This window comes from Shewanella sp. 492, assembly GCF_059338445.1.
Genome location: NZ_CM181702.1, coordinates 3056591 through 3171933, shown reverse-complemented (window position 1 = coordinate 3171933; position 115343 = coordinate 3056591). Strand labels below are relative to the sequence as shown.

General features: G+C 47.6%; 97 protein-coding genes, 1 other RNA gene and 3 pseudogenes (1 of these 101 cut by a window edge). 50 read left to right on the top strand and 51 right to left on the bottom strand.

Annotated features, from left to right (window positions below; all coding sequences use genetic code 11):
- Positions 1 to 268 carry the 3' portion of a winged helix-turn-helix domain-containing protein gene (locus AC5YBX_RS13990; protein WP_494521004.1) on the top strand. 176 nt of this gene lie to the left of the window's left edge, so 268 of the gene's 444 nt are visible here — the last part of the coding sequence; its start codon lies off the left edge, out of view; its stop codon occupies positions 266 to 268.
- A 342-nt stretch (positions 269 to 610) separates the two neighbouring features.
- Here the strand turns inward: AC5YBX_RS13990 and AC5YBX_RS13985 are convergent, their stop codons facing one another.
- Together AC5YBX_RS13985 and AC5YBX_RS13980 are read right to left on the bottom strand one after the other, a co-directional pair.
- The gene (locus tag AC5YBX_RS13985; protein WP_494523871.1) at positions 611 to 1141 is read right to left on the bottom strand and encodes a hypothetical protein; all 531 of its coding nucleotides are present in this window, start codon (positions 1139 to 1141) and stop codon (positions 611 to 613) included.
- Positions 1142 to 1152: 11 nt separating this feature from the next.
- Entirely contained in the window at positions 1153 to 1974 is an 822-nt protein-coding gene (locus AC5YBX_RS13980) for a cytochrome c3 family protein (protein ID WP_494521006.1), read from the bottom strand.
- Between the two features lie 669 nt (positions 1975 to 2643).
- Here AC5YBX_RS13980 and AC5YBX_RS13975 point away from each other — a divergent pair.
- From AC5YBX_RS13975 to AC5YBX_RS13965, 3 genes are all read left to right on the top strand, one after another.
- Complete coding sequence (locus tag AC5YBX_RS13975; RefSeq protein ID WP_494521007.1) at positions 2644 to 3441, top strand: winged helix-turn-helix domain-containing protein; 798 nt, start codon at positions 2644 to 2646, stop codon at positions 3439 to 3441.
- Positions 3434 to 3952: a hypothetical protein gene (locus tag AC5YBX_RS13970; protein ID WP_494521008.1), complete on the top strand. Its 519-nt coding sequence runs from the start codon at positions 3434 to 3436 to the stop codon at positions 3950 to 3952. The genes AC5YBX_RS13975 and AC5YBX_RS13970 overlap by 8 nt, the downstream gene beginning before the upstream one ends.
- Positions 3953 to 4018: 66 nt before the next feature.
- Positions 4019 to 5425 (top strand): hypothetical protein, encoded by a 1407-nt coding sequence (locus AC5YBX_RS13965; RefSeq protein ID WP_494521009.1) that lies wholly within the window; start codon positions 4019 to 4021, stop codon positions 5423 to 5425.
- Positions 5426 to 6635: 1210 nt separating this feature from the next.
- On the opposite strand, the gene AC5YBX_RS13960 is transcribed toward AC5YBX_RS13965, so the two are convergent.
- On the bottom strand, positions 6636 to 8813 hold the full coding sequence (locus tag AC5YBX_RS13960; RefSeq protein WP_494523870.1) for an OmcA/MtrC family decaheme c-type cytochrome: 2178 nt from the start codon (positions 8811 to 8813) through the stop codon (positions 6636 to 6638).
- Between the two features lie 489 nt (positions 8814 to 9302).
- On the opposite strand from AC5YBX_RS13960, the gene AC5YBX_RS13955 reads away from it, so the two are divergent.
- Both AC5YBX_RS13955 and AC5YBX_RS13950 read left to right on the top strand, forming a co-directional pair.
- On the top strand, positions 9303 to 10280 hold the full coding sequence (locus AC5YBX_RS13955; protein WP_494523869.1) for a LysR family transcriptional regulator: 978 nt from the start codon (positions 9303 to 9305) through the stop codon (positions 10278 to 10280).
- Positions 10267 to 11220 carry a LysR family transcriptional regulator gene (locus AC5YBX_RS13950; RefSeq protein ID WP_494523868.1) on the top strand — a complete coding sequence of 318 codons (954 nt, stop codon included), beginning with the start codon at positions 10267 to 10269 and terminating at the stop codon, positions 11218 to 11220. Before AC5YBX_RS13955 ends, AC5YBX_RS13950 begins: the two co-directional genes overlap by 14 nt.
- A gap of 12 nt (positions 11221 to 11232) precedes the next feature.
- Here the strand turns inward: AC5YBX_RS13950 and AC5YBX_RS13945 are convergent, their stop codons facing one another.
- The 6 genes from AC5YBX_RS13945 to AC5YBX_RS13920 form a co-directional block, all read right to left on the bottom strand.
- Positions 11233 to 13464: a PAS domain-containing protein gene (locus AC5YBX_RS13945; RefSeq protein WP_494523867.1), complete on the bottom strand. Its 2232-nt coding sequence runs from the start codon at positions 13462 to 13464 to the stop codon at positions 11233 to 11235.
- Positions 13465 to 13640: 176 nt separating this feature from the next.
- Positions 13641 to 14243: a TatD family nuclease-associated radical SAM protein gene (locus AC5YBX_RS13940; RefSeq protein WP_494521014.1), complete on the bottom strand. Its 603-nt coding sequence runs from the start codon at positions 14241 to 14243 to the stop codon at positions 13641 to 13643.
- A gap of 115 nt (positions 14244 to 14358) precedes the next feature.
- A complete protein-coding gene (locus tag AC5YBX_RS13935) occupies positions 14359 to 17496 on the bottom strand; it encodes an efflux RND transporter permease subunit (protein WP_494521015.1) in 3138 nt (1045 codons plus the stop codon).
- Positions 17496 to 18710, bottom strand: coding sequence for an efflux RND transporter periplasmic adaptor subunit (locus AC5YBX_RS13930; RefSeq protein ID WP_494521016.1), 1215 nt, complete (start codon positions 18708 to 18710; stop codon positions 17496 to 17498). Before AC5YBX_RS13930 ends, AC5YBX_RS13935 begins: the two co-directional genes overlap by 1 nt.
- 213 nt (positions 18711 to 18923) lie before the next feature.
- A complete protein-coding gene (gene srmB / locus AC5YBX_RS13925; protein ID WP_494521017.1) occupies positions 18924 to 20153 on the bottom strand; it encodes an ATP-dependent RNA helicase SrmB in 1230 nt (409 codons plus the stop codon).
- A 149-nt stretch (positions 20154 to 20302) separates the two neighbouring features.
- Positions 20303 to 21031: a tRNA1(Val) (adenine(37)-N6)-methyltransferase gene (locus tag AC5YBX_RS13920; protein ID WP_494521585.1), complete on the bottom strand. Its 729-nt coding sequence runs from the start codon at positions 21029 to 21031 to the stop codon at positions 20303 to 20305.
- A gap of 464 nt (positions 21032 to 21495) precedes the next feature.
- Between AC5YBX_RS13920 and brnQ the strand changes: the two genes are divergently transcribed.
- The 8 genes and pseudogenes from brnQ to AC5YBX_RS13880 form a co-directional block, all read left to right on the top strand.
- On the top strand, positions 21496 to 22812 hold the full coding sequence (gene brnQ, locus AC5YBX_RS13915) for a branched-chain amino acid transport system II carrier protein (protein WP_494524828.1): 1317 nt from the start codon (positions 21496 to 21498) through the stop codon (positions 22810 to 22812).
- 229 nt (positions 22813 to 23041) lie between these two features.
- Positions 23042 to 23926 (top strand): site-specific tyrosine recombinase XerD, encoded by an 885-nt coding sequence (xerD, locus tag AC5YBX_RS13910; RefSeq protein WP_494521587.1) that lies wholly within the window; start codon positions 23042 to 23044, stop codon positions 23924 to 23926.
- Between the two features lie 207 nt (positions 23927 to 24133).
- Complete coding sequence (gene dsbC, locus AC5YBX_RS13905; RefSeq protein ID WP_494521018.1) at positions 24134 to 24862, top strand: bifunctional protein-disulfide isomerase/oxidoreductase DsbC; 729 nt, start codon at positions 24134 to 24136, stop codon at positions 24860 to 24862.
- 211 nt (positions 24863 to 25073) lie between these two features.
- Positions 25074 to 26798 (top strand): single-stranded-DNA-specific exonuclease RecJ, encoded by a 1725-nt coding sequence (gene recJ, locus AC5YBX_RS13900; RefSeq protein ID WP_494521019.1) that lies wholly within the window; start codon positions 25074 to 25076, stop codon positions 26796 to 26798.
- Positions 26799 to 27437: 639 nt separating this feature from the next.
- Positions 27438 to 27668: pseudogene (locus tag AC5YBX_RS13895) on the top strand (transposase); the annotation flags it as partial.
- 394 nt (positions 27669 to 28062) lie between these two features.
- Positions 28063 to 28269 carry a hypothetical protein gene (locus AC5YBX_RS13890; protein ID WP_456041046.1) on the top strand — a complete coding sequence of 69 codons (207 nt, stop codon included), beginning with the start codon at positions 28063 to 28065 and terminating at the stop codon, positions 28267 to 28269.
- Between the two features lie 129 nt (positions 28270 to 28398).
- A complete protein-coding gene (locus AC5YBX_RS13885) occupies positions 28399 to 29085 on the top strand; it encodes a hypothetical protein (RefSeq protein WP_494521020.1) in 687 nt (228 codons plus the stop codon).
- 70 nt (positions 29086 to 29155) lie between these two features.
- Positions 29156 to 29791, top strand: a pseudogene (locus AC5YBX_RS13880) (transposase); the annotation flags it as partial.
- Positions 29792 to 30073: 282 nt separating this feature from the next.
- Here the strand turns inward: AC5YBX_RS13880 and AC5YBX_RS13875 are convergent.
- Positions 30074 to 31231 carry a membrane dipeptidase gene (locus AC5YBX_RS13875; RefSeq protein ID WP_494523866.1) on the bottom strand — a complete coding sequence of 386 codons (1158 nt, stop codon included), beginning with the start codon at positions 31229 to 31231 and terminating at the stop codon, positions 30074 to 30076.
- Positions 31232 to 31487: 256 nt separating this feature from the next.
- Entirely contained in the window at positions 31488 to 32159 is a 672-nt protein-coding gene (locus AC5YBX_RS13870; protein WP_494523865.1) for a type 1 glutamine amidotransferase domain-containing protein, read from the bottom strand.
- Between the two features lie 123 nt (positions 32160 to 32282).
- Here AC5YBX_RS13870 and AC5YBX_RS13865 point away from each other — a divergent pair, with 123 nt between their 5' ends.
- Complete coding sequence (locus AC5YBX_RS13865) at positions 32283 to 33170, top strand: LysR family transcriptional regulator (RefSeq protein ID WP_494523864.1); 888 nt, start codon at positions 32283 to 32285, stop codon at positions 33168 to 33170.
- A gap of 7 nt (positions 33171 to 33177) precedes the next feature.
- On the opposite strand, the gene AC5YBX_RS13860 is transcribed toward AC5YBX_RS13865, so the two are convergent.
- Together AC5YBX_RS13860 and AC5YBX_RS13855 are read right to left on the bottom strand one after the other, a co-directional pair.
- Positions 33178 to 33759 (bottom strand): TetR/AcrR family transcriptional regulator, encoded by a 582-nt coding sequence (locus tag AC5YBX_RS13860; RefSeq protein ID WP_494523863.1) that lies wholly within the window; start codon positions 33757 to 33759, stop codon positions 33178 to 33180.
- Between the two features lie 96 nt (positions 33760 to 33855).
- Complete coding sequence (locus tag AC5YBX_RS13855; protein WP_494523862.1) at positions 33856 to 35280, bottom strand: coniferyl aldehyde dehydrogenase; 1425 nt, start codon at positions 35278 to 35280, stop codon at positions 33856 to 33858.
- Positions 35281 to 35537: 257 nt separating this feature from the next.
- Here AC5YBX_RS13855 and AC5YBX_RS13850 point away from each other — a divergent pair, with 257 nt between their 5' ends.
- The 3 genes from AC5YBX_RS13850 (at position 35538) to AC5YBX_RS13840 (ending at position 37076) form a co-directional block, all read left to right on the top strand.
- Positions 35538 to 35915: a SpoIIAA family protein gene (locus AC5YBX_RS13850; protein WP_475514729.1), complete on the top strand. Its 378-nt coding sequence runs from the start codon at positions 35538 to 35540 to the stop codon at positions 35913 to 35915.
- Between the two features lie 225 nt (positions 35916 to 36140).
- Complete coding sequence (locus tag AC5YBX_RS13845) at positions 36141 to 36572, top strand: universal stress protein (RefSeq protein ID WP_475517038.1); 432 nt, start codon at positions 36141 to 36143, stop codon at positions 36570 to 36572.
- 60 nt (positions 36573 to 36632) lie between these two features.
- Positions 36633 to 37076: a universal stress protein gene (locus tag AC5YBX_RS13840; protein WP_475514728.1), complete on the top strand. Its 444-nt coding sequence runs from the start codon at positions 36633 to 36635 to the stop codon at positions 37074 to 37076.
- A 66-nt stretch (positions 37077 to 37142) separates the two neighbouring features.
- Here AC5YBX_RS13840 and AC5YBX_RS13835 read toward each other — a convergent pair whose 3' ends face one another.
- Positions 37143 to 37730 (bottom strand): TetR/AcrR family transcriptional regulator, encoded by a 588-nt coding sequence (locus AC5YBX_RS13835; protein ID WP_494521024.1) that lies wholly within the window; start codon positions 37728 to 37730, stop codon positions 37143 to 37145.
- Between the two features lie 140 nt (positions 37731 to 37870).
- Between AC5YBX_RS13835 and AC5YBX_RS13830 the strand changes: the two genes are divergently transcribed.
- Entirely contained in the window at positions 37871 to 38911 is a 1041-nt protein-coding gene (locus AC5YBX_RS13830) for an alkene reductase (protein ID WP_494521025.1), read from the top strand.
- A gap of 244 nt (positions 38912 to 39155) precedes the next feature.
- Here AC5YBX_RS13830 and AC5YBX_RS13825 read toward each other — a convergent pair whose 3' ends face one another.
- The 6 genes from AC5YBX_RS13825 to AC5YBX_RS13800 form a co-directional block, all read right to left on the bottom strand.
- The gene (locus AC5YBX_RS13825; protein ID WP_494523861.1) at positions 39156 to 40265 is read right to left on the bottom strand and encodes a PepSY-associated TM helix domain-containing protein; all 1110 of its coding nucleotides are present in this window, start codon (positions 40263 to 40265) and stop codon (positions 39156 to 39158) included.
- Positions 40266 to 40350: 85 nt separating this feature from the next.
- Positions 40351 to 42522: a TonB-dependent siderophore receptor gene (locus AC5YBX_RS13820; RefSeq protein ID WP_494523860.1), complete on the bottom strand. Its 2172-nt coding sequence runs from the start codon at positions 42520 to 42522 to the stop codon at positions 40351 to 40353.
- A gap of 546 nt (positions 42523 to 43068) precedes the next feature.
- Complete coding sequence (locus AC5YBX_RS13815; protein WP_494521026.1) at positions 43069 to 43830, bottom strand: sulfite exporter TauE/SafE family protein; 762 nt, start codon at positions 43828 to 43830, stop codon at positions 43069 to 43071.
- 41 nt (positions 43831 to 43871) lie between these two features.
- Positions 43872 to 44426, bottom strand: a complete 555-nt coding sequence (locus AC5YBX_RS13810) for a DUF924 family protein (protein ID WP_494521589.1) — start codon at positions 44424 to 44426, stop codon at positions 43872 to 43874.
- A 22-nt stretch (positions 44427 to 44448) separates the two neighbouring features.
- Entirely contained in the window at positions 44449 to 45966 is a 1518-nt protein-coding gene (locus AC5YBX_RS13805) for a PH domain-containing protein (protein ID WP_494521027.1), read from the bottom strand.
- Positions 45959 to 46639 carry a PH domain-containing protein gene (locus AC5YBX_RS13800; RefSeq protein ID WP_494523859.1) on the bottom strand — a complete coding sequence of 227 codons (681 nt, stop codon included), beginning with the start codon at positions 46637 to 46639 and terminating at the stop codon, positions 45959 to 45961. Before AC5YBX_RS13800 ends, AC5YBX_RS13805 begins: the two co-directional genes overlap by 8 nt.
- Positions 46640 to 46789: 150 nt before the next feature.
- On the opposite strand from AC5YBX_RS13800, the gene AC5YBX_RS13795 reads away from it, so the two are divergent.
- A complete protein-coding gene (locus AC5YBX_RS13795; protein ID WP_475514720.1) occupies positions 46790 to 47092 on the top strand; it encodes a winged helix-turn-helix domain-containing protein in 303 nt (100 codons plus the stop codon).
- The gene (locus AC5YBX_RS13790; RefSeq protein ID WP_475514719.1) at positions 47092 to 48498 is read left to right on the top strand and encodes an NAD(P)/FAD-dependent oxidoreductase; all 1407 of its coding nucleotides are present in this window, start codon (positions 47092 to 47094) and stop codon (positions 48496 to 48498) included. The genes AC5YBX_RS13795 and AC5YBX_RS13790 overlap by 1 nt, the downstream gene beginning before the upstream one ends.
- Positions 48499 to 48570: 72 nt before the next feature.
- Here the strand turns inward: AC5YBX_RS13790 and AC5YBX_RS13785 are convergent, their stop codons facing one another.
- A complete protein-coding gene (locus AC5YBX_RS13785; RefSeq protein WP_494521029.1) occupies positions 48571 to 48894 on the bottom strand; it encodes a DUF2956 domain-containing protein in 324 nt (107 codons plus the stop codon).
- Positions 48895 to 49055: 161 nt separating this feature from the next.
- Between AC5YBX_RS13785 and AC5YBX_RS13780 the strand changes: the two genes are divergently transcribed.
- Entirely contained in the window at positions 49056 to 50921 is a 1866-nt protein-coding gene (locus AC5YBX_RS13780; RefSeq protein WP_494523858.1) for an ABC transporter transmembrane domain-containing protein, read from the top strand.
- Positions 50922 to 50971: 50 nt separating this feature from the next.
- On the opposite strand, the gene AC5YBX_RS13775 is transcribed toward AC5YBX_RS13780, so the two are convergent.
- Positions 50972 to 51943, bottom strand: a complete 972-nt coding sequence (locus AC5YBX_RS13775; protein WP_494521031.1) for a DUF4382 domain-containing protein — start codon at positions 51941 to 51943, stop codon at positions 50972 to 50974.
- Positions 51944 to 52212: 269 nt separating this feature from the next.
- Here AC5YBX_RS13775 and AC5YBX_RS13770 point away from each other — a divergent pair, with 269 nt between their 5' ends.
- On the top strand, positions 52213 to 52722 hold the full coding sequence (locus AC5YBX_RS13770; RefSeq protein WP_494521032.1) for a lipocalin family protein: 510 nt from the start codon (positions 52213 to 52215) through the stop codon (positions 52720 to 52722).
- Positions 52723 to 52938: 216 nt separating this feature from the next.
- Here AC5YBX_RS13770 and AC5YBX_RS13765 read toward each other — a convergent pair whose 3' ends face one another.
- The 4 genes from AC5YBX_RS13765 to AC5YBX_RS13750 all read right to left on the bottom strand — a co-directional run bounded on the left by AC5YBX_RS13765 (position 52939) and on the right by AC5YBX_RS13750 (position 58521).
- A complete protein-coding gene (locus AC5YBX_RS13765; protein WP_494521033.1) occupies positions 52939 to 54537 on the bottom strand; it encodes an AMP-binding protein in 1599 nt (532 codons plus the stop codon).
- A gap of 220 nt (positions 54538 to 54757) precedes the next feature.
- Positions 54758 to 56233 carry a cytochrome c oxidase accessory protein CcoG gene (gene ccoG / locus AC5YBX_RS13760; protein ID WP_494521034.1) on the bottom strand — a complete coding sequence of 492 codons (1476 nt, stop codon included), beginning with the start codon at positions 56231 to 56233 and terminating at the stop codon, positions 54758 to 54760.
- Positions 56234 to 56410: 177 nt separating this feature from the next.
- A complete protein-coding gene (locus AC5YBX_RS13755; protein ID WP_494521035.1) occupies positions 56411 to 57862 on the bottom strand; it encodes a sigma-54 interaction domain-containing protein in 1452 nt (483 codons plus the stop codon).
- Positions 57863 to 57984: 122 nt separating this feature from the next.
- Positions 57985 to 58521: a thioredoxin family protein gene (locus AC5YBX_RS13750; RefSeq protein WP_494521036.1), complete on the bottom strand. Its 537-nt coding sequence runs from the start codon at positions 58519 to 58521 to the stop codon at positions 57985 to 57987.
- 216 nt (positions 58522 to 58737) lie between these two features.
- On the opposite strand from AC5YBX_RS13750, the gene AC5YBX_RS13745 reads away from it, so the two are divergent.
- Positions 58738 to 59352, top strand: a complete 615-nt coding sequence (locus AC5YBX_RS13745) for a LysE family translocator (protein WP_494521037.1) — start codon at positions 58738 to 58740, stop codon at positions 59350 to 59352.
- 162 nt (positions 59353 to 59514) lie between these two features.
- On the opposite strand, the gene AC5YBX_RS13740 is transcribed toward AC5YBX_RS13745, so the two are convergent.
- Complete coding sequence (locus AC5YBX_RS13740; protein WP_494521038.1) at positions 59515 to 59832, bottom strand: DUF3144 domain-containing protein; 318 nt, start codon at positions 59830 to 59832, stop codon at positions 59515 to 59517.
- Between the two features lie 157 nt (positions 59833 to 59989).
- Positions 59990 to 60529: a type II secretion system protein gene (locus tag AC5YBX_RS13735; protein ID WP_494521039.1), complete on the bottom strand. Its 540-nt coding sequence runs from the start codon at positions 60527 to 60529 to the stop codon at positions 59990 to 59992.
- Positions 60530 to 60668: 139 nt separating this feature from the next.
- Here AC5YBX_RS13735 and ung point away from each other — a divergent pair, with 139 nt between their 5' ends.
- Both ung and AC5YBX_RS13725 read left to right on the top strand, forming a co-directional pair.
- Entirely contained in the window at positions 60669 to 61337 is a 669-nt protein-coding gene (gene ung / locus AC5YBX_RS13730; protein WP_494521040.1) for a uracil-DNA glycosylase, read from the top strand.
- Positions 61338 to 61476: 139 nt separating this feature from the next.
- The gene (locus AC5YBX_RS13725; protein ID WP_494521041.1) at positions 61477 to 62052 is read left to right on the top strand and encodes a hypothetical protein; all 576 of its coding nucleotides are present in this window, start codon (positions 61477 to 61479) and stop codon (positions 62050 to 62052) included.
- Positions 62053 to 62082: 30 nt separating this feature from the next.
- Here the strand turns inward: AC5YBX_RS13725 and AC5YBX_RS13720 are convergent, their stop codons facing one another.
- The 4 genes from AC5YBX_RS13720 to AC5YBX_RS13705 form a co-directional block, all read right to left on the bottom strand.
- Positions 62083 to 62547, bottom strand: coding sequence for a copper resistance protein NlpE (locus AC5YBX_RS13720; RefSeq protein ID WP_494523857.1), 465 nt, complete (start codon positions 62545 to 62547; stop codon positions 62083 to 62085).
- 92 nt (positions 62548 to 62639) lie between these two features.
- Entirely contained in the window at positions 62640 to 63260 is a 621-nt protein-coding gene (locus AC5YBX_RS13715; RefSeq protein ID WP_494521043.1) for a 5-formyltetrahydrofolate cyclo-ligase, read from the bottom strand.
- 579 nt (positions 63261 to 63839) lie between these two features.
- Positions 63840 to 64020: non-coding RNA, 6S RNA (gene ssrS / locus AC5YBX_RS13710), on the bottom strand.
- Between the two features lie 53 nt (positions 64021 to 64073).
- Positions 64074 to 64382, bottom strand: coding sequence for a cell division protein ZapA (locus AC5YBX_RS13705; RefSeq protein WP_475514703.1), 309 nt, complete (start codon positions 64380 to 64382; stop codon positions 64074 to 64076).
- A 332-nt stretch (positions 64383 to 64714) separates the two neighbouring features.
- On the opposite strand from AC5YBX_RS13705, the gene AC5YBX_RS13700 reads away from it, so the two are divergent.
- The 10 genes and pseudogenes from AC5YBX_RS13700 to AC5YBX_RS13655 all read left to right on the top strand — a co-directional run bounded on the left by AC5YBX_RS13700 (position 64715) and on the right by AC5YBX_RS13655 (position 79242).
- Entirely contained in the window at positions 64715 to 65287 is a 573-nt protein-coding gene (locus tag AC5YBX_RS13700) for a UPF0149 family protein (RefSeq protein ID WP_475514702.1), read from the top strand.
- Positions 65288 to 65349: 62 nt separating this feature from the next.
- Positions 65350 to 66585, top strand: coding sequence for a 2-octaprenyl-6-methoxyphenyl hydroxylase (gene ubiH, locus AC5YBX_RS13695; protein WP_494523856.1), 1236 nt, complete (start codon positions 65350 to 65352; stop codon positions 66583 to 66585).
- A gap of 17 nt (positions 66586 to 66602) precedes the next feature.
- On the top strand, positions 66603 to 67811 hold the full coding sequence (locus AC5YBX_RS13690; RefSeq protein WP_494523855.1) for an FAD-dependent monooxygenase: 1209 nt from the start codon (positions 66603 to 66605) through the stop codon (positions 67809 to 67811).
- 466 nt (positions 67812 to 68277) lie between these two features.
- Positions 68278 to 69372, top strand: coding sequence for a glycine cleavage system aminomethyltransferase GcvT (gene gcvT, locus AC5YBX_RS13685; RefSeq protein ID WP_494523854.1), 1095 nt, complete (start codon positions 68278 to 68280; stop codon positions 69370 to 69372).
- A gap of 69 nt (positions 69373 to 69441) precedes the next feature.
- The gene (gene gcvH / locus AC5YBX_RS13680) at positions 69442 to 69831 is read left to right on the top strand and encodes a glycine cleavage system protein GcvH (RefSeq protein WP_110457408.1); all 390 of its coding nucleotides are present in this window, start codon (positions 69442 to 69444) and stop codon (positions 69829 to 69831) included.
- Between the two features lie 131 nt (positions 69832 to 69962).
- Positions 69963 to 72851, top strand: a complete 2889-nt coding sequence (gene gcvP / locus AC5YBX_RS13675; RefSeq protein WP_494523853.1) for an aminomethyl-transferring glycine dehydrogenase — start codon at positions 69963 to 69965, stop codon at positions 72849 to 72851.
- Between the two features lie 225 nt (positions 72852 to 73076).
- Positions 73077 to 73778: pseudogene (locus AC5YBX_RS13670) on the top strand (helix-turn-helix domain-containing protein); the annotation flags it as partial.
- 425 nt (positions 73779 to 74203) lie between these two features.
- Positions 74204 to 76063 (top strand): hypothetical protein, encoded by a 1860-nt coding sequence (locus tag AC5YBX_RS13665; protein WP_494523852.1) that lies wholly within the window; start codon positions 74204 to 74206, stop codon positions 76061 to 76063.
- A 28-nt stretch (positions 76064 to 76091) separates the two neighbouring features.
- Complete coding sequence (locus tag AC5YBX_RS13660; protein WP_494523851.1) at positions 76092 to 78392, top strand: WD40 repeat domain-containing protein; 2301 nt, start codon at positions 76092 to 76094, stop codon at positions 78390 to 78392.
- Positions 78373 to 79242 (top strand): toll/interleukin-1 receptor domain-containing protein, encoded by an 870-nt coding sequence (locus AC5YBX_RS13655; protein WP_494523850.1) that lies wholly within the window; start codon positions 78373 to 78375, stop codon positions 79240 to 79242. The genes AC5YBX_RS13660 and AC5YBX_RS13655 overlap by 20 nt, the downstream gene beginning before the upstream one ends.
- A 130-nt stretch (positions 79243 to 79372) precedes the next feature.
- Here AC5YBX_RS13655 and AC5YBX_RS13650 read toward each other — a convergent pair whose 3' ends face one another.
- Both AC5YBX_RS13650 and AC5YBX_RS13645 read right to left on the bottom strand, forming a co-directional pair.
- Entirely contained in the window at positions 79373 to 80194 is an 822-nt protein-coding gene (locus tag AC5YBX_RS13650; protein WP_494524827.1) for a DODA-type extradiol aromatic ring-opening family dioxygenase, read from the bottom strand.
- 165 nt (positions 80195 to 80359) lie between these two features.
- Entirely contained in the window at positions 80360 to 80812 is a 453-nt protein-coding gene (locus AC5YBX_RS13645) for a DoxX family protein (protein WP_494521053.1), read from the bottom strand.
- 147 nt (positions 80813 to 80959) lie between these two features.
- On the opposite strand from AC5YBX_RS13645, the gene AC5YBX_RS13640 reads away from it, so the two are divergent.
- The 3 genes from AC5YBX_RS13640 (at position 80960) to AC5YBX_RS13630 (ending at position 83383) form a co-directional block, all read left to right on the top strand.
- On the top strand, positions 80960 to 81892 hold the full coding sequence (locus AC5YBX_RS13640) for a LysR family transcriptional regulator (RefSeq protein WP_494521054.1): 933 nt from the start codon (positions 80960 to 80962) through the stop codon (positions 81890 to 81892).
- A 190-nt stretch (positions 81893 to 82082) separates the two neighbouring features.
- The gene (locus AC5YBX_RS13635) at positions 82083 to 82568 is read left to right on the top strand and encodes a VOC family protein (RefSeq protein WP_494523849.1); all 486 of its coding nucleotides are present in this window, start codon (positions 82083 to 82085) and stop codon (positions 82566 to 82568) included.
- A gap of 365 nt (positions 82569 to 82933) precedes the next feature.
- On the top strand, positions 82934 to 83383 hold the full coding sequence (locus tag AC5YBX_RS13630) for a hypothetical protein (RefSeq protein ID WP_494523848.1): 450 nt from the start codon (positions 82934 to 82936) through the stop codon (positions 83381 to 83383).
- Positions 83384 to 83731: 348 nt separating this feature from the next.
- Here the strand turns inward: AC5YBX_RS13630 and AC5YBX_RS13625 are convergent, their stop codons facing one another.
- Entirely contained in the window at positions 83732 to 84187 is a 456-nt protein-coding gene (locus AC5YBX_RS13625) for a dCMP deaminase family protein (RefSeq protein WP_475514686.1), read from the bottom strand.
- Between the two features lie 299 nt (positions 84188 to 84486).
- On the opposite strand from AC5YBX_RS13625, the gene AC5YBX_RS13620 reads away from it, so the two are divergent.
- Positions 84487 to 84858 carry a TM2 domain-containing protein gene (locus AC5YBX_RS13620; RefSeq protein ID WP_494521057.1) on the top strand — a complete coding sequence of 124 codons (372 nt, stop codon included), beginning with the start codon at positions 84487 to 84489 and terminating at the stop codon, positions 84856 to 84858.
- Here AC5YBX_RS13620 and AC5YBX_RS13615 read toward each other — a convergent pair.
- From AC5YBX_RS13615 to AC5YBX_RS13605, 3 genes are all read right to left on the bottom strand, one after another.
- On the bottom strand, positions 84855 to 85880 hold the full coding sequence (locus tag AC5YBX_RS13615; protein WP_494521058.1) for a substrate-binding domain-containing protein: 1026 nt from the start codon (positions 85878 to 85880) through the stop codon (positions 84855 to 84857). The genes AC5YBX_RS13620 and AC5YBX_RS13615 overlap by 4 nt on opposite strands.
- Positions 85881 to 86250: 370 nt before the next feature.
- Positions 86251 to 86505, bottom strand: a complete 255-nt coding sequence (locus AC5YBX_RS13610) for a DUF3297 family protein (RefSeq protein ID WP_494521059.1) — start codon at positions 86503 to 86505, stop codon at positions 86251 to 86253.
- 151 nt (positions 86506 to 86656) lie between these two features.
- Positions 86657 to 87319: a glutathione S-transferase gene (locus AC5YBX_RS13605; RefSeq protein WP_494521060.1), complete on the bottom strand. Its 663-nt coding sequence runs from the start codon at positions 87317 to 87319 to the stop codon at positions 86657 to 86659.
- A 127-nt stretch (positions 87320 to 87446) separates the two neighbouring features.
- On the opposite strand from AC5YBX_RS13605, the gene AC5YBX_RS13600 reads away from it, so the two are divergent.
- The 3 genes from AC5YBX_RS13600 to AC5YBX_RS13590 all read left to right on the top strand — a co-directional run bounded on the left by AC5YBX_RS13600 (position 87447) and on the right by AC5YBX_RS13590 (position 91839).
- Positions 87447 to 89741 (top strand): peptidase U32 family protein, encoded by a 2295-nt coding sequence (locus AC5YBX_RS13600; RefSeq protein WP_494523847.1) that lies wholly within the window; start codon positions 87447 to 87449, stop codon positions 89739 to 89741.
- An 80-nt stretch (positions 89742 to 89821) separates the two neighbouring features.
- Positions 89822 to 90211 (top strand): ribosome recycling factor family protein, encoded by a 390-nt coding sequence (locus AC5YBX_RS13595; RefSeq protein WP_494521062.1) that lies wholly within the window; start codon positions 89822 to 89824, stop codon positions 90209 to 90211.
- A gap of 200 nt (positions 90212 to 90411) precedes the next feature.
- Positions 90412 to 91839, top strand: a complete 1428-nt coding sequence (locus AC5YBX_RS13590) for an amidohydrolase family protein (protein ID WP_494521063.1) — start codon at positions 90412 to 90414, stop codon at positions 91837 to 91839.
- Between the two features lie 242 nt (positions 91840 to 92081).
- Here the strand turns inward: AC5YBX_RS13590 and AC5YBX_RS13585 are convergent, their stop codons facing one another.
- A complete protein-coding gene (locus AC5YBX_RS13585) occupies positions 92082 to 93710 on the bottom strand; it encodes a methyl-accepting chemotaxis protein (protein WP_494523846.1) in 1629 nt (542 codons plus the stop codon).
- A 391-nt stretch (positions 93711 to 94101) separates the two neighbouring features.
- On the opposite strand from AC5YBX_RS13585, the gene gloA reads away from it, so the two are divergent.
- From gloA to AC5YBX_RS13560, 5 genes are all read left to right on the top strand, one after another.
- Positions 94102 to 94482: a lactoylglutathione lyase gene (gloA, locus tag AC5YBX_RS13580; protein ID WP_494521065.1), complete on the top strand. Its 381-nt coding sequence runs from the start codon at positions 94102 to 94104 to the stop codon at positions 94480 to 94482.
- Between the two features lie 132 nt (positions 94483 to 94614).
- Positions 94615 to 95712, top strand: a complete 1098-nt coding sequence (locus tag AC5YBX_RS13575) for an alkene reductase (RefSeq protein ID WP_494521066.1) — start codon at positions 94615 to 94617, stop codon at positions 95710 to 95712.
- Between the two features lie 214 nt (positions 95713 to 95926).
- Complete coding sequence (locus tag AC5YBX_RS13570) at positions 95927 to 96799, top strand: DMT family transporter (protein ID WP_494521067.1); 873 nt, start codon at positions 95927 to 95929, stop codon at positions 96797 to 96799.
- A gap of 65 nt (positions 96800 to 96864) precedes the next feature.
- Positions 96865 to 97095: a hypothetical protein gene (locus tag AC5YBX_RS13565; protein ID WP_494521068.1), complete on the top strand. Its 231-nt coding sequence runs from the start codon at positions 96865 to 96867 to the stop codon at positions 97093 to 97095.
- A 151-nt stretch (positions 97096 to 97246) separates the two neighbouring features.
- Entirely contained in the window at positions 97247 to 99433 is a 2187-nt protein-coding gene (locus AC5YBX_RS13560; RefSeq protein ID WP_494523845.1) for an OsmC domain/YcaO domain-containing protein, read from the top strand.
- Between the two features lie 160 nt (positions 99434 to 99593).
- Here AC5YBX_RS13560 and yghU read toward each other — a convergent pair whose 3' ends face one another.
- Positions 99594 to 100451 (bottom strand): glutathione-dependent disulfide-bond oxidoreductase, encoded by an 858-nt coding sequence (yghU, locus tag AC5YBX_RS13555; protein ID WP_494523844.1) that lies wholly within the window; start codon positions 100449 to 100451, stop codon positions 99594 to 99596.
- A gap of 309 nt (positions 100452 to 100760) precedes the next feature.
- On the opposite strand from yghU, the gene AC5YBX_RS13550 reads away from it, so the two are divergent.
- A complete protein-coding gene (locus tag AC5YBX_RS13550) occupies positions 100761 to 101009 on the top strand; it encodes a hypothetical protein (RefSeq protein WP_475514669.1) in 249 nt (82 codons plus the stop codon).
- 47 nt (positions 101010 to 101056) lie between these two features.
- On the opposite strand, the gene AC5YBX_RS13545 is transcribed toward AC5YBX_RS13550, so the two are convergent.
- The 4 genes from AC5YBX_RS13545 to AC5YBX_RS13530 are packed head-to-tail and all read right to left on the bottom strand — an operon-like array spanning position 101057 to position 103837.
- Positions 101057 to 102151: a 5-(carboxyamino)imidazole ribonucleotide synthase gene (locus AC5YBX_RS13545; protein ID WP_494523843.1), complete on the bottom strand. Its 1095-nt coding sequence runs from the start codon at positions 102149 to 102151 to the stop codon at positions 101057 to 101059.
- On the bottom strand, positions 102151 to 102633 hold the full coding sequence (gene purE / locus AC5YBX_RS13540; RefSeq protein WP_494521072.1) for a 5-(carboxyamino)imidazole ribonucleotide mutase: 483 nt from the start codon (positions 102631 to 102633) through the stop codon (positions 102151 to 102153). Before purE ends, AC5YBX_RS13545 begins: the two co-directional genes overlap by 1 nt.
- Positions 102634 to 102642: 9 nt before the next feature.
- Complete coding sequence (locus tag AC5YBX_RS13535; protein ID WP_494521073.1) at positions 102643 to 103575, bottom strand: sodium-dependent bicarbonate transport family permease; 933 nt, start codon at positions 103573 to 103575, stop codon at positions 102643 to 102645.
- Between the two features lies 1 nt (position 103576).
- Positions 103577 to 103837: a hypothetical protein gene (locus AC5YBX_RS13530; RefSeq protein WP_494523842.1), complete on the bottom strand. Its 261-nt coding sequence runs from the start codon at positions 103835 to 103837 to the stop codon at positions 103577 to 103579.
- Positions 103838 to 103971: 134 nt separating this feature from the next.
- Between AC5YBX_RS13530 and AC5YBX_RS13525 the strand changes: the two genes are divergently transcribed.
- On the top strand, positions 103972 to 104916 hold the full coding sequence (locus AC5YBX_RS13525; RefSeq protein ID WP_494521075.1) for a LysR family transcriptional regulator: 945 nt from the start codon (positions 103972 to 103974) through the stop codon (positions 104914 to 104916).
- 4 nt (positions 104917 to 104920) lie between these two features.
- On the opposite strand, the gene AC5YBX_RS13520 is transcribed toward AC5YBX_RS13525, so the two are convergent.
- The 7 genes from AC5YBX_RS13520 to AC5YBX_RS13490 form a co-directional block, all read right to left on the bottom strand.
- A complete protein-coding gene (locus AC5YBX_RS13520) occupies positions 104921 to 105241 on the bottom strand; it encodes a DUF1840 domain-containing protein (RefSeq protein WP_494523841.1) in 321 nt (106 codons plus the stop codon).
- Positions 105242 to 105430: 189 nt separating this feature from the next.
- Positions 105431 to 107377 carry a TRAP transporter permease gene (locus AC5YBX_RS13515; RefSeq protein ID WP_494523840.1) on the bottom strand — a complete coding sequence of 649 codons (1947 nt, stop codon included), beginning with the start codon at positions 107375 to 107377 and terminating at the stop codon, positions 105431 to 105433.
- Between the two features lie 188 nt (positions 107378 to 107565).
- Positions 107566 to 108507, bottom strand: coding sequence for a TAXI family TRAP transporter solute-binding subunit (locus AC5YBX_RS13510; protein ID WP_494521078.1), 942 nt, complete (start codon positions 108505 to 108507; stop codon positions 107566 to 107568).
- Positions 108508 to 108995: 488 nt separating this feature from the next.
- On the bottom strand, positions 108996 to 111065 hold the full coding sequence (locus AC5YBX_RS13505; RefSeq protein ID WP_494523839.1) for a M13 family metallopeptidase: 2070 nt from the start codon (positions 111063 to 111065) through the stop codon (positions 108996 to 108998).
- A 434-nt stretch (positions 111066 to 111499) separates the two neighbouring features.
- A complete protein-coding gene (locus tag AC5YBX_RS13500) occupies positions 111500 to 112567 on the bottom strand; it encodes a PepSY-associated TM helix domain-containing protein (protein ID WP_494523838.1) in 1068 nt (355 codons plus the stop codon).
- Between the two features lie 342 nt (positions 112568 to 112909).
- Positions 112910 to 113359, bottom strand: coding sequence for a hypothetical protein (locus AC5YBX_RS13495; RefSeq protein WP_494521081.1), 450 nt, complete (start codon positions 113357 to 113359; stop codon positions 112910 to 112912).
- An 812-nt stretch (positions 113360 to 114171) separates the two neighbouring features.
- Positions 114172 to 114576, bottom strand: coding sequence for a GreA/GreB family elongation factor (locus AC5YBX_RS13490; RefSeq protein ID WP_494523837.1), 405 nt, complete (start codon positions 114574 to 114576; stop codon positions 114172 to 114174).
- Positions 114577 to 115343: the final 767 nt, after the last annotated feature.

The window sequence follows — 115343 nt, the reverse complement described above, 5'->3', positions numbered from 1 at the left end:
CTCGCTCGCCAGCCTTGAGGCGGCAATTAAACGTGTGCGCTTCTTTTTAGGTAAGTCGGCGCTGTTTATTGAAGCCGTTGATGGGCAAGGGTATATTCTGCACAGCAAATCGACGCGTGCGGCGCGTTTTTGGGCCTTGCGTCCGGGTAAGAGTATGTCGCTGAAACAGTATTCGATTTTGATCGCCCAGATTGTGTTGTTGCTATTACTGATTTACTCATTATTTGAGCCCGCTTCGAGTGTGTTTCCCCCCTGGCCGACCCGATGATTGTCTAGATGAGTGTCTAGGTGAGTGTCTAAGTGAAAAATGGCCCGCTGCGGCTCGGTTCGCTTAATGATGTTCGCTCTTTTAGTCGTGATGCTACGCCACTATAGCCGTCTCACTTTATCGCTGCTAAACCATCAACGCCTTGTTAAGGCGAACTATCCCTAAGAATCGATAGCCCATGTTAGCGCCGCCATACCCTGCTGAGCGTGTCGCACAAAATTTAACTTAACGCTTAGATTTTAGTATTAGCATAAAGTCGCTGATGTATGGGGAGGGGATGCTGACCAATATGGCAGATAAACGGGCATAGTCCGTGTGGTCTATGCCCGTAAGGTGAAGATATTATGAGGCGGGTATGGCTGAGTGTAAGATTAGCTCGTTACTGGCAAGCGCGCCGTTAATTTCAATGGCTACTTGATAGCGTTGTACCGCACCGGGTGCACTATTTTCATCCCAATTGAGCCCGATGGCTTCGAAGCTGTACTGGCCCTTGTCTGACTCGACTAATACACCATCACATTGCGCCGCAGCACTATTACAGGCAAAGGCTTGGGTGACATGCCAGCGTTTCCATGCTTTAGCGTTACGTGACGGTGTTTCATCGTCAGGAAAGCCAAAATAGGTAATGCGATAGTCTTTGACGTTGGTGATCGCTTGCTCGCCATCATCTGCCAAGGTGAAGCTTAATGCCCCGCTAACGCCATCGAACTGCGCCAATGTGAGGTTAATCGCTGCGGCTTCATTTATATCGATACCGTCCGCTACTGGAGGCAGCACCTCAACTGGTGGCTCGATGGTATCAGCATTATCACTGCCGCAACCGCCGCACAGTAACAGTGTCGCCAGTAGGCCAGTTACTAATTTATCATTCATATCAGCCTCCCTTAATTAAAGTGACCGGTATGGCAAGTGGTGCACTCCATATCGGTTTTAACACTGGCAGCACTGCCCATAGTGTCGGTTACGCCATGACAGCTTTGACAGGCTTGAGCCTCGCTCGATGGCTTAGACTCTGGCAGTGCAGACAAGTCTTCTCCCGCATAAGCGCGGTTGAGTAGCTCAACTAAGTGATAAGCGACAGAGGCAGATAGGCGCTTGCAACGCTCGCTTTTTTGGCTAAAGGTAAAGCCAGAAGCTTTAGACCAGTTACTGATAGAAGAGTGACACAGAATACTGTTGGCTATTGATGATTTACCTACTAGCGCGGTTTTTTCTGCTGTTGAGCCGATACCTGCAACGAACTCATCGCTAGAATATGGAAGCTCTTGGGTTTCATAGTAGCGAAAAGAGGCGCCGATCACTGCGGAATTTTGGCCGTTAATATCATCAAGGATGTTAACTAGCATCCCCGTAGCATTGTTGTTACCACAGACTGTGCCTTGACCGCTTATCCCCGCTCCGCCATAGGCCGCTAATGCTGTTGGGATAGTGGCAAATTTGGCCGCATCAGCACTAGATGATTGCGCGAGCATAGCTACCATGGCGTGGAACACCTGATGCATACAGCCACCGGGAGTTTCATAAGCAAGCTTAGCGGTTGCCATAGCATCGAGTGGCACATACTTGAGTTTATCCCCTAAGGCTAAATGAAAATTACCTTGGTCATCTGTAGCGGCAAAAGCGGAAGTGCCCATTAGGGTCGCTCCGGCTGCGGCGGTGCTAATACCAATAATTTTGGTCAGTGCTTGGCGTCTATTAATGGTCATAAAAATATCCTCATTGAGATAGCATTCGTTCGTTATTAATAAAATAGTGGGTTGTTACTGCAATGATTGTTGAGGGGAAGTGTTATCTATCCCGCCGAACTTGAAGCCAGTTTGGCGCGAGAATCTTGTAAATAGTGTGACGGCTGATGGATGAAGATAGCTGCGGCAAAAAGACAGGCCTACTAGGCCGCAATGTGACATTGGGTGGGCAGTCTTAATCGGTTTTATTCTTAATGGATGTCTGGATCGATTAGGGGTAAAGATTAAGATGTGAGCTGTAACGTCTTATTTGTTGTATTCATGTTAATTTGTGCTGATTGAAGCTAGCGGGGGGCTCGGTATTTATGGGCTGAATAGTGTGACAGGCTTCGCGTAACAACAAGTGAACCTCTCGATTTGGCGATGACTTCCATATAGATTGCAACGAGATAATGGCGATCACAGAAATAATGAATCGCATTGCTTATGCTATAGGCCTATTAACTTATTACGCTTTGTTGGCTTATCGCCTGTATTAACATTTGCTCAGCATCAATGATGAGCACGGATAGGTGGTGCAGACCAATGACCCAGTCAATTAAGTGCGCAACGAGTGCATGGCTGCGTTATCGATACTCTTTTTCTATATACAAAGTGTGAGGTAAGGCAAAGTGAAGGATAAAGTGATTAATGCAACTAGGTGACTGCCTGTTTGATGCTCAAAAAGGGCTATTGACCCATCAAGGCACGCAAGAACAGTGGCAATTGCCTCGGGCTGAATGGCAAGTGCTGCGCATTTTGGCAGAACATCAGGATCAAGTGGTGCCTAAGCAGATACTGGGCGCCGCCGATGCTGAGCACCCGCCGCTGAGCGACTCGTCGGTGACCCGTGCTATCTTTATGCTGCGCTCTTTTTTGGGGCCGGTCGATGAACATTTGATTGAAACCGTTAAAGGCAAAGGTTATCGATTGAAGCTTGCATCGTCACTGGCGCAACAGCAGGAAGTAAAGGCGTGGATTCATCACCCTAGAGAAAGGTTACAACGCTTAGATATTAGGGCGTTAGCTAACATGATTGTCGCATTAATTGTCGCATTAGCTGTCACACTCTGCATGGTATTTGTCGTGGGGCAGTGGCTAAGTGAGGCCAACCTTGAGACGCAAACAACGGCCCCCTTTGCCCAGCAAACGGTGGCGCTGGAGTCTGGCCAGCAAGTCACCCTAAGCAGTTTTGCCACCTCTAAGACCAACAACACTTCGCTTATCGCCTTAACCGAGCGCTTAGCGGCAGAAATTAAACAGTGTGAATCCTCCCCTTGGCGCAAAGTCTTTTTATCCTTATCACATGATAAGCAAGTATTTAATATCACCCTAAGCGGCGAAAAGCTGGGCCAGTCTGTGGTACGTAACCTTAAACTAACTGACTTTAGGCAGCGCAAAGCATTTCTTTCCGAGGCTTGGCTGGCAGAGGTATCTTTGTGTGAATAGAAAACTACTCTGGGCCATTAATCTCACTATCTTGCTGCTGCTCGCGACAAGTGCCACCATTAGTTACCGTTATCTGTATCCGGCAAAAAGTATTATGCTCAGTTGCAGCTCTGAGCTGTATGATAGTCGCGACCCCTTAGGCGGTGGACGTCATTACTTGTTGGTCGACATTATGGCCAAAGCGCAGCAGGCGCAGATTAATTATCGTTATTTTAATTTAGACGGGACCTCGGCTGGCACCATTCGTATGCAGGGACAACTTAACGACTATGATGAAGCGGCCAATCGGTTTGATTTTTCGGTCTACACCAAAGAAGAAAGCCTAGATGAACGCCCCGACAGTCGTCCGCAACATATGCAGTATCTTTCCTATGTCAGTTCGTTTAATTTAGACAGTCAAGGTATGCATAATCTGTCTATTGAATCATTAGACTTAGACCCCCATCGTGATTACGCTGTAGTGTTGTTTCAGCCCAGCAATACCGTATGTGGTTGTCGCTTAGTTCATTGACACATCTTGGGTTATACTAAATAACAACCTATAAGTTTATGATATATTTTATTATTTTGAGGTCGTGTGTCTAAGGTTTATGTTAAGCAGGAAGAGTCACTGTCGATAAAGTTTACCCACCAGATGAAAGTGGGTGATCAAAGGCGGTTAGACCTTTATTTCTTTTTACCCAAAGAGATGGGAATTAACTCTCAAAGCCTCGATGCAGAAGAATATTATTACTCGGCCATCGCTGGGCGCCGCTCCTATTACTCCTCAGGTCTACATCTGCCTTTAGTGCAAGGGCGCTTTATTAGTCAAAATAAGCGCACCGTCGAAGAGTTTAGGCTCTATTTAAACCTGTTTGCTTACCAGTTTGCGGTGGCGATTGAGACCGACAGTAAAGAGTTGGCCCAGGTGGAAGATGTTGAGCAATTTTACACCTCACTGCATGAGCTCAGTGACATTGTCGCCCAGCTACTGAAGAAGTTTCGCCGTAATGAACCGAGCGACCCTAAATGGAAACATTATTTCGAAAACTCCGATAATTACCTGTCGTGGTTTTGTGAACAGCGCCTATTACAACTGATCTCCCATGCGCCGCGCAGCAGTGATTACAATGAATTGACTGAAGAGGTGTTGTCGCTGTGTCGTAATGAGCGGACCTATCGTGAAGTTAAAAAGTATAATTCTGCGCAAACCAAAGACGATCCTAACCGCATCTCAAATAAGATGTTGTTATTAAGACGTTTGATCCAACAAGGGGTCGTGCTCAAAGAGGAGCTTAAAACCTTAGGTGTGGGCTTAAAGAAACTCACCACCGGCGTAGCCACCGGTGGGGTGATGCTGGTCGTGTCGGCCTTGATTATTAAAGCCCAAGGTGTGTTTAACGGCCTGACCCTGTCACTGGTGTTAACCTTGGCGGTGATCTATGGCTTTCGTGAAATTTTTAAAGAAGATATTCGCAATGCCTTATGGCGGGTTATCCAAAAGGGGCGGCCGCGTTGGAGCCGCATTCTGCGTGATACCACCACGCAAGCGGTCATTGGGCGTCAGTTAGTCTGGCTAGATTTTATTAAGTACAAAGACTTGCCTGAACAGATTGAAGAGATATTAAAGCGCCGTCATAGCCAAAATAAGGTCGATTCGGAGATCTTGCACTACGGTATATACTCACGCATCGCCCAGAAAGACTTTTTAGCCGGTTACTCGACCATTCAAGAGCAAGTAAACTTTAGTTTGGTGCCGTTTGCGCGTTATTTGGAGCGCGGCAGAGCCAAAATTTATAAAGAATCTGCTGGCCAAGTCAGTTATGACTCTGTTGAGCGGCGCTACCAAGTCAACCTTATTTTAAGGTTGCGAGAAGGACGTAATCCGCCGCAATATGCGCGTTATAAGATTACCATGAACCGTTCGACCATAGTCGAGGTGACCGAAAGCCAGTTACCCGATGGCATGACGCCAATAGGTGGGGAGCAAGACAGCGAAGACTAAGGTGGCACTTCGCTGGCAGCGAAGCTGTGCTTGATGGAGTATCAATTATCTGTGTTTGAAGCTCGTGTCTTCACTGTTATCCATTGCCTGTGCAGGTGCTTCCTCGACTCGGTGAGTGAAGCATCGCTTCTACCCGTTTTAGGTGTTTAGAGGGGGGTATTTTGAACCATGACAGCATGGTGTATCAATTGCCTGCCGCAGGCCTTAAGTGCAGATACACCGACTTCTCTATCTCTTCGATTTAGCCGTAAGGGGTCTCCACAATTGGTATCCACAGAACCGTTAAAAGCTAAATTGTTTTTGGACAAAAATATCTTGGCCTTCGAATGAAGGTGTTGGCATTTTTGGCTGGTAGCATTTAGTCGAGTTAGTTTTTATTGATTGATGGTAGCGTTAACTTACATTGTTTTGAATTGCTTGCCGCAGGCCTTTCGTACAGGTGCTTCTGTGACACGGTGAGTGAAGCCCAGCTTTATGCTTACGAACGAGAGGCATGGATGCCGCCGCGGAGCGTATAGGGATATATTCACAGCGAGCCAAAAGAGCGCTTGCACATAAAGCCTGTGGCAGGCTATTAATTGCCATTAAGGTGCGTTTTCATAGCACATCAATAAATGAAAATTCAGCATAACGCTACTCAAGTAAACTTAAAAAAATGCCAAGCCTTCATTTCAAGGTCACCAAACTTTGGGGCAGAATCTAGTTAGCTTTTGAACTAGCAGCTCACAGCAAATGCAGTCAAATCGAAGAGATGAAATAACCCTGTGTAGATGCAGCTGCGGACGTTGATGGCATGGCGAGGTATCACGAAGTGACACTCTCCAAGGGAGAGATAGGGATATCGAATTGGCAGTTAAAAATGGGAGGATTACCACTGCAGGTGATAGATTGCCATGAAGGTACACCTTCAAACACTTTCAATAAATGAAAATGCAGCCAGCCGCTACTCAAGAAAATATCATCGACCTTCAAGCCTCTGCCCCAATATCCACTTCGTCAGACGCTAATGTTCTTCAAAATCGCGATTAGTAATCTGCCCCCTCGAACACGGTTCAGCAGCACAGCTTATCCAACTGCTAGACGCTAAATTGATAATGTCGAGTGAATAAAAAAGCGCCCGAGGGCGCTTTTGACTTTGCAGGGACTAACTTTGCAGGGTTAGTGTAGGTGCTTGGTATCTCCAAGCACCTAATGGGATATCACTTGTGGGTTATAGCTGGTGTCCGTGATGCTCCATAATTTTCTCTGGGCTATGACAAGTCGCGCAGGCTTCTTTAGCGTCTTTAGCTTCTTGCTTAACAGGGCCAAAGTAAGCGCCGTTATTTTGCATGTGTGCCATAGCGGCATCTGACAGATACTTCTGGTGACAACTAATGCACGAAGCCGCATCTGATGAAGCATACCAAGTGGCAACGGGCGTTAGCGCGGGATCGTTATTTTTACCTGGAATAAAGCTAGGTACAGCATGGGCTTGGCCTGCATTACGACCGAGCTCGAAACCATAATCTTTACCACTCCAACCTTCGACTTCAGCATGGCAAGTGGTGCAGTCAGTCTTCAGTAGGGTGCCGCTACCGCCATGGCCATTATCATGACCTTGTGCTTTATGGGCTTTATACATAAAGCTGGTTGACTTCATTTCGCCCGAAGCAAGCGCGTCGCCATTAGCATCTTCTACCGCACCGAGTTTCTTATCATTGGTGTGGCAAGCGATACAATTGACGCCATTTGAGTCATGGTAAAACTCATAGCTATGGCAATCGTAGCAGGTTTGCTCATCAATAATCGCGCGGCGCTGTGCAACAACCGCAGCGGTGTCGTTAAGGATGGTGCGATAAGCCTCTGTTTGGACATAGGCAGGATATGCATTGGTCGCATCACAACTAGTACGGTTAGTGCTGCTCTCTTCGAAACACACTTTAAGCACAGGCAGTACTTCTAGTGAGCGTGAAGCGATATCGGCTGGGAAGTTCATCGCGACCTTAACGCTAACACTGTTGTCGCTATTCCAAGTTGCTTTCGTTGGATCTTTAATGTCGATACGGCGCTGGCTGTAGGGAGATTGATCATAATCGGGATAATCTTTCTCAACATCCCAGCTCACCACAACATAAGGCTTGCTGTAACCCTGTTTATAGACTTCATCTTGGCTGACAAGCGTACCTGCTTCATCCATTATCTTCAGATCGAAGCTAATTTCATTGGCGACGCTGATGGCAACATTAGTGACGACGGCGTCATAGGCTTTTGCCGCTTGGTAAGGCTTAGCATGGTCGTTATGCACCGCAGCGCTGTGACAATCGGTACAGGTCAGCTCTGGGTTTTTATCTGACTTATGCTGCACAGGAGAGTCGGTATGACAACCGGTACAAGCGTTGGCATTGGCATTAGCGAGCCAGAGATCTTTATCGGCTAAGCTGTCATCTTCAACGTGACAGGCGGCGCAATCCATAAAGGGTTTAGTTGGGAAAGCCGGGTAGTCAAAGGCGTGAGCGCCACCATAACCTGCGATGGTGTAGGGCATGGGTACCACATTGCCTTCGCTGTCTTTACCTTCACGGTGTGGCCCCATATGGATGGCGTGCACCATATGGCCTAACTCGACAGAAATAGCGTTAGGATCGGTGACTATGCCATTGTGACAAGACTGGCAATTTTCCATATCGAGACGACGGCCGCCATGGGCTTTTAGGCTGTCTGGTTGGTGGCAGGTGTAACAGGTTTGCATGGTGACCAGATCGCGCGTCTCTATGCCTTCACTGGCATTGGTCGATGGGATCCAATCGAAGTGGGCATTCTCTGCCAGTTCATGGCCTGAGTCATATTCAAACTGCATCTCAATGGCGATGCGTTGAGTCAGTTGTGGGTCGAAACTGACGCCAGCAGGATCGTCGGCCGTGGTCAGATTGGTGTTAAAGGTATAGGTATAAGTACCGTCGTGATGATCGGTTAAGCACTCTGGGCAGTCGTTTATCTTTTCAAAGCCCTGCTCAAAAGTGGTGCCGGCATCATTGGTGGTTTCATTGAGAAGTGAAAACCACTGCTTGAGTTCGGTGCCATCTTTGGTCTGCAACTGGGCTAATGAAAAGCGAAAATCGTGAAAGGGATTCGTGCCATCTAATCCGATTAATCCAACACCTTGGCTATTTTCAAGGCTAAAGTCGACAGTAATAATGCCATTTTCGTAACGCGCACTGCTGATACTGGCGATGGCCTCGTTAGCCATATCGATATTGAGGCCGTTGCCGCCAGGTTGCCCTGGTACACCTGGCTGACCATTTTCGCCGTCAACCCCATCTTTACCATCATTTCCATCTCCACAAGCTGTCAACATCATCGACGAAGCGATGAGTAACGCCAGTGTGGTTGTTTTTGTTTTTATCATCATTTATCTCCAAGATTAACCACTGGGTGTAGCTGCTTGAAATGTTAAAGATTGGTAGCGATGTTCGATATGAAGCGCATCACTTTAACGACTGCAGCGATAAATGGTGAATATGCTATTTATTGCGTCACAAATTGGATTTAATGGCCTGTTTGCTGCGTTAAGATTGGTGTAATTCACTGGTATTTTTATTATTGGTGGCGTTTTAGTTCGAAATTCACGCAGGGGAACTCTAATATTCATATTGCGCAAATCACAATTGTGAATCTTGCTTGGTAGGGGTTAAGGGCGGGGGTGAGACCTAGGGGGATAATTAGAAGCTGATGAGTTGAGATGGGTTTTATCTGTGTCACATATTTAACAAAATCTTTGCATTGGGTATCACTCTTTACTCTGCGTAATCGTATTGCGAGGCAATTTACCTTAAATTAGCGCTCAGTAAACTAAGCGATTAGTCAATATAGGTGACATGGATCCTGAAAAAGGAGAGGCATGAGTCGAGTTAATAGCAATAGCCTATTTAATATTAAAGTCTTTGTATTATTGTTTGAAACCTTAAGCTCAACCGAAGTCGCGCAGCAATTAGGGGTGGCGACATCAAAAATTAGCCGCAGTTTAAAAGCGTTACGCCACTCGTTTGATGAGCCTTTGTTTATTCGTAAGCAACATGGTTTTGAGCATACCCCATTCGCGAAGACGATTTATCCTCACTTAAAACAGTTGCTCACCCTGTCTGAGACCAGTTTGGCCTTGTCGCAACCGGTAAATACACAGGTGACCCAGCAGATGACCATTACCTGCCCGCCGCCGTTATCGCTTAATCTACTCAGTTATCTGCAAGATAAAGCGTCGCAATTAAAGCAGCCATACTGCTTTAATATTAAGCCCTGCAGTAATGATATCGATAAGCTGTTAAACCGCTTAGAGGTGGATTTAGCCGTGACCTTTGAAGCTCATAATTCCGAGCGTTTGTCGTCGGCATTTGTCGCCAAAGCCAATGCCTATGTGGTGGTGGGTAATCAACAACACCCTATTTTTAAGGGCGACAGTCGTATCGATGTCGAAACGATGCTTAAGTACCCTTATATCAGTTTTAATGGCCATGAGTTTGAGCAAGGGCACGATCCACTGGCGATGTATGCCTTAGATAAAGGGCGGTCAATTAACATGGTGGCCAAGGTGTGTCTGTTGGCAGATTTGATGATCCAGCTTGAGCGTAGCGATGCCTTAGCCTTGATCTGTTATCGCGATGCGGTTGCGTTTTTATGTGCCAAAGCCAAGCTGCATGCGGTCGCCTTACCCGAAGATCAAAATCGACTGCTTAATTTACGTGCTGATGGCCATAGTCATTACCTGACCAAGCTTAGGCAGGGCAATCAGGCGAACCTATGGGTTGAGGCTGAGATAGCGTCCTACATTCAAGGTAATGTGATCTTACATTGTGACGGAGCCATTGATGCCAAAAGATAAATTACTCGATATCTCATTAGCCACCTTGGAGATATTTTGCCAAGTCTATGTGAGAAAAAATGCCATCGAGGTGGCAAATCATCTAGATCTATCACAGCCTAAAGTGAGTCGAGCGTTAGCAGCGCTCAGAGCAGTATTTGATGATCCCTTGTTTATTCGCCGCGAGAGTCAATTTCAGGCGACCGAAACGGCGCATAACCTCTACCCCATTTTTTGCCAAATGATGGCCTGTAGCCAAGAGGTGGACTATCTGGTGAGAGGCGGTAAAGGGGTGATGACGGCCAATGTCGAGGTGGCTACCGTGCCGCAATTGGAGATCAATTTAACTCAGAGTATCAAGCAGGCGGCGCTGGCGGTGAGTGATGACGATATGATGGTGGCGACCACGCCGTGGGGCGAGGGCACGGCGCAGCAATTATTAAATGATGAGCTTGATGCGGCCATCAGTTTCGAGCGTGCTGATAACCGCGCTATCTTGTCAAAATCGATTATTCAACATCGCGGTGGTTATCTTGTGGCACGTAAAGAGCACCCTATTTGGCAAGCCCCCAATATCGATAATATGATTGATTATCCGTTGGTGAAGCTCATCACCATGCCTTTTCCTGCCAATAAGTCGCCCCTTGGCAGTTATGCCAAACGGGTGGGCAAACAACTGCAGTTATATGCCACGGCGCCCGATCTGGGCAGCGCCGCAAACAGCCTGTTGAGCTCCGATGCCATTATTATTATAGGGGTGCAAGGTGCGGTTGATTTTTTAAGAAACATCAATGGATTGCATGCACAACAAATTGATTATCAGCAAGATCAGTTGCTGTTAGAAAACTTCAGCCACCCTACGGTTTATCTATGGCTGAAGTTAGATGCCAGTGGCAAAGTGACCACGCCGTTTTGGTTACAGCGTTGCCTAGAGGATTACATCATCAAGGCGCATCAATAGCCGTTATACGCGCTATTTTTTATCGGCAGCGTTGTGACGCGTATAGGCTTGGCAAATACTTTGCTCACCTATCTGTTTTGCGCGCTGCAGGGCCACTTCGGCATTACTTAAGTATTGCTCTAGATTTTGTCCCGCTTGATAGCTGGCTATGCCCATGCAAATACCAGTACCAAGACCGATATTATTAAGGCTGTTGAGTGACTTGGCCGCAAAATGATGCGCCGCATCCGAGCTGGTATTTGGCAAGATAATAATCACTTTGCCCAGTTGCCAATGGGACATCTGATAGCCCACTGGCAGTGACTTTAATAAGTGGATCTCCACTTCGCGCTGACGGCTCTCTAACTGACCAATATCACTCATGTGGCTGAGCATGCTTTCGGCGGTAATGTCGATTAGCAGTAGGCTGGAGTTATCGCGACTCTTAGGGGACAGCGATTTAAAGTAATCATCTAAATCCCGCAGGTTAACTAAGATGGTGCTGCGATGAGGAATAAAATCGCCCCGGTCGTGTAATAATGTGCGTGTTTGTGCCTGCTCTAAGGTACAGACGATATATTCAATCTCACCAGCGCTATCTAAATGGCCTTTTAAGGTGGCTTGCAGGCAGGTGTTTTCATGATTGTTGGGATCGCATAAGATTTGCCCTTTCCAGCTGCCTTGCAGCAAAATTTGCTGGGTGATGCGCGGCCACTGTGAACTCAAATCGTTATTAAGCAGGTCGGTAAGGTTTTTATTGTTGATGTCGTGAATAGACAGCAACTGCATAAACGCTTCGTTGGCGAGGGTAAGATCGCCATTGACTAACACTAAGGCGCTCGCCACCGCATTATCATTAAGCAGGCGATTAAGGTTGGCTTGCTTTTGTGCTTGTTTTAACTCGGTCACATCGCTAAAGGTCACTAGCAGGTAGTTGCCTTTTTTAGCTGGGCGCTGTGCACTGGTTATGGTGACGGCAAGACAGTGACCACATTGCTCTTCAAGATCGATAACATCGTGCCATTTTTTATGTTCATTAAGCTGCACTAATATCGCCGCATAGTCCTCATCTTCCATTTGCAAGATGCGCTGTAAATTACGGTCCGACAGCTCATCTAGGGGGATATTTAATAATCTGGCGGCTTGTTCATTGGCGGTAACAACTCGATTATGGTCATTGATGATGATGCAGCCAGTATCTTGATGAAACAGCCGATTGGCGAGATCGATACTAAATTCCCGTGAACGCTGCGCAATGCGATAGGCATGCACCAGCAAGATCAATCCCAGCGACAGTAAGGTCAATACTACCGAGCCAATAATGACAATATTACGCCATTCATAAAAATCGGCGGCAATCGCATCGTTGCGCACATAGGAGACTAAGTAATACTCCCGGCGGGTTTCATATTGGGTTGTTAGCTCAATTTTTAAGTAAACAAAGGTGGCATCATCACCATGAAACTGGCCAAAATTGCTGGTGGCCATTTTTCGCCACAACGCCGGATAGCTTAGGCGTAAACTGGCGCCCAATGTCTCGGGGATACGATTGATAGTGGGTTTATTTTTAACACCAGCATAGAGTAAACCTTGGGTATCGACCATCAACAGCGGCGACTCTTCGCTAGAATATGCGGGTTTAATGCTTTTGAGCATGCGCGTCATCGATTGGTAGGTAACGAGGTAGCCTCGCACACTCAGATCAGGATTTTCGAGCCATGCCAGTTGATACAGATAGGGTTCTATCTTGCCATCGACCTGAGTAAAATCCAGTGGTGAGGTGTAAACTTCACCACCGCCCATGCTGCTAGCCCCGCCTAATAATGAGGAGGGTAATGCCTGATAGGCGATTTCGCTGGCCGCTGAAAATTTAAAGGTACCTTGAGGATCGAACAAGGCGATATCGAACAGCTCAGGAATATTACCTGTCATTAACTGCCAGTTTTGTTGCAGCTGTTGCTGGCCGGCTTCGCTTGGGTTGGTGAGATAGTTTTTGAGCAGCTCAGAGTTAGCAAACATCTGAGTTCTAAACTTTTGAAATGTCACTCTATCGGCAATCAGGCTGCCAACCGATTGCAGCTCGCTATATCGTTGTGCGGCCCAATCTTCCTGCAGGCGACGTTCGCCTAGGGTAACGATCACATTGGTCAATAGAATCGAACTGATCAGCAAAATAATGATCTGTGTTGCCACGGAGAAAATCCGTTGCGGTGACCAGTGAAGTCCTTGCCCTGTGATCAATAGTGGAAGTTTTTGCGTCAGCATCGAGTGTCATTGTCTAATTACTTTTGCGGCTATATTAGCAGATTCTCACGGCTTAACACAGTGACTTACAATTGACTAACACCCGTGACGATATCCATGGATTAGTCGGTGTTAGATTGGGTTACCTTTTCGGCGCAAATGCGCCTCGCTAATGCCTTATTGTCTGCTTAAGGCCGCTAGCCGACTACGCCTAAATGTCGGTGTTTAAATTCGGCATTGGCGGCCAGCACTATCTGTTTACAGCGCGCAATATCGACACCTTCTAAGCCATCAATGGCCGACACTTGCACCTTGGCGATATACTGCGGCGCTAGTTTTATAAACTCATTTACGGCTTGGTAGGCGCCTTTGAGTTTAGGCTGGCAGTGGCGAAGGTACGCCGCTTCAGTATCGGCATTAAGTGAAATCGATAGCGCGTCAACGACAGGGGCTAACTCAGGCAAAATATTACGCCGGTGAAACAGATTGCCTAAGCCATCGGTATTGACTCTAACTTTGCCGCCTTGGCTTTTGATTGCGCCGGCAACCTCGAGCAGGGTGGTCAGATTTAAGGTGGGCTCGCCATAGCCGCAAAACACATATTCATCGAAGTGGCTAACCTCCCCTAGCAGAGGGATAAGCTCCTGTGCCTTAGGTTGATGGTCTAAGGCTAACTGATAGTCGTGGATCTGCTTGCTGCCATTGTGTTTTGGGCAAAATTGGCAACGTAAGGTGCAACGCCCGGTGATGTTAAGGTAGCGGCTGTTACGAATATCGTAGACTAGGGTTGATTGACTCATGATAGGTGACGTTGCCCGAGCTGATGGGGTAAAGAGGACAGTGTAGCGACTTTGAGCGATTGAAAATGGCGATTAGATCAAAAAGGGAGGCAATGCCTCCCTGTTTGCCAGCGGTTTAAGGCTCAATCACCTCATCGGTTTTAGGCTGCCACCACCACTGGAAGAGGCGGCGTGCTGTGCGCTTAATATCATCGAGAATAATATAGAGCACTGGGACTAAAATTAGCGTCACCACGGTCGAGAATAAAATACCAAAGGCCAATGAGGTGGCCATAGGGATCACTATCTTAGCTTGTAAGCTCTTTTCCATGATGATGGGCACTAAGCCGACAAAGGTGGTCAGCGAGGTTAAGATAATCGCCCTAAAGCGATAGCAACCGGCATCAATGGCCGATTGCACCAAAGATAAGCCTTGCTGGCGTGAGCGATTAACAAAATCGACCAAGATCAACGAGTCATTCACCACCACGCCCGCCAACGCGACGATGCCACAGAGGCTGAGCACGCTCATGGATAATCCCAAAATAAAGTGACCAAACAGCGCGCCAATTATCCCAAAAGGGATAACCGACATGATGATCAAAGGTTGGCTGTAGGATTTAAGCGGAATCGCCATCAAGGCATAGATGGTAAACATGGCAAAGAAGAAGCCTTGGATCAGGCCCACCATCGCACTTTGTTCGTCGGCGCTACCGCCATCTAAGGTGCTGGAGATATGCGGGTATTTACTCTGCAGTTGCGGTAAAAACTCCTCTTGGATCTCGGCCACCACTTTGGCGGGTTCGACAATCGTGGTATTGGCGTTGGCGCTTACGGTAATCGCCCGGCGACCGTCGACCCGCGTGATGGAGGAGTAGGAATCACCTAGCTCTATATTGGCCACGCTAGAGAAGGGCACCGAGGTGCCTTGAGGTGTGCGGATCATCATATTTTCAAGATGGCCCACGGTGCGGCGCTGCTCAAGTGGGTAGCGCACCATCACTTTGACTTCTTCTTTATTGCGCAAGATCCGCTGCGCCTCAAAGCCGTAGAAGCCGTAACGCACTTGGCTAGCCAGATCGGCCAGGGTTAAGCCTAGCGCCTCGGCGGCCGGTTTTATCGACAAACGAATTTCATGGCTGCCCGACGAGTAGTTATCCGAAATGTCATACACCCCTTCATAGGTGCGCAGCTTCTGTTTTAAGTCATTGGCGGCCAAGGCGAGTTGCTCAAGATCGCTAGAGGTCAACCTAAAGGAGATATCACCGCCGGCGTCGTTGGTGCTGGCGTTAATGTTGAGCTTTTTAACCGAAATCAGCTCTGGCAATGCCTCACGCCAAGCGGACGCGATGGTCACGCCATCAACTTCTCTGTCTTCCCCTTTGGTCAGCTCGGCAAAGATAAAGGCCGAGGTACGCGAGCTCATATTGATAAAGCTATGTTTAACTACGGGGTAGCCATATTCGGCTTCCATCTCATCGTTCATGCGATACAGAGCGCTTTCAATCTCTTTAACCACTTTTAAGGTGTTGGCTTCAGAGCTGCCCACATCCATTTCCAGTCGTACCTGAATAAAATCAGAGGGAATATCGGGAAAGAAGACCCAGCGCACTTTACCACTTTCCACCAAGGCGATGGAGAGGATCAACACTCCAACAAAGGTGGCGACCACATTGTATCTATGCTTGATACAACGCTCGATAAACACTCGATATTTATGGTGAATAAAGTGTTGAACCTTATGGTTGAGTGCCAGCTTAAAGCGCACAAACGCATTGGGGTTAGGGTTAGGGCGACTCGGTTTCATGTGGGCTAAATGGGCGGGTAAAATCAGTTTTGACTCCACCAAGGAGAAGGCTAAACAGAGGATCACCACCAGGCCTATCGACTTCCAAATAATCGCCATCGGTCCAGATACCATCACCATAGGCATAAAAGCGGCGATAGTCGTCAGTACCCCAAAGGTGGCCGGCATGGCCACTTTTTGTGCACCTCGAACCACATTGTCCAGCGAGTGACCATGGCGCTCAATTTCGGTATAGGCGCTCTCGCCGATGACAATGGCATCGTCGACCACTATCCCCAGTACCAAGATAAAGGCAAATAGGGTCAACATGTTGATGGATAAAGAGAAGGGCTCTAGCGGCATAATAAACATCGCCCCCAGAAAACACACAGGTAAGCCCATCATCACCCAAAAGGCCAATTTCAACTCGAGGAACAGGGCCAAAATGATAAACACCAATAGGGCGCCATAAAACATGTTTGATATCATCATGTTTAAACGACCCTTGAGGTAATGGGTCAGGTCGCCCCAGGTATCTAATTGGGCATTGGCTGGCAAACTGGCGCGGCGCTGCTCAATGTACTCTTTAACTTGCGATGAGATATCCAGTGCATTTTGGTCATCGACACTCAACACTTCGATAATCGCCGCCGGTTTGCCATTAAAGCGGGTGTATTCTAGACGGTCTTCGAAGCCATCACGAATGGTCGCCACTTGAGGGAGCATGACGCGGCTGCCGTCGGGGCGAGTGCTCACCACAATTTGGGCAAAATCATCACCGGTATAGGCTTGGCCTTTGGTGCGCAGGAGTATGTCTCCATCTTCGGCGCGAATGGAGCCGCCGGGCAGATCGATAGAGGAGTTACGCACAGCTTGAGCGACTTGGGCAAAACTTAAATTGTATTCCCGCAGTTTGTCTTCTGACAGTTCGATACTGATCTCGTATTCACGTACGCCAGTGACCTGTGCGCGAGTGACGGCGGGCAGCATGGTCAGCTCGTCGCGAATGCTCTTGGCCAGCTCTTTCATCTGGTGCAGATCCATCTCGCCATAGACCGACACCCAAATCACATTGTTTTCAGGCTTAATGCGAAAAATATTGGGTTTTTCGATATTGTCGGGAAAGGTGGAGATAGCATCGATATTCAATTTAGCTTCATCGAGAATATCTTGCGGATCGAAGCCATCGGCAACCTCAATGGTCACATTGCCAAAGCCTTCACTGGCGACGGAGGTGACTTTTTTAATGCCGCTAATATCTTGAATTGCTTCTTCAATTTTAATGTTTATCCCTTCTTCAATCTCTTGCGGCGCGGCGCCAGGGTAGGCGACCGAGACTTGCAAGTAGTTGAGTTCGAATGAGGGAAACACCTCTTTATTGATCAACACGGTACTAAAGAGCCCGCCAATCAATAAAATAATCATCAATAAGTTGGCGGCAACACTGTTGCGGGCAAACCAAGCGATAATGCCTTTTTTGGTATCCATTACTGTTCACCTGTTGCCATTAACGTGGTGGGGGCAGGCTCGCTATCGTGCTTCGAGTTGTCATCAGCTTGCTCGCCTATCACCTTAACTAGCTGGCCGGTGGTCATATTGTTGATGGTGGTCAGTGAAATGCGCTCGCCATCCACTAGGCTGTCTTTGATATAGACATTGTCGATATCGCTGCGAACCACATTGACGCTGCGCATCTCAAGGGTATTGTCATCTCGCACTATGGCCACCTGATTGTTACGCACGATATGGCGCGGCAGTTTGACTATGCCATCAACGGTGCGACCTTTAATCACGGCGGTGACAAAGCTGCCAAATTTTAACGGCAGTTGTCCAGCTTGCTTGCTGTCTCTCAGGTAGGGATCTTTAATTTCGGCGACTAAATACACCATGCGATTATCGGCGTCGATCACCCCTTCGCTACGGACAATTTTCCCCGTCCAATAGACAGTGCGACCTGCGAGTTCGGCGCTTAAGGTCACTTCGGTATCGGGGTCGTCCACCGATTCGAGATAGGCCAGCTCACTGTTGGCCAGTGGCAGACGTATTTCGGCGGTGCGAGTATCGTAAAGTTCACCAAGGTTAGTGCCTAAGGTAACGTATTGGCCAAGGTCGACATTTCTCACCTTGATGATGCCATCGAAAGGCGCGCGAATGACGGTTCGGGCTAAGTTTCGCTGGGCGCGGGCTAAAGCCGCCTCGGCAAATTTGACGTTAGCTTGCTCTTTTTTCAGTTGCGGTAAACGCAGTCCCAGTTCAGGAGCTGCGCCGCTGTCATAGTCTTCCCAATCTTTTTTAGCCACCTGACCGCGGGCGATCTCTTCATCGAGTAGGGCTTTGGCCTGAGCGAGTGTGGCCTGCGCTTGGATCAGGTCGGCTTGATAGTCCGAAGGTTCAATCTCGGCCAGTATATCGCCACTTTTAACTATGCCACCGGCAACAAATTGCTCGGAAATGGTCAGCATACGCCCCTGAACTTCTGTCACCAGTTGGGTGCGGTATTTGGGATTGACTACGCCATATGAGGGCAGATTTAGCGATACGGTTTGCTGGGTCACCGTCATCACATCGACAATCGGAATAGGGATCTCATCGGGCTTTTGCTCAGGGGCCTCTTTGGTGCTTATGAGCAGCGCGGCTAATCCACCAAAGAGTGCCAGAATTAGAATAGGCGGAAGCGTTCTACGAAGAATTATTTTTATCATTGCCTTGATGCGGTTCCATGCTGCATTGCGTTGGCTGTTAAATTACCAGAGTCTGCACTTAGGGCAAACGTCTTTTTGTAACTAAAATGTGTCAAAATGGCGTTAACATGTTGATCTTGATGATTACGCAACGGCTAAACGCTAAATTAACGATACAAAAAAGCGCCCGTGATGGGCGCTTTTTAAGTTGTCAGCAAAGTGTAACCGAGTGAGTTACTTTTTCTTTTTGCTGGCTTTAAATTTTTTACTGACCTTTTTATCGACCGCTTTGCCTTTTTTCTTAGACGGTGGACGAGCCTCTTTATGTTTTGGGCGTAAGCCTTCAATAACGCGGCGTTTTAACGGTTGTTCAATATAGCGCTCAATCTTAGCGACAATGCGCATATCATGGGCTTCGGCCAGTGAAATGGCGGTGCCTTTGTTACCGGCGCGGCCTGTGCGTCCGATACGGTGCACATAGGTATCGGCCGAACGTGGCATATCGAAGTTAATCACGTGGCTGATATCGTCAACATCAATACCACGCGCGGCAACATCGGTAGCCAGTAGCACTCTGACTTCACCTTTGGTGAAACGCCCTAGGGCTTGAAAGCGTGCTTTTTGCTCCATATCACCGCGCATAAAGGCGCAATCAATGCCTACGCGCTTAAGCTGGCCTTCGAGGCTGGCAACCACTTCACGGGTTTTAACGAATACGATGGCGCGGGTCACATCTTCACGTTGCAAGATGCTGCACAGCAAGGCAAATTTATGCTCTTTATCGTCGGCCAAATGGATCCACTGATGGATTTTGGCTTTTTCGCTGCGCGGCGGCTTGGTTTCGATAGTGACAGGATTGGTCAGCAGCTCTTGAGCGAAACGGCTAACACCGCCACCTTCGAGTGTGGCCGAGAATAACATGTTCTGTTTGCGGCCCTGCGCTTCGATAGCGATGGCCTGTACGATAGAGGTAAAGCCCATGTCCAGCATGCGGTCGGCTTCATCTATGACTAAGATCTCAACTTCTTGAGCATCAAACTGCCCCTTGTCGAGGTATTCCATCAAACGGCCAGGCGTGGCCACAAGAATGTCGACATTCTCACTCAGCGCCTTTTCTTGCGGTGCATAAGGCACGCCGCCAGTAATAATGGCGATATCTAAATCTAAGTCGGTAGCCAGGTGAGACGCATAGCGGTGGATCTGGCTCGCAAGCTCACGAGTCGGGGTTAAAATCAGTACCCGAGCTTGGCCAGAAAAACGGCGTGGGAAATCGATAAGATGCTGCAGCGCGGGCAGCAAAAAACTCGCCGTTTTACCGGTTCCGGTTGGGGCGCGCGCAAGAATGTCTCGCTGCTCAAGCCCGAGTGGGATGGTCTGTTGCTGGATGGTGGTGGGCGTATTGTGGCCCATCGCCTTGAGTGACCTCAGTAAAGTCTCGTCAAGGTGGAAATCTTCAAATTGCATGCGCTGCGTCTCAGTGAATAATAGCGCGGCATTATACACCGAAATTAGACTCAAGTGCGAGGATAGTCATCAGCGACTGGTGGATAATCAATAAGCCACTTTGGGGGCTTTATCGACAGCCATCAGTCGCAATTGGCACTGATTAATGCTTAGAGCTTGAGGTAAAACGCCTGAGTCAGTGCCACCATCTCTTTAGTGTAATTGCCGCTGCTATCTCGAATGCACAAGGACTCAGGTTTATCTGAGAGAAATGCTGTTGGCTGTGTTTGCCCTTGATGGCCCAGTAATAATAGATGGCGATGGGGGATTTTTCCTTCGACACTGGCCACATCGACGCGTTTGAGCAGGGTGAGCTGATGTGCACTGAGCAGAGATAAAAACACCGTGAGGCTTTGGGTAGGCAAAATGAGACTGGCGCGTCCCTCGGGGTGCAGTAGTGTTTTTATCGCATCTAACAGCTGAGGAAAACTTAAGCCTTGGGTATGGCGAGCCAGCGCGCGGCGGTCAGTGGCGGCCCGCGGCCCGTTGTCAAAATAGGGCGGATTACACACTATATGATCAAATAAGTTTGGCTGCGTAAGCTGGCTCAGCCATTGATTGATGCACTGTGGTATTAAGGTGATTCTACTGGCCCACGGGCTGTGATTAATGTTGTTGCTACAGTCGATGACGGCATCATTATCCAGTTCGATAGCGGTGATGTTTGCCTTACTGCGCTGGGCGGCCATCAAAGATAAGAGTCCACTGCCTGCACCGATATCGAGAATCTTGCTTGCCTCAGTCAAGGGCGCCCAAGCGCCTAAGAGTACGCCGTCGGTGCTCACTGGCATGCCGCAATGACGATCATCAATATGAAACTGCTTAAAACTAAAAGGCATAAGAATATCGGTAATACAAACTATGGCCGTCATTGTACTGCATAGTGAATGTCGGGCAAAGCTGGGCCTCACCGGATAAATGCAGTGGATCTAACTATGATGAAATGTAGCCTGATGTAATGAATGGGGTGTGTCTGTTTTAGGCTTGTTAAACTTTTGGTGTTAATCGTCGTTTGTGGCCGCTGTTTGCTTGTTAATCGATAGCTATTTTGCTAATAGTAGTCCCCCAGTTTGCGGCGAAAGCCCGTAAATTGGTTTAGGTAATCCAGTTTGAATGCATTGTTGGCGTTAGTTGATTCTGCTGTTGTTCAAAAAGTAGTCTTAAGCGGCTAGATTTACCGTAAGGTCGTGTAATTAAATGTTTACACGCAATGAATGTCGTGAAGATTATCGGCTTATTTTCCACAAGTGATTGAGATCATTATAAAAGCAGTTTAACGGGGCGTTGTGTGCAGAATAATAAAATGAGTATGACCGATACATTAAGCTTAGGTTTTATGACCTTTGCTTTTTTTCTTGGTGCGGGAAACTTAATCTTCCCGCCATTGGCTGGCTTTTTAGCCGGTGAAAATATGTCACTAGCCATGATTGGCTTTTTACTGACAGCGGTAACCTTACCCCTTATTACCTTGATTGCAGTGGCTAAAGCCAACGGCAAAATCATGGGGTTGTTACCTCCCGTCGCCGCGACCATGTTGGCTGTGGCTATTTATATCATCATCGGCCCTGCATTTGCCGCGCCGCGTGCTGGCTTGGTGGCCTATGAGATGGGATTTAAGCCCTTTATTGATTTTGGTGATGACACCTTTACGCTGCTGGGGCTCGTGCTTAACGGTTCGCAGCTGCTGTATACCCTGATCTTCTTTGGTATCGCTATGCTGCTGTCACTGTTTCCGGGTAAATTACTCGATAGTGTCGGCAAGGTACTGACCCCCATCATGTTGCTATTGTTACTTGGCTTAGCGGTTTCAGTCATAGTGCTGCCCAGCGGCGATATCGGCCAAGCGGTGGGTGAGTATCAACATAGTCCGCTGTCGAAGGGGATTTTAGAAGGCTACAACACCATGGATACCCTGGCGTCGCTTATTTTCGGTATGTTGATTATCGATATTTTGCGTAAGAAGGGGGTTGAAGCACCCAAGGAGCAAACTAAGTATTTAGTGCGCGCGGCATTTATTGCTGCCGCAGGCTTGGCGTTTGTGTATATCTCATTATTTTACCTTGGTGCCAGCGCGGGCGATTTGGCAGAGGGTGCTGATAACGGCGGCGTGATTTTGACCAATTATGTTAATGTTCAATTTGGTGCCGCGGGCCAGCTCTTGTTAGCAGCGGTTGTTACCTTAGCCTGTTTAACCACTGTGGTGGGGCTGGTATCAGCTTGTGCCGAATACTTTAATGAGTTGCTGCCTAGCTTGTCCTATAAGTTATTGGTCGTGATCATGAGCCTAGCGTGTGTCACTGTGGCCAACGTTGGTTTAGCTCAGTTAATCAGTATCAGTATTCCAGTGCTTGTGACGGTTTATCCGGTGGCGATTGCGCTGGTTGCTGTGACCTACCTGACTGAATATTTCGATCGCCCAGCACTGGCTCACCGCTTAGTGTTAAGCGTGGCCCTGTTCTTTGGCGTTATCGATGGCCTAAAGGCGGCGGGGCTCGACATGAGTGTGTTTGATGCGATGCCGATGCACAATGAAGGCATGGCTTGGTTGTTGCCTACAGGGCTGGCGATTATTGCTTGCTTGATGCTCAAACGCCCAAAGGCGCAGGCGGTTCTCAATTAAGGTGAACCGCGCTCATCATCTATTAACTAGCTTAAACCGCTGCGAGCTAACCTTTGGTCGTTTGCACGGCTCATCTAGTTCGCACAGTAGATAAGTCATAAGCCAGATAGTGCGTTTGTTGTTTGCGACAATCTTGGCCTATCGCGTAAGATAACGGTGTTAATTCAGTTGAGTTAACACCGTTTTTGTATAAGGACACCGCGTGACTTCAAGCCAACAAGAGTATCAAATGGACCCCTTAATCGAGCCGTTTCTCGATGATCTATGGTCGATGAAGGGGCTAAGCGATAACACACTGCAAGCGTATCGAAGCGATTTGTGCCATTTTGATCGCTTTGTCCAAAGCCAGCATGCAGCGCTTATCGAGGTTGACGCTGTGCTGGTGAGAGAGTATCTCAGTCAGCGCTTCGATACTGGGTTTGCTAAATCCAGCAGCGCCAGACTCGTCAGTAGTTTACGGCGATTTTATCAGTATTTGGTGGCTAAAAAGCGCATCGTTATCGACCCCATGGCGATGATCAAACCGCCTAAATTGGCGCGCACCTTACCCGATTCGCTCAGCGAAGCCGATGTTGACCGATTACTGAGTGAGCCCAATGTCGATGAGCCAATCGAGTGTCGCGATCGGGCAATGTTAGAGTTACTGTATGCCAGCGGTTTGCGGGTGTCGGAATTGGTTGGGCTGACGCTGGATCAACTCAGCCTGCGTCAAGGGGTGGTACGTATTGTCGGTAAGGGCAGTAAAGAGCGATTAGTGCCACTGGGGGAGATGGCGGTGACAGAGATTGAGCAGTATCTGGCGTCGGCGCGTTTTGAACTGTTAAAAGGCAACAGCAGCGATGTGGTATTTCCCTCGAAACGGGGCACCATGATGACGCGGCAAACCTTTTGGCATCGCATTAAACTCTATGCATTACGGGCCGGCATTGCGGTGCACCTATCACCTCATACACTCCGCCACGCCTTTGCTACTCATCTGCTTAATCATGGCGCCGACTTGCGGGTTGTACAGTTGTTGCTTGGCCATAGCGACCTGTCGACCACCCAAATTTATACCCATGTGGCCAAGGCCAGATTAGCTAAATTGCATCAAGCGCACCATCCAAGAGGGTAGGCGGTGGAATAATTTGCTTTCCGTGCTTTGAACATGTAACTTTTCAGCCTTTAGTCGGGTCTATATAGCAGACCACTTATGTAATTTGATGCAATCGCTGCTTAATTCGCTGTCGATGTAGCCGCAAGTTTGAGTGGTGTTAAGTGATATAAACACGACCTTGTTTTGGTTTAATGGTTGTAGTCCAAATACAATACAGGATATCTAATGAACTTTACCCGCACTCTAACTTTGCTATGTGCCCTTGTGGCCGCGCCGTTTGTCATAGCAGCTAACAGCACTGTCGATAACACTGAGCAATTAAAGCAAAAACTGGCCAGCACTTTGAGTGTGGAAGTGCAAAGCCTTAATATGTCGCAAATTCCAGGCCTTTATGAAGCCATCACCGATCGTGGCGTGCTTTATATTAGCCAAGATGGTAGTAAGTTATTCCACGGTAGCTTATACGATCTTGATAACGGCATGAAAAACCTCACCGAAGCGGCGCTGGCTGGCCCTCGTGTCGAAATGATCAAGCAGTTTGAGCCTAATATGCTGGTCTATAAGGCTAAAGATGAAAAGCACATTGTGACCGTCTTTACCGACATCACCTGTGGTTACTGCCGTAAGCTACATAATCAAATGGATGAATACAACGACTTAGGCATTACCGTACGTTATTTAGCCTTCCCACGCCAAGGCGTACCATCGAAAAACGCTAACGATATGGCGGCCATTTGGTGCTCGGCCGATCCGCTAAAAGCGATGACCGATGCCAAGGGCGGTAAGTTGGTCGACACGGCTAAAAACTGCGATGCCAACATCTCGCAGCAATACAATTTAGGCCAAACACTGGGCGTTAATGGCACGCCGGCTATCGTATTAGAAGATGGCACTATGATCCCAGGTTATCAACCTCCAGGGCAATTATTGCAAGCGCTTGAGCGCGTACAATAAGCTTTAAATTGGCTAAATCGTGTGATTGAAAGGTGAGCTTACGCTCACCTTTTTTGTGCCTACTTGCAATGGTTCTCGCCGCGCAGGTATTGAGTGGCTGGTATCTGCTTCTATCTAGCGCTGATAGATAGTAGCAATCGATACTTTTGCTGTGTGTTCTGCCGCCGCCTTTGTTATGCTAGCGCCATTGTTTGTTGAGGTTATTTACGCTGTGATCCATAAGATAGTTCGTCGCCCTAAGGTGGATGATAATCATCTTCCTGCCCATCTCTCGCCTATTTTAAAGCAAGTTTACGCCAGCCGAGGTTGCAGTGATGCAGACTGTGAGTTGGCGCTTGCTAACTTGCTACGGCCTAATACCATGAAAGGCCTCGATGTGGCCGCGCGGCTGATTGCCGATGCCATGGCTGATAATCGTAAAATCCTTATCATGGGCGACTTTGATGCCGATGGCGCCACCTCTACCTGTGTCTGTTTGTTAGCGCTGAAGATGATGGGCGCGCAGCAGGTGGATTACCTCATTCCAAACCGCTTTGATTATGGCTACGGCCTCAGCCCTGAGATTGTTGCTGTGGCTTACCGTAAAGAGGCGCAGCTGCTGATCACTGTCGACAATGGCATCTCATCTATCGAGGGCGTTGCCGCCGCCAAGGCGCTAGGCATGACTGTGGTGATCACCGACCATCATCTGCCAGGCCAAACGGTGCCGGCTGCCGATGCCATAGTGAACCCTAACCAACTCGATTGCCCATTTGCCAGCAAGTCGATTGCGGGCGTTGGCGTCGCCTTTTATTTAATGTCGGCATTAAGAGCCGAATTAAGAACCCGTGGCTGGTATCAACAGCGCGCCATTGCCGAGCCAAATTTAGCCAGCTTACTGGATATTGTGGCGCTGGGCACGGTTGCCGATGTGGTCTCGCTCGATACCAATAACCGTATCTTAGTCGATGCCGGTTTAAAGCGAGTCAGAGCCGGCCGTTGTCGCCCCGGGATCACCGCCTTATTGGAAGTCGCTAAACGCAATACTTCACGTATTGTGGCCTCTGATTTTGGTTTTGCGGTTGGCCCCAGACTCAACGCTGCCGGGCGGCTCGACGAGATGGCTCTAGGGGTTGAAACCTTACTATGTGATGACATCATGCAAGCTCGGCGTATGGCCAGTGAGCTCGATAGCTTAAACGCCGAACGGCGCGATCTTGAAGCCGATATGCAGCAAGAGGCGCTAAAAAGCCTTGAGGCGCTGAGTTTAGATGAAGCTGACTTACCTTGGGGAATCGCGCTTTACCAGAGCGATTGGCACCAAGGGGTGATAGGTATCTTGGCTTCGCGCATTAAAGATAAATATCATCGCCCGGTGATCGCCTTTGCCGAGGCTAATGAAGGCGAGATCAAAGGCTCGGCGCGCTCGATTAAAGGCCTGCATATGCGCGACTTACTCGAGCTAATCAATACCAGACATCCAGGTATGATCATCAAATTTGGTGGCCATGCCATGGCGGCAGGCTTATCGCTTAACGCTGGCCAATTTGACCGTTTTGCCAAGGCGTATGATGAAGCGGTGCGAGAACTACTGGCCCCCGCGCAACTGACCGGTGAAATTGTCAGTGATGGTGAGCTATTGCCCCATCAAATGACGATGGCGTTAGCCCAAGAATTGCGTAATGCCGGCCCTTGGGGACAGAATTTCCCAGAGCCGTTATTTGACGGTTACTTCAGAGTGGTGCAGCAGCGCATTGTTGGCGAACGTCACCTTAAGCTCGTACTGGAAACCGAATGCGGCCAAACCATGGTCGATGCCATTGCCTTTAATGTCGATTTAAAAACGTGGCCCGATGCGACCATTCAATTTGCGCAGGTAGCTTATAAGCTCGACATCAATGAGTTTAGGGGCAATGAGAGTCTGCAGTTTATGGTGGAGCAGATAGAGCCTAAGTGATTAGGCCTTCGAATGAAGGCTTGGCATTTTTGGGTTGAGTAGCGCTTGGGGGCGAATTTTTTAAGGTGTTAATGAAGGTCGTTACTTCATGGTTACCTATCACCTGCGGTGAGCTTATGTGCAAGCGCTCTTTTGGCTCGCTGTGAATATATCCCTATACGCTCCACGGCGGCATCCATGCCGCCAAGGGCCAAAACCGCGCTTACACCTATCTCTAACGCTTCTTCGATTGGACTTCATTTGATACGACTAGTGAGTTAAAGGCTAACGTACTTTTGCCCCAAAGTGTGCTGGTTTTGGAATGAAGGCTTGGCATTTTTTTGAGTAGCGGCTGGCTGTATTTTCATTTATTGAAAGTGTTTGAAGGTCGAACCTTCGCTGTTTGAAATTGCTTGCAGCAGGCTAATGTGTAAACACTTCTGCGGCACGCTGTGCGCCATCCATGGCCGCTCTACGGTTTCATCCCTGAAACCGAAGGCCGCAGCCGCGTTTACACTTATCTCTAACGTCTCTTCGATTTAGCCGTATTTGATGTGGGTTGCTAGTTCAAAAGCTAACTAGGTTCTGCTCCTTTGTGAGTTACAGGCGATAAGCAGTACAGAACAGTGACGAGACTATTGACTGTACTGCTCAAGCCAAACTGGACGTATTATTCGTGACGATAAACGTGGCGCTATCAACGAAAACAGTGCCAACGTACTGACAAGATTGAATATCCCCCATGAAAATTGGGTTAAGCTCGTTAGCGAATTTGGTCAATTGTTTCATGGCCCAGTGGGCACATTACAAGCACTCACCCATTACTGCGAGCACTTAGAGAAGCGGCGCCGGCACTTTGTAACGAGCTGCCAGCATTTCAAAATAGACTGATATTAACGCTTTATTGCATCACAAAACCTGTTGTTCTTCTGGTGCAATAGGTTGGTTTAGTGCAGCTGAAATACGCCATTTTTAAGTCAGCAGGCTTAATGTCGTCATACATCGATATTCAGGCCATATTGTTTCGACCTAAAATGACCAAATCACATCACGGCGATTGAACATAAACCGAAAGCGTATTATGTTATTGTTTTATAATGGGGGGGGTATTTTCTTTTCGGCTTATTTAAAGAAATTATCTGGGGATTCTCTAGGCTGAAACCTAGGGGTTGTTAAACTCTTGTAATTTTAAAAAAAAGTGTGTCAGATTTTAATTGAAGCTTTGTTATGGCATAACAAGGCTTTAGTAATTTTAAAGTCAACATGTAATATAAAAGGAATTTTAATGACATTTAATATTAAGAAAACTAATCTGGTACTATTTTCTTCATTGTTAGTAGTCGCAACATTTGGCGTTCTGGCTGATAGTATTGTTGTAACACCTAAAGGTACATATAAATGTGATAATGTTTGTGTTGTCGACAGTCACGGAAATGTTACGGATTGCTGCGGAGGATCGGTCTGGAGAAAAGAAACCGAAGATCCCGTCTAAGGCAACATTTTTCAGATGTATAATATATTAACTGATAGTTGAGCTGAAGTGCGCTCAACTTTTTACGATTATTTTAAAGTTTAGCTGAAAAGATACCTTTTTAATCAAGGACTTTTATCAAGGAATGTTATGAAACTACAACCGTATATTTTTTCTATTCTGGCAATATCAATCGCCACATGGGGATACATAGAGTTTATTAATAACGAAAAAGAAAATGAATTTAATCAAAATGAGGGCAATATCGTTTCCGATATAGCAAACGCGGATGGCTTAAGCCCAGATGACGCGGCTATTTTGGTGCATTCTGATTTGACAGTTAACAATGCAGATAAACTAATCAGTCATGATAGTTTGACTAATGGAGATGATAAAAAAAATGAAGATGTAATTTCGACTGAGCTTCAAGATAATAATGTTGTTTTTGAAGAAAATGGGAAATTAGTATTCGATGAATATTACCTAAAAGAGCTATCCTTAAACGAAACTTTCGATTTTATAGCTAGTTTACCACTTACTATCACCAACCCCGAGTCACTAATTATTATGGAAAACATTAATGAGGGAATTGGAAAAGATTTAGTGGAATATGAAGATATGAATCTCAAGACGGTATCTTGTTCAGACAAACTTTGTGGCATTGTCATTTCCTCTGAAAATCGTTCTAATGTTGATTCTTTCTTAGATTTAATTACATCTAAGCCTATTGTAAAAGAAAAGCTAAAGGGGGGGAGCTTGAAAATTGTGGAGGATAATGGCGAATACTATGGGGTTTTATTTGGTGCTATTGGAAATATGCCGATACAACATAAGTAAAATGAAAGTTGCATAGCTATAGGCTGTGGTAAGCCCCTAATTTTTTAGATGGGAAGGCTCAGGAAAACTGCGACACTGGTTAACGCCAGTCAAATCGAAAATGCGTTATGAAGTCGTTGAAGCGTTTTCTGATAATGATTTGCTTATTGATATGCCTGTATCACCGCAAGCGAGAAAGAAGAACCCAAATTTACCTGAAACATGGCGCGCGCGTTTTATTGCTAATCAAAAGCCAAAGGGTGAGATTAAAGGCTTCGTTACCTCGCTGGTTGACCCCACTCGGTATCCACTGGATAAGCTACTTAATATCTACTGGTAACACTGGGAAATTGAAGAAGGATATGGCGAGCTTCAGCAAACTCAACTGCAAAGTAAGGTGACGTTACGAAGTCAAGTTACTGAAGGGGTCAGACAAGAACTATGGGGCGTACTTATCGCTTACAATCTGGTTCGTTTAGAAATGGTAGCGATAGCAAAGGAAGCTGAAGTTGCTCCAACGCGTATCAGTTTTACCGCAGCAATAAGCTTGATAGACACACAATTGATGTGGCTTGCTTTATCGCCGGATGGGAAATTGCCGGCTAAGCTGAAGCAAATGTGAGCCGATATAAAACACTTTATCCTTCCAGATAAAAGAAAGCACCGAACATATCCACGTTCAGTGCTCTATATACCTAGCCGTTACCCACTAAAATATAAGCAATAATGCTTAACCGAATAGCATTAACTCTATTGACTGGCTTTGTGGGCGCTATTTGTCAAAATAATCAGAGATTACTTCCTGGTATCAAACCTTGACGCTGAACGAGCGTTTTTACATGGTTAATTTAGGGGGAGATTAAAAGATATATAGACAGCCATAGTTAATGGCATCACTCACGACCTCCAACTATGCTTTGAAAGAGCATTTAACAAGGAGGTTGTATGTCGAGACCAAGACGAACTGCGAGCTGTAGGCTGATCGCTAACCCGCCTAGGTTAACCGGTATTAACTCAATACCTGCGTCAACACGCGTTGCCAGTTACCGCCCATGATCTTGCTGCGATCGTTGCTACTAAAACCGGCGGCAGATAACGCATCATCGATATGCTCCATGCGATCGATATGATTAAGCTCTGGGATCACCACATGCTCGGGCTCGATATCAAAGCCTAATACGCCGCGCGCCCGTAGGCTATGCCACCATTCGATGTACTGTTTTACGCCCTCGGCATTATTGTTACCCAGTTTAATCAGGTTTTTATGGCCGCGAAGGGGATAGTCATTGGCGATCGCGACGGCGTCGATACCGCCGATATTGGCCACATGTTTAAGGTGCGCTATATAGTGCTCTGTGGTTGGCGTCTTATCGGTTGTCAGCCAGAAAGTCATCATAAACACCCCAAACAGGCCGCCAGTATCGGCAATGGCTTTAATCACCTCATCGGGAGAGCAGCGAGCATGATTGACGATAGCGCGCACGGCGCCATGACTTTGCACTATGGGCACTCGGCTTGCTTTGGCGCTATCAAGCGCCGATTGTGGGCTAGAGTGACTGACATCGATGAGCATCTTGTTGTGATTAAGCTTGTCGATTAACTGATGACCTGCGGCGGTTAAGGGTAAATTGAGCCCTTGCTTGCCATCGTTATCTAATGCGCCGCCGCTAAATTGATTGCCGTAGTGATGGGTCAGTTGCAGTACCCGCAGGCCGCGCTGATAAAACTCATCCACCTGATTAAGATCGCTATCGATACTCTCTTCGACGCAATCGGCGCCTTGGATCTGAAATATCACCGCAGTGCGTCCAGTGTCGTGGGCGAGGGCTATGTCGCTGGCACTTTTGCCCAGTAATAGTTTGTCTGGGTTGGCATTCACCCGTGTTAATGCCTCACTAATGCTGTTAACGCAGGCGTTATAGGTGCGCTTGTAATTGGTAGTGCCATCGGCTTGTTCAATGGCTTCGATGGCTGAGATATCACACAAGTAAGCATCGAGTTTCGAGGCGCTAAGATCGGCTAAATCATCAGGTAGAAAGGAAAGACCATCAATATAGAGCGGTTTAGCCATTGGCTGCGCAACAGCGCTGAGTTGAGCAAATTGACTCAGTGCGCCTGCTGCGGCGAGTGCTTTGATAAGTTGACGTCTGCTGACTTCGATTGCCATCTAGCATTCCTTGTGATGATTGTTTTTTAGTGTTACCGAGTGGTTGATACTAACATCAAAAATGTGGCCAAAGTAGGGGGGCAGTGGTGCGTTGATGGATGAAGTGGCGACTCTGAGTCAGGGCACTTAACGGTAAATAACAAGGCAAAAAAACGCCAGATGAATCTCTTCATCTGGCGTTTTTTATCGCTAAATCAAATAGTCGCTAACTCACTGAGTCGGATAGCCACTTAAGCGAATAGCCACTTAGTCCGATTTAGGCTAAATGCTTAACGATAGCTTTACCCACGGCGCCAGCACTGGCGGGGTTTTGGCCGGTGATTAGGCGGTTGTCTTCGATAACAAACTCATTCCACGGCTGCACCTTAGTGTAACGTGCGGCGCTGCGGGTGAGGGCTTCTTCGAGCAAGAAAGGAATTTTGTCTATTGTGCCGTAATCCACTTCCTCTTCGCGGGTAAAGCCTGTGACCGATTTATCGGCAATCAGCTTTTGGCCATTACTTAAGGTGATGGGCAATAGACCTGCTGGGCCATGGCAGACCGCGCCGATGACGCCGCCCTGCTCGTAATGAGCCGCGCTGAGCTTAGCCACATTTTCGTCGCTGGCAAGATCAGACAACAAGCCAAAGCCACCTGGGTAGTAGATAGCAGCATAATCATCGATATTAATTTGTGATGCAGGAATGGTGTTATTGACGCGAGTCTGGAATGACTCATCGGCCAGTATGGCATCATTAATGGCATCATCTTCAAGGTCGGTACCATAAAGTGGTGCTTTACCGCCTTTAATAGACACTAAATCATATTCAAGACCGGCATCAAGCATCTCATGCAGTGCGTGAGTCAGCTCGGGGGCAAAGGTGCCATTGGCTTCATCTGTGGTGCCAAGGGTTGCGTGATTCGTTAGCAGGATAAGCACTTTTTTCATGATAGAACACTCGGTTTGTTGAAAGTGATGTCATTGTAATTGTTGTCATCAAATATGATAATCGGCTTAAAGTGCAAATTACTATTGTTGTACAGCAATAATGACGCAGAATGAGGATGGGTGATGGACAGTTTTGACGGCATTGTTGAATTTATTGCGGTGGCAGAATCAAATGGCTTTTCGGCGGCGGCGCGCCAGTTGGGGAGTTCGACTAGCCATGTTAGCCGCCAAATTGCCCGCTTAGAAACGCGCCTTGGCTGCGCCTTATTTGCCCGAACGACTCGCAGCGTTAGCTTGACTCAGGCGGGTCAGAGCTACTATCAGCAGTGTAAAAACTTGTTGGTGGGCTTAAAGCAGGCCAACGAAGAGGTCAGCCAGCAGCAGTTACAGCTTAATGGTACCTTAAGGGTCAGCGCCGCTGGCGCCTTTGCCGAGCAGTATATTGCGCCGGTATTAATTCAGTTTGCTGGCCAGCATCCAGAGCTCACCATCGATATGGACTTTAACAGTCGCATGGTTAATTTTGTTGAAGACGGTATCGATTTTGCCATTCGGTTTGGCGCGTTAAAAGACTCCGGCTTGGTGGCGCGTAAGCTGGCTAATCGTGACATGATGGCGGTGGCGAGTCCGCAATATTTAGCCGAGCATGGTGAGCCGCATCACCCTAGTGAACTTAAGCGTCATAGCTGCATTATTTCTAATAATGAACATTGGCTATTTCATCACCCCGACAGCGCCAGCGGGCTCAACATCAAGGTTGAAGGCCGTTGGCGTAGCAATAATGTACCTGCGGTGATCGCGGCTGCCGAACAAGGGCTAGGCATAGCCTATCTGCCTAAGAGTAGTTTTATTACCTCTCTCGAAAAAGGCACCTTAACACCCGTATTAGCGCCATTTTGGACGAGTGGATTAACCAGTTGGATTGTATATCAAAATCGGCGCTTTCTGCCGCTGCGTGCCCGTATGGCGATAGATCACCTATTAGCGCATTTTGCCGACTGGCAGGAGTAGCTAAAGGTTACGCGGGTAGGCTTGCCATGGCATGCCAAAACAGCTTGAAGCTGGCTTCTTTGTGGCTGGCCTGCAGCCATGTTTGGGGGTTATCAATAAAATAACGGGTGGCGGCAAGGAATTGGCCGTGGCAATTGTCTTGCATCAGCGCTACCGGGTAGGGGGCGATAACCCCTTGGATTTGGCCTTGTTTAATTAAGTCACCAATAAAGCCTAAAATGGTGTTCATCGCCTGCATACGCACCGCCTGCTCAACTGTTGGCGACATAGAGTACTGCTGAAAAAAGGCCTGCTTGAGCGGATTGTCAATCGCCCAATTGAGGGCGCTAAACCAGAGGTGTTTAGCATCTTGCTTAAGCTCCCCCGATGGTTGAGCGCTAGCGATAATCGCATCGGCAAACTCTTGCTTAATCGATAAAAAAAGGTGCTGCATGAGTGCATCTTTAGAGGGAAAGTGGTGAAACAAGGTGCCTGTGGCCACGCCAGCTTGGCGGGCTATCGCTGCGGTGCTGGTGGCATGAAAGCCTTGGGCAACAAACAGGCTGAGTGCTGTGTCTAAGATGGCTTGTTTTTTGTCGGTAATACTCATGGTGTTCCTTACGGCGTTCCTCACAGGCTGCGGGCACATGGCCCGCAGCGGCGTTCTATTGCGTGCAATCTACAGCGTGCAAGCTCGTCGTGGGCGTTAGCGTAAAAACACTTTCATCAGCAGCTTTTGTATTAGGCCACCATAAGGGGGGTGGACTAACTTGCCGGTATTCAACTTTCCGCGACTGAGCACAGTTTTAGCGTGGCTCATGGTTAAGAAGCCCTCTTTACCATGATAATGCCCCATGCCCGAGGGGCCAATTCCGCCAAAGGGCGCGTCATCGGCCGCCACATGAAACACGGTTTCGTTAATACACACACCGCCAGAGTGGGTGTGGCTTAAAATGCGTTGCTGAGCCGTGGTATCGAAGCTCATGATATATAAGGCTAACGGGCGTGGCCGCTGATTGATGTAGTTTATCGCTTGCGTTAGATCATCATATTCTATGATAGGCAGCAGCGGGCCAAAGATCTCCTCTTGCATCACCAGCATCTCATCATTGACTTGGCTTAGCAGTTGGGTGGGGATCTTACGCGTCTTGCTGTCGATAGCTTCACCATTGGCCGAGGTGATGAGCGCGCCTTTGCTGCGGGCATCGTCGAGCACAGTGATTATTCTGTCAAACTGACGTTGATTAATAATGGCGCCATAATCTGGGTTGTTGGCGATTTGACCATACATGGCATTAAACTGTTGTGCGAACGCTTGCTTAAAGGCGTCGGTTTTTCCCTTGGGCAGTAACACATAATCGGGAGCGACACAGATTTGGCCGGCATTTAAGCACTTACCATAAATCATCCTCTCGACCGCTGTCTCAAGTGGCATATCATCGGCAATGATCACCGGCGATTTACCCCCTAGCTCTAAGGTGACTGGAGTAAGGTTATCGGCGGCGGCGCGCATCACGTGACGCCCGACAGTGGTTGAGCCGGTAAACAATAGATGATCGAAGGGCTGCGCCGAAAAAGCCGCCGCGACATCGGCCTCACCTTCAACGACGGCGACCACAGTGTCATCAAATAGCTCAGCGAGCATCTTCTTTAATACAGCATTGGTGTGCGGCGTGAATTCAGACAGCTTGATCATGGCGCGGTTACCAGCCGCCAGCGCGGTAATTAACGGCCCTATAGATAACATCACCGGGAAGTTCCACGGCACGATAATACCAACGACTCCCACAGGTTGATAATGTACGGTAATGTTTGCTGGCGCCAGTAGCATACCGGCATGACGACGACTGGGCTTCATCCAGTTTTTTAAATGTTTAAGAGTGTAATTAATATTGTTAATGCAGGGCATGATGTCGGAAATCAGGCTGTCGTCAGCCGAACGGTGGCCATAGTCTTGGGACAGGGCCTCAATAATGCGGTTTTGCTGCGCGAGCAGGGCTTTTTTTAAGGCCTTGAGTTGTGCTTTTCGCGCATCGAGATCCGGAGTCGGTTGGCGCAGATAAGCAGATTTTTGCGCGCTTAATCTCTGTTGCAGTTGAGTGGCAATATCGGTTTGCAGTGGCATATTCATTACACCTGTCCTTATTCGCTAGCGCGTGGATGAGTGGTTACCGCTCGAACGGGTGCGCTCAAGATAAGCTTCTCTACCTTGGCATTCAATAAAGTAACCGACTGATTAGTCGGTCTGATAATAGATGAACTTTTTCTTGTGGTCAAATAAACATCAGGCTCACTACAAAGTGTGATCTAGATCAACAGTGTTTATGGCACCGAAAACTACACTTAAAGATGAGCGTTTAAGTGATGATTGAGTCATGGGAGGGGCATATGAGTGAATTACAGCATGGTATTTCCATTGGTATCGAACGTAATGATGACAATGTTTACTTAATGATGACGGCCATCGGCAGTTTAACCCACGCCGATTATGAGTTGATGACCCCTATCCTGGAGTCGGCCTTAGCTGGACTCAAGCAGCCAGAGGTGGTTGCGTTAGTGGATATTACCCAATTAGAGGGGATCTCGCTGCATGCCGCGTGGGACGATCTGCAACTGGGGCTTAAACATGGTAAAGCGTTTCGTAAGGTGGCAATTGTTGGACGAGGCGATTTCCAGCAGTGGATGAGCCGCATTGCCGGCTGGTTTAGCCCTGGAGAGTTTAAATTTTTCGACAGTCGAGCTAAGGCGATAGATTGGTTGATGTGAGCCGAGCGAGCATGTCGGCAGACGTGAGCTAGTACTTAATGAGACTTAAGTTGATGAAGCTTAAGTTGATAAAACTGTGTCATCTGATTACGGTTACTTAACGGTTACTGGGTTATCCGCTAAGCTTAATGACGGTAAGCTGTGGATGATATTTATCTAAGCTTGCTCTAAAACGGCTCAATGATACTACCGCTTACATCTAGCCTTACCGCTAAGGAGTTCATGATGAGAAAAGGTCAAATTTTATGTCCAACCGACTTTTCCGAAACAGCGTCCCATGCGCTGTCTTATGCTATCGAGATGGCCAACCTTTATCAGGTGGGCTTTCGACTTTTACATGTCGTCGAGCAGCCCATAGGTGATGAAAATTACCAAATCTTGGCTATTACTCCCGAGGAATTAGCTAAGACGATGGAAGATGCCGCTGCTGAAAAAATGAAGTCATTATTAGCTAATCTCGACAGTAACCTAGCGGTTGAAACGATTATCCGTCGGGGAGATGCGGTGGCCGAGATCTTAGCCGAAGCCGAAGAGAACGGTGCCGGTATGATTGTGATTGCTAGTCATGGCCGCACGGGTTTTTCCCATTTTTTACACACCAATGTGGCCGAGGCCGTAGCCAATGGGGCTAAGTGTCCGGTATTGGTCGTGAAATAAAGGTGTGAACCACAGACGTTGTGATTGCCTTGGCTGACACCATTATTGAGGAGGTGAGTGATGCGTACTCATCAAATTTTGTGCCCGACCGATTTTTCAGAAACGGCTTCGCATGCTTTAGGTTATGCCATTGAAATGGCATGCCTTTATGGTGTCGATTTACGAATAGTGCATGTGGTAAGTCAGCCCTATGGTGCTCATAATTACGGTATTATGATCGATAGTAATGAAGAGTTAGAGCAACATTTGCATGCCTACGCCAGTGGCAAACTAGGGAAAATTGTGCGAGACGCCCAATTAGAGATGCCCGATGGACTGACGGTTTACAGTAAAATTAGGGCCGGTGATGTACTGGGGCAACTGCTGGCGGAAGTGGAAGAAAACGACATTGGCATGTTGGTCATTGCCAGTCACGGTCATCAAGGGTTATCGCACCTACTGAACCCCAATATCGCCGAGTCATTGGCTAATAAAGCCAAATGCCCGGTATTAGTGATCAAATAGATGTGTGCGCTGATGCCGTGTAACAACCGACGAGTGACTGATATAACAATCGTTACGGAGAAATGGTTACGGCCTAATACAAGTGTCGTGATGCAGTTTATCGGCTAACGATTGCAGCACCTGCGCTTGGGGATGCGTATGGGCAAAGGTGCGTAATCCATAAATGCCCATCACAAAATAGTGGGCTAAATCCCTGCTGGAGCGATGAGCAGGGATCTCTCCTGCATCAATAGCTTGCTGAAACTTATCGGTTAATGCGTCAAGCCAGTTGGCCAAATGTTGGTTGATTATCGCGCGTATCTCATCATCTTGCTCGGCCAGTTCATTCAGGGCTTTGGTGAGTAAACAGGCCCGAGCGGCATCGCAGCTAAGGCACTCCAGCACTATATGATCTAAATAGGACTTGAGCTGGCTGACGATGGGCGCGTCGGCCTGAAAGAATCCATCAAACTCCACGCTGCGATCGTGGCGATATTGGCCTAATGCTGCTAACAGCAAACCGCGCTTATTGCTAAAGGCGCAATAGATAGATCCAGGGTGCAAGCCAGTAGCCTTGGTTAAATCTTGCATGCTGGTTTTGGCATAGCCTTTGGCCATAAAGGCGGTCATGGCGTGCCTTAATACCTGCTCTCGATCAAATTCGGCGTTGCGCATATTTCTCTGTCTGTGGTCGGCATATGTGTTGCCATTGTACTCAATCTTGAATGCTTGTTCAAAAAAGATCTTGAATGCGTATGCAACTCGGTTTATCTTGAGCGGACATTCAAGAAAGCGTTACAGCAAGAGAGTTCTACATGACCGCTAACCTATTTCAACCGTTTAAGCTCAATGACAGTATTACGCTTAACAACAAAATTTTGATGGCGCCGCTAACCCGTTGTATGGCCGATGATGAGTTGGTGCCAACTCAAGCCATGGCCGAGTATTATGCCCGCCGAGCCGCGGCCGGATTGATTATTTCTGAGGCGGTGATCATTCGCCCTGACGGTCAAGGTTATCCCAATACACCTGGCCTGTTTACCCCTGCGCAAATCGACGGTTGGCGTCGGGTGACCGATGCGGTGCACGCTAACGATGGCAAAATTTTCGCTCAGCTTTGGCATACTGGCCGGGTTGCTCATTCTCACTTTTTTGGTGGGCAAACCATTGCACCATCGGCTATTGCTATCGAAGGTAGCGTGCCAAGGCGCCGTGAATTAACCTACGAAACGCCTAAAGCGGTCACCCACGAAGAGATCGAGCAGCTGATTGCCGATTATTCACAAGCGGCAGCCAATGCCATTGATGCTGGTTTCGATGGCGTCGAAATTCACGGTGCTAATGCTTATCTTATCGATCAGTTTTTACATCACGACAGTAACCGCCGCACCGACGGCTATGGCGGAACTCCTGAGAACATGGCGCGTTTCCCGCTGGCCGTTGTCGATGCCGTTTGTGCGCGTATTGGTCACGAGCGCACGGCGCTACGCGTCACCCCTGGTGCCTATGTCAACATGCAAGGTGATGCGCGAGATCGTCAAGTATTCGACTATTTTCTTAAACAGTTAGCGCAACGTGAGTTGGCTTATTTGCACATAGGTATTTTCGATGATGCCTTGGAATTTGATTACCTTGGCGGCCGCGCATCTAGTTACACCCGAGCAAATTACAGTAAAACCTTAGTCGGGGTCGGTAGCTACACAGCGCAAACGGGCGCCGCCGCTATCGATGAGGGTAAGTTTGATCTACTGGCCATTGGCCGCCCATTTATCGCTAACCCAGATTATGTTGAGCGAGTGCGCGATAACCAGCCTTTGGTTGAGTATTCAGATGAAATGTTAGCCAGCCTCATTTAAATAAGTCAGACTTTACACTTTTCAGCCAGCAATTGTCCCAGAGTCAATTGCTGGCTTTTTTATGCCTTTTCTATGCCTTTTTTATAAGCATATTAATACGATATAGGGATGCGGATAGAGATGCACATAGCGCACAGCTTAGCAGTTTAAGGGGCGTGATGTGAGAGTTACCGAACGCTACAGGCGCTAGATGGATGGGGCTCTTGGCAGATAAGCCCCATCAGTAACACAGGCAAAGCGCTTATTATATGGCGCTTAATTGTTGTGGCGAACGCTTGGTTTTGCGTCGATAACCGCGTCGTTGCCAGTAGAGGTACAGCCCTGTTATCGCTAGCCACACAGGGCTCAAGCCTAACACCGCCCACAGTATACGAGTGGTTAGCCCTGCAAAATAACCAAAGTGGAGTTTGCGAAAACTGTCGACAAACACCGCTAAGCTACTCGCTTGGCGAATATCACTCTTGGATAACAGCTTACCGCTGGTGTTATCAAAACTGACTTGGCTAGCATATTCGCTATTAAAGGGATTTGCGCTGTCGACCTCACCGTAAAAGGTGATGTTACGCCCGGGTTCGTGTGGCATGGCTAGATATCCGCCCTCAAAGCTGTCAATTTCTGTGCGCGCTTGTAAGCGCAGTGCTTCGAAGGAGATTGCCGGGCTATAGCGTGGCCCACTGATGTAGACATGGTTATCATCTGCATGCTCGATAAGCTCGTGGATCACGCCCGTGAGATTCCAATATCCGCCAGTGATCGCGAGCACTATTAATACTGGCGCGCTGCTAATGCCAATCATTTTATGCAGATCGCTAAAGAATATGCGCTTGGCGGCGCTAAAGCGTAAGGTAAAAAATTTGGCCCAAAAGCGGCGATACAGCACTATGCCGCTGATCCCCAAAAACAGCATGACTAAGGCGATGACAAAGCCGATGATGGCCCCTGTCTCATGCAGTAAAAAAGTGTAATGCAGTTCTAACAACCAGTCGGTGAGGTAGTGTGTCATCGATTGTGGCGTCGATAACACCTTGTCATAATATTGGTCGACATAGACTTTTGCCCACTGATCCGTGCCGCGCTTGATAAGATAGCTGGTATCAGAGCGTTGTTTATCATCAAATATTTCCCAGCCACCTAACTCATATTCTGGGTTGTTGGCCAGTACGGTGCGCATTAAGTTATCTAAGCTAACACGCTGGTTATTAGGCGTTGCTGCAACCTGCATATGTGCAGGTCTTAGCCAGCTATCTATCTCGACTTTAAAGACTAAAATGCTGCCGGTGACTGACACAATAAGCACGGGCAGCATAGCGATTAGCGCCGCCAGCGAGTGCCACTTAAACAGGTTTTTTCTCATCGCGTAGGGTTACCATTGGTGAGTTAAACAAACTAAACCGCCATGGATTGATCCACAGCGGTATAGTTTGATATGTGAGGGTTAACTACATTGCCCAGCTCAGTGTGGCACTGTAGTTCGCCGGCGCGCCGTAATAGCCCTGCGCCCAATAAAGACTGTTGAGGTATTTCTCATCGGTGACATTATTAGCGTTAAGGCTTAATCCTAAGCGGTCGGTAATTTGGTAGCGCGCCATGAGATCGACAATTGCGTAAGCATCTTGTCGGGTAACTATGGTTTGGCCTGCATTAGCAAAGCCTGTGGCCACCACACCTTGGTTACGATGGATATCATCTTGCCAGCGCATATTCATGCCGACTGTTAAGCCATCGATGGCGCTGACATCATAAGTGGCGGCCAGTTTGAGCAATTTACTTGGGGTGTACGCCGCGACTTGCTCATTGCCATCAATATCGAAGTCGGTAAAGCCAAAGCTGACATTGAAGCCATCGAACACTTCACCTGCGACCTCAAGCTCATAGCCTTGGCTGCCAATACCATCGGCGCCAATATAGCGTTGCAGCGTTGGCGGCAAGTCTGCCGTGCTGGGGTCTGCTACTGCTAGGTTGACCTGCTGAATATCGAAGTAGGCGATGCTGGTGAGCAGGCGACCATTGAAAAACTCCCCTTTAATGCCCAGCTCTTTACTTTCGCCAGTCACGGGATCTAAGGTGTTATTGTTTATGTCCAGTTCGGTTTGCGCCACAAACGTTTCGGTATAACTGGCATAGGCGACCACTTCAGGGATGAAGCGATACACCATGCCTAGATAGGGAATAAACTGACTCTCGTCGGCATCTTGCACCTTGCCGTAGGAGACCCCCTCTGCCTGCCACTGGTTAAAGCGCCCGCCGGCAATTAAGTGAAAATCCTCAAATAGGTTAAAGCGTCCGGTAAAATAGGCGGCTCGCTGCTCGGCGCTAACATCGCTGCCACTGGGTTTGTCTTTGAAGATAGGTTTGGGCGTATTGCCATCCCAAGTATTGAGATCGGGCATGGCTGGAAAACCATTGCCAGTTGAGTAGTCATACAATGAGATATCACTGTAGTCGACCTTGGCATAGTTAATCCCCGCAACCAGTTGATGCTCGCGGCCCAATAGGTTGATATCGCCATTGATGTAAAGATCGAACAGGTGATGTTTCTCATCCAGATCGTATTCGCTGCCATAGCCTGTAAGCCCAAGTTCAGTGTTTTTGTCTGGCGTGCCATAGACATAAAACAGCTCGGTATCTTCATCTGTGGTCTTATAGGAATAGGTTGCTCGCAAACGCCAATCGTTGCTGAAGTAATGGCTAAGCTCGACTACAGTGTTTTGTTTAATCACCTGCCAGTTTGACCAGTTGGCCGAGGTGTTGGTTGAGCGGGCATAATCGGTTGCGCTGCCGTCGGTATAAAACAGTGGCAAAGCGCCCCAGTTATTGCCGGTGGCATCGTTGTTAATATAGCTGTGACTCACCGATAGGCTGGTGTCATCGCTGAGGTTGGCTTCGAGAAAGGCATAAAGCACACTCTTATCGGTTTGGTAGCGATCTAAGTAGGAATCCTTGGTCTGCTTTACCGCCACGATGCGGCCGGCAAAGGTGTCGTTGAGCCGTGCACTGCCATCGGCTTCGAGTCTGACATTGTCCCAACTGCCGTAGCTGGCGCTTAAATTGAGTTGGTCATTAGCCGTAGGGCGTTTACGGATAAAGTTGACCGTGGCAGAGGGATTGCCCACACCTGTCATTAAGCCATTGGCGCCGCGGATCACTTCGATACGATCATAGATTGCGGTGTCTTCATCGGCATGGTTATTACCATTGGTTAAGGGTAACCCAACACCGTCTATCTGAAAGTTGGTCACATCGAAACCACGGGCGGTGTAGTAGGTGCGATCGGTTTCGATACGTTCGACATTGATGCCGGTGGCGCTATCGAGTGCCGCATTGATGTCGTTGAGCTGAAAGTCGCGTAACTGGGCATCGGTTATCACTGACACAGACTGCGGAATATCGCTAATGGCCAAGTCGAGGCGAGAGGCGCCACTGACCGAATGGGCATTGTAACCCTCGATATATCTACCTGTAACCTCAATTTTTTCAATGTCTTGAGTGTTAGTTTGTTGAGTGTTTGGTTGTGGTTGTTGCTCATCATTAAGCGGCTTGGCATTGAGAGTGACAGGAATGATACTCAGAGCACAAAAAACGGCGAGACTAATAGGCTTACGTTTCATCATTGTTTCATCTTTACGGTGTGGAAGATAACTGACTGGGCTTATCATTGTGGTGCTATTGTGCGCCGCAGCCGCGTGATTACTTGGCTAAGGTTATCGAAAAACAATCCAGATCTAAATGCTAATCGTTATCATTTACAGTTTTGTGGTTTGTAAATCTATGGCAATAACATGAAATAAGTGACCGATTGATTGAAGAGGACAGTAGGGCTACATAAAATACAGGTGTATATAAGACATTGTTATATAGATTAAATTAATAATATTGTTGCAGCGTTTTCAACCATAATAATGACTTGATAGTGCATGGGATTTAAATGGCAGTGATATGGTGAACTTCCATTTAAATCTGTGATGTCGCGCAGCAAAGCTTGTTGTAAGCCAGCCTGTGAAAATAGCTGGACGTGGCATAGGGTTATCTTAAGGTGGCTGTGAGTTAGCTGACGAGGTGGGAGCTTGCATAGTTCACTCTGGCGGCGGTGATTGGTTAAGCTGAGTGTAGTAATGGCGGCGCACTTGTTGATATGCGCCGCCATTGAGGTGTTGAGTCTACTCGCTGAGCATCGCCGCGGCGCTGCCGCACAATGTCATGATAAATAGGAACCACTTTAAGGCATTAGGGCTGACTTTTATCGCCATTTTGACGGCGATGTGAGCGCCTACTAAGGTGCCCGCAGCCAAGATTAAGCCGGGCAGCCAGAGGATGAGATCTTCGGCGATAAAGACGACTAACGAGGCTAAGGTAAATACTAAAGTACATAAGACTTTTAAGGCGTTAGCTCTGACTAAGTCGTAACGTAAGCTGCCCGCCAGAGCTGCTAACAGGACAAAGCCGACCCCAGCTTGCACAAAGCCGCCATAGATCCCTGCAATGGTGAGCCAGACCCAAGAGCTCGGCGTTTGGCTGACTTTCTTCACCTCTGTGCCTAGCGCGGGCGAAATCATGGCGGGCTTAACCAAAATGATCAGTGCCATTGTCAGCATAGTCCCCAACAATAAGGGTTTGATGATACTCGATGGGGCGTAGGCCGCGGCTGCCGCGCCAATAAAACCCCCGATAATGGTGGGCAATAAAATGGGGCCGGTATCACCGCTGTCTAATTTACCGTGTTTTTTAAACCCCACGATTGCCGTTAACGATTGCACCACCACGCCCACTCGATTGGTGGCATTGGCGACCTCTGCTGGCATCCCCATCACCATTAAGGCGGGCAAGGTTAAATTAGAGCCGCCACCGGCCAAGGTGTTAATGATCCCTGCGAGAAATCCGGTGACCAATAGCAATAGACCGTGGGTAAGGGTGACATCCATTTTTTGTCCTTTAAGCTGGTTATAAATTAATAATAGGGGCGTTAGAAACCTGACCCAGGTTGTTGTAAAAAGGCTAACTCTTCAGGCGTCGATTGGCGCCCTAAGATCTGGTTGCGATGAGGGTAGCGGCCAAATTGGTCGATGATCGCCTTATGACGCAGCTCAAACGGCAAGTTGGCAGCCGCTGCCTCACGGCTAAAGAGGATCAGCGCCACTTCATGGATTGCGCGTGATTCACTGTGCATATAAGGCATATAGATAAACGGTACATAGTTGATATTCAGCTGTTGATCGATCCCCGCCGCTACCGCTTCTTGGGCCAAGGTCAGTGCCATTGCATCGGCGGCAAACGCCTGCGGAGTATCACGATAAATATTACGGCTAAATTGGTCAAGGATAAGGATCTCAGCTAAGCGACCTTGTGGCGTGGCGCGCCAATGATAAAGCTCTCCCTGTTTTGCTTGGCTCAATAAAGGCTCAAACCGTTGCTTAATCAGCGCGTCAAAGGCGCTGTCTTTATCGAACCAAGCTTTGGGCTCAATCTCGGTAAACCAGAAATGGATAATATCATCTGGGGTATGCAGGGTCTTTGTCATAGTCTTTGGCATCAAGGGCTCCTTATATCCAGTTAGTATGGTCATACTTGGTTAAGCTTAGCGCCGTTTCGGCGATCACTCTGGCGTCTGTGATACTAAGGTAAGGTATGGTTTGCTCGCCGCTGGCCATGCCTAAGTGCAATGTGGCTAAGTGTTTGCGTCGCTGCCCTACTGTTTGGCTTATGCAGACATGCTGCACCTTGGTGAGTGACAGCAGTTGCCAGCTTTGCCCTAGCACTCCGGTATGGATCCACAGATCATGGCCTTGCAACCGATACCCCCATTGGCGATACCTTAAGTAGAGTGCTATCACCACAAGGGCTGCGCCAAGCCACATCAGCTCGGTTAACCCGTTAAGGCCAAGTATAAAAGAGGCCAGCAAGGTCACTAATGGTGGTAAAAAGGCGCGGCGCCAAAACCAGCCGATATCGATCCCTTGGTAATGAGTGGGTAGCTCTGTGGCGTGGCTCTCAAGGCCGTTAAGCCTAGAGAGTACTTGGGTTATCTCGACAGAGGTCATGCTTGGGATCAGCATATGGCGTTTGGATTGCTGTTCGACTTCACTGCCTTTTACTTGCTTAAAATTGGCGGTCCAACGCTTAAACAGCCGGCCTAAAACGGGCTGATTAAAACGAATTAACTGCACTCTGGCTAACGCCAATACATCGTGTTGTTTGGCCAGTAAACCGCCGGTGCGATGCAAGGTGTTATCCCGTAGGCTTAACCTATAAGGGTGAAACTTTAAGACCGCCGAGGCGATAGAGACTAGCGCCAATAACAGATACAGCAAGAGTAATAGCGATAATCCAAATAGCAGCTCATTCATCAAGCTGGTAGCGATAGTCACTTGATACCATTGCCACAACGCTTGGGCAAACACGCTATCACCGATCTGCTCCCAATTGAGTTGCCCCAATATCGAGCCAGAAATGATCGATAACCAAAAAAGATTGTTTTGGTATAAACCAAAAATCAGCAGATCCTTAAGCTGTTTTTGCACCACAAGGCCGCTCGTTGAAGGGGCTGCTGCGGTGCCATCGACAGGTGCTGTTCCCGCTGGGTCGGTTGCAGCCGTAGTGGGCGCATGGATAAATAACCGCTGTTTAAGCTGCATGGCTTGGCGATAGTTAACCGCCGACAGCACGGCTTCATCTTGCTTAGAACCTGCGGTTTCCACCACCAAACTGAACAGCCCCAATGGGCGGAAATAGAGCGGCTGTTCGAGGCGCACATTTTGAATTTTATTCAGCGGAATTTCGTGAGTGCGTTTAAATAACAATCCCTGTTTGATGCCCAATTTATGGTCTTGTACGCGAAAGCGATATTGGCTCCACTGCACAATGGCAAAGGTAGCAATGGCTAACACCACAGTGACCATCACCAATATCACCCAAGGTGAATTAAAACCCTGCTGCCAACCGGTATAGATGACAGGTATCAGCGCATAACCGTTACTAAGCATCACCTTGAGTGCATGTAAGCTAAAACTGATGATGGACCATGGCGATAGGCTCGCCCATTGGGTAAAGCGACTACTCATGTTTATCGCTCGGCGTGGCGGTATCACTGAGCGCGTTAGGCTGAGAGGCGATTTTTGCCGTATCGGCATCATCGCTATTCATGCTGGTCAAGGGGGGCTTCGCTGCGATGTCGGCAGGCGCCGAGCCGGCTTGACGAACGAGCGCCGCTTTGGCCAATAAGTGTTGCCGAAGGGATTCTGCGACCGAGCTACTTAGCCCTGGCAGGGTAATTTCGGCGCTGCCACTGCCAGCGCTAAAACATTTTAAGGTGTGCTGACCAAAACGGCGCTCCAGCGGCCCTTGCGACAAGCTAACATGTTGTAAACGGCTGTAGGGCAGGGCGATTTTCTGGTGCCAAATAACCCCTTGTTGCATAACAAACTCATGGTCAAATACCCCATAAGCCAGCGACGTGGCAAACTTATAGCGGCCATAACTGATGACCGCAGCGAGCACGAGTGCGGCCGTCACTAGTCCCAATAGCGCTAAAATGGGCAGGTTAGCCAATAGGCTTATTACCGCAATGGCGATAATGATTGGCACAAACAACAGCAGGTTTTCGATATGGACTTGCTTGATATAAGTGGTTTCAACAGGGGTGAGAGGCACTTGATCGAAGCTTAGCCACTCATGGGGGGCCAGCCGTTGTCGCTCGCCTAGGCTAAGTGTTGGGCCCTTCAGATCGTCTGCCATTGGTTATCCTAAGCAAGGTTGTCATGCTGTGGTTTATTTAGACTATATCAGCATCATGCCCAATTTAACCAGAGTGTGCCATAGCACTAATTTGTAATTATCTGTTATGTTTACAAAAGAGCTAAAACTAACCTCATTATGGAGTGCGCAGTGGGCGATACAGACAATCAAATATCAAAACAGAAAAAGGCCTTTCTTAGAAAACTCTATTTGGCCCATCTTATCGATAACGAGCGTCATAACTTGCTGTCGCTGAGTAAGCTTACGGCCATGCCAAGGCGGACCTTACAAGATGCCATTGCTTCATTGGACGATGTGGGTATCGAGTGTGAGTTTGTGCAAGACGGTACGCGCCATAACGCGGGGTATTATCAATTGCGCAGTTGGGGGCCGATTAATCCGTTATGGATCAAGGACCACCTCAATGGACTGTTAGCTCAGTTGCAATCTTAATGAGCCATTCACTGCATCAAACCCTGTGGGCCAGTACCTTGGGCGAAGCGCTCGTCCAACGCCCCGCATTAGCTGGTGATATCGATGCGGATGTGGCCATTATCGGTGCCGGTTACACAGGGCTGTGGACCGCTTATTATCTTAAGCAGCAATCTCCCCAATTAAAGATAGTGGTGCTCGATGCTACATGCGCCGGAGAGGGCGCATCTGGGCGTAATGGCGGCTGGTTGATGGGCAGTTTTGTTGGCGATAGCCATTACCTTGCAGGATTATCGGGCGAGGCCTTTGAGCAAGCCAAACAGTTGATCCAAAGTCCCATCAATGCAGTAGCCAGCGTCATAGCAGAGCATGGTATTGATTGTGATTTTAGCCACAGTGGTAATTACCGAGTGGCCGCGCGTTATCCTGAGCAGCTTAATACTCTGAGCGGCGAACTAACCGAGCTGCATCAACAAGGGTTTACCGAGCAAGATTATCGCTGGGTGGAAGGGAATGCGTTAACTCAGGCAGTCAGTATGCGCCTGGGCTGCGCGGCGATTTATACTCCCCACTGCGCTACGATTCAGCCACTCAAGTTGGTGCGCGGCCTAGCCCGCGTGGTCGAAAGTATGGGAGTGACCCTGTATGACAACACCCGAGTGAGCGGCTTTGGTCAGGGCGTGGTGCAGTGTCACTCTGGCCGAGTTCGCGCCGAGGTGATTGTGCCTGCCCTTGAAGGGTATCAAGGCGAGGTGAGTCAGCTTGGGCGTTATACCTTACCTGTGCAAAGCATGTTGATTGCCACCGAACCTTTAAGTGAGGCGTTATGGCAACAGTTGGGCTTGGCCGCCAGGCCGACCTTTAGCGATGCCTCTCGGCAGGTGACTTATGGTCAGCGCAGTTTAGATAATCGTTTGGTGTTTGGCGCGCGAGGGGGCTATCGATTTGGTGCTAAGACGCAGACTCAATTTGACCGTAATAGCGAGGCTTTTCGCTGGCGGGCTGAGCTTATGGTCGATCTTTTTCCGGCACTCAAAGGGGTCAAGGTGAGCCATGGCTGGGGCGGAACGCTGGCGATGGCGAGAACATTTGCCCCCCACGCCATATTCGATAAGCGCAATGGCATCGGCTTGGCTGGTGGCTATGGCGGCGAAGGTGTCGGGGCGTCCAATCTGTTTGCCAGAACCTTAACCGATCTGATCCTTGAGCGTGACACCGCATTAACCCAAATGCCTTGGGCCCATGTGAGTGAGGTTAACCAGGTATTAACCCCGTGGGAGCCTGAGCCATGGCGTTGGTTAAGCTACCATCTCATCAATAAGGTATTTAGCTGGGAGGAGCACTTATGTTTGCAAGCGAGCTCATCGAGCCTTCAAAAGCGTATCGCGATCCATTTGGCCCAGCGCCTCGATAACTTGATGCATTAGCTTAATGCACTAGTTTGATGCAGTTAGCGTTATGCACATCGCAGGTGCCCCTAGACTTACTGGCTTGAGGCATTAGCCCATTAACAGGTAAGCGGCAAATCCAGCCCAACTCAGCAGCAGTAGCGCCCATGGGAGCTTGGATGAGTTGCTGTTCGAGTCACTAATTTGGGGGACATCGGTTTGTGCTGAATCGCGGTTTTTCGCTTTTAGCTCCTGTTTACGGGCTTTATCTTTGTCTCGGGCCTTACTCTTTTGCTGTTTTTTATATTCAGCAATGCCTTTCTCAATCCCCAGCGCAATCAGCTTAGTTTGCTCTTTGGTTTGCCCCGGCTTCTGGGTCGCTTTAGCGACTCTTAGCGCCTCATTTTTGGTTTCGTTCGAAATATTTTTTACCACAGGTTATCGCTCCCTTTTGTTATGACGGCACTATATCACAAAGAGGACTTGGCGATGAGCGGCGGGCTCATTGTTGATTGTCTGCAATAGATAAACAAATTCAATTATCTGGCTTTATTTTTGATATTCTTGTCACTATCTCCCATTTTGTTTAGCGACCTATGCGCGATAATAAATTGGCCGCCTCGGCGGTAAACACACAAGCCATATCAGCGGCGGCAGCCTCCTCGGCCAGTCGCCGGGCGGTATTGCCCTGGATTGCTGGCTTTTTAAAACCTTATCGCGCTCGAGTCATTGCCGCTATCGTCTTTTTGTTTATCGGTTCCTTGGCCTGGCTGTCATTAGGGCAAGGCGTTCGTCTGATGGTCGATGAAGGGTTTTTGCAAGATAACAGCGAGCGACTCAACGAGATCATCCTCTTGGTGATTGGCATTACCGCGCTCAGTAGTTCGGCGATTTTTTGTCGTTTTTACCTAATGACTTGGCTCGGCGAGCGAGTCAGCGCCGATATTCGCCTTAAGGTGTACGATCATCTGCTTAAGCTGTCGCCGGGTTTTTACGCCAAACTCAGAACCGGTGAAGTGATCTCGCGTTTTACCGCCGACTCTACCCTATTGCAATCTGTGGTGGGCTCAAGCCTCTCGATGGCCCTTAGGGCCAGTGTTACCGTGATTGGCGGCATAGTGATGATGACAATCACTAGCCTGAAGATGACCGCTTTAGTACTGCTTGCGGTGCCTATGGTGCTTGGGCCTATCTTTTTCTTAGGTCGCAAGGTGCGCGATTTGTCACGCAAGAGCCAAGACAGGGTCGGCGATCTTGGTGCTTATGTGGATGAAACCCTTCACGAAATTCATACGGTGCAAGCCTATTGTCATGAACACAGAGATCGTGAGCTATTTAATGAGCGTGTCGAAGCGGTCATGGACGCAGCTAAGGGGCGGATAAAATATCGCTCGATATTAATTTCGCTGGTGATGTTTTTAAGTATTTTAGCCATTGCGCTGGTCACTTGGGTCGGCGCCCATGATGTGATGCAAGGGGTTATCACCGCCGGTGAACTATCGGCCTTTATGTTTTATGCGGTGATGGTAGCTGGTGCCGTGGCGACCATTAGTGAAGTGATTGGTGAGATCCAGCGCGCCGCTGGCGCCACCGAGCGCCTTATCGAGTTGGCTGAAACCCCCATCGATATACCGCTACCCCGGCATCCGCAAATGCTGCCGACTAAGGTGCGCGGCGACCTGCAACTGAATCGAGTCTGTTTTACCTATCCCAACACCGATAATAGTAGTGAAAATGCTAGCGATGCCCAGTGCGATGACCCGCTAGATAATCAATGGGTTATCCGTAACCTTAGCCTGCAGATCCACAGCGGCGAACGGGTGGCGCTGGTGGGCGAAAGTGGTGCCGGCAAGAGCACTTTATTTGAATTATTACAGCGCTTTTATCCCCTTAACAGCGGCAGTATCTTATTAGACGGTATCGATATCGCTAATCTGATGCCGCAAGCGCTTAGGCAGCAGTTTGCGCTGGTGCCGCAAGAGTCGGTGATCTTTGCCAGCAGCGTGTTAGAAAATGTTCGTTATGGCCGCCCTGATGCTAGCGAGCAGCAAGTGATTGATGCCTGTATTGCCGCACATGCCAATGAGTTTATTGTCGATTTCCCCATGGGATACCACACCTATTTAGGTGAGCGCGGGGTGCGGCTCTCTGGTGGACAAAAGCAGCGCATCGCGATTGCGCGGGCCATATTAGCCGAGCGGCCCATTTTACTGCTCGATGAGGCCACCAGTGCGCTGGATGCGGTTAGCGAGCATAAGGTTAAATTGGCATTAGATGCCTTAATGCAGGGGCGCACCACATTGATCATTGCCCATCGATTAGCCACAGTGCTTAATGCCGATCGCATCTTAGTGATGCAAAAAGGGGCGTTAGTCGCCAGTGGCACCCATTCACAATTGATGCAAAGCTGCGAGCTGTATCGTGAATTTGCCAGTTTGCAGTTATTAAATGAGGAGATGTAGTGTTTTGCGCTAAAGCTAAGCGAGTTTCCATACTCGCTTAATGACATCATTTAGCCGTGTCCACCATGATTACCATGGCCGTTGCCACATTGATGTGTTGTCTCTTGGCCACCCTCTCCCACAGTGACAGAGCCTGCATCTTCAAACAGACTAAAGGTGTCCTGAGACATATCATCGATAGCTGGGTCGTCTAAGTGACCAAGGCAAGTATAGGCAACGCGATAATCACCAGCGGGGAGGTAACCCATGGCAAAGGACCAATCACCACTCATATCTTGATGTATAGGAGCGATGGCTACTGGCGAGAATTTACCATCGTTTCTAGCTGGACTTATATCCGCCATTTGCGTAAGACCTGTGACGCTATTTTGATAAAGATAGGCCATGTGATAAAACTGACCGCCAAGCGGAGCATTATCTGAGTGCGTTATTTCGCAGTTTGCTATCCATTGAGGATCCATCTCGCCAATGAGGTGTCCCATTTTTCGATTATCAATAGAGTAGATACCGTCGTGGTTAAGATGATATTGGTTATCGTAAAGGTGCATCGATTGGTATAGATCTATCTCCATGGTCAGAAATAGGTTCTCGTGCTGATTTAATACAAAGTCATGTAACGGAAGATGGTTGTTTTCGACTATCAATGGTAATCGTCCTTGACCATTTTCAATCGCACAGCCATCGGACTGATCACCATTAATTAAGGTAAAGTGTACATCGTGGTAGTGACCCGTTGGTAGCTCAAGGTTACGAATAACCTCATGACTCTTTGTTCCTTGGAAGTCGAGAAGATTGAATCTGTGTTGCCCCAAGTCGTGTTGATGAACTGTGCCATGGGCATCGGTCATTACTAGCTTATCGAGTACTAACTCGACGTTACTGACTTGGCTCATCGGAGAATCGGAAATGGCAATATTGACCATACCGACGGCGAGATCAGTCGTGGGCGTAGGTGAATCATCGGAGCCGCCGCAAGCTCCAAGGACTATTGTGGGGATAAGAAGCGAGATTAATTTACGCATGTTATTCGCCTTAAAGCTAATTGATTACTTTTGCTAATAGAGGTTCATTATTAGCTTATTTTAAGTGTATTTTGAGGGATGTATTGGCTTGAATTTAACCATTGTGATTGAACCATGAGTTTATCGATCTTTTTTTGTTATCTAAGATAAAGTGCGCTAGGGAGGTGTTAACCGCTGTTAAGCTGAGTGAACATTTTCTTGGTTTTTAACGTAATGAATGTTCACTGGGTTATCCTTTACCTTTGATCTATCTATATTTTGGAGTCAACGTGAAAAAAATTGTTTTGTTATGTTTGCTACTGCTCAATGGGTGCACCAGTGTGCCCAGTGGTATTAAGCCTGTTGAGCAGTTTGAACTGCCACGTTATTTAGGCACTTGGTATGAGATCGCCAGATTAGATCACAGCTTTGAGCGCGGCTTAACGCAAGTCACGGCCACCTACAGTATGCAAGCCGATGGTGGCGTTGAGGTGATTAATCGTGGTTTTTCAGTGGCAGATCAAAGTTGGGATGAAGCCGAAGGTAAAGCCTATTTTGTCGAAAGCCCCGATATTGGTCACCTTAAGGTCTCCTTTTTTGGCCCTTTCTATGGCGCTTATGTGATTTATGAACTGGATAAAGCCGATTATCAATATGCCTTTATCACCAGCTATAAGCGTGACTATTTATGGTTTTTATCGCGTACGCCCAAGGTGAGTGACGCGTTAAAGCAGCAGTTTGTGGCGCAGGCTAAGCAGATGGGGTTTGCGGTTGATGAGATTATTTGGGTGCAACAATAAAGGGCATGAAAAGTTGATACAAAGTGCTTAACTAATATAGATAAGAAGGTACGACAAGCAGGGAGCCATTAGGCTCCCTTCTTGGTCGGTATTTATATTGGTCAGTGTATAGCGGAGTCAGTATTTATAAGTGTTAAGTTGCAAGCAGTTAGCGGTAAGCGGGAACATTAACACTAACTAGAGCCAATAGGCCCCTTTCATTAATCCTAGCCTTGGTTATTTACGCAGTTCACGACGCAATATTTTTCCCACGGTGGATTTCGGCAGGGCGCTCATAAACTCAACTATTTTCGGCACTTTATAAGCGGTCAGTTGCTCGCGGCAATGGGCTAGGATACTGGCTTGGGTGGCCGAGATATCATCGCTTGGGCTGCTTAGCACAATTGCCGCCTTTACCGCCTCACCACTACGCGCATCCTCTACGCCAATTACGGCGCATTCGAGTACGGCTGCATGGGCGCTCAGCACCTCTTCAACCTCATTGGGGTAAACGTTAAAGCCCGAGACGATGATCATATCTTTTTTACGGTCGACAATTTTGTGCATGCCTAAGTCAATCGCAAGGGCAATATCCCCCGTTTTAAAGAAGCCGTCACTTGTCATCACCTTGGCGGTTTCCGCTGGCATCTGCCAGTAGCCGCTCATCACTTGTGGGCCTTTTACTGCCAGCTCCCCTGTGGCACCAAAGGGCACTTCGTTATCATCGAGGTCGAGGATCTTCACTTGGGTGTCGATAACCGGCTTACCTATACTCCCCAGTTGCTCCAATCCTGGAGCATTAAGTGAGACAACTGGTGAGGTTTCTGACAAGCCATAACCTTCGGATATGGTGCAGCCAGTGGTGGATTGCCAGGCCGCGGCGGCGGCTTGAGTGAGCGCCGTGCCGCCAGAGATAGTGACTCTTAGGTGGCTAAAGTCGAGAGCTTTAAACTCAGGTTGGTGACAAAGGCCAACAAACAAGGTGTTGATCCCGGCAAAGCCAGTAAAAGGATGTTCACTCAAGGTTTTGATTAACGATGAGATATCTCTAGGGTTTGGAATAAGTACCGAGCAGCCACCACTTTCAAAATACACCATAAGGTTCACCATAAAGGCGTAGATATGATAGATGGGTAGCGGCGCGACAAATATCTCTTCGCCTTGAATGAGTTTATCGCCAAGGCGAGATTTAACCTGCAGGGCATTAGCAATCAAATTGCTGTGGCTCAACATGGCGCCTTTAGAGAGCCCAGTGGTGCCGCCAGTGTATTGCAGCGCCGCTAAGTCGCCCAAGTTAGCTTTTACGGGGGTAAAGCTGAGCTGGCTGCCTTTGGCTAACACCTCATTAAAGCGGGTGGTCGTAAAGGGCGTGGCTGGTTGTTCCTGCTCGGCAATTAAATCCAATGCGTGGGTTGCGATAACGGTTTCAATGGCGGTGTTAGCGATGACATTGGTTAGCGTCGGCAGTAGGTCGCTCAGCACCACTAGGGCCTTAGCGCCCGAATTATTATATTGATGAATGAGTTCACGTTCTGTGTATAGCGGGTTGGTATTGACTAACACTAAGCCTGCACGCAATGCCCCATAGGCAGCAATAACAAATTGGGTAATGTTGGGCAGCTGAATAGCGATGCGATCGCCAACGCTAAGCGCAGTATGATGTTGCAGATAAGCGGCAAAATAGCGCGAGTCACGCTCGATATCGGCAAAGGTGCTCGATTGGCCTAAACAGACATAGGCAGTGTGATCGCTATAGCGCTGCGCCGACGTTTCAATCAGGTCGATTATCGATTGGTACTGGGTAAGGTTGACGTGGGTATCAACATCATATGCCATAGCGTGCCTCTCATTATTATTAATTTGTTAAAAATTAAACAAGTGTTTAGATTGTGCTAAAAGCGCGCTAAGGTCAACCGTAAATAGCCGATGAGTCTTGGGACTTAAATTTATTAAGCTTATGTATATATAGAATTTTATATCTAGGCTGGGCTTTGGTGCTGGTCAGACCTTTATCGCGTCTGTTGCTGTCAGACGCGATAAAGTCTGGGTGGGATGATTACGCTGAAGTCAGGGTAAAAAATTGGCTTTGTTGCGCTACACTGTCGAGTGGATCGGCCAGATTCATTACTTTAAAGGTAATGGGCTGCTGACGTAATGCGCCATCGATTGGGGCATCTTTACTGCGTTGTTGGTACACGGTCAGCGGGTAACTGAGCTGTTCTCCGGGCTGAACGGTAATCTCTACCTCGACCTCTTTATTGATAAAGTGACTTTGATCGCTTTCAAGATAGATAAGGTATTGTTGTGATTGCTGGGTTTTATTGCGGATCTTGAGCGTATAGCTATTTTCGATACGGTTATCGGGCGCGATGCGATACAGGTTTTGTCTGTCTCTTATCACATTAAGCTGGATCGCCTCGCGTTGGTATAGATCAAAGGCAAATACGCTCAGCATAATCACTACCGCCATGCCATAACCAATAAACCGCCAAGAATTAAATCGCTGTACAGGTAAGCCTTTGAGCTCGTTTTCACTGCTATAGCTTATCAAGTTACGCTCATAGCCGAACTTATCCATGGTTTGATTGCAGGCGTCAACGCAGGCACCGCAGTTAATGCATTCATACTGCAAGCCATTACGAATATCGATTCCCGTTGGGCACACATCGACGCACAAGTTGCAATCGACACAATCGCCAAGATCTGTGGCTTGTTTGCGTTTTCTGGGACCGCGAGACTCACCACGCTGGGTATTATAGGTCACCGTCAGGGTGTTACTGTCGAACATGGCCGATTGAAAACGTGCATAGGGGCAGCAGTGCAAGCACATGAGCTCGCGCATAAAGCCGGCATTCAGGTAAGTACACAGGGCAAAAAACCATACCCAGGCCGTTATCCAAAAACTGCCATTGAGGGTGAATATTTGTGGGTATAAGCTGCTTGCGGGCACAAAATAGGCGATAAATCCACAGCCGGTAAGCAGTGCCATGAGACCCCATAATAGGTGTTTGCTAACACGCTTGGTGAGCTTATTGAGACTCCAAGGGGCTTTGTCTAAGGCGTAACGTTTATTGCTGTTGCCTTCTATCTGCTTTTCAACCCAGACAAACATAAAGCTCCAGCTGGTTTGCGGGCACAGATAGCCACACCAGACCCGCCCCCAAAACACGGTAATAAAAAACAGTAAAAATGCGGCAATAATAAGCACCCATGCCATCAGGGTGAAATCCTGCGGCCACAGTGTCGTACCAAAAAAATTAAACTGCTGGTTTTCTATATCAAATAAAATAGCTTGCTGGCCATGGTAACGAATGAAAGGCACCAAAAAGAAACATAAGATAAGCAGGCTGTTAAGGCCGGTTCGCAGTCGTTGGAAGTCACCTTTTTGCTCTTTGATATGAATCTTGCCCTTTTCGCTGGGGATAAAGGTCACCGCTATCGGCTCGCCCTGGGCGCTAGGTGGTTTGCCGTTTGATGCCATGGCCGAATTGGCCGGGGTTGAGGTGGACCGTGAGTTCACACTTTGTGTCATGATTAAGGTTCCGCGCTATACACATTGAAAAAAGTATCGCGGTATCTGCAAGTTCAGCACCAACTTGCGAGTTATTTAATGCATTGATTATAAAAGATTATTGTTATCTTGAGATAAATCGCCTCGCGATATATCGTGCTTTGTCGATATATCGCGAAAAATAGAGAGGCATTAATCCTAGCTTGGTCGATGAATATTGAGCTTTTTCATACGTGAGCGTAAGGTACTGGCGGGTAATCCTAACACTTGAGCGGCGCCCTGCGCGCCCGATATGCGCCAACCTAACTGTTGTAGGGTACGGCGAATATGGGCGGCTTCCACTTGCTCTAAGGTTTGCCCGTGTGTCGGCGGCGCGTTGGCGGTATCGAGTTGTAGGGCGGGGATTTGCAATACCTGCCCTTGAGACAAAATACTTTGACGCTCAATCACATTTTGCAGCTCTCGTACATTCCCAGGCCAGCTGTAGGCCATTAGATGACTTAAGCCTTTATTACTTACCCCTTTGATTTTTTTGCCGAGTTTTTTATTGAGGTTGGCGACGATATGGCTCACTAAGGTGGGGATATCCTGTAAACGCTCACGCAAAGGCGGCACATGCAGCGGAAACACATTGAGGCGATAATAGAGATCCATCCTAAATAGCCCTTGCTGCACACGTTTTAGTAAGTCGTGGTGGGTCGCGGTCACCAGACGAATATCCACCTTGATGGTCGTGCTGCTGCCGACCCGCTCAAACTCTTGCTCTTGTAGCACTCTTAACAACTTCGATTGGGCCTCGAGGGACAATTCGGCGACCTCATCGAGAAACAAGGTGCCTTGGTGGGCTAATTCGAATCGCCCCTTGCGCCGAGTGGTCGCACCGGTAAACGCCCCTTTTTCATGGCCAAACAGTTCGCTTTCAAGCAAGGTGGGCGAAAATGCCGCGCAGTTGACGCTCACCAGAGGTTTATCGCTGCGCTCACTGAGTTTATGAATATTGCGCGCGACCAGCTCTTTACCTGTGCCATTTTCGCCACTGATCAGCACTGTACTATTGGTGTTGGCGACCAGCTTAATTTGTTGAATAAGGCGTAAAATCGGCTCGCTTTCACCAGAGATACTCACATCACCTGTGTGGCTGGCCAGTTCCGTTTGCAGGTAATCGTTTTCGCTGGCCAGCTTTTCCGACAAGGCTTGCACTTGCTCTAATGCCTGACGCAGTGAGTCTTCGGTTTGTTTCTGCATGCTGATATCGCGAAATATCGCGACTACACCGATCAGCTGTTGCTGCTTATAGACTGGGGTTGTGGTGTAATGCACCGGAAAACTGCTGCCATCTTTACGCCAAAACAGTTCATGACTGATCTCGCGCGCAATGCCGTCGTGCATGGTGTTGTAAATGGGGCAATCTTCTTGGGGATAATGGCTACCATCGGCATGACTGTGATGATGGTGATTGTGAATATTTTTACCCAGCAGCTCTTGTGCTGTCCAGCCGGTCATGCGCTCGGCGGCAGGATTGATAAACACCGCATTGCCTGCCAAGTCAAAGCCGTAGATCCCTTCGCCCACGGCATTAAGCAATAATTTATTTTCGGGCAGAAAGTCCACATGAGTCTCGCCCGTGGGCGCTAAAGGGGATGAACACATAAAGATACTCGCAGCAGAAATGAACTAGAGATCCAGTGTACTTTAGCTCACGATATATCGCGACTTCTATCTTACAAGTATCTTGCAAGACTGCTACCTTGCTATTAGTTAGTCGCCTCGTATCAATGTGCCCGTAATAGGGTGAGCACCTCGTGGTAATCGAGTACGCGCGATAACGCTATGCCTTGGGGATATTGAGAACTGAACAGTATCGTAAAGGGAATACCATAGGCATTATGTTGGGCTAAAAAAGCCTCTACCACGGGGTCGCTGCGGGTTAAATCGCCCAACATCAATACCATATGATCGCGCTTGAGTAGCTTAACCACTGCCTCACGATGCAACACGCGATCTTTATTGCCTTTGCAAATGATGCACCAATCGGCGCTGACATCGACAAATACTGTTTTATCTTGGGCAACTAAGGCGGCGATCTTCTCTTGGGCTAACGGCTGCCAAACTAAGTTTTTATAGGCGGTAATGTCTTCGCGCGGGTAAATAAAATAGGTTACGGCGGCGTTGATCGCGGTAAAACAGAGCAGTAATAGCAGTACTGCCATTGGGATCTGGGTGCCGCGTGCTTTTTTAACGCTAAGAAAAATAATCAAGCCAATAAGCAAGCTTAGTGTGAGTGCGCTGATAGTGAGGATGGTGTGCATGATAACCATTGAAGGTGATTGATGATGCTAGTCTAGCAAACATCAACGCCTGAATTGAAATAATCAGTACATCACAGATCTTTTGCACCTATGGCTGAATGTTTGTAAGCTGCCCGGTGCGATGGCAAAGCGTATAAGCTGGCGAGTATTACCAAGCGCCATCGGATTAACCAAATGATATAACAACAATAATCGGGTCGTGTAAGAGGAAGCAGGATGAGTGTGAGTGCTTGGCTAGGTTTGCTGGCCATCTGTTGTTTGGGCGCCATGTCGCCCGGGCCAAGTTTAGCTATGGTGGTGCGGCATACCTTAGGTGGCGGCCGCGCTAAGGGGATTGTCTGCGCGTGGGCGCACTCTATTGGCATTGGGGTGTACGCTTTAGTGACCTTGCTTGGCCTAGGGGTGTTACTTAAGCAAGCGCCACTGGTCTTTAATGGCATTGCCATTCTAGGCGCGCTCTATTTAGCCTATATTGGCCTGCAGGCGCTACGCTCTAAAGGCGGTATGTCGGACAAGCTTGCGGCAGGTAAAGCCAGTAGCACGCTTACCGCCGCGCGTGACGGCCTGGCTATTTCACTGTTTAACCCTAAAATCATGCTGTTTTTTTTGGCGCTATTTAGTCAATTTGTGTTGGCAGCCGACAACCTTTGGGGGCAGTCTTTAATTGTGTTAACGCCTCTGGTGGTCGATGGCCTGTGGTATACCTTGATAGCATCATTGCTGTCACATCGCTCTGTATTACCCAAGTTGCGGGAAAATGCGCGCATGATAGATAGGCTCTCTGGCGTGGTGCTAATTTTATTGGCCATCAGGGTTCTCGTTACGATTTAAGACTCTCAAGCAGATTGCTTTGGAAGCGCACATTATTAGTAATACACAAATAGTGAGTAATGGACAAAGTGCTAGGGGGATATCGTTGTGAGGTTATGGGGTAATTATGCCATCGCCTTACCTGAGCAGTAAGGCGATGGCATACAAGGTTACATCGGGTGATTAACCTTTAAACACCTGTACTGCTTCATCTTTCACCGGCTCGCTTTGGGCTGGTGATGGATTATTTATGTGGTCATCGAGATTGTCATTTAACATATCGCGGTACTCTTTGCTAAACCACTCTAGCGCATTGTCTTTTTCAGCAGCCAAATCAGATGATTTGATTGATGCTTCAAATGCATTAAAACGGGCTGCCGCAAAACGCAGCGCCGTGCCGACTTTACCGACATCTTGCTCTTGGGCGCTCAGCTCGTTGGCAAGGGCAATGAATTGATCGGCTAATTCAAAAATAGTGGTTTCTTTTTGCTGTTCTGACATGCTGTTGGCTCACAATTGAGTGAATGTAATAGGCGGATATTAACTTAAATTAGCCAACAGTGAATCATTGAATGTGGCTTTATGAGATCAAATTGGCAAATTGCCTCGATTCATTGCTTGCTTCAATTTTTAGCTTATCCTCCCAAGTTAAGAAGTCTTAGCTATTTGGATCGCTGTCGACAACGACTTGGCCATTACGAGAGTCGTAATAGATGCTTAAGTTTTTATTATTATTGAACTCATAACGGCATTGATTAATCGCAATATAATTGGCCTTATAATCCGTCTCATCACTACTATCAAAGCGTGACACGCTAGGTTCTTCACCTTGGTACAGGGTTTGCCATACGGAAATACAATCTTCGACATTGTCGAGTGACGGAGAGGGCTCGTTATCGGTGAAATAGTGTTGAGCTGGCCACCCTGCGGCATTAAAATCCATCTCACCCGTTTCATCTTCACCAAAGGTGGGCAGGTTTTCAGCTGGGCCTGAGCCTACTCGAGTGGCCCAAACCGCATGGGCAAGGTTAATCCCCGCTTTAAATGCGCCGCCTGTGGCTTTTACACTGGCAATTTGAGCATCTTGAGAGACATTGACAAATTTAGGCAAGGCGGTCACAGCCAGTAGGCCTAGCACGATAATCACCACGACAAGCTCAATAAGGGTAAAACCACGCTGTTGCTGTTGAGATATCATGGTAAATATGTCCTTATAAAAATAACGTTGCAGCCGGGGATAAGCCAAGCGGTTTAATGAGCGTTTATGCTCATGACAGTTATAACGAGTAGTGTATTAGTAATTAATTTTAATCGTTTTTTAATCTAAAGAGAAGTGTATGGAGCATATCGCAAACTGGGATGACTTTATTGAGCAGCAGTCACAATTAGACTATTTTATTCAGCTGCAACATTTTGTCGCTGCCGAGCGCACCGCGGGTAAAGCCATTTATCCTAGTGAGGAGGAGGTATTTAATGCCTTTACCTTAACGCCGCTCGACAAGGTGCGCGTGGTGTTGATTGGGCAAGATCCCTATCATGGTGCTGGGCAAGCTCATGGCTTATGCTTTTCGGTTAAACCAGGCGTTAAGGTGCCCCCCTCATTGGTTAATATCTACAAAGAATTAGCGACGGATATCCCCAAATTTACCCCTCCAAATCACGGTGATTTACGTCAATGGGCAGCCCAAGGTGTACTGATGTTAAATACGGTATTAACGGTTGAACAGGGGAAAGCGCACTCTCACGCCAAAGCGGGCTGGGAAACTTTTACCGATAACGCCTTGGCACTGCTTAATGCGCAGTCGCAGCCGATTATTTTTGTGTTATGGGGGGCGCATGCGATTAAAAAGGCGAAGTTGATCATTCAGCCACATCACCAAAAGCTGACTGGGCCACATCCTTCGCCATTATCGGCCTATCGTGGTTTTTTTGGCTGTGCTCATTTCTCTAAAATCAATGAATTACTTTTACGACACCAGCAGCCCATTATCGACTGGCAAGTCTAATGCGTTCGCGACAACGGATTGAATTCATACTTGCTGTCGGGCCAATAGGTTATTATATTTAAAATTGTTGTGTTTTTATTAACTGCAGTCATTTGTATAAGCCAAGATGGCTTAGATAGGCGTGAATATGGATATCAGGATGAAGCGAGGAACGCTTGTTCGTTGGAATAAAGAGCAACGAGTTGGGATTATCGCCCCAGACGATGGGTCAGGTGAACTACGCATACTCGGAGCTAACTTATTACCTTATGAGCATATGCCTCAAGAAGGGCAGACCGTAGTTTATCGCCAGTGGAAAGATAGGCTTCGCGGTATCAAAGTGATCAAGGGAGAGATAGACCTTGGTAACCCCATCAAATTAACCTCACCTTTCGATAGTCCTAATAGCGCGATTGGCATCGACGCGATCAGCTGGCAATTTAAGGTTGGACTGGTGGTATTCGCCCTAGGATTAGCCAGTTTGCTTTATCTATTGATGATCAATTACGAGCTTGGTGCTGATGGGACTCAACCGCCTGAAGGGTTGTTTCCTGCAGGCTCAGAGCACTATATAGGCAAGCAAATACTGCCCAATACGGATTTTAGTTGTGATTCCCGCAAGCAGTGTTTACAGATGACCTCGTGCCAAGAGGCGCAATACTTTGTGCAGCACTGCCCAGGTTTTGAAAAGAAGGTCGGTGATATGCCCTGTGAAAAACTCTGGTGTAAGATGTAAGTTACCCTCAAGTTTGTTGGTTTCAGCCAATTAGAACATCTTAGCTAGGCGGTAATCGTCGGCTAACGCACCAGAGATCCGTTTGCCCTCTTGATCTAGCATAAATAATTGGTTCTCGCCGACTTGAAACTGCATAGGAGTTGCATCATTAGCTAGGCTAATCGCGCTGCCGCGTTCGTTCCAAGTAAAGTTGCCTTCCTTGATAATTAGCTCGCCAGACTCTCCTAGATAACGCTGCGTTAAACGATAACTAAGATCGGCGTTGATCACCAAGTGCGTCTCTATCCCTTCACAGCTGGCACAAGGCAGTACGCCCGAGTATTCTCCCGGCCAATCTAAGGCATTTTGGCTATTGTCGCCGATTGATGTCGTAGGCTCGCTCACAGCAGTGGCTATCGCAGGTGGTGTAGCGGTTGCCGGTGTTGCTGTGGTTGATGTTGGCGTATGACAAGCTGTTAGGGTTAGTGCGCCTAATAAGATAAGCAGTGGCTTCATAAAAAACTCCTTATGGATAAATATTGTTATGCATTAGATTTGTGCGGTATTTATTGAATTCAACAGATGGCTACCCTCTTCTTTAATCCTAGTTACGAACCATACACTATGCGCGTTGGGGTAATAATAACAGGCAAGGGCACATCCCAATGTTCGCACGGTAAGTGACGGACTTGCTGACAGTCATGGGCATAACCTACAGGTAAAGGTTTACCCGTTAGCGGCCAATGGGCAAGGGTGCGGTCATAATAACCCCCGCCCATCCCCATGCGATTGCCATTGGCATCAAATGCCACTAATGGCGCTATCACCATATCCAGTTGATGAGGCAGACGCATCTGCGTGATCGCCAGCTTGGGCTCAAATATACCGAGGCGATTTTTAATTAATGGAGAATCGGCTCGGTAGGCGAGAAAGATAAGGTTACCCGGCGAAAAGGGATGCAGCCGAGGCAGGTATACCTCAATCCCTCGTTGCCACAGCGCGTAAATTAAGGGCTGGGTATCGAGTTCACCATCGTTAGCTAAATACAGTGCCACTCGTTTTACGCCGCGCTCGGTGATTAACTGCAGGGCGTGTTGGCATGCTTGGTTGGCAAACTGACGCTGCTGCTTGCTAGATAATGCGTTACGGGCCGTTCGCACCTGTTCGCGCAACATTTGACGCGTAATAAGCATAGGTGTGGTGGATGATAATAGGGGTCTCAATGGCATACTTCCTGTAAAACGTCTGATTAACCGCTGCTCTGTAAAGGTTACCGTTAGGCTGAGCGCTCAGTGTAGCGTTAGGCAGGCTATCGATTCAATGGGTAAAATATTATCAACCCATAAGCGTTTCAAGGTGGGTAATTTGTTTCATTTGCAACCGGTGTAAAAAAGCCACCGCTGGTTAAAGCGATGGCTTAATTATTTGAATTGCTCCCCAAGGCGTTGTTACCTGTGTAGCCCTTGAACCCATAAGCGTTTCAAGGTGGGTAATTTGTTTCATTTGCAACAGGTGTAAAAAAGCCACCGCTGGTTAAAGCGATGGCTTAATTATTTGAATTGCTCCCCCAAGGCGTTGTTACCTGTGTAGCCTTTGAACCCATAAGTGTTTCAAGGTGGGTAATTTATTTCATTTGCAACAGGTGTAAAAAAGCCACCGCTGGTTAAAGCGATGGCTTAATTATTTGAATTGCTCCCCAAGGCGTTGTTACCTGTGTAGCCCTTGAACCCATATAGTGTTTCAAGGTGGGTGACATTGCAGATGTAAAAAAGCCACCGCTGGTTAAAGCGATGGCTTAATTATTTGAATTGCTCCCCAAGGTGCCGTTACCGGTGTAGCCCTTGAACCGTAGGTTCAAGGCGGGTAAATGATTAACTCCTAAGGCTTCTCGGTTCGAGCCGAGCTTGCGCAATGTCATTAAAGCATTCACCCTGGGTTTGTAAATATCGGCACAGGGACATAACCGACTCACGCACACCACAGGGAGCAAAAACGTTGCATAGATACTCAGTGAGTATCAGCTAATTGATGCTTCAATTAGCTTAGTCTTCTTTAGTCGAGCGCTCAACTAGCGCACTTTCTAAGGTCGACTGTAGCAGACCAATTTTATCATCCATCTGCTTTATATAATCTTGATTTTTCTTCTGTTCTTCTAACAGTTCATAGCCGATATTCAATGCGGCCATGATGGCAATCTCTTCCCGACTCAAATTATTGGTGCGGGCACGAAGGGTGCTTAACTGTTTTTCCAGTTTTGCCGCTACATGACGCAAAGCATCTTCTTGACCAATAGGGCAAGCGATGGAGTAGGTCCGGCCTAATAAGCTAATCTCTATAGCATGGCTACTCATTTGCTGATGTAGATCCTTTTATCGTGTTGTTGAGCGGACTATATCGGTCTGTATCTTAAAGTGCAATAACACTTGGGTGCTAATAACACTTTGTTAGATTAAATGTTGTTTAGATAACCAATCACTGGCGCCTTACGCGATAAATGGCGGTAAATCGCATCGCTTTTGGTGAAAACCTCGCCAACAGGCTCTGGCCTATGCGGGTTTTTTTTCACCACCTATCAGCCGTCTTAGTGGGCATAATGTTTGGCAGTGGCTCATGTTTTTAATCTTGGTCGATGTGGTCAATTCTGCTAGCATGTGCACAGAGAAAATATGATTGGACATTAGTTATGGCAACGCCTCCCTCTTTAAGTATTGATAGCCTATTGGCCGAGCTCAATGGTGCTGAAATCGCTCAACATCCGGTAGAAGTACATGGCTCACTCGTGGGGCTTATTTGCGGTGGTGTGGGCCAAGCAAAAAGCGAATGGTTAAAGTCACTGTTAGAGTTAATTAATGATGGCCAATTACCGCCGCCATCGCTGACTCAACTGCTCGAAGAGCTCTACCAAGATACTGTCGCGCGGATCACCGATGCCGATTTTGGCTTTACGCCAATGGCCCCCGAAGAGGAAGAGCCGCTTAATAAGCGGGTTGAAGCACTCTCGTTATGGGTACAAAGCTTCTTAACGGGTCTGGCGATTGTGCAGCCTAAACTCAATCGCGCCTCTAAAGATGTCAAAGAGGTGATCAATGATCTGGCCGAAATCGCGCAGGTAGAATTTGACGTGGCCGACGATGATGAGTCTGAAGCGGCCTACATAGAGCTGATGGAGTTTTCGCGCATGGCGGCACTGCTGTGCTACGCCGAATTTGGCCCACAGCCGAGTGAGATCACAGATCAAGACCCCAAAATTCATTAAGATTGCCAACAGCAAAAGTCACGGCAGGTACCGCTAAGTATCTGCCTAAATAGAGAAATTGAATGACCGCGTCTCAGACCACAGTTGATTTTGATATCGCCATTGTTGGCGGCGCCATGGCCGGTGCCACGTTAGCCTTAGGGCTAGCCAAGCTAGCGCAGGAGCTCAAGCGTCCCTTAAAGGTCGCTTTGATTGAAGCCAGCCGTCCCGGTGGTCAGCATCCCGGTTTTGACGCCCGCTCAATCGCCATAGCGCAAGGCTCTATTTTCGAGCTGACCCGATTAGGCATCTGGCCTAAATTGGTCCATTTGGGCACCCCAATCGACAACATTCATGTGTCCGATCGCGGCCATTTCGGCATGACCACCCTCAATGCTAGCGACTTTCACCTGCCTTACTTAGGGCAAGTGGTCGAGCTAGAGCGTGTAGGCGCCGCGTTATTTGAACTCTTAGAGAAACAGCAGATTAGCCTGTATTGCCCGGCTAAGTTAGCCAGCATTCGCGCCGATATCGACGCTAATTATTTGCTGCTTGATGATGGTCGTGAACTCAGCGCTAAGCTGGTAGTGGCTGCCGATGGGGTTAACTCGGTCGTCAGGCGTGACTTTACCTTGCCCCTTGAGCAAGTGGATTTCGAGCAGGTGGCGGTGGTGGCGAATATCGGCATCGACAAGCCCCATGGACAATGGGCTTATGAGCGCTTTACCGACTCTGGCCCATTAGCCTTGCTGCCGATGGCCAATGTTGATGGTCAGGCTCGCATGTCTTTAGTGTGGGCATTGTCGCCCGCCATGGCGCAGCAAATGTTAACCTGCTCTAAATCGACCTTCTTAGTCAGTTTGCAGCAGGCCTTTGGCTATCGAGCAGGGCAATTTATCGAGGTTGGAGAGCGCCACGCTTATCCGCTTAAGTTGTCGTCGATGCCGCGGCCTATCTATCAGCGCACCCTATTTATTGGTAACGCCGCCCAAACCTTACACCCCATTGCCGGTCAAGGGTTTAACCTTGGGTTGCGTGATTTAGTCTGCGTTATCGATGCGGTGCGCGGCGCGCTATTAGCAGGAGACGATCTTGGCGGTGCTAAGCTGACCCATCAGTATCTAGCTCAGCGCAGTCAAGACAGGGCATCGACCATCAACAATGTCGAGTTTTTGGTGCGCGGCTTCTCCAATCAACACTGGCCGCTGGTGGCCGGACGTAATATTGGGCTACGCCTCTTGTCGTGGTGTCCGCCGCTAAAAACCCCCATTGCCCGCCAAGCCATGGGATGGAAATCCCCTACAACTTCAGCCTCGTAGCGATAAAGGATACCCCTATGTTCAGCACTCAAACCTATGATGTAGCCATTGTTGGCGGTGGTATGGTGGGACTGGCCACGGCCATCGGCTTAGCGATGGAGTCGCTGCGGGTGGTGGTTATCGACGCCGGTGAAACCCAAGCCGTGTCGGGCGAGGCGCGTATGCGCGTCAGTGCGATTAACAAGGCCAGTCAACGTTTGCTTACCCATCTTGGTGCTTGGGCCTATGTCGACGAGGCGCGCATGGGGCCATACCAAAAAATGGCGGTGTGGGATAAAGACGGCCTAGGTAAAATTGGTTTCGACGCCCACAGTATCAGCGAGCAAACCTTAGGCAGCATCATTGAAAATGACAACATCAGCCACGCACTGGCTAGCCGTGCGGCTGAGCTTGATGAGATAACTCATCTTGAAAATCGCCGCCTCGACAAAATTGCCTTTGGCGAGCGCGAAGCATGGCTCACCTTAGATAACGGCGACAACCTGTCGGCGGCCCTCGTGATAGGCGCCGATGGAGCCAACTCTTGGGTGCGCGAGCAGTGCAAGATCCCGATGACCTTTTGGGATTATGGCCACCACGCCATTGTCGCGACGGTGCGCACCGAGCTGCCTCACAATGACACCGCACGGCAGGTGTTTTTACAAGATGGCCCATTGGCCTTTTTACCCCTGTTTGAAGCGAACCTCTGCTCTATCGTCTGGTCGGTGCCGCCAACAAAGGCACAAGCCTTACTCGACGGCGATGCGGTGCAGTTTGAGCGCAGCCTTACCGCCGCTTTCGACGGCAAGCTAGGCATGTGCAAGCTCGAAAGTGAGCCACAGGCTTTTCCACTGCGCATGCGTTATGCGCGCCACTTTGCCCGCCACCGCTTATTGCTGGCAGGCGACGCGGCCCATACCATACATCCATTGGCGGGGCAGGGGGTTAACCTTGGGTTTCTTGATGCCGCGGCCATTATCGAAACCCTGAGTGAACTGAGACGTACGGGTAAAGATTTGGGCGACTATGCCAATTTGCGCGCCCTTGAACGTTGGCGTAAAGCCGATGCGCTGGAGATGATAGCCGCAATGGAAGGCTTTAAGCGCCTCTTCGATGGGGCGAACCCAGTGAAACAAGCACTGCGAGATTTAGGGCTTAATTTGGTTGATAATTTTTCTCCTGTGAAAACACTGTTTATGCAACAGGCGATGGGCAATAAAAGCCGTCTGCCAGCCCTGTGTAAATAAGTATCATTGAAAATGAGTTTGGCCAACTTTACCTTTAAATACAGTGGCTTGAAAGGTTGCTGTGGTGTTGTTTTTTTGCGCTGTAAAAAAGCTACGATTAACGCATAAGAAAAAGTAATGTTAAATACGCTCGGATTAGAAAAATATCTTGTATACAAAACTGTGACGCAAGGTATAATTTCGCCGCATTTTGATACCATTGACCCGTCTTAGCAGGCGACATTGTCGATGCATCATATTCGACGCAATTGATGCAAAAATTCATCTTTGCAATCACATCCTGACCCAACGTACCCTACGTTCAGGTGTGTCTATAAATAAAGCACACCTAGGTGTCGCATAGCTCAAACCACAGGTGGAAACGGGATCTTATCCGAGCCTTTCGGTTAGTCCCGTTATCAATGTATTTCAGCCATGTTGTCACCGTCAGGTAAGACCCGAAAAGGGCATTAAAGAAGAGATAATAATGGCTAATAAAACTGTACTCTTTAACAAGCACTTGGAATCTAATGCCAAGATGGTCGACTTCCACGGTTGGGAAATGCCGATTAACTACGGCTCTCAAATCGAAGAACACCATGCTGTACGTCAAGACGCAGGTATGTTTGACGTCTCTCATATGACAGTGGTTGACGTAACCGGCACTCAAGCCTGTGAATTTCTGCGTAAACTGTTGGCAAACGACGTTGCCAAACTCACCGTACCGGGTAAAGCGCTTTACTGCGGTATGCTAGACCACAATGCTGGCCTTATCGACGACCTCATCACCTATTATCTCGACGACACCCATTACCGTATTGTGGTTAACTCTGCGACCCGTGAAAAAGACCTCGCTTGGATTGCTGAGCAAGTGAAGGGCTTTGATGTCACCATTACCGAACGTCCAGAAATGGCGATGATTGCCGTACAAGGCCCTAACGCCAAGGCGAAAGCTGCCAGCGTGTTTACTGCCGAGCAAAACGCAGCCGTAGAGGGGATGAAACCTTTCTTTGGTGTGCAATCAGGTTCTTTGTTTATTGCCACTACTGGTTATACCGGTGAAGCGGGTTACGAGATCATTGTGCCTGAAGATGAAGCGGCCGCCCTTTGGCAAGCACTACTCGACAATGGCGTTAAGCCATGTGGTTTAGGCGCGCGTGACACCCTGCGTTTAGAAGCAGGCATGAACTTATATGGCCTAGATATGGACGAAAGCGTTAACCCGCTCGAAGCCAACATGGCATGGACCATTGCCTGGGAGCCAAGCGATCGTGACTTTATTGGCCGTGAAGCGTTAACCGCCATCAAAGCGGCGGGTACCCATAAGCAAGTGGGCCTAGTGATGGAAGCCAAAGGGGTGATTCGCCCAGGTATGGATGTGTTCTTTACCGACGCGAACGGCGAAGAGCAGCAAGGGGTTATCACCAGCGGGACATTCTCACCGACCTTGGGCTATTCTATTGCCATGGCACGCTTGCCCAATTCTGTTGGCGATGTCGCAGAAGTAGAGATGCGTAAAAAGCGCGTGCCTGTTAAAGTCATAGCCCCTGGCTTTGTGCGTAACGGTAAACAAGTATTCTAATTTTTTAGCTTAACTTACACATTGTCTGATTAGTCAAAATTGAGTATTACGGAAAAAGGATTAAAAATAATGAGCAATATTCCAGCTGAACTAAAGTACGCTTCTTCACACGAATGGATCCGCAAAGAAGCAGACGGTTCATACACTGTCGGCATCAGTGAGCACGCCCAAGAGCTGCTAGGTGACATGGTATTTGTTGAGCTACCAGAAGTGGGTGACACAGTCACCGCCGGTGAAGACTGCGCCGTGGCCGAGTCGGTTAAAGCTGCCTCTGATATCTACGCACCAATTTCTGGCGAAGTGATTGCCGTTAACGAATCATTAGAAGATTCTCCAGAGCTCGTTAACAGCGACGCATACGGCGACGGTTGGTTCTTCCGCGTGATGCCATCTGACGAGTCTGAAGTTGACAGCCTACTTGATGCCGAAGGGTATCAAGAAGTTATCGACGAAGAGTAAGCGTCGAGCCCCTAAAGCCCCATGCCTAAATGACATGGGGTTTTTTGTTATACCGCCCTACATTAAAAATGAGACCGGTAACACCGCCCCCCTACAGGCAGGATACTGGCAAATATGGAACTAGGTTTATCATGACCACAGAAACTCTCACTCAGTTAGAGCAGCACGAACTCTTTATCCGTCGCCACATCGGGCCGGACAGCGCAGAACAGCAAGAGATGTTGAACTTCGTTGGTGCAGAATCTTTAGAAGATTTAACACAGCAGATCGTACCTGAGTCGATTCGTCTAGGCCGCGACCTTGCTGTTAGCTCAGCATGTGGCGAAGCCGAAGGTATGGCCGCGATTCGCGCCATTACCGATAAAAACAAGGTGTTTAAAAGCTACATAGGTATGGGTTACCACGGCACGCTAGTGCCAAGTGTTATCCAGCGTAATGTGTTTGAAAACCCAGGTTGGTACACCGCGTACACTCCATATCAGCCAGAGATCGCTCAAGGTCGTCTAGAAGCCATTTTAAACTTCCAGCAGGTGTCGATGGACCTAACCGGTCTTGATTTAGCCTCAGCTTCATTGCTAGACGAAGCCACCGCCGCAGCCGAAGCCATGGCGCTGGCGAAACGTGTCTCTAAGGCCAAGAAAGCCAATATTTTCTTTGTTGCCGATGATGTGTTCCCGCAAACCCTCGATGTGGTGAAAACCCGCGCCGAGTGTTTTGGCTTTGAAATTGTCACCGGCCCTGCCGAAGATGCCGTTAACTACGAGCTATTTGGCGCACTATTCCAATACACTAACCGTCACGGCCAAATTCGCGATTTCACTGCGCTTTTTGCTGCACTAAAAGAGAAAAAAGCGGTCGTGACCGTCGCCGCTGACATTATGTCGCTAGTGATGCTTAAATCGCCAGGTGCCATGGGCGCCGATGTGGTTTTTGGTAGCGCCCAGCGTTTTGGCGTGCCCATGGGCTTTGGCGGCCCACACGCCGCATTTTTCGTCTCGCGTGACGAGCACAAGCGGTCACTGCCGGGTCGTATTATTGGAGTGTCGCAAGATGCACGCGGTAACCGCGCGCTGCGTATGGCGATGCAAACCCGTGAGCAACATATTCGCCGCGAAAAAGCCAACTCAAACATCTGTACAGCGCAGGTGCTATTGGCCAACATGGCTTCGTTCTACGCCGTATACCATGGCCCACAAGGGCTAAAAACGATTGCACAGCGTATCAACCGTTTAACCGATATCTTAGCCGCAGGCCTTAAAGCCAAAGGTGTCGAGCTGGTTAACAATACTTGGTTCGATACCCTGTCATTTAAGGTCGCCGACAGCGCCGCAGTGATAGCGCGTTCGGTCGCGGCAGAGCTTAACTTGCGTGTCGATAGTGATGGCATTCTTGGGGTTAGCATCGCTGAGCCTACCACTCGCGCCGATATCGCTCAGCTATTTGATGTGATTTTAGGTGAAGGTCATGGCCTCGACGTTGCAGCAATGGATGCCGACATCGTCGCCAATGGCAGTGGGTCAGTGCCTAGTGAGCTGGTGCGCACCGACGCTATCTTGACTCACCCAACTTTTAATCGCTACCACAGCGAAACCGAGATGATGCGTTATATCAAGCGTCTCGAAAACAAAGACTTAGCCCTAAACCACTCGATGATCTCGTTAGGCTCATGCACCATGAAGCTAAATGCCGCCACCGAGATGATGCCAGTCAGTTGGGCCGAGTTTGGCAATATGCACCCATTCTGCCCACAAGACCAAGCTCAAGGTTATGGCGAGTTGGTCGAGCAGTTGTCTGCATGGCTTGTTGATATCACAGGTTATGACGCCGTTTGCCTACAGCCGAACTCAGGCGCGCAGGGCGAATACGCGGGTCTATTAGCCATTAAGAAATACCATGAATCCCGCGGCGATGCGCACAGAAATATCTGTCTTATCCCACAATCGGCTCACGGTACTAACCCAGCGTCAGCCCAGCTTGCAGGCATGAAAGTGGTGGTGACCGCGTGTGATAAAGCCGGTAACGTCGACATGGAAGACTTGAAAGCCAAAGCCGCCGAAGTGGCCGATAACCTTTCTTGCATCATGATCACCTACCCATCGACCCACGGTGTGTATGAAGAGACTGTGCGCGAGATCTGCGACGTCATTCACAGCCATGGCGGCCAAGTCTACCTAGACGGAGCTAACATGAACGCGCAAGTGGGCTTAACGACTCCTGGTTTCATCGGCGCCGACGTGTCGCACCTTAACCTACATAAAACCTTCGCGATCCCACATGGCGGCGGCGGACCCGGTATGGGCCCTATTGGTGTTAAGGCTCACCTTGCGCCTTTTGTTGCGGGTCACACCGTGGTTAAACATGGCCGCGAATCAGACAACAACGGCGCAGTATCGGCTGCACCATATGGTAGCGCCAGCATTTTGCCTATCACTTGGATGTACATTAAGTTATTGGGTTTCCAAGGCTTAAGACAATCGACTCAAGTGGCACTGCTTAACGCTAACTACATGATGAAGAAGCTATCTGCCCATTACCCTGTGCTGTACACAGGCCGTAATGACCGCGTGGCTCACGAATGTATTATCGATCTGCGTCCGCTTAAAGATGCTTCTGGCGTGACCGAAATGGATATCGCTAAGCGTCTCAACGACTATGGTTTCCACGCGCCAACCATGAGCTTCCCGGTTGCAGGCACCTTAATGATTGAGCCAACGGAATCTGAGTCTAAAGTCGAGCTAGACAGATTCATCGATGCGATGATCTCAATTCGCGGCGAAATCGCCCGAGTCGAAGCTGGCGAGTGGCCAGTGGACAACAACCCACTGCACAACGCGCCGCACACCATGGCTGACATCATGGATAGCGAGTTTGACTCACGTCCATACAGCCGTGAACTGGCGGTATTCCCAAGTGCTGCAGTTAAGGCGAACAAATTCTGGCCAACGGTTAACCGCATCGACGATGTTTACGGCGACCGTAATCTAATGTGTTCTTGTGCACCGATTGATGACTATAAGTAAAATGGCTACTTTTGATAACGACAATTGAAGTTGGAAACCGCGTAATCGAAGTTGGAAACTGCAATTGAAGTTGGAAACTAACTAAATAAAAAGGCGAACCGAATGGTTCGCCTTTTTATTTGTATTAGTCCCGACTAGATCTGACATATCAACTTGATTAGTTGAGAGTTACCCGTTTTGATAGAAGGTGTCGAATCTTTAATCAAAACAAAAAAGGTAACTCTCATGTTGCATACTAACAATCCAATTATTAAACACAAAGCTGGTTTACTTAATTTAGCTGAAGAGCTCGGTAATGTTTCTAGAGCTTGTAAAGTCATGGGCGTATCAAGAGATACGTTTTACCGTTATCAGGAGCTTGTTGAGGACGGTGGTATCGATGCCTTAATCGAAAAGACCCGCAGAACACCAAACCTTAAAAATAGAGTCGACGAAGCAACAGAGCAAGCCGTGATTCGATACGCAATCGACTCCCCCGCACACGGCCAACACCGAACCAGTAATGAGCTACGCAAGTTAGGTGTTTTTGTCTCTGGCAGCGGTGTTCGTTCTATCTGGCTTCGTCACAATTTAGAGAACTTTAAAAAGCGACTTAAAGCGTTAGAAGAAAAAGTCGCTAGCGAAGGGATTATCTTGTCTGATGCTCAAGTGGCCGCACTTGAAAAGAAGAAGCATGATGATGAGGCCTGCGGTGAGATAGAAACCCACCATCCAGGCTACCTTGGCTCTCAAGATACCTTCTATGTCGGTAACCTAAAAGGAGTGGGTAGGATTTATCAACAGACCTTCGTAGATACCTATAGCAAGGTGGCGTTCGCTAAGCTCTATACGACGAAAACACCGATCACAGCAGCAGATATGCTCAACGATAAAGTTCTGCCTTATTTCGAGCATCACGAGCTTCCTATGTTGCGAATACTAACCGATGATGCCAAAGCTTAAAAATTGCATCTACACATTTCCTTTCAGCTTCCTCCTTTTCTTCACCTTGACAGTTTTCTGACTTGTAAATATTTTCAGCAATATAATGTACTAACCAGCGGGCTGGGGTATTACAGTCAATTATCATGCCTAGCTCAGTGATGATAGCTTTACCTAAGTTGATAACTTCTTGATTGGTAATCTCTGGTGACTCCATCTTTTGAGAGAGTATACAAGTTGCAATATGGTCCCGGGTATTTGACATCGTCTGGTACATCCTCAAAATATGATCGATATAAGGGAGGGTTACACTCTCAAGTCACACTTTTCTGATCTGGCCGATTCTGTTTGTTAAAATATGGTTTCACTTTTCTCTAGCTCTGGTTAGTATATTAACACTGCGTTTTTAATGGATTAAGTGGATTTAATGGATGTCCCTTCACGATGAAGTATTAGAAAATTGTCTACCGTTTATTATTGGTGTTACTGGACATAGAGACATACCTAATTCAACCAATTCAGAACAACAATCACCTTATAAAGATGATATTCGCCAAGCGCTGCTGTATTGGCGTGAGGTGGTTGGCCCAAATACTCCCATTTGGCTAATGACTGGTTTGGCTGCTGGCGCTGATCTACTCGCCGCTGAAGTGGCGCTAGAGATGCAGCAATCGGCTGAGCTTGGTGCGTTTAAAGTTATTGGCTGTTTACCCATGCCCTTAACTAACTATCAAGCAGACTTTAAAGGGCTTAGTTATGCCCCTGACGCCCTTGAGCAACTGAATACCGTTATTGCAGCGCTTGAGTTAAGCAATAATGAACTCATTGAAGTGCGCCATAATTTGAACAAAGATGATTATGAAGCAGCCATTGTTGACCGCTCCTATGGTGCGTTACGCAACAGCTTATATCTTAATCAAGGCCTTTTTATCTCCAAATACAGTAATGTATTACTGTCGTTATGGGACGGTAAACCCTCACTGGGTGCTGGCGGTACTGCTGATGTGGTGATGTACAAACTTGGGGCCGAAGTGGCATGGCCTGAAGGAACTGAAAATCCAGCTTTGCAACCCACTTCTGACTTTGATGGTCAAACCTCAGGTTTAGTACATCACATTTGTGTTTCTCGGTTGACACAAAATGAATCGACTAATGTCGATCCTGCATTTGAGTTTATTGAGCATAGCCAAGGTAATACTGGCGTACCGGTTGGTAACTTGTATTCAAGCTTGCGTAAAAGCGAGCAAAGTGACAGTTACTTAAAAGACTTCTTATCTAAGGAGTTTGTTAAGTTAGTAGCTGAATTGACTGTGCATAACACTAAGGCTCGTCAACACAGTGCAGAACAAGCAATTGACGAAGGTATGGGTCTAAAAGCCACGGCTCCAATCTTTAAAAGTGCCGATGCACTTGCATTAGCATCTCAAGCTGAATATCGAAAATTCGTATTAATGTTTTTTTTACTGGCTATACCTGGGTATGGCTTATATGAAATTGCTGGAAACTGGGTTAACTCTGAAATCGGTTTGGGCATATTTGCATTGATTTTTTTGGTGATTTTAAGCTGTTGGTGGGTCATCAAACAAACGGCCAGAAAAGACATGAAATGGAATTATCAACTTGCTCGAGGCGTAGCTGAGGCAATGCGTATTCGTGGTTTTTTGAATATGGCCGATATTGCCCCTTCATCTACAACGCTTATTCCGCGTCGTTTTAGATTACATCTACCTTTGCTCAACCATGCAATTAGTGTCGCAGAGCTGGACTGGTGGAGCCATCAAGCTCCATTTCAGCGACAAGATATCGAACAAAAGTGGTTGCGAGATCAACTTGGCTTTTTAAGTTCAAGACTCCAATTAAGCGCGAGCTCATTTAAAGAGCTTATTTATAAACGTCCTAGGTATGCCGCCAGTATGGCAAACCGATATGCTCGACGTTTTTTTTATAGCTCTATTGGCATTGGTATTGTACTGCTGGTGTTGATGTCGCTGCAGCTAACAATGAAATTAACGATATTCACTCAAGTTAACGAATGGCTGATGTTGATACTTCAATACAGCTTAATGATGGCGGGTTTGATTATGTTGTGGAGCGAGCTCGCAGGTTATGAGATGACCGCAAAAGGCTATGAAAGCCTTGAGGACTTATACCGCCGAGCGTTGGTATTACTAAAAGGCCAGTTAACGCCGTCAAAAAAACAAATGTTATTAGATCTAGCGAGAGAGGCAATGTTTGAACATGTCTCTTGGACAAGTTCAGAGATGAATAATGATTTAAAGCAAAAACAATAAATATCTGAAGTCGTAGGAAATAGAGACAATGAGTTCACCAATATTAGTGCGTTACCCCACTAAAACATTAGCAGAAGTCGAAAAAACACGATCCAAGTTAGCGGTAAGTAACGACTACCAAGTTGAGTGGCACAATAGCCATGAATTTGATTTGATATGTGAAGACGAAGATATCCATCTGACCATTGATATACATCAAGACAAGGTGACAGCTGTTATTCCGCTGCAGCATAAAACTAATAGCGGCCACTTTATTACAGTAAGCCTAGATCACACGGTGCAGGTGTTTAAATTCTATGGTGAGCATGTTGCTAGTCTTGATGAGCATGACGATGTGATTATCGGTGTGTTTGAGCTTGCAGATGGCAATATAGCTACTGCAAGTAAAGATGGTAGCTTACGTTTTTGGAATCCGAGATCGGGCGCCTGCTATTCAACGATTGAAGCGAAAATTGACAATCTTGACTCAATACAATTCTTCGTTAACCAAAAGCAGTTAGCTATCAGTGAGCCAGAAGGTATCAGCATTTTCCGTTTTTCTGGTGATCAAGTTGTACAGTTAAAAGGGCAAAAAAAGCCGTTAAAGTCCCTCTGCCAGCTAAGTAGTGGTAATTGGTTAACTTGGAGTGACGGTGAAAAACCAACACTTTGGTCGGACTCAGGGCAAAGTTTAAAGCGATTTAATTTTAACTTCTCATTTGAAAATGGTTTCATCGAGAAAGTGGCAGAACAGCAATTGCTGATTAAAAACGCTAATGAGCAAGTCTCATTATGGAAAAACGATGGCACACTAATTGATTCGCATGTTAACTCCGCTGAAGTCTCTGACTTATTTGCCGCTTTATCAAAAGCATTAACCCAGGTTGAACAGCATATTGAAAATCAGCCAACAATTAACCATTACCCCCACTTAAGAAACTTTATCGGTAGCAATGAAAGCAAAAGCGTTTTAGTGCCTGCTCGGGAACTGGAGTCGCAAAAGCTGAATTTTGACAATGATGCCAAACAAAAAGAGATATGGGACTTTTTTAATCGTCCTATCCCTCGGGAACTGACCACCGCGATGAAGAGAGAGGTGAAAGCGGCTCGTTCGGCAGAAAAAGTGCTTAAACAAAAAATTGAGACAGCACAAGAAGCGCAGGAAGTTCACAAGAAAAAGCGTGGCTTTAATAAGATTATTAGCTTGGTGATGCTGTTTTTAACCTTAGTTATTGCCGGTGTTGGTGCCGTTTTATGCACAGGGGAAAATGCACCAGACTTGTTTAATCAGTTGGCGGGCGATTATATTTCAGGGTTTAGACCTCTTAAGCTCGATGTCGTTATGATCATTTGTGCTGGGGCAGCAGGTTTGCCGTTGTTATTGTGTTTGATCTTCTTTATCAAAAACCGAAGTCAAAAAACATTGCAGCTTTTGGAAACCGGAAACTTAACGCTACTTAATGCACTTTTACCCGAGTATTGTCAGCTAATTGATAAGGTAAAAGCCCATCGTGCTCAACTATGGAAGAGTGTACCGCTAAGAAAGAATCGTAATCTCTATAGTGGTGAATCTGTTAATGCGACCATACAAAGTGTTATTGAAAATGAGATCGAAAAACAAGCCCTTCATAGCTGTGGTCTAGAAAAAGAGGATGTTATTTACTCAAATCACGAAGCCATTGTATTAAGTGATTGGGCATTGATTCAGTCTGATGAAAGGCGTGCTCCAGCATTAACTAAGCTACATGGTGAAAATGAATTTAGTTTCTGGGGAGATAAAAATGGATCATTGGTGTTTGCCGTTCAATATATCCAATTTATTTTCTTAACCGCAGACAAAATTGATCTATTTACCGGTTTTTATGACTTTATTAACAAAGAATTAAGCGGTAAATCGTCAAAAAGTTTCTTCTACAAAGATGTGACCACAGTTAATAAGGACGATGTGGAGCGTCAAACTGGCATTGGTAAAAAGACGATTTCGGCAATAGACGTTAATCTCGTTGTGAGTAGCGGCGATAAGATTCGGTTAACTATTCTTACTCAAGAAAGTTTACGAAGCATTGTCGAGGCAGCTAAAGATAACGAAGAGAAAGAGAGAGTCAGCAACCATTCTATCTTGAAGGCACTGGAAGCAAGAAAGAAAAGCATACTTGAAGACACCGACATGGATGATGAGGAACGTGAAGAAGAGTTAGATGATATTGAAACTCAAATTAAATCCATGAATAAAGATAATGCGGCTCTAGACAGCGAGATCTCAACTAATAAAGCTGAAGAGGCAATTAAGAATATTCGTCATCAACTCAAGCTGCATAAGCAGGAACGCAATGAAGAACTTGTTTCTTAGTTACAGCTCAAAAGATCGTGCGCTTGCCTTGTCACTCAAGGCAAGTTTAGAAAGTTGTGGTCATCAGGTATGGTTTGATCAGGAAAAAATTGCGGGCGGCGAACATTATGCAGCCCGCATTCCTAAAGGCTTGAATGACGCAGAACTGTTTTTGGTACTGTGTACAAAAAACTCTATGGGTGATGCGCGAGTTAATTACACTGGCTCGAGTGAAGTGATAAAAGAAATTGAGCTGGCTTTGCAGTTTGGTTGTCGGGTGTTGCCATTAAAGGCTGACGATACGCCAAATACGGCATTTGATAGCGCTTATCAATATCACATGTCGACATTACAGTGGATAGATATTTGTGCAGCGGTAGCACAGAATGATTTCACCGCTGTCATCGCTCAAATATTGGCTGATAGCAATACAATGCCCCGCGAGTCACTTGATGCGCAATACCTTAAACAAGCGACTGGAGCGTTAAAAACAGCCAATCCAGAGGCTGCGTTAGCCATCTTAGAGCATCACCATTTTCAAGCCGATTCGAGAGACGAAGCAAAGTATTTACTCTTGATGGCTAGGTTACAAATGAGGACCTTCAAGCGGTTGTCTAAAAGCCAAGCCGATACCTTTGTTACTAGTTTTACTCACTTGCTTTATACCGATATGGCGTCGGCAGCGGCCTATAGTCTGGGGGCGCTTTCTCGGCATTATTATCAAGAGAATTATATTGCGGATGCAACGCCTGGGTTTAATCAGTTGAAAGCGATTGGTCAAAGTAAAGGTCGAGTGAAAGCTAAGTATAAAAAGACAGTGGAGCCGATTTTACCTGCGGGTAATCGTTTCTCTCTGGATTGGGACTTCTAGTCTGATAGTGTATATGTGCTTTAGAGGTTAAAAAGCGAACCTTTGGGTTCGCTTTTTTGTGGGTAGCTGGAAAACGTGTCGTTTCTGCATTCAGCTTTCATTGATGAGCAAAACCTCTGCTTAACAATCGCTAGCTTGGTGAACTATCTGTTTGGCTGTGCCACACAAACGAGCTGGATCGCTTGTTAAAAATGGTGATGTTTTGATGCTCATCACTGGGGCGGCCTGCTAGGCCGTAGCATACGTGAAGTGGCAGTAAGTGCTCTTCGCGGGGATGACAATAACGGGCATTCGGGGCGCTAAGCCAATCTACCATTGCTTGGGTTCGCGCGGCTTCGGTGAGCAGCTTGTCACTCAAAGTGCTCTGCAGCCAGTGTTCAAATTGGTGGTTTTTAATCTGGCGCTCCTCAGTGTTTGGCGCGAAAAACTCCCCCATATTATGAAATGAAAACCCGGAACCGATCACCAGTAAATTGTCGTGGTCAAGAGCCTGCAATGCTTTGCCTATGTTCAAATGCTGCTTGGCATCAAGCGTATTAACCAGTGACAGTTGAATAACGGGAATATCTGCCTCGGGATACATCAGCATTAATGGCACAAACATGCCGTGATCATAGCCGCGCTGATAATCTAAGTTCGCGTTAATATCGGTATCTTGTAATGCCTGTTGCACTTTTTGTGCAAGTATCGGCTCACCGGGGCTTGGGTATTGCAGCTGATAGCTAGCTGGTGGAAAACCTGCATAATCGTAGATCATTTTTGGCTTAGGGCCGGCGGTGATTGTCGCCACCGACTCTTCCCAATGGGCGCTGATCAGCAAAATGGCGCTGGGGCGTGCTAGCTTGCTAGCCAAGGATTTTAGATAAGCCGCCAAATCGGCATGATTAGGGTCATTAAGCAGCGGCATCGGGCCGCCACCATGGGAAATAAAAGCGATGTTTAGGTTGTGCATCTTCTCTCCAAGCTCATGCTGGTAGATCGCCGCGGGTTTGCCCTTGATTAACATGCTTACTTAACCTCAGCGATAGTATTAGCCATCACATCAGCCATCGCATGAACTATTACATTAGGCGCGCTATAAACTGTGACAGGCATTTTTATTTTAGGTGCGCAATCTCTACTGGCGATTGAGTTTGTTAGCGATAAGCTTATCAAGGCTTAGCGAACCAGCACCTTGTACGACTATAGCAAGGAGTGCGACCAAGAGTGTTAGTGCATATTCATAGCCGTTGTTTGCCATAAATAGGCCATTGCCAATATGCACAGTAAATATCGCAACCAGCATAGTGAAGGCGGCAATCGCTGCCGCAGGGCGAGTCACTAGGCCTAATACCAAGGCTAAGCCACCAAAAAACTCAGCGCTGCCAGCTAGTAACGCCATTAAATAACCCGGCGTCATTCCCATGCTCGCCATCCATTGCCCCGTGCCTTCTAAGCCGTAACCACCAAACCACGCAAATAGTTTTTGTGCGCCGTGAGCAGCTAGAATTAGGCCAATGGGTGCTCTGAGTATTAAGCCTGCAAGCCCAGCATTTGTTTCAAATAGTTTGTTCAATAGTGATGTGTTCATGGTTATGACCTTTATTAAATTGAATTGATTCGGTTCCCGTCTTGGGATGAACACACTTTACTATCAACGTAATGCGAGAGTAAGATGGCTATCGTGGAGTGATTATCAACGTATTGTTTGTAATTGGCCAAAACATGGGAATGAGTAATGGATAGAATTGATGCCATGCGCGCCTTTGTCTCAGTGGTGACAGAAGGCAGTTTCAGCAATGCTGCGACCGTAATGCAGTTATCACCGCAATTGGTGAGCAAATACGTGTCCAAATTAGAAGAGCGCCTCGATGTTAGGCTGCTGCATCGCACCACACGAAAAGTGAGCCTGACTGAAGCGGGCACACATTACTTTCAGCATGCGCAGCAGATCCTATTGAGTATCGATGAGATGGACTCCCAATTAGGCGGCCTACAACAAAGCCCTAAAGGCACTTTGCGGATGAGTGCACCTGTATCATTTGCGATAAAACACCTAAGTCAGTTACTCACCGAGTTCCAGTTACAGTACCCTCAGGTTAATATCGATCTGCAGCTTAATGATCGTAAAGTGGATATTGTTGATGAAGGTTTCGATATTGCGCTGCGCATTGGACGGCTTAAAAGCTCATCACTTATTGCCAAGCAAGTCGCTCCCATCCGGTTAATGTTGTGCGCAGCGCCTGCATACTTACAAAAGCAGGGCATACCGCGTCAACCTGAAGATCTAAAACAGCACCGCTACTTGCATTACAGCTACATGGAAATGGAGGGTAAAGATCAGCTCTCCCAGTGCCTCAGGGTAAAAAACAGTGAATCGAGCGGTCAATTTCACAGTAACAATGGTGATGTGTTGGTGGGTGCTGCTATTGCTGGCGCGGGTATCGTGCTACAACCTAGCTTTATCACAAGCGAGGCCATTAGTCGTGGCAAACTGGTTGAGGTATTGCCTGAGTTTGCGCCAGAACCCTTAGGTTTATATGCGGTTTATGCCAATAGAAAACTGCTACCGCATAAGGTGAGGTGTTTTATTGATTTTATCGATGGCTACTATGGCTCACTACCTTATTGGGACCAAGCCATTATCACCAAGCAGGCACAGACGTCATAGGGCGCGCGCGCAAAACCGCATATAGATAACATAGATGCTGACGATTATCTAACTGTTGCTATCTTGGAATTGTGATAACGAAAAATACTTGTCATTATGATAATTGATAATTTTACGTAATCATCTTTGCTCCATATACTGCACTCATCGAAACAAATCATTCATCAATCATCAGAGTGTGGGCAATATTATGAAAATGAATCATGTAGGTATTATGGTCGGCGACATGGACAAAGCGGTTGAGTTTTACACTAAAGCGCTAGGTCTAAAAATCGTTATGAACAACACCAAAGTGGTCGAAGAGCGCGAAACCGCTATCGGCAGAATGTGTATTGCCGTATTTGGTGAAGGTTTCAAAGGCTTTAAAATCGCACATTTAGTGACATCCGATGGCATCGGCGTTGAACTGTTTGAGATGAAAGATCGCGCCGAGCGTCACGAAGTCGACTTCTCGCGCCTGGGGATCTTCCACTTCTGTCTGCAAACCGATGACTTTGAAGGTGCTATCGCGCGCACTGAAGAGTATGGCGGTAAAGTGCGTATGGACATCATGCGCTATCACCCAGAAGATGACAGCAAGCCAGCGAAGATGGTGTATCTACAAGACCCGTTTGGTAACCTGTTTGAGCTTTATTCGCATACGTATCAAGAAACTTACGCTTCCGACTACGAGTAATTCATGGCTACTTAACCTCAGCAATACGGCATCAGCCGCTACTTTTCACTACTCATTGACAGCAGTCAATTCCGCGGCGAAAAGCAGCGGCATCTTTGTCTTACTATCGGCAGTAACGCCATGACGCTGCTAGGGGTCTTGTCAGCGACGCAATTATGTTGGTTTGGCTAGTTATCTAAAGCATTAAGAAAGCGACCTTTTGGTCGCTTTCTTGTTGGGTGCTGTTAATTGCTCGGGGTTGCATCTGGGATGGTTAGCTAGCAAAATCTACACTTATCGCCAGTGTGACCCAAGGCTAACCGCCTCTGGAAAAGCAAAATTAGCGCTAACAGCAAAGGCAAAAAGGTAAAAGGGCAAATATAAATATGCAGCAAGGATTTCCCATTACGGTAGCGGCCGACGGCCAATTTTCCAGTTCGCTTAATCCCTTGTTGACTCAGCTGGAGATGTGGCTCAATTTTCAGGCGTTAAAAACGGATTGGTACAGTAATGAAGATTTCATCTTGTCTTTCGATTTTACCTTGGTGAGATCGTTAGCAGAGAAAGCAGGGCATTTGATGAGCGCACAGGCGGACACACAGGTGAAGAATGAAAAGGGTGAAGAAAGCCCTGCGGCCGATCTTGAAAAGCGTTGGAGAGTCGAATCGGGTTATGCCTACCTGTATGACAGCAGCAAGTTAACGACCACGGCTTTTATCGCTGTTGATGATTTGCTTGAGGACGGCGTTGGTATCGAGCAGGGGATAAAGGCGAGACTAGTTGCAGTGGCTAATGCGGTGGGACTCAAGCATGACCTCATAGCTTTGTCTGAGTAATGGCTACTTAACCTCGATAATGCTGCCTTAAACCTCGTTTTATGCAGCACTTTTCGTAAAGAGTTTGATACCAGTCAACTCCTGCTTAGAGCCTTAGACTGGCCTTGTCATCGGCAATAACGCCATTATTTACGTCAAATTACCACTAATTTTTTCTCATTAAAAATAATGGCTTGTATCAATATCTAAATGCTGGCGGTTAAACCTTACTGTGATAAGACTTAGCTAAGAGACTTTAGTTGTGCGGGGGCAATGGTGGCGCGGGTAATAGATAAAGCGGAAAGTGAACCAGTGTAAACACGCTATCGATTTACGCTGCCTCACATCGTATTTGTCTTACTCTTACTTTCACATAGCCGTCTGGTTTGCTGAATCTACCTGCATCCAATCGACGGTGACGCCGGCTTGCTCAAACATATCTTGGCTGACTTTAATTTTGTCGCCCCAGCGCGACAGAAAGTCTTCGCTGGGCTGTGGGCTATGCACGGCGCGCAGTCCGGTTTGGATGATTTTGGCGGCGCAGTTAGGGCAGGGGAAGTGGGTCACCCAGATCTCGCAGCTACTTAAATCGCGCTTGGCGTGGAGAATGGCGTTCTCTTCGGCGTGCAGGGTTTTAAGCAGTTTCATCTCGCGGTTGTCGGTTTCGGCGCTATCAGATATGCCGTGGGGGTAGCCGTTAAAACCTAATGAGACGATGCGATTGTTTTCGGTGATCACTGCGCCCACTTGGGTGGAGGGATCTTTACTCCAAGATGCTACGAGCTCGGCCATCTGTAAAAAACGTATCGCCCATTTTGTCATCATTTTGTCGGAGCTCCTATGGTGTATGGCTGAGTTGGTCTAGGCGCTATTTTCTATGGAGAACAATGATAAAGCAACCTTCAATTAGCGCCGTGATGACGTGTCTCGCTTCCTCCCTGTCCTCACTTCATGCTTGTGCCTTTTTTACGCGGCTTTATTTAAATTTTGTGAACTGCACACCTATATTTCAGCGAACACTTGTACGCATAATGTGTGGCTCAGTATTTGGTCAACGTTATGGTTAAAGTTTTTGAGCCGTGTTTTGACCATCGTTTTACTTGCGTATGACAATGGAGTTTGCAATGCCCAACAATCACGCCCCTTTTTCGTCGTATATCGACGTGCAATGTTCGCAGTGCAGGCAGAAGATAGGTCTCAATGTGGCAATCTGCCCGCAATGTCATGCTGGCCAAGGGTTGGAAGCACTTGCTGGCATCGACCCGAACGTACAAATCAAAAACCAAACCCTCACCATTTGGTTCGGCTTGTTGTTTGGTGTGTTCGGCTTACACCAGTTCTATTTAGGGCATTACGTAAGAGGCAGTTTGTACTTAGTCTTTTGCTGGACGTTAGTGCCGATGATTGTTGGCTGGGTTGATGCGATGAGAACCCTGACCATGAGTTCGTTTAAGTTTAACCAACGTTATGGCTGCCGTTCGGCCTTGTATCGCTAATTCCCAACGGGTTCCGGTGCGGCAATCTTGGCACAGGAGTCATGGTTATCTGGGGTGCAAAACTTGATCGGAGTGTGGATTACTTCGTCATATTGTTGTTTGGTCACAATTTTATGCAGGGTCAATATCGCTTCTCGTCCCATTTCATAGGGATTTTGGCCAATATTTATATGTGCCAAATGCTCTTGTAACATGGTTAATTGGCGGGGCGCTGCGTCAGTCATAATAACGACCACCTCCTTGTTATCAATTTTATCTTTGAAGGGAGTGATCATGCTGCGATAAAGGTCGACATTATTTTGCGGCCAGCCTCCAACAGCAATAAAGGAATCGGCCTTTATGGGCCTACCTTTCATGACTGACTCCATCTGTTTCACGGCCTGTGTTAACTTGTCAAAATTTAAAAAAGGCTCGCGCGCTTCGGTCCATCCACGCTCGTTTTTCAGTTGCAACCCGGGAGCGGTACCATATTTTTTGCCTGATAACGCGGAGCGAATACCCATAATTCTCTGGTTCAAATTGGGCGAGTCTGGCCGTCCGGTTTGAATAACCAATGTTCCACCCTCGGGGCGAAGCTTTTTCAACCCTTCTCCTAACGCCTTACCAAGTTCAACATTGTCGGTTCCGATGTAAGCTAAACGCAAGCTTTGGTAGTTGTTTTGGGGGGAGATATCAACATCAGAGTCATAGGTGATAACAGGGATGCCGGCCTCTTTGGCTTTTTGTAAGCTATTTTCGGCGAGAAATTTAGATTGCGTCACCGATACGGCAATACCATCAATGCCCTCATCGATCAGTTGCTCTATGATTCGATTTTGTACTCTTACGCTGGCGATTTCAGGCCCACGATATATGCATTCAACGCCTTCTATTTGAGCGGCGGCGTCTTTACAGCCATGGCCACTTCGATCAAAAAAAGCGCTGTAAAATTTGGGGACAACAGCAAACCTTAAGGCTTTTGCGCTCACACAAAAGCTGGGTAATAGGGTTAACGCAATAAATAGGACAACGGCTCTTGCCACATTTGCTCCTAGCAATGATGAGATGGTTGGCTTAATGCGGATGTTGATTTTTGAGGATCAATGTAACAAAGCTGTTAGCTTAAAGATATGGGGCAAAATAGATATTGATGATTTATTTAGCAGTTTACAGTAAAGGATTGATATTGAGTAACTTGTGTCGATTCACGCCTGCTATTTAAGGTGGGGCGTTGGCTGTTAGGATGCGAATTAAACTGTGCAATTAAGCCGTGCTTAAGCAGAGGTAATAGCCTTGTGCGGCACACTCATTCAGACAGGATCAGTGAGTGGGTTGATGGGGGACAAGCGCATTGTTATACAATGAAAAAAGCCAGCGGTTAATCGCTGGCTTTTATGTTGGAGCGTAATCGTATTAACGATAAAAGGCTTCAACTGTGCCTTTTACGGTCAACAACAGTGGTTGGCCGCGACGGTCTAAGGATTTTGACGGGATTTTTACCCACCCTTCGCTGATACAATACTCTTCTACATCGAAACGTTCTTTACCGTTAACACGAATGCCGATGTCGTGTTCGAAGATCTCTGCCACATGGTGTGGGCTACGAGGATTAACTGAAAGGCGATCCGGTAAGGCGGGTTGTGCTGCTGGTGTATTAGTGTCGTTCATGGTCGCTGTCTGTAATGGATAAAACGTGCGCTATTGTAGGCAATACTGGCTCTTTGCTCAAGAAATTAACCTAGCGACATAGGGTTAAATGTGCAATCCGTGACGTCATAGTGATAGGGCTGAGTGTTAAGGGCGCGCCAATGTATTTTGCCTAGGGGTTGAGCCGCACATCACCGCGATTAGTTAGCCACAACTCATGCTTGGTCATCACCTTGCTGAACATTTTGCTTTGTAGATAATCAGTCAACCATTGGCGAACGTGTGGGTAGGGCGACTGCAGATACCATTGGCGCTCGACGCGGGCAAATTGGCGAATAAACGGCAGCAAGGCGATGTCGGCTAGGCTTTCTCTGTCGGCCATCAGGTATTGATGCTGAGTTAATAGTTGCTCTAACTGACTGATGTAGCCTTCACAGGCTTCGCGGCACGCGATGATATTGGTTTCGCTGTAACGCTTAGCACATTTGTAGTTCTCTAGGCAGCGCTTAAACTCGGTATCAAAGCGATAGATTAAAGTTTGCATGTCAGCGAGCATCTCATCATCCCCTGTGAACAGCAGATCGTCTGGGTCATTCATGCTCAGTGCCCACAACATCACCTCAAGGCTTTCTTCTATCACAGTGCCATTTGGGGTGATTAACACTGGCACTGTGCCCTTAGGCGATGCCGCTAACATTTCAGCGGGTTTATCACTTAATATGAGATCCCGCAGCAATACCGGCAGCTGGGATTTATAAATCGCAATTCTCGCCCGCATGGCGAAGGGGCAATTTCTTAGCGAATAGATAATAGGTAAGCTACTATTTTTATTCATTTTAAACGCTATCTCTTAATCACTTATTTACGGATTTGCTAATACTTGATCTACTTTAACCATATTCATCGGCAAAATATACGCGTACCATTCCCCCTTTTAACGTTAACTGAGACTCGCTAAAGTGATGAAACCCAAGATTGAATTATTAGCCCCAGGTGGTGATGTGCAGGCCATAAAAGCGGCCATTATTGCCGGTGCTGATGCTGTGTATTGCGGCCTAGATACCTTTAACGCCCGTAATCGCGCCGCTAATATTTCATTCGATCAACTTGTGGGGATCATCAGACTTGCCCATCAATACGATTGCCAAATTTTCTTAACCCTCAATATTGTTATCTTAGAGCAAGAATTTAAAACCTTATTTAACTTATTGAATAAGTTAGTCAACACCACCTTAGATGGGGTGATAGTGCAAGACATGGGCTTGCTTTATGTGTTGCGTCACTACTTTCCAAGCCTTGATATCCATGCATCGACTCAGCTAACCACCCACAATGCGGGGCAAATTCCGTTTTTAAAAAAACTCGGTGTCAGCCGGGTGAACTTATCGCGCGAGCTCAATTTACGCGAGATAACGGCGCTCGCCAAAGTCGGCCAAGAGCATGACACCTTATTAGAGGTGTTTGTGCATGGGTCATTATGTGTGGCGTTTTCGGGGTTATGCTATTCAACCTCGGCCAGTGCGGGTAACTCGGGTAACCGTGGCCGTTGCAGCCAAGCGTGCCGTGAAGAGTATGAAACTACCGAGTCGGGTCATAACTTCCCACTGAATATCAAAGATAATTCGGCGTTTTTTGACTTACCGGCACTGATTGAAGCGGGTGTGTACTCCTTTAAAGTGGAAGGGCGCATTAAAGGCGCTAGCTATGTGCATACGGTGATCGATAGTTTTCGCAAGCAGATTGACGGCTATGTGGCAACCGGCGAGCTGACTCAAGATGGCGAGCGCTTATATAAGGTGTTTAACCGCGACTTTACCAATGCGTTTTTACGGGGCGATTTAAACCAGTCGATGTTTATTGATAACCCCCGCGATAACTCTAACAATCACTTAGTGGATAAACTCAAAGCCGAAAAAGGCGAGTCGATCTCTGTGGTACAAATTCACTCGGCTCAGCAGCAGTTGCAAGTGGATAAACAGCAGATCACCAGCTCTGTTGATGACAAAATTGCGCATTTGAGTATCGAAAAAATCAAGCTCAGCTTACGCTTTACCAGTGAGCTAGATGAGCCGCTGCGCTTAACCGTGGTGACTGAGCAAAGTGATAGCCTGTTGCCCGGGCAAACTGCTAAAACCGCAAGTCAAACTTTCACTTCTAGCAGTGTAATGACACCCAGCGAGGAGTTAAGCGTTGATAGGCAAGCGATTGAAAAGCGTTTCAAAAGCATTAATAACGCTAACTATGAACTCGTCGAGCTTGACACTCAGCAGCTAACCGATGGCTTAAGCATTCCGTTTCGTGAGATAACCACGTTAAAAAATGAGCTACTTAGCTACTTAAATGCAGGGGTTGCGGTGATTGCACATGTGCAGCCGCCTAAACTTGAGCACCACCCTAAAGCCGATGGACCGCTTGGGCTGTCGATGCTTATCTGTGATGAAGCCGATGTGGCGTTGGCCGATGTGATCGATGGCGATATCTATTTTAAGCTGCCAGATGCTTACAAGCGTGGCTGCACCAAGTATGTCGACTTCTTGCTGCAAAACCCACGGCTTATTCCTTGGTTTCCGCCCGTGTTAATCGGCAAAGATTTTGATGTGGCGCTGAATATTTTGCAACAAGTGAAGCCTAAGCTGATTGTCACCAACAATACAGGTATTGCGTATCATGCCGAGCAGTTGGGGATTCAATGGATTGCGGGGCCATTTTTAAATACCACCAACTCTTACGCCTTGCTGGCACTTAAGCAAGGGGCAGCCTGCAGCGGCGCCTTTATTTCTAACGAGATAAACCGGCAGCAAATTAAGCAGATAGCCAGACCGAAAGACTTTAAGCTGCTTTACAGCATTTATCATCCCATTTTGTTGATGGCTAGCCGTCAGTGTTTTTTCCAGCAGAGTGTGGGGTGTGAAAAGCCACGTATCGATAACGGTTGTATGTTGTCGTGCGATAAATCGACCAGTATTAAAAACCTCAAAGGTGACTCTTTTGCCATCGACAAGCAAAAAGCAGGTTACCCAAGCATTTATAACCAAGATCAGTTTTTAAATACCGACATCATTAACGACCTTAGTGATAAGTTTGATGGCTTTATGATTGATTTGACCAATATTGGCGCAGGCGACAGAGTCTCTCCTGACAAGGTTGAGCTCATTAAACAGTTTCAAGCCCTGCTGGATGGCCAAAGTGAAGCCAGCGCTAAGCTGTCGCGCTTAGTGCCTGAGTCAACACTCCTGCAATACCAAAACGGGTTGTAAATTGAAGGGGGCGTAATCTGATGTTGCACTTTAACCGCTCGCGTCAACTGTGCCTTTACTTGATTAACAGGTAAGCCGTCATGGATAAGCAGATCAGCATACCGCTTCCGGCGCTCATCCATCGGATTGGCAGGGAAGCGGCCAACAAGGCGCAAGCGGTTGCTAAGCCATATGGTTGCGAGCTAAAGCGTGTGCGCCGCTCCAGACATTGGCAGTTGCGTGGCGATGCCATTGATATTCAATCGCTGGCATCGCAATTACAGGTATCTGAGTGTGCTGAGTTATCTTACCTGGTGCAAAAAATTACCACAGCCTTACAGCAACACGCTGACAAGCTAGAACCTTTACAGGTTAAGCTTACTCGCCTCATTAAGGGCAACCCTAGCATCACCTTGAATGAGCTGATGCATCTCACCCAATGTTCTCTTACTGAAGCCAGGCGGGCGCGCTTTGACGCCGACGTTTGGTAGCTTGAACCTTATCTCTCCCAGCAGGTATTTTCCCTGCAGATAACGGCCCCCCTTTTTTGCGTGCCCAGCCGCTTGCTCATCGTTATGGGCGGCAATACCGTGAAAAACAAGGTTCTTCATCTTCATCCTGGCAGGATAAATAATGGAGGATAATCTGCGAGTGCTGTGTTAGCCTGACACCAAAAAAATGGAGTCAACAGATGCAAAAAACGCTTATAGTTTCATCACTTATGTTACTGAGTGCCTGCAGCACGCCCGCCGCAAAGCAAGCCGATATCGTTATCGATAATGCTAATATCATTGATGTGAAAACCGGTCTGGTTGACGCATCACAGTCGCTGGCGATTCGTGATGGCCTTATTATTGAGCGCAGCAGCGCACCCCTTAATAACCGCTATAGCGCGGCGCAATATATCGATGCTAAAAACCAATACCTGATGCCCGGACTGTGGGACATGCATGTTCATTTTGGGGGTGGCGAAGCGTTGATTGAAGAAAATAAGCAGCTGTTACCTCTGTATTTGGCTTACGGGGTAACCACAGTGCGAGACGCCGCTGCAGACTTAAGTGAGTCGGTGTTAGCTTGGCGTGCACAGGTTAATGCCAGAGAGCTCGTTGGCCCCACCATTTATACCTCTGGCCCTAAACTTGAGGGTAAAGATTCGATTTGGCCCGGCGATCTGGAAGTGGAAACCACGGCTGAGATGAATGCCGCCATTGATCAACTTGATGCCATGGACATTGATTTTATTAAGATCACCGACAGCGCACTCACCCCAGAGCTTTATTTACAGGCGGTGAAAGAGGTGAAAAAGCGCGGTTATCAAATCTCTGGGCATATTCCCTTTTCGCTATCGGTGACCGATGTGTCGTACGCAGGTTTAGATGCCATCGAGCATATGACCTATCTGTTAAAGGCGGCGGCCAAAAATGAAGCTGAGATCTCGGCGAAAGTCGCCTCTGGCGAGCTAACTTATAGCAAGGCACTGCCCATAGCGACGCAAAATTTCGACCAACAAACCGCGTTAAGCAAATATGCGGTGCTGGCCAGCAACGATACGGCTGTGGTGCCGACATTAGTCGGCAACCAAATTACCACTTATATTGATGAAGATAATCATCAAGATGATGAGTTTTTAAATTATATCGGTAAGGGGCTAAAGCAAACGTATCAGTGGCGGGTGGAGCGAGCCAATAAGGACAATGCAGCGCAAATTGAGCAGCGTAAAGCGCGTTACATCAAAACGGGGCAGCTATTACCGCTAGTGCAGCAGGCGGGCGTCTCGATTATTGCGGGTACCGATGCAGGTTTTTTAAACTCCTATATCTACCCGGGTTTATCGCTACATCAAGAGCTGGCTATCTATAATGATTTTGGACTGACGCCGCTGCAAACCTTACAATCGGCTACCCTTGCTGGGCCGAAATTTTTAGGCAAAAGCGAGCAGTTTGGTGAGTTAACTCACGGCAAGGTCGCCGATATTATTTTCTTGACCGATAACCCGTTAACCGATATCCGCAACACCCTGAAAATCGAAGGGGTGATTTCGCACAATCAGTTTTATAATCAACAAGATCTTGAGCAATTAAAAGCCAATGCCAAGCAGTTTGTGCAATCGCAACTGTAAATCGTGGTAAGGGGATTCGGCTTAGTGCGCCCTGAGTATCAGAAAAGGGCTATTGCCCTTTTCTTGATACGCTGTTTTAAGCTGATGAGCTTAACGGCACTTTGATTAAATGAGCGGCACTTCTTCAATGACAGTGCCGTTAATGACCCTTAATGAGAGCGCCGTTGATTAAATACTGCGGTGCAACAACAGTGGTGGGGATGTCATTCCCACCACCATCATCAACGAGCGACTCTTGCTAACTACAGGGTTTTGAACTGGCGAACATTGTGCTCCAATGTTTTTGCCAGATCTTCAAGCTGCTGACTTGCTAGCGTGATTTTGCTGGCTTGCTCCTCAGCCAGTAACGCTGAGTGGGTTATCTGGCTAAAGTTACGGTTGATTTCAGAGGCAACCACAGATTGCTCTTCTGCCGCCGTGGCGATTTGGGTGTTCATGTCGCTGATTTGGGTGACCGAAAGATTAATCGCCGTCAGTGATTCACCAGCTGACTTTGCTTGCTCGACGCTTACCTCTGCCTGTTGTGTGCCTTGATTCATCACCTCTACCGCATTCATCGAGTTGCCTTGCATCTTTTCAATGACCGCTTGAATTTGGCCGGTCGACTCTTGAGTGCGGCGAGCAAGATTGCGCACTTCATCGGCCACCACGGCAAAACCACGCCCCTGCTCACCTGCTCTGGCGGCTTCAATGGCTGCGTTTAATGCCAATAAGTTGGTTTGCTCGGCAATGCCTTGAATCACTTCTAACACAGTCTCAATCTGGCGGCTGTCTTGCGACAGATTATTGATCACCTCGGCGGCCTCACTGACTTTATCGGCAAGGGCATTGATGCTTGACTGGGTTTTACTGACTTCGTTTTGTCCGGCGGTAAATTCGTTCATGGCCGTTTGCGCTAGGCTGGCGGCATCACTGGTGTGGCTGGCGACTTCTGATACCGTCGATGACATCTGATTGATGGCGGTTGCGCCTTGTTCGGTAGCTGTTTTTTGGTTAACGATCAACTCTTCGTTATATTTTGCTGTGAGCAATAATTCGTTAGAGGCACTGAGCAGCTCATTAGCCGCTGCTATCGAATTTTTGGTGAAACCCGACATATGGTCGGTTAAGTCTTGTAACGCACTTAAAATACTATTGGGGGTATGAAACTTAACCTGAGTGGTTAAATCACCTGATGCAATCTCTTTGATAACCAAAGCGGCATATTCGGGCTCGCCACCCATCAGTCGTTTTAAGCGGTTAACGGTACTGACCGCCACAATAGAGCCGATGATGATAGCCATCGCTGTCACGACTAACATGATCCATTGGAAGCTATTAGTTTGTTCACGCGCTGTGGCAACCTGTTGTTGTATCGCGATTTCTTGATAATCAATCAAGTTGTTGATCCGTTTAAGCCATTCGGTGTATGCCGGTGAAACTGTAGTAATTAAGTAATCGGTGGCGTCGGCTTTACGCCCATCGCGCATCATGGTCAATAAGTTATCAGTTAAGGAGAGGGTCGAGCGCTCAATCTCTTTAATCAAGCGCATTAACTTTTGCTCTTCAGCACTGTGGGGCACTGCTGCGTACATGGCATCGAGTACGGTGGCGGATTGCTGATAGAAGCTATTTAAGCGGCCAATGTCATTTTTATGTTCGTTTGACTTAGCCTCGTTCTTGGCGAGCACCACATCTCGAATCGAAATGGCCCTGTCGTGCACGCTGCCACGAAAGTTAATGGCATGGCGCTGTTCTACTGCCGTTTGATCGGACAGTTGGGTGAGGTTTTTATCGGCGATACTGATCTTGAATAAACCAAAAAGGGTGATGCCCAGCATGATCAACAAGAGTAGCGCGAAGCCAGAATACAGACGATTAATTACATTCACTAATTCATACCTTAATTGTTGGGACTTAATTTAGGGAAGGAGCACTTACATTTTTGCCAGCCAGACATTATACGCCAAATCGCAACTTTAGATCACAGCAATCAAACTAATTGGTTATTCCATACGCACCATATCTTTGCTAGGTAACAGGCGTTGCAGCAATCTTTGTTTGTAGGAGTATTGTGTTGATCTACTTGGAGCATGGTTATAGCTACCCAGACTGCCCGCGTTTATTGATAACAAATCGTGATGATTAATATAAATATTGATAATTATACGAACTTATTTTCTTGTCGTACTATATCGCTATTCAATGAGTCAGCCACATAGGCGCAGAGGCTTATGGCTTGGCTGACTATCAGATTGGTTATCACGTGAATAGGGTATAACGATGAAATTTTTACACACGATGATCAGGGTGAAAGACCTTGATAAATCAATTGAATTTTACACCAAGGTGCTCGGGATGAGCGTGCTGGAGAGAACCGACAATACCGAGTATCGCTATACCTTGGTTTTTGTGGGCTATCCAGATGAGCAGGGTACTAGCATCGAATTAACCCATAATTGGGACACTGACACCTATGAAATGGGCAATGCCTTTGGTCATTTAGCCTTAGGCGTTGCTGATATCTATGGGGCGTGTGACAAGATAAAAGCCTTGGGCGCTAAAGTCACGCGTGAACCTGGGCCGGTAAAAGGCGGCGAGACTCATATTGCGTTTATCACCGACCCTGATGGTTATCAAATTGAGCTAATTCAGCTCGGCTAAATTCAAAGCGACTCAATTCACATCGACTAAGTGCACTAAAGCCATTAATTAAGTGCACTAAAGCCATTAACTAGGTCGATAATGCGCACGGTATTGCCAAGCGCACTGGCTAGACTACAGAGGAACAGCAAGATGAAACAGGCATTATTTCAACCTTTGCAATTAGGTCGTTACACGTTAGCTAACCGAATTGTGATGCCGCCCATGACGCGTTCACGTGCGACCCAACCGGGTAATGAAGCTAATGAGATCATGGCCACTTACTATGCTCAGCGTGCTTCGGCAGGCTTAATTGTGGCCGAGGGCACCCAGATCTCAGCCATGGGCCAAGGTTATGCGTGGACCCCAGGTATCTACACTCAGGCGCAAATTGATGGCTGGAAGAAAACCACCACTGCAGTGCATGATAAAGGTGGAGTGATTTTTGCCCAGCTGTGGCATGTGGGCCGCGTCACCCATCCCGATAATATCGGCGGGGCTCAGCCCATCTCTTCATCAGCCATTAAGGCTGAAAACGTTAAAGTGTTTGTTGATAATGGTAAGGCAGAGCCAGGCTTTGTCGATGTGGTTGAGCCTCGGGCCATGACCAAAGATGACATTAAGCTGGTGATTGGCGAGTACCGTCAAGCAGCGCTCAATGCCATTGAAGCTGGGTTTGATGGTATTGAACTGCATGCGGCCAATGGCTACTTAATCAACCAGTTTATCGACTCTGGTGCCAACCATCGCACCGATGAATATGGTGGCAGTGTCGACAATCGTCTGCGCTTTTTAGCCGAAGTGGTCGAGGCGGTGGTCGATGCCATTGGCGCCGATCGCGTTGGGGTACGTTTAGCGCCGTTTACATCACTTAATGGCACGGTTGATGCGAACCCCGTTGAAACCTATACCGCGGCAGCAGCGTTGCTTAATCAATATAACATCGCCTATTTACACATTGCCGAGGTGGATTGGGACGATGCACCAGAAACGCCACAGTCATTTAAACAGGCGGTACGTGCAGCCTTTAAAGGAGTATTAATTTACGCTGGTAAGTATGATGTTGAAAAAGCTGAGCAAACCCTTAATGACGGTTTAGCCGATATGATAGGTTTTGGTCGCCCCTTTGTGGCCAACCCTGATCTACCTTATCGTATTAAGCACGGTTACCCATGGGCTGAGCACGATCCGGCGACCTTGTTTGGCGGGGCAGAAAAAGGCTTAATCGATTATCCTGAGTATGCTCATTAAAGTGTCATCAGCTACCTTGCACCCAGTATAAAGGTGGTGGGTTACCTGCGATGAAATAAATAGCAACCACAGCCATGTGGTTGCTATTTACGCAAATAAAGATGAACAAAGTTCAGATTAAAAAACTTGCCATATTATGGTGTTAGGTGTTTCATGTCGTCGCCCTTTCAGCCTTGCTATTGATGCTGAATCTTACTTTATATGAGTCCCCATTATGCGCGGAGTGTTGTATCTATTTATTGCTACCTTGTTAGCTGCTGTTGGTTGGGTTGCATCGAAAATGGTAGTGATTCATATGCCAGGAGAGCTGTTTATCGGCGCGCGATTCTTACTCGCCAGCCTGCTGCTATTACCCTTTTGCTATAAAAATTTAGTTAAATTGGACGCTAAGCGGTTGTTGTCCGCTGGCGGTGTCGGCATTTTTCTTGGGGTCTCACTGCAAGTTTGGGTTCACGCCGTTGCCATGAGCCAAAGTTTGTCGGAAGGGGCTTTTATCATGAGTTTGGCGATGATTATTGCGCCCATGGTCGCTTGGCTGTTGTTTCAAGTCAGGCCCAATCGTGCCTTTTGGCTGGCTTTGCCTGTGAGTATTTGTGGCATGATGTTACTGATACTCACCAAGGGCTGGCAGGTTGATCCGAGCCAGTGGTATTTTCTATTAGCCGCGGCCTTACTTTCGGTTCATTTTGTATTAAATAAAAATATCAGCCTTAATATCAAACCATTAGATTCGATTTGTATTCAACTGTTTGTCGTTGGGGTTGTTGGCTTGGTCTATGCGGCATTGACTAAGCCTGTCGCCTTTGAGTTAAATGCGCAGTTACTATTCTGGTTTATAATATCGACGGTGATAGCGACATCGGTACGCTACCTATTGCAAACCCTAGGGCAGTACAAGGTGACTATGGAAACGGCCGCACTGCTGATGATTTTAGAGCCGATTTGGACTATGTTGCTGAGTATTTTGATGTTAGATGAGCAGTTACAGCTACAGCAGTTTGCAGGTGGCAGCCTCATTTTTCTATCACTACTGTTATATATTAAGCTGTCTAGGTATTACGCGATGAAAGCCAGACCCGCCATATAGAAGCAAGTGATGCTGGGCGGTAAAACCTTCGTAAAAGAGCATCTGCTTCAAAATAGGGACAAGTTATGTCAGATGAGAAGCTTATCTTGTTACTCAAGTGCTGCATTATGCTCGGCATTAGCCTTATTGGTGTAGGGGTTTATTTACATAACTTTAGCGAGACAATAGAGGCCATGGGCGTTAATGGCATTATTATCAGTGCGATATGTGTCGCTATCGGCATGGTGTTGTCGCTGCCCACCAAAATGTACCTCACCTTTTTACTGGTGAAGCGCGAATCTGAGCGTAACCTTTAACCACGCCCCAAGCCGCTGTATTGCCAGAGAGCTAACTCACTTAATGGGCTTTTTGGTAATTAACCCAAGACTAATGGGTCAAAAACACCGATAATTCACCTCAATGTAAGTTTTTTGGCCGCTTGGCCGCGCACGACACTGGATATATTCAATGGAAATCAAAGTTAATTTTCTCGACAATCTCAGACTTGAAGCCAAGTTTGACGATTTTACCGTTACCGCCGATCAACCGATCCGTTACAAAGGTGATGGTTCTGCCCCTAGTCCTTTTGATTATTTCTTAGCTTCGTCAGCCCTTTGCGCGGCCTATTTCGTTAAGGTGTATTGTAAGGCGCGTGACATTCCCACCGACAATATTCGCCTGTCACAAAACAATATTGTGGATCCTGAAGATCGCTACAACCAAATTTTTCAAATTCAGGTTGAGCTGCCAGATGATATCTCCGACAAAGATCGCCAAGGTATCTTACGCTCAATCGATCGTTGCACCGTGAAAAAAGTGGTGCAAACCGGCCCCGAGTTCAAAATCGAAACGGTTGAGAATCTCGACGCCGATGCTAATGCCATGTTGATGGGCCAGCCCGATGGCGAAGCGAACACCTATATTTTGGGTAAAGATCTGCCGCTTGAGCAAACCATTGCCAATATGACTGGCATTTTGGCCGATCTTGGAATGAAGATTGAAATCTCATCATGGCGCAATATCGTACCCAATGTGTGGTCGTTGCATATTCGTGATGCTGCCTCGCCCATGTGCTTTACCAATGGTAAAGGGGCGACCAAAGAGAGCGCATTATGCTCTGCATTGGGTGAATTTATTGAGCGCCTAAACTGTAACTTTTTCTATAACGACCAGTTCTTCGGTTTGGATATCGCCAACAGCGAGTTTGTGCATTATCCCAACGAGAAATGGTTTGCGCTCACCGATGACGATGCGCTGCCTGCTGGCCTGCTCGATGACTATTGTTTAGACATTTACAATCCAGATGATGAGCTGTGTGGCTCGCATCTTATCGATACCAACTCAGGCAACATTGAGCGCGGCATCTGCACCATTCCCTATACGCGTCGCTCCGATGGCGAGACGGTTTATTTCCCGTCGAATTTAATCGAAAACCTGTTTTTAAGTAACGGTATGAGTGCGGGTAACAACCTGCAAGAAGCCGAAGTGCAGTGCTTATCAGAGATTTTTGAGCGTGCGGTTAAGCGTCAAATTATCGAGCAAGAAATTGTCCTACCAGATGTGCCTATGCAGGTGTTAGAAAAGTACCCAAGTATCCTTGCTGGCATCAAGGGGCTTGAGGAGCAAGGCTTCCCTGTGGTGGTGAAAGATGCCTCATTAGGCGGTCAGTTCCCGGTGATGTGTGTCACCTTGATGAACCCGAAAACTGGCGGCGTATTTGCGTCATTCGGCGCGCATCCGAGTTTCGAAGTGGCCTTAGAGCGCAGTTTAACTGAGCTATTACAAGGTCGCAGCTTCGAAGGCCTTAACGATGTGCCTAAGCCGACCTTTAACAGCATGGCGGTGAGTGAGCCAGAAAACTTTGTCGAGCACTTTATCGACTCGACTGGGGTGATCTCGTGGCGCTTCTTTAGCAGCAAGCATGACTTTGAGTTCTGCGAGTGGGATTTCTCTGGCACTAACGAAGAGGAAGCTAAAGGGTTGTTTGGCATCTTAGACACCTTAGGTAAAGAGGTGTACGTGGCTGAGTTTGATCAACTCGGCGCGTCGGTTTGCCGTATTTTAGTGCCAGATTACTCAGAGGTTTATCCTGTCGAAGATTTGATTTGGGATAACACCAACAAGGCGCTGGATTACCGTGAAGATATCTTAAACCTGCATACATTGAGTGATGATGAGCTGGTTGATTTAGTCAATCGTTTTGAAGAGAGTCAGCTCGATAACTACACAGATATTCGCACCCTGATTGGCATCGTGTTCGATGAAAATACCGTGTGGGGCCAGCTCACCATTATTGAGCTTAAAATCCTTATCTATCTTGCACTCGGTGCTCATGATGAGGCGCTGGAGCTGGTGGGCGACTTCTTGCAGTTTAACGATAATACGGTTGAGCGTGGCTTGTTCTATCAAGCGGTTAATGCGGTATTGGAAGTGACTTTAGACGAAGCGTTGGCGCTTGAACATTTCATCCAGAACTTCAACAGAATGTTTGGTGAAGCCGTGATGGAGCAAGTGGTTGGCTCGGTCAACGGTGACATACGTTTCTCTGGTTTAACCCAAACCAGTATGCAGCTTGAAGGCATAGAGCCACACCTGCGATTGATTGAAAGTTATAAGAAACTGCATCAAGCCCGTAAAGCCAAAGCTGGACTTTAATCATGGGCCTAACCACGAGTCTATGCATGGGCCGGCGCTATTAACTGCGTTAACAGATGTTGATGCTTGACCCCAAAAAAGCGAGCCTAAGGCTCGCTTTTTTAATGATGTGTTTTAACTTACGAGCCACCGATTCATGGCGTAACCACGCGACGTTAGCCTAAGGGCGCAGACTTAGTACTTGGTCTATATCGCTGGCGCTGTGGCGCTCATTGAGTTGCTCCCACGTTTCGCCCCATGTGCGGTTGACTATGCAACCGCGCTGCACTGCGGGTCTGGCGGCGACATCGTTGGCCCAGCGAACGACATGAGAATAAGAGTCTACCGCTAAGAATTCGGCGGCATCATATAAATGGCCAAGCACTAAGTTGCCGTACCAAGTCCAAATGGCCATATCGGCAATGCTGTATTCGTTGCCTGCAATGTAGGTGTTGTTGGCTAACTGTTTATCTAGCACGTCTAATTGGCGTTTCACTTCCATGGTGAAGCGATTGATGGGGTACTCAAATTTTTCAGGAGCATAGGCATAGAAATGGCCGAACCCGCCGCCCAAGTAAGGTGCCGAGCCTTGTAGCCAAAATAACCAATTGAGTGTCTCAGTGCGGGCGGCGTGATCTTTAGGGATAAAGTGGCCAAATTTGTCGGCTAAATAAAGCAAGATGGCGCCCGACTCAAACACTCTTATCGGCTTATCACCTGAGTTATCGACGAGGGCAGGAATTTTCGAGTTAGGGTTGATAGCGACAAAGCCTGATGAGAATTGATCGCCCTCGCCAATATCTATGGTGTAGGCATCGTATTCGGCGGCGCTAACACCTTTAGCCAAGAGTTCTTCTAACAAGATAGTGACTTTTTGGCCGTTAGGCGTGGCCAACGAATGCAGTTGCAAAGGGTGCTTGCCTACTGGCAAGACTTGTTGGTGTCTGGCGCCAGAGTCGGGACGATTAATACTGGCCCATTTGCCGCCGCTCTCTTTATCCATTGTCCATACTTTAGGGGGCGTATACTCTTGTGTCATGTGATTTCCTTGGTTTTACTGGCGTGATACTGCTTAATATCGGGATGTTTAATCTCAGTTAAACCCCTAAAGGTTATTTTTAGTTATAACACTTGGCTATCGATCCCAAGTATTAGTTATAAGTGGCAGATAAATGGCCGCAATAGAATATCTGCTGCCTTAGCCAATGATGATAGCGCAATACTGAGAGTTCACATTGTCCCCCACTTTACGGTAAAGTACGCCGCTCAAAGTGATACAGATACAGACTGAACCTCAGCTCCATTTGAGCCAATGCAGGTCAGTTGTGACGACAAGAGTAGTGAATAGATGAATAATGAACACGATGTGATCGATAATTTAGCCGAATTACGCCGCTTTATTGCCGCTGTTGAGCAGGGGGGGTTAGGTTTAGAAGGGGTCGTTGGGATTGGCATGGCGACCAATAATGCCGACGGTCGTCCCTTTGTGGCGGTGTTTGGCAATAACCACAAGTTATTGCTTGCCCGTTGGGTAACCCAAGAGGTGTTTGATACGGGTAAAGATATTGTCCGAAATGGCGCCCAACCACAGCATTAAGTGTGATTGAGCGACAGCCCTAAAGCGCCTTTGTCTGACGAGTGGCGCTAACGGGGTAGGCTAGCTTCAACTTGTGCGATCTGCTGCTGTAATTGCGCATGGTCGTAGGCATTAATGTTGATATGGCCCACTTTGCGTTGAGGTTGCGGCGTCTTGTTATACCAGTGCAAACTGGCATTGGCGGTAAGCGCCTCCCTTGGCGCTGCAGCTGTGCCCAGTAAATTGAGCATTGCCGTAGCGCCTTGAGCTTGCGTAGCCCCTAGCGGCAGACCGGCTATCGCCCTGAGGTGGTTTTCAAATTGACAGGTCATGGCGCCCAGCTGTGTCCAGTGGCCGCTGTTATGCACTCTAGGCGCCAGCTCGTTAACCAGTAGTTTATCTCCCACCACAAATAACTCCATGGCGAGCACGCCCACATAGGGCAGGGCGTCAAAAATCGCCCGCATATAATCTTCGGCGGTTTGTTGCATCATAGGCGTTATCCCCTGAGCTGGGGCGATGGAGCGCACTAAGATCCCTTGATGGTGCACATTGTCGGTTAGCGGGTAAAACCGGGTTTCGCCTGTCGTGCTGCGCACACCGATAAGCGACACTTCCCGGTCAAACGCTATCCACTGCTCTGCCAGATAATCCGTTTGGGGTGGGCTGGCAACAAGCTGTGCTAGTTGTTTATCCTCTTTGACTAGCCACTGGTTTTTGCCGTCATACCCGTCATGTAGGGATTTAAGCACCATGGGCAGACCAATCTCTTTAGCGCTTTGGTCTAAGTCGATACCGTAGCAAAAAGGTGCACTGGGGATCTGCAGTCGGGCTAGCAGCTGTTTTTCCTCGATACGGCTTTTGCAATGGGCAACGCTATTGACGCTCGGCGCGATACGGCAAAAAGCGGCTAAGCCTTGCAGTAAGTTAAGGTCGACCTGCTCCTTTTCTACCGTGAAAGCATCTGGCTGACCTAAGGCATCATAAAGGTCTGCAAGGTTATCGCCCGCTTGCCATGGCGCAATCAGTCCTAAACCTTCAACGCAGCTTAAATCGGTATCGCTGCCTGTATCGGCCACAAAGCTAAACTTGAGCCCCAGAGGGAGCCCAGCCAGTGCCAGCATGCGGGCTAATTGACCGCAGCCAATAATGCCAATACGCATTATTCTACCTCCAGTGGCACGCTGGCAGTTTGTGAGGCTCTCCAATCGATAAGCCGCTGAGTTAAAGCGCTATCACCTAATGCCAATATTTGCGCTGCCATCAGGCCGGCATTAAAGGCACCCGACTCGCCAATGGCTTGGGTGGCCACTGCAACACCTTTAGGCATTTGCACGATAGACAGTAAACTGTCCATCCCTTTTAAGGATTTGCTCGACACCGGCACCGCAATTACGGGCAGGTGGGTCATCGCGGCAGTCATGCCGGGTAGATGTGCGGCGCCGCCAGCGCCGGCAATGATCACCTCTATGCCCTCTTTAGCCGCATTATGGCTAAATTCGACCAGACGCTCAGGGGTACGATGCGCCGATACCACTTGAGTGTGATAGCTTATCTTTAGTGCATCGAGCACTGAGGTTGCATTTTTCATGGTGGGCCAATCACTCTGTGAGCCCATAATTATGGCGACTTTAGCTTGTGTCATTGCTGCCTCTTAAGTTGTTAACCAATGTGTAAATAGTGCGTAAGTGGGGATGCCAACCAATACGTTGAACGGGAAGGTGATCGCTAACGAGTAGGTGACAGACAGGCTATGGTCGGCCTGGGGAATGGCAACGCGCATCGCCGCAGGCACCGCAATATAAGATGCGCTGGCGCCTAAGGTGGCCAATAAGATAGCGCCGCCATTGGACAGCCCTAAATAGAGCCCCAGTAAACAGCCGATAAAGCCGCCAATTAAGGGCATGGCCACGCCAAATGCCAGAATAAAGCTGCCCATCTGTTTTAGCGCCTGAATTCGACTGGCCGCCATCATCCCCATCTCTAATAAGAACAGCGCCAAGACACCATGGAACAGGTCAAAGAACAGCGGCGTGATAGAGCCTATTCGGTCGGCGCCCCAGTAGCCAATAACCAGCGCCCCCACAAGTAGGATTAAGCTTTGATTACAAAACACTTCATGCAGTAACACGCGCCACTTTACCTGCTGGCCTTTTTCTTGGGCAAGGGCGATCCCGACGGCAATCGCTGGGATCTCCAGTAACACCACAAACAGCGGGAAATAGGCTTCATAACTGATATTTTGCGATTCTAAAAATGCCACCGCGACCGCATAGGTACCAATGCTCACCGAGCCATAATGGGCCGCAATCGAGGCGCTATCGGCGCGATTAAGCTGGCCGATAAAGCGTAAAATGGGAAAGGCGATAAGGGGTAATATTAATCCCATTGCGATGACCCACATCGACTGGGGTAATAGTGCGCTAGAGCCATGTTTGGCTAGCGCTACGCCACCTTTTAGGCCGATGGCGATTAATAAAAACAGGGTCAGAGTTTGATAGAGTGCCTTAGGAAATTGCACATTGGATTTTAACAATGTGGCTAACGCTCCTAAGATGAAAAAAGCGATAGTAATGTCGAGTTGCATATTAGCGTCTGCTTAAGTCAGATGTGATGTTGACCTGCGTTGTTGATGTCAGAGGCTGACGTTGGAGGCGCGATGATGAAGTGAGTCGATTGAAAAGAGTGACAGTGCACAGGGTGAAAACCGCGCCTGCAGACAGGAGCAGTCCGCCACCATTGTGACCCTGCATGCTAGCCACACCGCCAAGTGCGCCCACTCCTGTGGCAACGAGTAAACTAAATAACAGCGCGCGGTCCTGACGTATCTGCTCAATGATCTGTTTCATCCTATCCTCGCTTGTTTTGCAGCCGATAGATTTCGGCGACTAAATTTATGCGGTGATCTTGCCAAAAATAGGTTATATATAAAAATAGATATTTATTGGTTAATATATAGATAAGAATCTATACAAGGGCAATCATGTCACTCAGATTACAAGCTCATTTGGGCACGCTGCGGCAGATGGAAATTTTGTTAGCGGTATATGATAGCGGCAGCGTCAGTGGCGCCGCGCAGCAATTGCACCTGACTCAGCCGACAATCTCGATGCAATTAAAAAAACTGGCCGATGTGATCGGGCTGGCCTTGTATAACATCGTGGGCAGAAAAGTGGTGTTTACCGAAGCAGGGTTAGAGGTGGTGAAAACTGCCACCGAGGTATTAGACAGTTTTTCTCGTTTAGAGATGTCATTGTCTGACATGGGGGAGTTAAAGTCGGGAACACTTCGTTTGGCGGTGGTGACTACGGCTAAATATTTTATTCCACACTTATTAGGCCCCTTCTGTGAGCGTTACCCCAATGTCAGCGTGCAATTAAATGTGGGCAACCGTCAGCAGATCATCGAACGCCTTAAACAAGGTATTGATGATTTTTATGTGTTTAGTCATCCTCCGGGCGATCTAAATACCGAGAGTATCGAGTTTTTTAATAACCCGTTGGTTGCCATAGCCCATGAGCAACACCCGCTGGTGCAGCAGGCTGAGGTGTCGTTAGCTCAATTATGTGATGCGCCTTTTTTAATGCGTGAGAACGGCTCAGGTACCCGTTTAGCTATTGAAAATTTCATGAATCAACAGGGCGTTAAGCTCAATGTGAAGATGACCATTGAGAGTAACGAAGCCATTAAACATTCGGTGATGTCTGGTTTAGGAGTGAGTATCTTATCGGCCCACACCCTCACGTTTGGTGGCCATATGGGGCTGGCACAGTTGCGGGTGAAATCTTTGCCTATCAACTCCAACTGGTATTTTTTGTGGCTAAAATCGAAACGGCCCTCGGCGATAGCGCAGGCCTTTTTATCCCATGTACAGAGTGAGGGGCGTGAAATGCTGCTAACCGAATTGGCCCGTTGCGAGCCGATTTAAGGTGTTACTCCCACATGACGTTGTCTTGGGATGCTTGCGCCGCCTTGAGTAATTCGATAAGCGGCAAGGCGCGGTGACGCAGGCTGACATCTGGGGCATCTTCATCTTGCTCCTTATCGGCATCGTGCTGCGCGCGAGTCGCTTCGGTAGCGGCTGGCAGTGCCGTCACGGCGGCCGATAATTTTTGTAATGCAGCAGGCACGTCAGCGGCCAAAATCGCGCCGGGCACTGTGGTGCTGTGGCCCATCATTTGTAATAAACGGGTCGCAACATCGCCAAACATGGTGATATCTGAATAGTACTTTGTCTTAAATGTAACCAACATGGCAAACCCCTTAAGTGTGGCGGATGATTGGTGATAGTAGGTTAACTTTCAGTATGATGCCTTAATCATGAGCCGACTACCTAAATCGGTACTTATCATGGGAAAACTATTGAAGCAGATTATTGTGGCGTAGGTAGGTATCGCGACAAGGCTGGCTGACGACAGCTTTGTCGCGCTAAGCATAGGCACCTAGTGATTATCTGAACGCTCAATCACATCGCGGCTTTGCCACTGTATGGCTAGCAATACCAGTAATGCTGCGACACCAGCTATGCCTAAATTAAATGGATTAAATAGCACTAAGGGGACGATAAACAGGGCCACTAATCGCTCTATTAGGGTCAGCCTGCGCAGCATATAGCCTTCGATAGCGATAGCCAATGCGACTATGATGGTGCTGGTTTGTGCTATCGCAAATAGAAAGCCTAGCCAGCTAACATCGGGATTAAGCAGATCGGTATAAGCCATCATGATGGGGATGATAAACAGGCCGCCGGCTAACTTAAACGCTTCTACCGACGACTTCATTGGGTTGGCGTTTGCCACCCCGGCCCCGGCGAAGGCCGCCAATGCGATAGGTGGGGTGACATTGGAGGTCTGTGACAGCCAAAATACAATCAGATGGGCGGTCAATAGCGGTAAGCCAAAGTCGCCCAGCATAGGCACGGCCATCACGGCCAGTACGATATAAGCCGCCGTTACCGGTAAGCCCATCCCCAGCACTAAGGCCACAATGCTGACCAGCCCTAGCGCTATCAACATATAGCCACCGGAAAAATCCATTACAAACTGGGTAAACTGCAAGCCAATACCGGTTTGGCCGACAACGCCTACTATGATCCCCGCCGCGCCACAAGCCACCGAGATCGGTAGCGCCAATAGCGCTCCGTTTTTCATGCCTGAGATAAATTTTCGTAAGCCGATGCGGCTATGTTTACGCAGCCCTGCGGTTAATAAGATTGCCGCGCAACCTGCCACGCCCACCAGTAGCGGTGAATACGCCAGCATCAGCAGCACTGTGATCAGCACTAAAGGGATAAGGTGATGGGCGCCATCTTTCATGACGGTGATCACCGCTTCGGTGCGGCTTTGAGCCTGCAAGTTGAGCTTACAGGCCATCAGATGCACATAGAGCAAGGTACAGAAAAAGTACAAGATGGCTGGTGCTATCGAGGCTAACATGATGTCGCTGTAAGGCACGCCAGTAAACTGCGCCATAACAAAGGCGCCAGCGCCCATGATAGGAGGCATGATTTGCCCACCCGTGGAGGCTGCGGCCTCAATCCCTGCCGATTGCTCCGGGGTATAGCCGAGCTTTTTCATCATGGGAATCGTGACCGAACCTGTGGTAACAGTATTGGCGATGGCCGAACCTGAAATGGAGCCTAATCCAGCTGATGCTAACACCGCGGCTTTTGCCGGGCCACCGCGGTATTTACCGGCAATCGAAAAAGCCAGATCGATAAAAAACTTACCGGCGCCTGTCACCTCTAAAAACGCGCCAAACAACACAAAGATAAACACTGTGGTGGCGGCGATCCCTAAGGCGGAGCCGAACACGCCATTGGCGGAGTAAATCTGAAACTGGATCAGCTCTTGTAACGAATAGGCCTTAGTCGCTAACGCGCCAGGTAGCATATCCCCAAAAGCGCTATAACTGAGAAAGAGCAGTGCTATCAATACCATGACAGGGCCTACTGTGCGGCGACAGCCCTCCATCAATAATCCCAGCAAGGCGCAGCCCGCAATAAGATCGGCGCTGCCCAAGCCATACAGTAGATGATCGATATCGTTGTAATCAAATATCCACAGACGATAACCGGCAAAGACGGTGGCAGCGCACAGCACGAGATCGATTGCACGCCCTGGGAGATAGAGCTTGCTATAGCGGTTAGCAATCAGTGGGTAATGTAAAAAAATCAGCACCAACACCCAGGTGAGGTGGATAGGGCGAAAGTAGGTGGCCGATATTGTCGAGGTAATGCCTTGCCAGATCTGAAATGCCGAGAGTGTGACAGCAATGGCGAGGATCCCATAGCCAAAGAGTGTCACAATGCGCTCAAATGGCATCTGTCTATCGTTCACGAGAGGTGAGTTACTTCGATCGGCAGATGCATTGTGTTCAACTGCACTCATAAAAAATCCTTTATCAAACGGGAATGTTGACGGCTCCGCCGCGGCTTAGCCTGAAAATCATGTTACTGGCTACTGATATAAGCTGACAAAGGCAACTGTGTAGTTGCCTTTGTCAGTGATGCCAATGTTAGATACATCAGTTTCGCGGGGTAAATGCGAGGTGCATCAGCTCAGTGATGCTCTGCGGTTTACTTCGCGCTGGCATCCTTAGCAATTGAATCGAAATATTGCTGCGCGCCAGGGTGCAGTGGCACTCCCTTTAGGCGAAACGCATTTTCAGGTGTAGTCGCTTCGGCCACTTTAACCACTTTACGTACTTCGGCCATGTTTTCGAATGCCGCTTTGGTTAAGTTAAACGCCATTTCATCGCTCATCGTAGCGCTCACAACCAATACGTTCCACACACTTAATGTGGGGACGGCGTCTACCTTGTTGTAGACACTTTCAGGGATAGTGTAGCTGCTGTAGGCTGGGTATTGCGCCATGAAAGCCGCACTTTGCTCATCAGTGATCGGGATAAGATTGATATCATGGGTCAGAGCCACTTGGGTTACCGCGCCCACCCCTTGGCCGCCGACAATAAAGCCTGCATCGATTTGACCATTGGCTAAGGCGTTAGTGGTTTCTGAGTAGTTAAGATAAACCGCATCGATATCGTTTTTGATATCAATGCCCATCGATTCGAGCAATGCTGCAGAGGTTACGGCGGTGCCACTGGCTGGCGCCCCTAACGAGATACGCTTACCTTTTAATTGGTTTAGTGAGGTGATGCCCGATTTTTTGAGGCTGATGGCATGCACTAGGTTGGGATACAGCGCAAACAAGGTATTGACCGGCATAGCGCTCTTAAATTTACCTTCACCTTTGTAGGCATCAAGAACCACATTGCCCATGGCGATGCCGGCAATCATATCGCCTCGAACCACTTTAATGGTGTTCTCTACCGAGGCGGCGGTGACTTCGGCTTTCACATTAACATCGTCAACATGTTCAGACCATACTTTGGCTAAGGCGCCACCAAAGGGATAGTAAATACCGCTTTGGCCGCCCGTTCCGATGGAGTAGTTTTCGGCATGAAGTGCCGTTGGCAGCATAAGCAGTAGAGCGAGTGCTAAGACGCGATTAATCATAGTCGTTTCCCTTTTTCTATCAAACAGTGAATGTGACTGCAATAAAATTGTTTTAAATCTTATTGTTATATTATTTTTGTGGTTTTATTTGTTGGTTCAACGATAGCATATCTGTCGTTCACGCACCTGATGCTCCAAGGTTGTCAGCGTGAATATATTAGACGATAACTTTGCTTCTTTGTTGCAAGAAGTATTTTAATTGGTAATGGTTTTGGGTTTTTAGTGTTGTTGATAGTCAGTTAATACGTGATTGATGTCAAGTTACTGGGCTTTGGCTGGCTAAAGTCTGTGCGGTAGTGCAGATGATGTTAAGGTGATTTTCGAGATCAGTGAGGCGTTGATGCGGGTAAAGTTGGGCAGGAATAGACATGTAAGCTATAAAAATGCCAGTCACAGTGACTGGCATTTTAGTTTAGTTGCGTGGTCAATAAGCGATATTGCTCGGTAATTACTTAGCTATCACTTAGTTCACGCTTATCTTGTTTGGATCACCAAATGCGCACGCGCTCTTCTTCGCTGAGGTATAACGCATCGCCAGGTTGCACGTCGAACGCCTTGTACCATGAATCATGGTTACGTGGCGCGAGCGCGCGATAACGGCCCGGGGCGTGAGTGCCACCGCGCAGTTGGTTGAGCATGCTCTGCTCGGTGCGTTTTTCTTTCCACACCTGTGCCCAAGCCAAGAAGAAGCGTTGATCGCCCGTGAGGCCATCGATAATTGGGGCTTCTTTGCCGTTGAGACTGAGCTTATAAGCATGATAGGCCATAGATAAACCGCCCACGTCGCCGATGTTTTCCCCTAGGCTGTTGCGGCCATTAACGAAGTTATCTGGGATCGGCTCGTATTGACTGTATTGCTCAGCAAGACGATCGGCTTTGGCATCAAAGGCCGCACGGTCTTGATCTGTCCACCAGTTACGTTGAATACCATTCGCATCAGACTTTGAACCTTGGTCATCGAAGCCATGTCCCATTTCGTGACCAATTACGGCGCCAATACCGCCATAGTTAACCGCAGGATCGGCGTTAGGATCAAAAAACGGTGGCTGTAAGATGGCCGCAGGGAAGACAATTTCGTTAAACGAGCTATTGTAGTAGGCGTTAACGCGTTGTGGCGTCATGCCCCAGCGGTTACGGTCAGTTTTTTCTAGCTCTTTAGCGACGCTATCGGCTCTAAAAAACTCTCTGAGATTGGTGATGTTGCTGACTAAGTCGGTGCGACTTAGGGTTAAACCATCAAACTCTTGCCATACGTCGGGATAGCCAATCTTGGGGGTAAAGGCTTTGAGTTTGGCGTGGGCGTTGACTTTGGTTTCGTCGCCCATCCAGTCGAGCCCATCGATGCGCTCACCTAAAGCAGTGCGTAGGTTCTCTACTAATTGCGCCATCTGTTGCTTCGATGACTCAGGGAAGTAGCGCGCCACGTACACTTTACCGATAGCAAAGCCCAGTGACTGTGTGCCAGACATCTGCTCTACAGCGCGCTTCCAACGTGGGCGAGGCTCTTGCTGACCGCTTAAGGTTTTACCATAAAAATCGAAACTGGTGGCGTAGATATCTTCCGACAATAATTCAGCATTGTTACTGATGGTGTGGAAGGTGAGGTAATCACGCCAGCTAGCCAAATCCTCATTATTAATTAAGGCGATCATGGCGTTAACTGGCTCAGGCTGAGAAATATTCAGCTGCGGGACTTGGTAGCCGGTTTGGGCAAAATAGCGATCCCAGTTAAAACCTGGATATTGTTTACTTAAATCCTCGCGTTTAATTTGATTGAGGGTCAAATCACGGTTGCGGCGCTTCTCTCTGGGCCATTGGCCTTCGGCCATCTTGGTTTCTAACGCTAAAATCGCCTCGGCGCGCGCTTGGCCATCTTTGATGCCAGCAAAAGCCAGCATGTCGGCAATATGAGTCACATAGGCCTTGCGGATATTAACGAAGCGTTCGCTATCTTCTAAATAGTAAGAGCGATCGGGTAAACCTAAGCCGCCAGCGCCAATGGACATCTCATATTGGTTAGGGTCGAGGCGATTAAACCACATCCCACCACCAATGGGTGAGGTGCTGCCGATAAGCCAAGACTGACCAAATAGGGTGGTTAAATCGTCGGTAGAATCAATAGCCGCAATGCTATCTAAGGTGGGCTGGATAGGGGTGATGCCACGTTTGTTGATGGTATCGGTATCCATATAGGCGTTATAGAAATCGGCAATTAGTTGCTCTTCGGCGTTAAGGTTATCGCGAGCGGCAATATCATCGATGATCTCTTTGACCTGTTTCTCGCTGCGCTCGGCTAATGCGGTAAATGCACCATAACGAGTCTTATCGGCTGGCATCTGGTAGTTGTCGTACCAAGTGCCGCTGGCATACATAAAGAAGTCATCGCCAGGTTTAACGGCTAAGTTGCGCGCGGTTAAATCGACCCCAAAGCTGCCCAGTTCGGCTTGCTTGCTTGGGGTGGTGACTTCACTTTTTACATCGCTGGTATTTACATCAGATGTGCCACAGCCACTAAGAAAAGTGCTGGCCAATGCGATGGCTATTAAGGATTTTTTCATTGTTTTATATTCTTCCTTGCTGGTGGTAGCTTGTTGATTGATGTTGTTTATCTTGTAAGACTGTCAAAAAATGTCAACCGTATAATTGTTAGCAAAGTTTTAACCGACAAAAACACGGGGCCAAGGGGGGGGCTGAGGAGGTTATTGGGAGGTTAAGCTAAGAGGGACTCTTGGGTTGGAACTGGGCTGGAGCGCTTAGGGGATATGTTACCTCACCTTATGAATTATTCTACTGAGCCTTAACGTGCTATTGGCCAAGACAAGATTTGCAGATTGATAGAGATTGATAGAGACCTTCATGTCCGTGGGCGATACCAAACTCATACCCCTGATGGGCCATTTTGCTGCGTCAGTGAAATAATTGTGGGATATGGCGTGCATAAAGCTCAGATAGCGGGCGGCTATCTGAGCCTAAGGGGGTTACTGGCTAACCATTAATGCTGGAGATTAAGTGCGTAACTGCGCTTACGTTTAAAGGTGCGTCGACAAAAGGTTACTAAACTAAACGATAAGATCAGTGTGCCGACACCGGATACTAAGGTGATCAGCACCACATAGCTCAGTGGCATATTGAGCGCATCATGCAGTGGTCTAACAAACGTTGCTATTTGACCCGAAAGTGGTCTGTCGCTGTGTTTGAGTGCAGTCTGAATGATACCTTGCTGATAATTCATACTGATTTGGTCGGCTTCACGTAACCAGACATCGCTGTGGCTATCAAAGCGTATGCTGTAGATGAGCTCGGGTGTCTTGTTGTTACGCGGCTTACTCACGGCGACCAACTGAGATTCAGGCCAAAATTGCTGGGCGTTATTCAGCTGGCTCAGCCAGTCACTTTGTTGGCTAACCGGATATGGTATATCCGATGATGGCGCTGATTTTACTGCATCGATCCACAGCCCTTTGTAAGTAATTAAAAAGCCGCTAATGCACAAAATAAATAGCGGGACAGAAATAAATAATCCCAGTTGTATATGGCTTTTTACCAAGCTGCTGGAGCGAGTGTTACGCGGAATACTCTGCTTGAGTCGAAACGACTTGCGCACACGCCACCACAGATAAATACCGACCAAGGTGATTGCGCCGCCCAGCAGTGATGCCCAAGCGTTAGTGTACTTACCTACATCGCCGAGTAAAAAGTTACGATGTAACCAAAAAATAGTGCTGTAAAAGGGAATGTCGGCAGAGGCACTGACAGACAGCTCATTGAGCTGATTATCGAACGCGATAGACTTGCCGCGCATCGATGCTTGAATATAGGGTTTGTACTCGGTAGGAAAGCGTACCGTGGTCATGTCAGGGTAACGTTCAAATAGCGACTGCAGAGCAGCGGCTTTCTGCTCAGTGGATAAGGGCATAAATGTCTGCCCGTGGTTATCGAGCCGCTTAATGATATCGACGCTGCCTAAATACACTCCAGTGGTTAATACGAGTAGCATGGTGATGCTGACACAAAAACCGACCCAATTATGGAACCACTTTAATGCTGGTACTAGATTCATATTGATCTTCTCACTCTACGCAGCGATATTGCTGGCAGATTCTCCGTGATTAATGTTACGTGGCGATCATAAAAAGCAAGATTGCTTTTATGGTTAAGCCAATACGTAAACTTAAAATTATTTATGAGAATGATAATTACTCTCAACAAGAAGTTCAATTAAATAAATGTAAAGTCGTGCGGTTGAGTTCACAAATTATAAGGCGCGCCACTGCAGCTAACGTATTGCGGTCATAAGCCGCAGTGGATTATTAGTAAGCGAAGGAGTGAACGATATGATTGCCATCGTCTGAGACGGTAACTTAAGCCTGATAATCTTCATGCTTAAGTCCTGAGCGTAGGATCACTTGAGAATGATCTCTCGCATTCGATATTCGCCGGTGAGGGTTCTGACCTCGGGGTATTTTGCAGAGATCTCTTCAGACATTTTTTTATCTGCTTCAGTCCATTTTTTCATGAAAGCATCGTACTTTTGTTTGTTGGGTTCCAAGTCGCTGGCATTTTCGAAGGTGACCACTAACAACATATTAAAATCACCACTGGTGGGAAGATCGCTGCCATAAATTTTCCAGTCTTTAATGTAACCCAGTTCTTTTTGAATGTTAGCCGCTTTCACCCAGCTATCGCGCAGACCCGCTAAGTAGACGTCGCCCATATTAGGGTCGATACGCACTGTGGTGATGGCAATGATCTCGCTGCCCAGTTCATAATCCTGATAAACTTCAAGCCTGTCTTTAGCTACAATCGTGCCACTCAATAAGGTACCCAATAAGATAATTAACAGATTTTTCATTTTATTTGCTCCGGTGAGTAAGATATCTACATGCTCATTCGAACCTGTGCTGTATGAGCCTCAATGAGTATAGACAACTTAACATTCGCAGAGGCTATGCATTAAAAAGACGTATCTGGGTTATTTTGCTTATTTACTCAATGTGACAGGTGAGGGGAGTTGCTGAAGGTAAAACGGGTATAGTACAAACATTAAAAAGGAGCCTAACGGTCACTGCTCAATGATCTGTTAGGCTCCGATGACTTATCATTTCAAAGAGGCGTATGCCTTAAACATGACTTTCATGCTTGCAGCGATAAACTAATCGGACGATTTTTGGCGCTCGCGTTTATCTTTACGTTTCTCTTTTAATGAGCGTTGTGGCGCTTTCTTTGCCTTTTCTTTACTCATGGATATCGACTCCAACGTTTAATTCGCCATCAAATACCGCGCCGTTATTCGATTTTGATCGCTTGGGCTCAATTATTATTTCCAGCTTAAATTGAGGCGTTATATACATTAATCCATTTGATATTTAAGAGTTAACCTCACTGAAGCGTCATACAATTTCTATCGCTTCTGGTGATATTTTTGGGCGCTTACGTTAAAAGCGCTGCCATGCTATTGAGTAAATGTCGCCCCAAAATGCGGTTAACGGCTTAATGATTTATCAAGTTAGATTAATCTTCACGGCCAATAAATGCCTTCAAAATAACATCTCCTTCTACATGAGCATGTCAGCCTAAGCCTTGTGCTTTGGGTTATCGACGTTCGCCACCAGCCGCCACCAACAGCGAGTAAAATAAGCATGATGCCACGGAGCTGAGCATGCTTTAGTGTAAAGTCGTGCGGGTTTTCTTGTTACTACTTACCTGGGTGATCATAAAGAGCACTGGTTTGCCTAAAATATTAACTTGAGCCATCTCCCCTTTAGACTGCCCCAGTAAACTGGCGCCTAAATCAGAAATAACTGAAAAACGTCCTGCGCTGGGCTTGTGTTTGGGCGGGTAGACCAGTTCTATTTGATATTCTTGTTGGTCTTGCATATTCACAAGGCTGACTTGGCACCCGACACCAATTTTATCGCTTGAAGCGTTATCTTGAAGATCATCTAATTTTGCAATAACACCAGCCAGTGCTGTGGGGCGCAAAGATGCATTAAAGCTATTCTGTAAATAATAAGATTCAGTTTTTAATGTTAATGTCTGAAATACATTTTTAATAAATGAAGTAATCATATTTCCTCTAGTAGGTTAAAAGTGAGAAAAGATTAATTCGAGGTGTAAGTTTGTCAGCTTATATCGATATTAATATTTTTTATTTAGTGATTTTGCCGAGCGCAAGCAGCGCCCGGCTTATACTGGGAATATAAGTGAGAAGCGCGTTAGCAGTGAGAAGCGCGTTAGCACGAAAAAGTTGCAGCTTAGAATTGGGGCGCACTTTTTCTGGGAGAATAGTGATGAAAATGTATCGGTAAACATAGGTTTTACATCTCCAGTCGCTGTTAATAAAGGGGGTTGTACGCTTAATGTTACTAGCATTTATCTAAGTTAGCCTCTGTGATAAATGCCATTCTAAAACTATTTACTCACTACTCATTAATTGCGAGTTGCAATTTTCACCTAGTGTAATAGCTAAGTTTTAGAGCGATTTTTATAATGGTCGTTCGTTTTTAATGAACTGACCTATACATTAGGCCAACTAAAAAAATAAAGCAAGCCTGATCATTTTATCGTGTGTTTTTTTATTTTTTTAAGCAATTAGTATGATAGTTATAAATAAAAAAGTTTAATGAGTAGTATTAATACCTGCTGAAATAAAGAGTATGGTCCATTTTTTAGCGGCAGTTTGCTGAATGATAAATGACAAGGTCTAGGATTAGGTTGAACCCCAGAGGTATGTAAAGGGGCTAGCGTTTCATTCAGCTATCGATAACTTATCATTTTTGATTAACTATCTACCTGAGGAATCGACAGTCTAGAGGGCGTGAAAGCGATTTAATGGT

Bases quoted from the DNA above. Each gene is read 5' to 3' on its own strand.
- AC5YBX_RS13830 (WP_494521025.1), top strand. From the start codon at position 37,871: ATGACCGCTAACCTATTTCAACCGTTTAAGCTCAATGACAGTATTACG.
- AC5YBX_RS13500 (WP_494523838.1), bottom strand. From the start codon at position 112,567: ATGAATCTAGTACCAGCATTAAAGTGGTTCCATAATTGGGTCGGTTTT.
- AC5YBX_RS13860 (WP_494523863.1), bottom strand. From the start codon at position 33,759: ATGAGTATTACCGACAAAAAACAAGCCATCTTAGACACAGCACTCAGC.
- AC5YBX_RS13940 (WP_494521014.1), bottom strand. From the start codon at position 14,243: ATGAGTCAATCAACCCTAGTCTACGATATTCGTAACAGCCGCTACCTT.
- AC5YBX_RS13525 (WP_494521075.1), top strand. From the start codon at position 103,972: ATGTCACTCAGATTACAAGCTCATTTGGGCACGCTGCGGCAGATGGAA.
- AC5YBX_RS13800 (WP_494523859.1), bottom strand. From the start codon at position 46,639: ATGGCAGACGATCTGAAGGGCCCAACACTTAGCCTAGGCGAGCGACAA.
- gcvH (WP_110457408.1), top strand. From the start codon at position 69,442: ATGAGCAATATTCCAGCTGAACTAAAGTACGCTTCTTCACACGAATGG.
- AC5YBX_RS13715 (WP_494521043.1), bottom strand. From the start codon at position 63,260: ATGCCATTGAGACCCCTATTATCATCCACCACACCTATGCTTATTACG.
- AC5YBX_RS13550 (WP_475514669.1), top strand. From the start codon at position 100,761: ATGAATAATGAACACGATGTGATCGATAATTTAGCCGAATTACGCCGC.
- AC5YBX_RS13660 (WP_494523851.1), top strand. From the start codon at position 76,092: ATGAGTTCACCAATATTAGTGCGTTACCCCACTAAAACATTAGCAGAA.
- AC5YBX_RS13600 (WP_494523847.1), top strand. From the start codon at position 87,447: ATGAAACCCAAGATTGAATTATTAGCCCCAGGTGGTGATGTGCAGGCC.
- AC5YBX_RS13565 (WP_494521068.1), top strand. From the start codon at position 96,865: ATGTCAGATGAGAAGCTTATCTTGTTACTCAAGTGCTGCATTATGCTC.
- yghU (WP_494523844.1), bottom strand. From the start codon at position 100,451: ATGACACAAGAGTATACGCCCCCTAAAGTATGGACAATGGATAAAGAG.
- AC5YBX_RS13605 (WP_494521060.1), bottom strand. From the start codon at position 87,319: ATGAATAAAAATAGTAGCTTACCTATTATCTATTCGCTAAGAAATTGC.
- AC5YBX_RS13865 (WP_494523864.1), top strand. From the start codon at position 32,283: ATGGACAGTTTTGACGGCATTGTTGAATTTATTGCGGTGGCAGAATCA.
- gcvT (WP_494523854.1), top strand. From the start codon at position 68,278: ATGGCTAATAAAACTGTACTCTTTAACAAGCACTTGGAATCTAATGCC.
- AC5YBX_RS13935 (WP_494521015.1), bottom strand. From the start codon at position 17,496: ATGGATACCAAAAAAGGCATTATCGCTTGGTTTGCCCGCAACAGTGTT.
- AC5YBX_RS13790 (WP_475514719.1), top strand. From the start codon at position 47,092: ATGAGCCATTCACTGCATCAAACCCTGTGGGCCAGTACCTTGGGCGAA.
- AC5YBX_RS13575 (WP_494521066.1), top strand. From the start codon at position 94,615: ATGAAACAGGCATTATTTCAACCTTTGCAATTAGGTCGTTACACGTTA.
- AC5YBX_RS13945 (WP_494523867.1), bottom strand. From the start codon at position 13,464: ATGCTGACGCAAAAACTTCCACTATTGATCACAGGGCAAGGACTTCAC.
- AC5YBX_RS13655 (WP_494523850.1), top strand. From the start codon at position 78,373: ATGAAGAACTTGTTTCTTAGTTACAGCTCAAAAGATCGTGCGCTTGCC.
- AC5YBX_RS13750 (WP_494521036.1), bottom strand. From the start codon at position 58,521: ATGCACACCATCCTCACTATCAGCGCACTCACACTAAGCTTGCTTATT.
- AC5YBX_RS13745 (WP_494521037.1), top strand. From the start codon at position 58,738: ATGAGTGTGAGTGCTTGGCTAGGTTTGCTGGCCATCTGTTGTTTGGGC.
- AC5YBX_RS13490 (WP_494523837.1), bottom strand. From the start codon at position 114,576: ATGATTACTTCATTTATTAAAAATGTATTTCAGACATTAACATTAAAA.
- AC5YBX_RS13930 (WP_494521016.1), bottom strand. From the start codon at position 18,710: ATGATAAAAATAATTCTTCGTAGAACGCTTCCGCCTATTCTAATTCTG.
- AC5YBX_RS13560 (WP_494523845.1), top strand. From the start codon at position 97,247: ATGGAAATCAAAGTTAATTTTCTCGACAATCTCAGACTTGAAGCCAAG.
- AC5YBX_RS13720 (WP_494523857.1), bottom strand. From the start codon at position 62,547: ATGAAGCCACTGCTTATCTTATTAGGCGCACTAACCCTAACAGCTTGT.
- AC5YBX_RS13825 (WP_494523861.1), bottom strand. From the start codon at position 40,265: ATGAGAAAAAACCTGTTTAAGTGGCACTCGCTGGCGGCGCTAATCGCT.
- dsbC (WP_494521018.1), top strand. From the start codon at position 24,134: ATGAACTTTACCCGCACTCTAACTTTGCTATGTGCCCTTGTGGCCGCG.
- AC5YBX_RS13530 (WP_494523842.1), bottom strand. From the start codon at position 103,837: ATGAAACAGATCATTGAGCAGATACGTCAGGACCGCGCGCTGTTATTT.
- ung (WP_494521040.1), top strand. From the start codon at position 60,669: ATGGAGCATATCGCAAACTGGGATGACTTTATTGAGCAGCAGTCACAA.
- ubiH (WP_494523856.1), top strand. From the start codon at position 65,350: ATGACCGCGTCTCAGACCACAGTTGATTTTGATATCGCCATTGTTGGC.
- AC5YBX_RS13850 (WP_475514729.1), top strand. From the start codon at position 35,538: ATGAGTGAATTACAGCATGGTATTTCCATTGGTATCGAACGTAATGAT.
- AC5YBX_RS13510 (WP_494521078.1), bottom strand. From the start codon at position 108,507: ATGATTAATCGCGTCTTAGCACTCGCTCTACTGCTTATGCTGCCAACG.
- AC5YBX_RS13590 (WP_494521063.1), top strand. From the start codon at position 90,412: ATGCAAAAAACGCTTATAGTTTCATCACTTATGTTACTGAGTGCCTGC.
- AC5YBX_RS13855 (WP_494523862.1), bottom strand. From the start codon at position 35,280: ATGAATATGCCACTGCAAACCGATATTGCCACTCAACTGCAACAGAGA.
- purE (WP_494521072.1), bottom strand. From the start codon at position 102,633: ATGACACAAGCTAAAGTCGCCATAATTATGGGCTCACAGAGTGATTGG.
- AC5YBX_RS13665 (WP_494523852.1), top strand. From the start codon at position 74,204: ATGTCCCTTCACGATGAAGTATTAGAAAATTGTCTACCGTTTATTATT.
- ccoG (WP_494521034.1), bottom strand. From the start codon at position 56,233: ATGACACAAAGTGTGAACTCACGGTCCACCTCAACCCCGGCCAATTCG.
- AC5YBX_RS13980 (WP_494521006.1), bottom strand. From the start codon at position 1,974: ATGACCATTAATAGACGCCAAGCACTGACCAAAATTATTGGTATTAGC.
- AC5YBX_RS13520 (WP_494523841.1), bottom strand. From the start codon at position 105,241: ATGTTGGTTACATTTAAGACAAAGTACTATTCAGATATCACCATGTTT.
- AC5YBX_RS13620 (WP_494521057.1), top strand. From the start codon at position 84,487: ATGCCCAACAATCACGCCCCTTTTTCGTCGTATATCGACGTGCAATGT.
- AC5YBX_RS13890 (WP_456041046.1), top strand. From the start codon at position 28,063: ATGACATTTAATATTAAGAAAACTAATCTGGTACTATTTTCTTCATTG.
- gloA (WP_494521065.1), top strand. From the start codon at position 94,102: ATGAAATTTTTACACACGATGATCAGGGTGAAAGACCTTGATAAATCA.
- AC5YBX_RS13870 (WP_494523865.1), bottom strand. From the start codon at position 32,159: ATGAAAAAAGTGCTTATCCTGCTAACGAATCACGCAACCCTTGGCACC.
- AC5YBX_RS13805 (WP_494521027.1), bottom strand. From the start codon at position 45,966: ATGAGTAGTCGCTTTACCCAATGGGCGAGCCTATCGCCATGGTCCATC.
- AC5YBX_RS13840 (WP_475514728.1), top strand. From the start codon at position 36,633: ATGCGTACTCATCAAATTTTGTGCCCGACCGATTTTTCAGAAACGGCT.
- AC5YBX_RS13690 (WP_494523855.1), top strand. From the start codon at position 66,603: ATGTTCAGCACTCAAACCTATGATGTAGCCATTGTTGGCGGTGGTATG.
- AC5YBX_RS13505 (WP_494523839.1), bottom strand. From the start codon at position 111,065: ATGAAAAAATCCTTAATAGCCATCGCATTGGCCAGCACTTTTCTTAGT.
- AC5YBX_RS13495 (WP_494521081.1), bottom strand. From the start codon at position 113,359: ATGAAAAATCTGTTAATTATCTTATTGGGTACCTTATTGAGTGGCACG.
- AC5YBX_RS13815 (WP_494521026.1), bottom strand. From the start codon at position 43,830: ATGGATGTCACCCTTACCCACGGTCTATTGCTATTGGTCACCGGATTT.
- AC5YBX_RS13610 (WP_494521059.1), bottom strand. From the start codon at position 86,505: ATGAACGACACTAATACACCAGCAGCACAACCCGCCTTACCGGATCGC.
- AC5YBX_RS13955 (WP_494523869.1), top strand. From the start codon at position 9,303: ATGAGTCGAGTTAATAGCAATAGCCTATTTAATATTAAAGTCTTTGTA.
- xerD (WP_494521587.1), top strand. From the start codon at position 23,042: ATGGACCCCTTAATCGAGCCGTTTCTCGATGATCTATGGTCGATGAAG.
- AC5YBX_RS13755 (WP_494521035.1), bottom strand. From the start codon at position 57,862: ATGTGTTCATCCCCTTTAGCGCCCACGGGCGAGACTCATGTGGACTTT.
- brnQ (WP_494524828.1), top strand. From the start codon at position 21,496: ATGAGTATGACCGATACATTAAGCTTAGGTTTTATGACCTTTGCTTTT.
- AC5YBX_RS13765 (WP_494521033.1), bottom strand. From the start codon at position 54,537: ATGGCATATGATGTTGATACCCACGTCAACCTTACCCAGTACCAATCG.
- AC5YBX_RS13630 (WP_494523848.1), top strand. From the start codon at position 82,934: ATGCAGCAAGGATTTCCCATTACGGTAGCGGCCGACGGCCAATTTTCC.
- AC5YBX_RS13810 (WP_494521589.1), bottom strand. From the start codon at position 44,426: ATGACAAAGACCCTGCATACCCCAGATGATATTATCCATTTCTGGTTT.
- AC5YBX_RS13875 (WP_494523866.1), bottom strand. From the start codon at position 31,231: ATGGCAATCGAAGTCAGCAGACGTCAACTTATCAAAGCACTCGCCGCA.
- AC5YBX_RS13535 (WP_494521073.1), bottom strand. From the start codon at position 103,575: ATGCAACTCGACATTACTATCGCTTTTTTCATCTTAGGAGCGTTAGCC.
- AC5YBX_RS13920 (WP_494521585.1), bottom strand. From the start codon at position 21,031: ATGCCTTTTAGTTTTAAGCAGTTTCATATTGATGATCGTCATTGCGGC.
- AC5YBX_RS13645 (WP_494521053.1), bottom strand. From the start codon at position 80,812: ATGAACACATCACTATTGAACAAACTATTTGAAACAAATGCTGGGCTT.
- AC5YBX_RS13545 (WP_494523843.1), bottom strand. From the start codon at position 102,151: ATGCGTATTGGCATTATTGGCTGCGGTCAATTAGCCCGCATGCTGGCA.
- AC5YBX_RS13625 (WP_475514686.1), bottom strand. From the start codon at position 84,187: ATGATGACAAAATGGGCGATACGTTTTTTACAGATGGCCGAGCTCGTA.
- AC5YBX_RS13705 (WP_475514703.1), bottom strand. From the start codon at position 64,382: ATGAGTAGCCATGCTATAGAGATTAGCTTATTAGGCCGGACCTACTCC.
- AC5YBX_RS13735 (WP_494521039.1), bottom strand. From the start codon at position 60,529: ATGATATCTCAACAGCAACAGCGTGGTTTTACCCTTATTGAGCTTGTC.
- AC5YBX_RS13820 (WP_494523860.1), bottom strand. From the start codon at position 42,522: ATGATGAAACGTAAGCCTATTAGTCTCGCCGTTTTTTGTGCTCTGAGT.
- AC5YBX_RS13885 (WP_494521020.1), top strand. From the start codon at position 28,399: ATGAAACTACAACCGTATATTTTTTCTATTCTGGCAATATCAATCGCC.
- AC5YBX_RS13975 (WP_494521007.1), top strand. From the start codon at position 2,644: ATGCAACTAGGTGACTGCCTGTTTGATGCTCAAAAAGGGCTATTGACC.
- AC5YBX_RS13950 (WP_494523868.1), top strand. From the start codon at position 10,267: ATGCCAAAAGATAAATTACTCGATATCTCATTAGCCACCTTGGAGATA.
- AC5YBX_RS13775 (WP_494521031.1), bottom strand. From the start codon at position 51,943: ATGCGTAAATTAATCTCGCTTCTTATCCCCACAATAGTCCTTGGAGCT.
- srmB (WP_494521017.1), bottom strand. From the start codon at position 20,153: ATGCAATTTGAAGATTTCCACCTTGACGAGACTTTACTGAGGTCACTC.
- AC5YBX_RS13650 (WP_494524827.1), bottom strand. From the start codon at position 80,194: ATGCACAACCTAAACATCGCTTTTATTTCCCATGGTGGCGGCCCGATG.
- AC5YBX_RS13570 (WP_494521067.1), top strand. From the start codon at position 95,927: ATGCGCGGAGTGTTGTATCTATTTATTGCTACCTTGTTAGCTGCTGTT.
- AC5YBX_RS13515 (WP_494523840.1), bottom strand. From the start codon at position 107,377: ATGAGTGCAGTTGAACACAATGCATCTGCCGATCGAAGTAACTCACCT.
- AC5YBX_RS13700 (WP_475514702.1), top strand. From the start codon at position 64,715: ATGGCAACGCCTCCCTCTTTAAGTATTGATAGCCTATTGGCCGAGCTC.
- AC5YBX_RS13640 (WP_494521054.1), top strand. From the start codon at position 80,960: ATGGATAGAATTGATGCCATGCGCGCCTTTGTCTCAGTGGTGACAGAA.
- AC5YBX_RS13960 (WP_494523870.1), bottom strand. From the start codon at position 8,813: ATGATGATAAAAACAAAAACAACCACACTGGCGTTACTCATCGCTTCG.
- AC5YBX_RS13635 (WP_494523849.1), top strand. From the start codon at position 82,083: ATGAAAATGAATCATGTAGGTATTATGGTCGGCGACATGGACAAAGCG.
- AC5YBX_RS13845 (WP_475517038.1), top strand. From the start codon at position 36,141: ATGAGAAAAGGTCAAATTTTATGTCCAACCGACTTTTCCGAAACAGCG.
- AC5YBX_RS13595 (WP_494521062.1), top strand. From the start codon at position 89,822: ATGGATAAGCAGATCAGCATACCGCTTCCGGCGCTCATCCATCGGATT.
- AC5YBX_RS13835 (WP_494521024.1), bottom strand. From the start codon at position 37,730: ATGCGCAACGCCGAATTTGATCGAGAGCAGGTATTAAGGCACGCCATG.
- AC5YBX_RS13780 (WP_494523858.1), top strand. From the start codon at position 49,056: ATGCGCGATAATAAATTGGCCGCCTCGGCGGTAAACACACAAGCCATA.
- AC5YBX_RS13740 (WP_494521038.1), bottom strand. From the start codon at position 59,832: ATGTCAGAACAGCAAAAAGAAACCACTATTTTTGAATTAGCCGATCAA.
- AC5YBX_RS13725 (WP_494521041.1), top strand. From the start codon at position 61,477: ATGAAGCGAGGAACGCTTGTTCGTTGGAATAAAGAGCAACGAGTTGGG.
- AC5YBX_RS13985 (WP_494523871.1), bottom strand. From the start codon at position 1,141: ATGAATGATAAATTAGTAACTGGCCTACTGGCGACACTGTTACTGTGC.
- gcvP (WP_494523853.1), top strand. From the start codon at position 69,963: ATGACCACAGAAACTCTCACTCAGTTAGAGCAGCACGAACTCTTTATC.